The 86,974-nt window shown below is 64.6% G+C and carries 71 protein-coding genes, 1 tRNA gene and 1 pseudogene (1 of these 73 cut by a window edge); 33 read left to right on the forward strand and 40 right to left on the reverse strand.

The window, feature by feature from the left end; genetic code table 11:
* From truB to rimP, 6 genes are all read right to left on the reverse strand, one after another.
* On the reverse strand, positions 1 to 154 hold the 5' portion of the coding sequence (gene truB, locus IPV08_RS08835) for a tRNA pseudouridine(55) synthase TruB (RefSeq protein ID WP_207411571.1). It extends 872 nt beyond the left edge of the window; only the first 154 of its 1,026 coding nucleotides appear in the window; it begins with the start codon at positions 152 to 154; the stop codon falls past the left edge of the window.
* Between the two features lie 141 nt (positions 155 to 295).
* Positions 296 to 721, reverse strand: coding sequence for a 30S ribosome-binding factor RbfA (rbfA, locus tag IPV08_RS08840; protein ID WP_207411572.1), 426 nt, complete (start codon positions 719 to 721; stop codon positions 296 to 298).
* A gap of 142 nt (positions 722 to 863) precedes the next feature.
* Positions 864 to 3,779, reverse strand: a complete 2,916-nt coding sequence (gene infB, locus IPV08_RS08845; protein WP_207411573.1) for a translation initiation factor IF-2 — start codon at positions 3,777 to 3,779, stop codon at positions 864 to 866.
* Positions 3,780 to 4,598 (reverse strand): RNA-binding protein, encoded by an 819-nt coding sequence (locus IPV08_RS08850; protein WP_207411574.1) that lies wholly within the window; start codon positions 4,596 to 4,598, stop codon positions 3,780 to 3,782. It lies immediately after the preceding gene.
* Between the two features lie 178 nt (positions 4,599 to 4,776).
* Positions 4,777 to 6,378, reverse strand: a complete 1,602-nt coding sequence (nusA, locus tag IPV08_RS08855; protein WP_207411575.1) for a transcription termination factor NusA — start codon at positions 6,376 to 6,378, stop codon at positions 4,777 to 4,779.
* Between the two features lie 86 nt (positions 6,379 to 6,464).
* Positions 6,465 to 7,238 (reverse strand): ribosome maturation factor RimP, encoded by a 774-nt coding sequence (gene rimP / locus IPV08_RS08860; RefSeq protein WP_207411576.1) that lies wholly within the window; start codon positions 7,236 to 7,238, stop codon positions 6,465 to 6,467.
* A 239-nt stretch (positions 7,239 to 7,477) separates the two neighbouring features.
* On the opposite strand from rimP, the gene IPV08_RS08865 reads away from it, so the two are divergent.
* Positions 7,478 to 8,125, forward strand: coding sequence for a CatB-related O-acetyltransferase (locus IPV08_RS08865; RefSeq protein WP_207411577.1), 648 nt, complete (start codon positions 7,478 to 7,480; stop codon positions 8,123 to 8,125).
* A gap of 36 nt (positions 8,126 to 8,161) precedes the next feature.
* Here the strand turns inward: IPV08_RS08865 and IPV08_RS08870 are convergent, their stop codons facing one another.
* The 3 genes from IPV08_RS08870 to IPV08_RS08880 all read right to left on the reverse strand — a co-directional run bounded on the left by IPV08_RS08870 (position 8,162) and on the right by IPV08_RS08880 (position 11,179).
* Complete coding sequence (locus IPV08_RS08870) at positions 8,162 to 8,917, reverse strand: hypothetical protein (protein WP_207411578.1); 756 nt, start codon at positions 8,915 to 8,917, stop codon at positions 8,162 to 8,164.
* Positions 8,866 to 9,957 (reverse strand): PD-(D/E)XK nuclease family protein, encoded by a 1,092-nt coding sequence (locus tag IPV08_RS08875; protein ID WP_246747869.1) that lies wholly within the window; start codon positions 9,955 to 9,957, stop codon positions 8,866 to 8,868. Before IPV08_RS08875 ends, IPV08_RS08870 begins: the two co-directional genes overlap by 52 nt.
* Positions 9,958 to 10,147: 190 nt before the next feature.
* Positions 10,148 to 11,179, reverse strand: a complete 1,032-nt coding sequence (locus tag IPV08_RS08880; RefSeq protein ID WP_018044930.1) for an aspartate-semialdehyde dehydrogenase — start codon at positions 11,177 to 11,179, stop codon at positions 10,148 to 10,150.
* A 472-nt stretch (positions 11,180 to 11,651) separates the two neighbouring features.
* On the opposite strand from IPV08_RS08880, the gene IPV08_RS08885 reads away from it, so the two are divergent.
* Together IPV08_RS08885 and IPV08_RS08890 are read left to right on the forward strand one after the other, a co-directional pair.
* Positions 11,652 to 12,545, forward strand: a complete 894-nt coding sequence (locus tag IPV08_RS08885) for a hypothetical protein (protein WP_207411580.1) — start codon at positions 11,652 to 11,654, stop codon at positions 12,543 to 12,545.
* Positions 12,546 to 12,646: 101 nt separating this feature from the next.
* A complete protein-coding gene (locus tag IPV08_RS08890; protein ID WP_207411581.1) occupies positions 12,647 to 13,051 on the forward strand; it encodes a hypothetical protein in 405 nt (134 codons plus the stop codon).
* 89 nt (positions 13,052 to 13,140) lie between these two features.
* Here IPV08_RS08890 and leuB read toward each other — a convergent pair whose 3' ends face one another.
* The 3 genes from leuB to IPV08_RS08905 all read right to left on the reverse strand — a co-directional run bounded on the left by leuB (position 13,141) and on the right by IPV08_RS08905 (position 17,021).
* Complete coding sequence (leuB, locus tag IPV08_RS08895) at positions 13,141 to 14,250, reverse strand: 3-isopropylmalate dehydrogenase (RefSeq protein ID WP_207411582.1); 1,110 nt, start codon at positions 14,248 to 14,250, stop codon at positions 13,141 to 13,143.
* A gap of 97 nt (positions 14,251 to 14,347) precedes the next feature.
* Entirely contained in the window at positions 14,348 to 15,832 is a 1,485-nt protein-coding gene (locus IPV08_RS08900; protein WP_207411583.1) for a SulP family inorganic anion transporter, read from the reverse strand.
* A gap of 229 nt (positions 15,833 to 16,061) precedes the next feature.
* Positions 16,062 to 17,021, reverse strand: coding sequence for a polyprenyl synthetase family protein (locus IPV08_RS08905; protein WP_207411584.1), 960 nt, complete (start codon positions 17,019 to 17,021; stop codon positions 16,062 to 16,064).
* A 124-nt stretch (positions 17,022 to 17,145) separates the two neighbouring features.
* Here IPV08_RS08905 and mtgA point away from each other — a divergent pair, with 124 nt between their 5' ends.
* A complete protein-coding gene (gene mtgA, locus IPV08_RS08910; RefSeq protein ID WP_311275133.1) occupies positions 17,146 to 17,832 on the forward strand; it encodes a monofunctional biosynthetic peptidoglycan transglycosylase in 687 nt (228 codons plus the stop codon).
* A 129-nt stretch (positions 17,833 to 17,961) separates the two neighbouring features.
* Positions 17,962 to 18,531, forward strand: a complete 570-nt coding sequence (locus tag IPV08_RS08915; RefSeq protein ID WP_207411585.1) for a hypothetical protein — start codon at positions 17,962 to 17,964, stop codon at positions 18,529 to 18,531.
* A gap of 49 nt (positions 18,532 to 18,580) precedes the next feature.
* Here IPV08_RS08915 and IPV08_RS08920 read toward each other — a convergent pair whose 3' ends face one another.
* Positions 18,581 to 19,822 (reverse strand): argininosuccinate synthase, encoded by a 1,242-nt coding sequence (locus tag IPV08_RS08920; RefSeq protein ID WP_207411586.1) that lies wholly within the window; start codon positions 19,820 to 19,822, stop codon positions 18,581 to 18,583.
* 205 nt (positions 19,823 to 20,027) lie between these two features.
* Here IPV08_RS08920 and IPV08_RS08925 point away from each other — a divergent pair, with 205 nt between their 5' ends.
* Positions 20,028 to 20,654 (forward strand): 2-hydroxychromene-2-carboxylate isomerase, encoded by a 627-nt coding sequence (locus tag IPV08_RS08925; RefSeq protein ID WP_056431249.1) that lies wholly within the window; start codon positions 20,028 to 20,030, stop codon positions 20,652 to 20,654.
* 72 nt (positions 20,655 to 20,726) lie between these two features.
* Here the strand turns inward: IPV08_RS08925 and IPV08_RS08930 are convergent, their stop codons facing one another.
* Positions 20,727 to 22,205, reverse strand: a complete 1,479-nt coding sequence (locus tag IPV08_RS08930; protein WP_207411587.1) for a PAS domain-containing methyl-accepting chemotaxis protein — start codon at positions 22,203 to 22,205, stop codon at positions 20,727 to 20,729.
* Positions 22,206 to 22,709: 504 nt separating this feature from the next.
* Here IPV08_RS08930 and IPV08_RS08935 point away from each other — a divergent pair.
* The 6 genes from IPV08_RS08935 (at position 22,710) to atpC (ending at position 28,919) form a co-directional block, all read left to right on the forward strand.
* On the forward strand, positions 22,710 to 23,405 hold the full coding sequence (locus IPV08_RS08935) for a DsbA family protein (RefSeq protein WP_207411588.1): 696 nt from the start codon (positions 22,710 to 22,712) through the stop codon (positions 23,403 to 23,405).
* 273 nt (positions 23,406 to 23,678) lie between these two features.
* The gene (locus IPV08_RS08940; RefSeq protein ID WP_056431239.1) at positions 23,679 to 24,248 is read left to right on the forward strand and encodes a F0F1 ATP synthase subunit delta; all 570 of its coding nucleotides are present in this window, start codon (positions 23,679 to 23,681) and stop codon (positions 24,246 to 24,248) included.
* A 72-nt stretch (positions 24,249 to 24,320) separates the two neighbouring features.
* Positions 24,321 to 25,850 (forward strand): F0F1 ATP synthase subunit alpha, encoded by a 1,530-nt coding sequence (gene atpA, locus IPV08_RS08945; protein WP_056452095.1) that lies wholly within the window; start codon positions 24,321 to 24,323, stop codon positions 25,848 to 25,850.
* A 161-nt stretch (positions 25,851 to 26,011) separates the two neighbouring features.
* Positions 26,012 to 26,887, forward strand: coding sequence for a F0F1 ATP synthase subunit gamma (locus tag IPV08_RS08950; RefSeq protein ID WP_018044915.1), 876 nt, complete (start codon positions 26,012 to 26,014; stop codon positions 26,885 to 26,887).
* 46 nt (positions 26,888 to 26,933) lie between these two features.
* Positions 26,934 to 28,394 carry a F0F1 ATP synthase subunit beta gene (atpD, locus tag IPV08_RS08955; protein WP_018044914.1) on the forward strand — a complete coding sequence of 487 codons (1,461 nt, stop codon included), beginning with the start codon at positions 26,934 to 26,936 and terminating at the stop codon, positions 28,392 to 28,394.
* Between the two features lie 123 nt (positions 28,395 to 28,517).
* Entirely contained in the window at positions 28,518 to 28,919 is a 402-nt protein-coding gene (atpC, locus tag IPV08_RS08960; protein WP_207411589.1) for an ATP synthase F1 subunit epsilon, read from the forward strand.
* A 15-nt stretch (positions 28,920 to 28,934) separates the two neighbouring features.
* Here the strand turns inward: atpC and IPV08_RS08965 are convergent, their stop codons facing one another.
* The 4 genes and pseudogenes from IPV08_RS08965 to IPV08_RS08980 form a co-directional block, all read right to left on the reverse strand.
* Positions 28,935 to 30,203, reverse strand: coding sequence for a CCA tRNA nucleotidyltransferase (locus IPV08_RS08965; RefSeq protein WP_207411590.1), 1,269 nt, complete (start codon positions 30,201 to 30,203; stop codon positions 28,935 to 28,937).
* Complete coding sequence (locus IPV08_RS08970; protein ID WP_056431227.1) at positions 30,200 to 30,457, reverse strand: DUF6111 family protein; 258 nt, start codon at positions 30,455 to 30,457, stop codon at positions 30,200 to 30,202. Before IPV08_RS08970 ends, IPV08_RS08965 begins: the two co-directional genes overlap by 4 nt.
* A 33-nt stretch (positions 30,458 to 30,490) precedes the next feature.
* Positions 30,491 to 31,128 (reverse strand): annotated as a pseudogene (locus IPV08_RS08975) (CoA pyrophosphatase).
* The gene (locus IPV08_RS08980) at positions 31,125 to 31,715 is read right to left on the reverse strand and encodes a DUF1285 domain-containing protein (protein WP_207411591.1); all 591 of its coding nucleotides are present in this window, start codon (positions 31,713 to 31,715) and stop codon (positions 31,125 to 31,127) included. Before IPV08_RS08980 ends, IPV08_RS08975 begins: the two are co-directional and overlap by 4 nt.
* A gap of 339 nt (positions 31,716 to 32,054) precedes the next feature.
* Between IPV08_RS08980 and IPV08_RS08985 the strand changes: the two genes are divergently transcribed.
* The 3 genes from IPV08_RS08985 to IPV08_RS08995 all read left to right on the forward strand — a co-directional run bounded on the left by IPV08_RS08985 (position 32,055) and on the right by IPV08_RS08995 (position 36,291).
* A complete protein-coding gene (locus tag IPV08_RS08985) occupies positions 32,055 to 34,202 on the forward strand; it encodes a sodium-translocating pyrophosphatase (protein WP_207411592.1) in 2,148 nt (715 codons plus the stop codon).
* Positions 34,203 to 34,426: 224 nt separating this feature from the next.
* Positions 34,427 to 35,518, forward strand: a complete 1,092-nt coding sequence (locus tag IPV08_RS08990; protein WP_207411593.1) for an alkene reductase — start codon at positions 34,427 to 34,429, stop codon at positions 35,516 to 35,518.
* 134 nt (positions 35,519 to 35,652) lie between these two features.
* Complete coding sequence (locus tag IPV08_RS08995; RefSeq protein ID WP_207411623.1) at positions 35,653 to 36,291, forward strand: HAD hydrolase-like protein; 639 nt, start codon at positions 35,653 to 35,655, stop codon at positions 36,289 to 36,291.
* Between the two features lie 1,016 nt (positions 36,292 to 37,307).
* Here IPV08_RS08995 and IPV08_RS09000 read toward each other — a convergent pair.
* Positions 37,308 to 37,382: transfer RNA gene (locus IPV08_RS09000), tRNA-Gln, on the reverse strand.
* Between the two features lie 89 nt (positions 37,383 to 37,471).
* On the opposite strand from IPV08_RS09000, the gene IPV08_RS09005 reads away from it, so the two are divergent.
* Together IPV08_RS09005 and IPV08_RS09010 are read left to right on the forward strand one after the other, a co-directional pair.
* Positions 37,472 to 38,224 carry an SDR family oxidoreductase gene (locus tag IPV08_RS09005; RefSeq protein WP_207411594.1) on the forward strand — a complete coding sequence of 251 codons (753 nt, stop codon included), beginning with the start codon at positions 37,472 to 37,474 and terminating at the stop codon, positions 38,222 to 38,224.
* Between the two features lie 105 nt (positions 38,225 to 38,329).
* On the forward strand, positions 38,330 to 39,964 hold the full coding sequence (locus IPV08_RS09010) for a peptide chain release factor 3 (protein WP_056431206.1): 1,635 nt from the start codon (positions 38,330 to 38,332) through the stop codon (positions 39,962 to 39,964).
* A gap of 85 nt (positions 39,965 to 40,049) precedes the next feature.
* Here the strand turns inward: IPV08_RS09010 and IPV08_RS09015 are convergent, their stop codons facing one another.
* The 3 genes from IPV08_RS09015 to IPV08_RS09025 form a co-directional block, all read right to left on the reverse strand.
* Positions 40,050 to 41,039 carry a TIM44-like domain-containing protein gene (locus tag IPV08_RS09015; protein ID WP_207411595.1) on the reverse strand — a complete coding sequence of 330 codons (990 nt, stop codon included), beginning with the start codon at positions 41,037 to 41,039 and terminating at the stop codon, positions 40,050 to 40,052.
* A 137-nt stretch (positions 41,040 to 41,176) separates the two neighbouring features.
* The gene (locus IPV08_RS09020) at positions 41,177 to 42,289 is read right to left on the reverse strand and encodes an ATP-binding protein (RefSeq protein WP_207411596.1); all 1,113 of its coding nucleotides are present in this window, start codon (positions 42,287 to 42,289) and stop codon (positions 41,177 to 41,179) included.
* A gap of 91 nt (positions 42,290 to 42,380) precedes the next feature.
* Positions 42,381 to 43,013: a helix-turn-helix transcriptional regulator gene (locus IPV08_RS09025; RefSeq protein ID WP_056431196.1), complete on the reverse strand. Its 633-nt coding sequence runs from the start codon at positions 43,011 to 43,013 to the stop codon at positions 42,381 to 42,383.
* A gap of 204 nt (positions 43,014 to 43,217) precedes the next feature.
* Between IPV08_RS09025 and IPV08_RS09030 the strand changes: the two genes are divergently transcribed.
* The 4 genes from IPV08_RS09030 to IPV08_RS09045 all read left to right on the forward strand — a co-directional run bounded on the left by IPV08_RS09030 (position 43,218) and on the right by IPV08_RS09045 (position 47,634).
* Positions 43,218 to 43,595, forward strand: coding sequence for a DUF952 domain-containing protein (locus IPV08_RS09030; RefSeq protein WP_207411597.1), 378 nt, complete (start codon positions 43,218 to 43,220; stop codon positions 43,593 to 43,595).
* Entirely contained in the window at positions 43,592 to 44,680 is a 1,089-nt protein-coding gene (locus IPV08_RS09035; RefSeq protein WP_207411598.1) for a quinone-dependent dihydroorotate dehydrogenase, read from the forward strand. The genes IPV08_RS09030 and IPV08_RS09035 overlap by 4 nt, the downstream gene beginning before the upstream one ends.
* A gap of 351 nt (positions 44,681 to 45,031) precedes the next feature.
* Entirely contained in the window at positions 45,032 to 47,332 is a 2,301-nt protein-coding gene (locus IPV08_RS09040; protein WP_207411599.1) for an FdhF/YdeP family oxidoreductase, read from the forward strand.
* On the forward strand, positions 47,329 to 47,634 hold the full coding sequence (locus IPV08_RS09045; RefSeq protein ID WP_207411600.1) for a hypothetical protein: 306 nt from the start codon (positions 47,329 to 47,331) through the stop codon (positions 47,632 to 47,634). The genes IPV08_RS09040 and IPV08_RS09045 overlap by 4 nt, the downstream gene beginning before the upstream one ends.
* An 18-nt stretch (positions 47,635 to 47,652) precedes the next feature.
* On the opposite strand, the gene fliP is transcribed toward IPV08_RS09045, so the two are convergent.
* Positions 47,653 to 48,417 (reverse strand): flagellar type III secretion system pore protein FliP, encoded by a 765-nt coding sequence (gene fliP, locus IPV08_RS09050; RefSeq protein ID WP_207411601.1) that lies wholly within the window; start codon positions 48,415 to 48,417, stop codon positions 47,653 to 47,655.
* 176 nt (positions 48,418 to 48,593) lie between these two features.
* On the opposite strand from fliP, the gene IPV08_RS09055 reads away from it, so the two are divergent.
* Positions 48,594 to 50,666: a M3 family metallopeptidase gene (locus tag IPV08_RS09055; RefSeq protein ID WP_207411602.1), complete on the forward strand. Its 2,073-nt coding sequence runs from the start codon at positions 48,594 to 48,596 to the stop codon at positions 50,664 to 50,666.
* A gap of 1 nt (position 50,667) precedes the next feature.
* Here the strand turns inward: IPV08_RS09055 and IPV08_RS09060 are convergent, their stop codons facing one another.
* The 3 genes from IPV08_RS09060 to IPV08_RS09070 all read right to left on the reverse strand — a co-directional run bounded on the left by IPV08_RS09060 (position 50,668) and on the right by IPV08_RS09070 (position 55,860).
* On the reverse strand, positions 50,668 to 52,458 hold the full coding sequence (locus tag IPV08_RS09060) for a hypothetical protein (RefSeq protein WP_207411603.1): 1,791 nt from the start codon (positions 52,456 to 52,458) through the stop codon (positions 50,668 to 50,670).
* 110 nt (positions 52,459 to 52,568) lie between these two features.
* Positions 52,569 to 54,473, reverse strand: coding sequence for a flagellar hook-associated protein FlgK (gene flgK / locus IPV08_RS09065; RefSeq protein WP_207411604.1), 1,905 nt, complete (start codon positions 54,471 to 54,473; stop codon positions 52,569 to 52,571).
* A 37-nt stretch (positions 54,474 to 54,510) separates the two neighbouring features.
* Positions 54,511 to 55,860: a flagellar hook-basal body complex protein gene (locus tag IPV08_RS09070; protein WP_207411605.1), complete on the reverse strand. Its 1,350-nt coding sequence runs from the start codon at positions 55,858 to 55,860 to the stop codon at positions 54,511 to 54,513.
* Positions 55,861 to 56,103: 243 nt separating this feature from the next.
* Here IPV08_RS09070 and IPV08_RS09075 point away from each other — a divergent pair, with 243 nt between their 5' ends.
* Positions 56,104 to 56,571, forward strand: a complete 468-nt coding sequence (locus IPV08_RS09075; RefSeq protein WP_056431168.1) for a BLUF domain-containing protein — start codon at positions 56,104 to 56,106, stop codon at positions 56,569 to 56,571.
* A 55-nt stretch (positions 56,572 to 56,626) separates the two neighbouring features.
* Positions 56,627 to 57,079, forward strand: a complete 453-nt coding sequence (locus tag IPV08_RS09080; protein ID WP_056431165.1) for a response regulator — start codon at positions 56,627 to 56,629, stop codon at positions 57,077 to 57,079.
* Positions 57,080 to 57,099: 20 nt separating this feature from the next.
* On the opposite strand, the gene rsmA is transcribed toward IPV08_RS09080, so the two are convergent.
* The 5 genes from rsmA to lptF are packed head-to-tail and all read right to left on the reverse strand — an operon-like array spanning position 57,100 to position 63,965.
* Positions 57,100 to 57,936: a 16S rRNA (adenine(1518)-N(6)/adenine(1519)-N(6))-dimethyltransferase RsmA gene (gene rsmA, locus IPV08_RS09085; RefSeq protein ID WP_056431163.1), complete on the reverse strand. Its 837-nt coding sequence runs from the start codon at positions 57,934 to 57,936 to the stop codon at positions 57,100 to 57,102.
* Complete coding sequence (pdxA, locus tag IPV08_RS09090; RefSeq protein ID WP_207411606.1) at positions 57,933 to 58,952, reverse strand: 4-hydroxythreonine-4-phosphate dehydrogenase PdxA; 1,020 nt, start codon at positions 58,950 to 58,952, stop codon at positions 57,933 to 57,935. Before pdxA ends, rsmA begins: the two co-directional genes overlap by 4 nt.
* 48 nt (positions 58,953 to 59,000) lie before the next feature.
* Positions 59,001 to 61,640: an LPS-assembly protein LptD gene (locus IPV08_RS09095; RefSeq protein ID WP_207411607.1), complete on the reverse strand. Its 2,640-nt coding sequence runs from the start codon at positions 61,638 to 61,640 to the stop codon at positions 59,001 to 59,003.
* A 56-nt stretch (positions 61,641 to 61,696) separates the two neighbouring features.
* Positions 61,697 to 62,785: an LPS export ABC transporter permease LptG gene (gene lptG / locus IPV08_RS09100; RefSeq protein ID WP_207411608.1), complete on the reverse strand. Its 1,089-nt coding sequence runs from the start codon at positions 62,783 to 62,785 to the stop codon at positions 61,697 to 61,699.
* A gap of 10 nt (positions 62,786 to 62,795) precedes the next feature.
* Positions 62,796 to 63,965, reverse strand: a complete 1,170-nt coding sequence (gene lptF / locus IPV08_RS09105) for an LPS export ABC transporter permease LptF (RefSeq protein ID WP_207411609.1) — start codon at positions 63,963 to 63,965, stop codon at positions 62,796 to 62,798.
* A 239-nt stretch (positions 63,966 to 64,204) separates the two neighbouring features.
* Here lptF and IPV08_RS09110 point away from each other — a divergent pair, with 239 nt between their 5' ends.
* The 4 genes from IPV08_RS09110 to msrP all read left to right on the forward strand — a co-directional run bounded on the left by IPV08_RS09110 (position 64,205) and on the right by msrP (position 69,381).
* Positions 64,205 to 65,701 carry a leucyl aminopeptidase gene (locus IPV08_RS09110; RefSeq protein WP_207411610.1) on the forward strand — a complete coding sequence of 499 codons (1,497 nt, stop codon included), beginning with the start codon at positions 64,205 to 64,207 and terminating at the stop codon, positions 65,699 to 65,701.
* Positions 65,701 to 66,477, forward strand: coding sequence for a hypothetical protein (locus IPV08_RS09115; RefSeq protein WP_207411611.1), 777 nt, complete (start codon positions 65,701 to 65,703; stop codon positions 66,475 to 66,477). The genes IPV08_RS09110 and IPV08_RS09115 overlap by 1 nt, the downstream gene beginning before the upstream one ends.
* 104 nt (positions 66,478 to 66,581) lie before the next feature.
* Entirely contained in the window at positions 66,582 to 68,285 is a 1,704-nt protein-coding gene (locus tag IPV08_RS09120) for an AMP-binding protein (RefSeq protein WP_207411612.1), read from the forward strand.
* 139 nt (positions 68,286 to 68,424) lie between these two features.
* Positions 68,425 to 69,381 carry a protein-methionine-sulfoxide reductase catalytic subunit MsrP gene (gene msrP / locus IPV08_RS09125; protein ID WP_056431138.1) on the forward strand — a complete coding sequence of 319 codons (957 nt, stop codon included), beginning with the start codon at positions 68,425 to 68,427 and terminating at the stop codon, positions 69,379 to 69,381.
* Positions 69,382 to 69,606: 225 nt separating this feature from the next.
* Here the strand turns inward: msrP and IPV08_RS09130 are convergent, their stop codons facing one another.
* The 6 genes from IPV08_RS09130 to carB all read right to left on the reverse strand — a co-directional run bounded on the left by IPV08_RS09130 (position 69,607) and on the right by carB (position 77,414).
* Entirely contained in the window at positions 69,607 to 70,497 is an 891-nt protein-coding gene (locus IPV08_RS09130; RefSeq protein WP_056431588.1) for a LysR family transcriptional regulator, read from the reverse strand.
* 232 nt (positions 70,498 to 70,729) lie between these two features.
* Entirely contained in the window at positions 70,730 to 71,704 is a 975-nt protein-coding gene (trxB, locus tag IPV08_RS09135) for a thioredoxin-disulfide reductase (protein WP_056431134.1), read from the reverse strand.
* Between the two features lie 14 nt (positions 71,705 to 71,718).
* A complete protein-coding gene (locus tag IPV08_RS09140) occupies positions 71,719 to 72,735 on the reverse strand; it encodes a mitochondrial fission ELM1 family protein (RefSeq protein ID WP_207411613.1) in 1,017 nt (338 codons plus the stop codon).
* Between the two features lie 34 nt (positions 72,736 to 72,769).
* The gene (locus IPV08_RS09145) at positions 72,770 to 73,306 is read right to left on the reverse strand and encodes a hypothetical protein (RefSeq protein ID WP_207411614.1); all 537 of its coding nucleotides are present in this window, start codon (positions 73,304 to 73,306) and stop codon (positions 72,770 to 72,772) included.
* Between the two features lie 18 nt (positions 73,307 to 73,324).
* A complete protein-coding gene (gene greA / locus IPV08_RS09150) occupies positions 73,325 to 73,801 on the reverse strand; it encodes a transcription elongation factor GreA (protein WP_187273304.1) in 477 nt (158 codons plus the stop codon).
* Between the two features lie 127 nt (positions 73,802 to 73,928).
* Positions 73,929 to 77,414: a carbamoyl-phosphate synthase large subunit gene (gene carB, locus IPV08_RS09155; RefSeq protein ID WP_207411615.1), complete on the reverse strand. Its 3,486-nt coding sequence runs from the start codon at positions 77,412 to 77,414 to the stop codon at positions 73,929 to 73,931.
* A gap of 317 nt (positions 77,415 to 77,731) precedes the next feature.
* Between carB and IPV08_RS09160 the strand changes: the two genes are divergently transcribed.
* Positions 77,732 to 78,172 carry a pseudoazurin gene (locus tag IPV08_RS09160; RefSeq protein WP_207411616.1) on the forward strand — a complete coding sequence of 147 codons (441 nt, stop codon included), beginning with the start codon at positions 77,732 to 77,734 and terminating at the stop codon, positions 78,170 to 78,172.
* Positions 78,173 to 78,224: 52 nt separating this feature from the next.
* Here IPV08_RS09160 and IPV08_RS09165 read toward each other — a convergent pair whose 3' ends face one another.
* Together IPV08_RS09165 and carA are read right to left on the reverse strand one after the other, a co-directional pair.
* Entirely contained in the window at positions 78,225 to 78,602 is a 378-nt protein-coding gene (locus IPV08_RS09165; RefSeq protein ID WP_207411617.1) for a hypothetical protein, read from the reverse strand.
* Between the two features lie 200 nt (positions 78,603 to 78,802).
* Positions 78,803 to 80,041 (reverse strand): glutamine-hydrolyzing carbamoyl-phosphate synthase small subunit, encoded by a 1,239-nt coding sequence (gene carA, locus IPV08_RS09170; protein WP_207411618.1) that lies wholly within the window; start codon positions 80,039 to 80,041, stop codon positions 78,803 to 78,805.
* Positions 80,042 to 80,246: 205 nt separating this feature from the next.
* On the opposite strand from carA, the gene IPV08_RS09175 reads away from it, so the two are divergent.
* The 3 genes from IPV08_RS09175 (at position 80,247) to rpoD (ending at position 84,925) form a co-directional block, all read left to right on the forward strand.
* The gene (locus IPV08_RS09175) at positions 80,247 to 80,708 is read left to right on the forward strand and encodes a GatB/YqeY domain-containing protein (protein WP_056431113.1); all 462 of its coding nucleotides are present in this window, start codon (positions 80,247 to 80,249) and stop codon (positions 80,706 to 80,708) included.
* Between the two features lie 96 nt (positions 80,709 to 80,804).
* The gene (gene dnaG / locus IPV08_RS09180; protein ID WP_207411619.1) at positions 80,805 to 82,727 is read left to right on the forward strand and encodes a DNA primase; all 1,923 of its coding nucleotides are present in this window, start codon (positions 80,805 to 80,807) and stop codon (positions 82,725 to 82,727) included.
* Between the two features lie 197 nt (positions 82,728 to 82,924).
* Positions 82,925 to 84,925 carry an RNA polymerase sigma factor RpoD gene (gene rpoD, locus IPV08_RS09185; RefSeq protein WP_056431109.1) on the forward strand — a complete coding sequence of 667 codons (2,001 nt, stop codon included), beginning with the start codon at positions 82,925 to 82,927 and terminating at the stop codon, positions 84,923 to 84,925.
* A gap of 140 nt (positions 84,926 to 85,065) precedes the next feature.
* On the opposite strand, the gene IPV08_RS09190 is transcribed toward rpoD, so the two are convergent.
* Positions 85,066 to 85,455, reverse strand: coding sequence for a hypothetical protein (locus tag IPV08_RS09190; protein ID WP_082469953.1), 390 nt, complete (start codon positions 85,453 to 85,455; stop codon positions 85,066 to 85,068).
* Between the two features lie 162 nt (positions 85,456 to 85,617).
* Here IPV08_RS09190 and IPV08_RS09195 point away from each other — a divergent pair, with 162 nt between their 5' ends.
* Complete coding sequence (locus IPV08_RS09195; RefSeq protein ID WP_056431106.1) at positions 85,618 to 86,868, forward strand: adenylate/guanylate cyclase domain-containing protein; 1,251 nt, start codon at positions 85,618 to 85,620, stop codon at positions 86,866 to 86,868.
* Positions 86,869 to 86,974 lie beyond the last annotated feature (106 nt).

The following is an 86,974-nucleotide window of genomic DNA, read 5'->3' on the forward strand; positions in this document are numbered from 1 at the left end:
CCAGGATGACCCAACCGTTCACATCGCGACGCTTGGGCCTATCGGAGGCTTGGCCGCGCTGCTGGCGACGACCCTGTGAGGGTCTTTCCTCGCCGGAACGGTGGGGCGACGGAGTGGCGACGTCGGGATTCTCGATCGTCGGATCGTTGATCATGATGTCCTCGTCGGCGGCGCGATGGAAGCGGCAGCTTTGGCAGCCCCGTAATCCCTATCGACGCCAGGGTCAGTTCTTGATGGGGTGTAACGCGAGGCGTCCGCTTTCCAGCTCCAATGAACCTCGTCGAGATGGCCGAACCTACGCGCCTGCGTCCGGCTCGTCCGCATCGCGCGGTAGCGATTCGAGATCGCGCCGCACCTTCTCGGACCTGAGAAGGGCGTCGATCCGATCCGCTTCGTCGAAGGTCTCGTCTCGCAGGAAGCGTAGATCGGGCGCAAATTTCAAATTCACCCGGCGGGCAACTTCCTGACGCAGTGCTTTCTTGTTGCGTTCAAGAGCCGCGATGACCGGTTTCTCGTCGAGGCCACCGAGCGGCATGATGTAGGCCGTGGCGATCTTGAGATCAGGCGACATACGCACTTCGGGCACGGTGATGACATGCGAGCCCAGGACAGGATCCTGGATGTCGCCGCGCTGCAGCACTTCTGCGATGGCGTGGCGGATAAGTTCGGCCACGCGCTGCTGGCGCTGCGAAGGACCACTAGGATTGGGTTTCTGAGCCATTGTCGCTTGGGTCTCGGATCCGGGATCGCCTGGACTGGGCGCCCCGTTTTGCGGGGGCGCTCAGACGTACCGGCCGTCTGCAAAACAAAACGGCGGCTGCAGCGCGCGCTGCAGCCGCCGGGTTCGTCAAGCCGCGTCGCTTTTAGAGCGTGCGGCGGATCTCCTCGACCCGGTAGCACTCGATCGTGTCACCCGCACGCATGTCCTGGAAGTTCTCGAAGGACATACCGCACTCGTAACCTGAACCGACTTCCTTCGCGTCGTCCTTGAGGCGCTTCAGCTGAGACAGCTTGCCCTCGTGGATCACGACGCTGTCGCGGATCAGGCGGACATGGGCGCCACGCTGCACGACACCGTCGGTGACGCGACAACCGGCAATCTTACCGACCTTCGACACGTCGAAGATCTGCAGGATCTGCGCCTCACCGAGGCGCTCTTCGCGCAAGGTCGGCGGCAGCATGCCCGAGAGGGTCGCTTTGATGTCATCCACGAGGTCGTAGATGATGTTGTAGTAGCGGATCTCGACGCCCTTGTTCTCGGCCGACTCGCGCGCTTCCTTATGGGCGCGCACGTTGAAGCCGATGACGACGGCCTTCGAAGCCTCCGCCAAGGTCACGTCCGACTCGGTGATGCCGCCGACGCCCGCGAGCAGAATGCGCGCTGACACCTCGTCGTTGCCGAGCTTCTCCAACGCGCCGATGATGGCTTCCACCGAACCCTGCACGTCGCCCTTGATGACGAGAGCCAGTTCCTTGCGGCCGAGGCCTTCCTTCAGGTCGCGCATCATGTCCACGAGCGAGCGGTTCGCACCGCCGGTTCGTGCAGCAATCCGCTCACGCTTCTGACGGGCGCGATACTCGGTGACTTCGCGGGCACGGGCTTCGTTCGGTACCACCGCCACGCGGTCGCCCGCATCCGGAGTTCCGTTGAAGCCGAGTACCTCCACCGGCACCGACGGGCCGGCATAAGGGATGCTCTCGCCCTTGTCGTCGATGAGGGCGCGGACACGCCCCCACTCGGCACCAGCAACGACGATGTCGCCGGTGAAGAGGGTGCCGCGCTGCACGAGCACCGTGGCGACGGGACCGCGACCGCGATCGAGCTTGGCCTCGATGACCGTACCCTCGCCGTCGCGTGCCTCGTTGGCACGCAGGTTCAAGATTTCGGCCTGCAGCTGCAGACCTTCGAGGAGATCCGGCAGACCGTCGCCGGTCTTGGCGGAGACTTCGAATTCCAGGGTCTCGCCGCCCATGGACTCGACCTGGATGTCATGCTGCAGAAGCTCGGTACGCACCCGCTGCGGGTTCGCATCGGGCTTGTCGATCTTGTTGATCGCCACGATGAGCGGCACGCCGGCCGCCTTCGCGTGGCTGATCGCCTCCACCGTCTGGGGCATGACACCGTCATCGGCCGCCACCACGAGCACGACGATATCCGTCACCTTGGCGCCACGGGCGCGCATGGAGGTGAACGCCGCGTGGCCGGGGGTGTCGATGAAGGTGACCATGTCGCCCGACGGCGATGCGACCTGATAGGCACCGATATGCTGCGTGATGCCACCGGCTTCGCCGGAGACGACGGCCGTCTTGCGGATGGCGTCGAGCAGCGAGGTTTTGCCGTGATCGACATGGCCCATGATGGTTACGACGGGCGGACGCGGATCGAGATCCTCTTCAAGATCCGGCTCGTCGTTGAACAAGCCCTCTTCGACATCGGACTCGGCGACGCGGCGTACGGTGTGGCCGAGTTCCTCGGCGATGAGCTGGGCAGAATCCGAATCGATCACGTCCGTGATCTTGTGGATCTCACCCTGCTTCATGAGCAGGCGAATCACGTCCACGGCCCGCTCCGACATGCGGTTGGCGAGTTCCTGGATGGTGATCGTCTCGGGGATCGTCACCTCGCGGGAGAGCTTCTCTTTCTGCTCCACCTGCCGGTTGCCGCTCATGCGCTGCTGGCGGCGACGGAACGAAGCAACGGAGCGTGTACGCTCGTCCTCGCCCGACGTGGCGGTGGCGATGGTCAGGCGCCCACGATTACGGTCGCCGCCCGGCTGCTTGGGTGTCTTGGGCGGCGTGATGATCTTAAGCGGCATGCCGGGGCGGCGGATGACGCGCTTCTGCTCGCTCTCCTCCTCGGCAGCCTGAGGCCGACCCGGCGCGCGGGCGGCAGGCGTCGCACCGGCCGGACGTGCGGCCGTGGCAGCGGTGGGAGCCGCCTCGGGCTCGGGTGCGGGAGCCGGGCGGGCCATGAAGTTCAAATCGCGCGGCTTGCGCACGTCGGCCGTGATGGTCTTGCGCGGCTCTGCAGGCGTCGGGCGAGCCGTCAGAGGGGGACGGGCAGCGGGAGCTGCCGGACGCGCGGGCGCCGCAGCCTGCGGTGCGGGAGCGGGTGCTGCCGGAGCGGGCTTCGGGGCCGACGAGATCGGAGCCGAGACAGGAGCCATCGGCACGGTCTTGGAAACGGGCCGTGCGGGCGCAGACGGAGCAGCTGCGGCAGGAGCCGCCGCGGCGGCTTCCTTGGCTGCGGCTTCGGCAGCGCGAGCCGCCTCGCGAGCAGCCTCTTCCTCGGCACGCAGGCGAGCCTGCTCCTCGGCGCGCTGACGCTCCTCTTCCTGGCGGCGACGCTCCTCGGCCTCGCGCTGGCGGGCTTCCTCAGCCTCGCGAGCACGCTGCGCTGCAGCCTCTTCCTCGACCTTGCGGCGGGCTTCCTGCTCACGGCGCTGGGCATCGGCGAGGGCAGCGGCGCGTGCATCGCGCTCCTGCTCGCTCAATGTCCGAAGCACGACGCCGGACGCCGCCCGCTGGGCGGGACGCGGGACCGCGGGAGCGGGCGGCGCCACACGGGACGCCGGAGCGACCGGTTGCGTTTCGCGAACGGGAGCGGCCGGTGCCGCCCCGATGACACGGCGCTTCACAGTCTCGACCACGACCTGCTTGGAGCGGCCATGGGAGAAGCTCTGACGCACCGTTCCCTGCTCGATCGGGCGCTTCAAGGACAGCGGCTTCGAGGGGGGTCGTGCCTGCGTCTTGTCGCCCGGATTATTCGTATCGCTCATTCAGTCCAAACCCTGAGGGTTTCCATCGTCCCGTGAACCGGCAAACTGCTGTGCGCCGGGTAAATCCGTCTCGTCGTCGTCCTGCAGAGTCGAAGCGGTTTGCCCTGCTCGGGCGTAACCGGCCTCCTCGGCTGTCGTAGGCTTGCCCTCGAAAGAGCGTAGCCGACGCCAACGCGCAAGGCAGCCGGTACTCCCGACTCCTGCGACAAGCGCCGCATGTATCACATGATCCCGACCCAAGGCCATGTCCAATTCTGCATTGGACAAATCATCGATGACCGGGACACGGGATATGGCATCGCCATGCCTCCGGTGCAATGCCGCGGCGATCTTCCTTCTACCGTCCGCGCTACCGTCGGAGGCTTGAATCACCGCTGCGACACCGGCCTTGTCCGCAATGGCGGACTCGACCTTGGCGAAACCGGCGACCAGGCAGCCTGCCTTGTTGGCGAGTGACAGGGATTGGCGCAGGTCTTCCCGCAGGATCGCTGCGATCCTGTCACCGAGGTCCGCCGGTGCGGCCGCATCCTTGGTCTTGAAGGCGCGTTGGAACAGCCGCTTCTTCAGCGCGGCTTCGACCGTGACGCGACTGGCAGTGAGCCATGCGCCGCGTCCTGGCAGTTTTGCCTTCAGATCCGTCACCACTTCCCCGTCGGGAGACAGAACGAAGCGGATCATGCCTTCCGGATTCTGCGACATTCGGGTGACAAGGCATGTGCGCATTGCATTGCGCCGACCGCGCCCAAAGCCGGAATCGAGCAAAGTGCTCGGCTCCGGCTCAGCGGCATCTTGCGCTGCATCTGCGTATTCGCCCGTCATATGGCGGTTGGACCCTTCTACGTCTTGGGCTGTTCGGCCGTGCCGGACCTGCCAAGTCACGTTAAGGCAGGGTGGCGATTCGAGGCCCGGGCACCGACCCGGTCGTTCTGCGCTTGGACGTTGTCGTCACCTTCTCCCTCGATTTCGTCGAGGGAGAAGGCGGTGAAGTCGCCTGGGATCAGACTGCCTCGGGTTCCCCGTCGGTCTGTTCGCCCTCGTCAGCCTCAACGGGTGCTTCGATCCAACCAGCCTTGACGCGAGCCGCCATGATCATGGCCTCAGCCTCGGCACGGGAGATTTCGAACCCGTCGAGATAGCCCGCATGTTTGGTGGCCTCGGGGCCGCGTCCCTCGGTGTAGCCCACGAGATCGTCCGTGGCGCAGCCGGCGAGATCTTCGACCGACTTCACGTCGTTCTCGCCGAGGGCCACCAGCATCGGCGTGGTCACGCCATCGATCTCGCGTAAGTCGTCAGCGACGCCGAGTTCCTGGCGCTTGGCATCGAATTCGGATTCGACGCGGGCGAGGTGATCCTGGGCGCGAGCCTGGATCTCCGTGCCGCTTTCCTCGTCGAGGCCCTGAATGTTGGCGAGCTCGCCCGGCTCGACATAGGCGATTTCCTCGACGTTCCGGAAACCCTCCGCCGCGAGGAGCTGGCCCACCGTCTCGTCGACGTCGAGGGCCGCCATGAAGACAGCAGTGCGCTCGGCGAACTCCTTCTGGCGCCGCTCCGATTCCTCGGCCTCGGTCAGGATGTCGATGTCCCAGCCGGTGAGTTGCGAGGCGAGTCGCACGTTCTGGCCGCGACGGCCGATGGCCAGCGAGAGCTGATCGTCGGGCACCACCACCTCGATGCGGTCGGCCTCCTCGTCGAGGACCACCTTGACCACCTCGGCGGGCTGGAGCGCGTTGACGATGAAGGTCGCCTGATCCTCGGACCACGGAATGATGTCGACCTTCTCGCCCTGCAATTCGCCCACGACCGCCTGGACGCGAGAGCCGCGCATGCCGACACAGGCGCCGACGGGGTCGATGGAGCCGTCCCGCGAAATGACGGCGATCTTGGCGCGCGAGCCCGGATCGCGGGCGACCGCCTTCACTTCGACGATGCCGTCATAGATTTCGGGCACTTCCTGGCCGAACAGCTTGGCCATGAACTGCGGGTGAGAGCGTGAGAGGAAGATCTGCGGGCCACGGACCTCGCGGCGCACGTCGAACAGGTAGGAGCGGATACGGTCGCCGGGGCGGAAGGTCTCGCGCGGGATCATCTCGTCACGGCGCACGATGCCCTCGCCGCGACCGAGATCGACGATGACGTTACCGTACTCGACCCGCTTGACCAGGCCGTTGACGATCTCGCCGATGCGGTCCTTGTACTCGTCGAACTGACGGTCGCGCTCGGCGTCACGCACCTTCTGAACGATGACCTGCTTGGCCGATTGAGCGGCGACGCGGCCGAAATCGAAGGGCGGCAGCGTGTCGGAGATCACGTCCCCCACGAGCGCGCCCGGATTGTAGCGCCGAGCCTGATCCAGCGTGACCTCACGGGCGTCGTTCTCGACCTCGTCCACCACCACGAGATGGCGGGACAGGCGGAGCGCGCCGGTCTTGGGGTCGATCTCTGCATGGACATCCGTCTCCGCGCCGTAACGGGAGCGAGCGGCCTTGGCGATGGCCTCCTCCATGGCGTCGATGACGATGGAGCGGTCGATCACCTTCTCGCGGGCGACCGCTTCGGCAATCTGCAGGAGTTCGAGTCTGTTGGCGCTGACGACAGCCATCGGATTTCGTCCTTCTCTTCGTCGTATGTTCTTCTCGGAACCCTCAGCGCGCCATCGGGCGCCCGCCGGAGTTCCGAACGAATGCTTTAGTGAAGCTTGCCGTCGTCCTTGACCCGCACCGCCTTGGTGCGGACTGGCTTGGCCTTGTTGGCCCGACTCGCCTCGGTCTCGATCTTTTCCGGCTTGGGCTTGGTCGACGCCTTGGGCTTCAGCGGCCGCTCGACCTTTTTCTTGAGAAAGGCGGGAGGCGAGACTTCAGCCTCGTCACCCTCCTCGCTCTCGTCTTCGTCCTCATCGTCCAGCATCGGCGGCGGCCCGCCGCCACGTCGGAGCGATTCACGCACGAGATCGTCGGTGAGGACGAGGTAGGCGTCGCCGAGATCGCGGAGGGGAAGGTCGATGCGGCTCGGCAGGCCCTCCTTCACGTCGGGCAGATCGATCGGCACCGTGAGGCCATCCGGGTTGGGGGCTCGGATGATCCCACGAAACCGCTTCCGGCCATCGAGGGGCACCGCCAATTCGATCTTGGCTTCGTAGCCGGCCCAACGCTCGAAATCGACGGCCCGCACCAGGGGCCGGTCGATGCCGGGGGACGAGATCTCCAGATAATAGGCCTTGCCCACCGGGTCATCGAGATCGAGCAGAGGCGAGATCGCCCGGCTCACGGTCTCGCAATCGTCCACCGTCATGGTGCCGTCCGGCCGCTCGGCCATGATCTGCACGGTACAGCCATTGGCGCTCGACACCCGCACCCGGACCACGCGATAGCCGAGGCCCTCGATCGATGCCTCGATGACCTGCACGACCCGTGCGGCCACGCCGGTCTCGGTGATCAGACGTTTTTCGGAAGTGTCCGCCATGCTGCGCTGTACGTCCGGCCTTGCGTGAAGCGATCCGGTGCGAGAGGCGTTGCGGCAATAAAAAAGAGCGGACCCGGTGGGGCCCACTCCCGAACCGCAGCCTCAAGACTGCAACCAGAACTGATATGGTATGAGTAGTCCCATCGTCGGATCGTTTCAAGCGATTTCGCGAGCCGTTCCCCGGCGGAGCGCATCCCGGTCGCTCCGTATCCGTCAACTCGTTCCAGTGAGCTTCGATCATGGCCGCCGATCCGTCATTCGGACCCGACCCGGATTGCTTTCACCCGGTTGCTGGTCACAGCCGAATCACCTTCATCCGCAATCTCACCCTGCCGCCGAATGTCGAGGTCGGCGCCTACACCTATTACGACGACCCTGCCGGCCCGGAGGCCTTCCTCGACAACATTCTTTACCACTTCGCCTTCCTGGGCGACCGCTTGCGAATCGGTCGCTTCTGCGCGTTTGCGGCGGGCACGCGCTTCCTCATGAACGGGGGCAACCACCGCCTCGACGCGCCCTCCACCTACCCGTTCCTCATCTTCGGCGGCGCCTGGGCCGGACGCTTCCCCGAAGAGATGGCCTTTCCCAACCGGGGCGACACGGTGATCGGCAACGATGTCTGGCTCGGCTACGACAGCACGATCCTACCGGGAATCCGCATCGGCGACGGAGCCGTGGTCGCCGCCAAATCCGTGGTCACCCGCGACGTACCTCCCTACGCCATCGTCGCCGGCAACCCGGCCACGCTCGTGCGGATGCGCGTACCGCCCGATATCGCCGCGCGGCTCCAGGCCGTGGCGTGGTGGGACTGGGATGCCCAGCGGATCACCCGGTGCCTGCCGGCGATCAGTGGTGGGGATGTGGCGGCGTTGGAGGCCTCGGTCTAATGCCGGCTTGCCTGTCGCCCTAGTCTTCTCGCCCACTTACGGGGCGGCCGATGCATCCTCCTCCAGGGGAAACAGGCTCGGTCTCCAAAATGGTTCGAGGGGACTTCCGACGATGGTCTCGGCTTCCCAGCGATGCAACAGGGTGGCGAGAGCGTCCCGATCGTCGGCCATGAGCGGCTCGCCGATGAGGCAGGTCCGGTCGTTAATCAACTGCCAGTGCGCATCCTCCATCACGGCCCCGTTGCGGTAATGCTTACCTATCTTGGACCAGATCGTCCGAGCCTCATCGAGTTCGCCGAGCGCAATGCAGGCGACGAGATGCCAGTCCAGACCGAGACGTCCGACCGTGGCGGGACGGGTGCGGGCGAAGTCGAGACACTTTCGCGTCGTGTCCAGGGGGCGAAGGATCGCCAGGGCATCCGCTTCGACGCGGGTGAGGAAATCGTCGTAGATCGTCGGGTCGGACCAGAACCAGCCCTGGCCACCCTCGAAGCCTTCAGAACGGGCAATCCTTTCGCTGCATCGCCCGAGTGAGGACGATGAACGAACTCCGGGCATGAAGAACTCGACGAGGTACCAGCTTGCAACGCAATAGGCCGGATTGCTCGTCCGATCGAGGTGGATCAATCGTCCTATAGATTCGATGGGGAGAAGCCAGAAGGAGTTTCTACCAGCAGCGACAAGATCAATATTTTTGTCGAGCAAATTCTTGGCAAGGCCTTTAATTTGTTTAATGGTCGTCATTTTATCGGCCTCACTTGAATGATAATTATACCATTTGATTGCGGCCAAAATTTCTTGGCGGATCTGGCTAGAAACAACGCTCTTTTTGAGCTTAGCTCCGCCGATCCAGTTTTATAATCATAGACGCAGACTGTTTGATTTGGTGAGAGTTCGAAAAGATCGAGGCGTGCTGAACCCTTTTCTCCATAACCTGCTTCATCGCCGGTACTGCTTATCGAAAATTCGACGCGCACATCGGGATAAGCCCTTGCAATGAATGTGTGTGCGATATCGACATGGATCATGGTGCCGAGTTGCTGTCTCGTCAGAAGGGGATTCAAGGCTGTCAGCCGTTTCGTCGCCTCGTCCGTTACGGCTTGCACTTCGGCGTTGCGTGGACAAGCTTGGTCGAGTGTCGTCTGATCGACCGGACCAACCCAAATGAGGGGAAGTTTTTTGTCCGGATCTGGGTCGAAGTCGTAGCGCAGTGCCGTTCTGCCCGGTGCCTTGCCGAATCCCGGCCTCCGAGCTTCCAGATAGGTGAAGAGAAGCGCCGCCGCTTCAAGAGTGACCTTGACGGCCGGAGCGACGACGAAAGCCGGCAGAAAGACCTGTTGTATTGTGGGCTGGGATTGCGATTCGGATAACGCGAACGCGCCACGCGAGAGAACCTCTCCCGATGCCCCGTCGCGGATGGTCTGAACGTCGCCCGAATTCTCGAAAATCCTGCTTTCGCCATCCGGTGTGACGACGGCGTGCTGGTCGTCCCACTCTCCGCGTCCCGAGCGAATACGCAGCGACAGAATCCGAGCCCCGTTATTGGTGACGGTTTCCTCTCGCGTGGACCTGCCTGACGTGCTTCCGTTATCGATGGAGGATCGGAGTGTCTGACCGGTTGATGGACGATCGGTCAGGCGACTGCCTCCGACGCCTCCGTCGGAGACCCACCGCCCACCATCGCTTTGGCCGGCGGGCGCACGGGGCTGGGCTGGATCGTACTTCCGGTCCAGGCTCTGTTGGAGTCGGATCAGTTTTGTCTCCGTCGCCAGTATGGCGAGTTGGCGACGGAGGGTTTCGGCTTCATGCCCGCGTTTGGAAGTGCCCCACATCGCGATCACCAATGTTCGTGTTTTGTTCTAATCCTGGCTATCCTAAAATAGGAACATTTTCAATTGAAATGCATCTCCTCCTGCTTCGTTAGGGGGATTGGCCATAAAAAAACGCCGCCCCGTGAACGGGACGGCGTCAATGACAATGGCCGGTCGATGGGTTTCGGCCCGAGGACTGGAAGTGGAGTGATCAGGCCGCTGCCCGCTCCTTCAGGAGCTTCCGGTTGATCAGCATCTCGGCGATCTGCACCGTGTTCAGGGCCGCGCCCTTGCGCAGGTTGTCGGCGACGCACCAGAACGAGAGGCCGTTATCGACCGTCGAATCCGCGCGGATGCGCGAGACATAGGTCGCGTCCTCGCCGGCCGCCTCGTGCGGGGTCATGTAGCCGCCGGGCTCACGCTTATCGACGACCAGGATGCCCGGTGCCGAACGCAGGAGGGCAGTCGCCTCCTCGGGCGAGATCGGATGCTCGAATTCGACGTTCACCGCCTCGGCATGGCCGATGAACACCGGCACTCGCACGCAGGTCGCCGTCAGCTTGATCTTGGGATCGAGCATCTTCTTGGTCTCGGCGACCATCTTCCACTCTTCCTTGGTGGATCCGTCGTCGAGGAACACGTCGATTTGCGGGATGACGTTGAAGGCGATGCGCTTGGGGAACTTCTCCATGGTCATCTGGCCAGCGGTGAAGACCGAACGGGTCTGTTGGAACAGCTCGTCCATGGCTTCCTTGCCGGCGCCGGAGACCGACTGATAGGTCGCCACCACCACGCGGGTGATCTTGGCCACGTCGTGCAGGGGCTTCAAGGCGACGACGAGCTGCGCCGTGGAGCAGTTCGGGTTGGCGATGATGTTCATCTTCGAGAAGCCGGTGATGGCTTCCGGATTCACTTCCGGAACGATCAGCGGCACGTCGGGATGGTAGCGAAAGGCCGACGAATTATCGATGACGACGCAGCCGGTCTGGCCGATGCGCGGCGACCATTCCTTCGACGTCTCGCCGCCGGCGGACATCAGGCAAATATCGGTGTCGGAGAAATCGTAGGTGTCGAGCGCCTTCACCTTCAGGATCTTGTCACCGAAGGAGACTTCCTGCCCGGCGCTGCGGCGCGAGGCGATAGCCACGACCTCATCGGCGGGGAACGCCCGCTCCGACAGGATGTCGAGCATCTCACGGCCAACATTGCCCGTGGCACCGACGACGGCGACCTTGTAACCCATCTCTCCAACTCCGCTTCGTGATGCCCTGGTTCCCCGCCAGGGCCGGGCTCATCGCCTCGGCACCGCCGGCAGGGTCGTTGGCAAGTCTCCGTGTACCGGTCCCATGAGAATCCGCAGGGTTTCCCGGTCACGACCTGATTGACCGGCCGGCTGCGAAAACGCGTCGTCCCGCGGACTTGCCGGCACGCCCCGTCCCGTTCGACCCTTCGATAGGACCACTTTGACTTCAAGCGGCGGAGCAAGACGCCTCGTCTCCGCGACTGTCAAGAGTTGTGCTGCACGCGAGACTTTCGTCGCGGCACAAACAGGACCTGCCGATAGACGCAAGGTGTATCGGGCAACGATTGATTCACCGCAAAATCGAAAACGCTCATCCGGTCACCCGGTGTGAAACCCGGCCTACGCAGCCTCGAGAGCATGGTCGCTCGCACGTGGCGAGAGCCTCCAGAAGAGTCACCAGTTTCAGGGTTTCATGCATCGCATCGCCGTACAGGACGAAACCAGCCATCGGCTCCCCAAGCGCAAGGCTCGCTCGTCATTGCGGCTTGCCGTGCCTTGCGTCGCGGCACTCGCTTGTGTCGGCGCAGCCGGGCAGTTCGTCGGTGGTGAGCCGAAACACGACGAGACGAAGTCGGGGGCGAATGTCTCGACCGACACGAATGCCCAGCCGTTCGTCCCCACCGCCGCCATGAATGTTCGCCAGGCTCTGCCCGCTGCCGAAACGGCCCCGCGTTATCGGCTCGACGATCCTGACGCCCTCGATCAGGCGAAGATCGAGCCAGCACGGATCAACCCGGCCACGGGCCAGCGGGAGGACCGTCTTTCACAGGGTAAATTCGACGCGGCGGATGCACCCTATCTCAGCCTCACCGTCACAGAGGGCTCCACACCTCCCGCGAGCCTGTTCGTCACCATCGCTCGACGGGCCGCGGACGGGCAGGGACTCGCCGTCGTACGATCCGGCGAACGAGGGTTGATCGCCACCAAGTTCGGTCCGCTCGAGACCTTGGAAGCCACGTTGAGCGGTCCGGTGACGCGGATCTGTACCGGTTTCTCCAATGCGGGGCAGAGCGGGCTGATTCCACTGACCCCGCGCATCGATGGCTGGCTCTGCGCCCCATTGAGCCAGCCGCCGGAGCCGCGCGCCATCGTCTGCGCCCTGGACAAGCTCGTTCTGAATGGCCAAGCTTCCGCAGGCCTCGAAGCGGCGTATCGCGTGTTCGAGGAACGGCGGGTGGAGGGCTGCGCGCCGCGTGTCGCGGCCGTCCCCAACCGAGAGGCCGCCGGAGAAACCGGATCGATCTCGAAACGCCGCATCCGACATAATGAGGCGAAACTGCGGCGAAGCGACCAAGCGCGGCCTTAGGCCGGGAACAACGGCGCCGCTGGCACGTCTACTCACCATGAATGGCCGAGTTTCTTAAGGAAATCGGGCCTAATCTCACACAGGTTCAACGAAGGTCCGTCATGCGCACTGCCACGATTGCCCTGATGGGCGCACTCACCCTCACCGCTGTCGGCGCGAACACCGCTGTCGAGGCGCAGGGTCGTTACGCCCCCGGTATCCGCGTCAGCCAGCCGCTGCCGATCCGCATCCGTCCGCGCAGCTGGCTCGATGCCGGCAACGTCGTCGAGGCGAATAACGGTTCGATCAGCAACCCGGCGACCAACCCGCACTTCATCACGGCCAGCTACCTGAATTCGCCGCCCTACGGCCGCAACGATCGCTTCGGCGGCGCGATCTTGCCCGATCCGATCACCAACGGCCCGTTCGTGGGCGCCCGTTCCAGCGCGATCCACAACATTGACTTCTCCGGTGTCGATGCGATCGACCCCACCTCCTACGTCTCTCGCAACGGTAACCCCTACTAAGGCCAGTCGTCGGACGATGGACCGAGAAAGGCGCCGACCCGGTTGGGTCGGCGCCTTTTTCATGTCCGGACGAGACCGCGATTCGCGCTTCAGCGCACCCGCGACTTGAGAGCCGCCACGACGGCCTCGCCCATCCCGGCGGTCCCCAGCGGCGTCACGCCCTCTCCGGCGATATCCTTCGTTCGGGAACCCGCCGCGAGCGCATCGGTGATCGCGCCGTCGAGTAGGTCGGCCGCCTCGCCGAGGCCGAACGAGTAGCGCAACGCCATGGCGAGCGAGCCGATCATGGCGATGGGGTTGGCGAGATCCTGGCCCGCAATATCGGGTGCCGAGCCATGGACCGGCTCGTACAATGCCTTGCGGCTTCCCTTCGAATCCACTGCTCCGAGCGAAGCGGAGGGCAGCATGCCGAGGGAGCCCGTGAGCATCGCCGCTACATCCGAGAGCACGTCGCCGAAGAGGTTGTCGGTCACGAGGACGTCGAACTGCTTCGGGCGGCGCACCAGCTGCATGGCGCAATTGTCGGCGAGCACATGCTCGAGCTCGACATCGCTGTAATGCTCGGAATGGACCTTGGTCACGACCTCCTTCCACAGGACGCCGGATTTCATCACGTTGTGCTTCTCGGCCGAGGCCACGCGGCCCGAGCGCTTGCGTGCCAGATCGAAGGCCACATGGGCGATCCGCTCGATCTCGCCCGTGGTGTAGACCTGGGTATCCACGGCGCGCTTGGTGCCGTCGGGGAGGGTGGTGATTTCCTTCGGCTCACCGAAATAGACGCCGCCGGTGAGTTCGCGCACGATCATGATGTCGAGCCCCTCGACGAGCTCGCGTTTCAGCGCGGACGCATCCGCCAGCGCCGGGTAGCAGATCGCCGGCCGCAGATTCGCGAACAGGCCGAGATCCTTGCGGAGCCGCAGAAGCCCGGCCTCGGGGCGGATGTCGTAGGCGACGCCGGACCATTTTGGGCCGCCCACCGCGCCGAGCAGGATCGCATCCGCCGCGTCCGCCCGCGCGAGGGCCTCGTCGGTGAGGGGCACGCCGTGAGCGTCGATGGACGAGCCGCCGACGAGGTCGGTCTCGGTCTCGAACGTGGCGAGACCGGTCTCGGCGAGTGCACCGATCACGGTCTTCACCTGGGCCATCACCTCCGGGCCGATGCCGTCACCGGGGAGGAGGAGGAGCTTGTAGGCGGTCATGGGAGCACTCGCGGGCAAGGGGTGATGCGTCGCGCGGCTGTAGCGACGGGCTCGGGCGCTTGGCAAGTCTCCCGCTCGATCCCACTCTTCCCGTCGCTCAGTGACCCGACCCCGCGAGGGCCGCCCCAGGCTTCTGATGAGTGCCGACCCGGTCGACGAGGGTGGTCGTCGCCGTGTTCATTCCGACGATCTCGACAGGTATGCCGTGGTGCCGGAATTTCAGCACCACCCTATCGAGAGCACTGATGCTGGTGATGTCCCAGAAATGCGAGGCGGAGAGGTCGATCACCACCCCGTTCAGGTCGTCCTCGCGAAAATCGAAGGCCGAATGAAACGCCTCCGCCGTGGCGAAGAAGATCTGGCCCGTCACCCGGTAGGTACGGATGCGGCTGGCCTCGTCGCGTACCGACGACATACCGAAGAACCGCGTCACCTTGTGGGCGAAGAACAACCCCGAGAGAACGACCCCGAACAGCACGCCCTTGGCGAGGTCATGCGTCGTCACGACGACGGCCACCGTTCCGAGCATCACCGCGCTCGAACTTTTCGGATGGGTCAGCAGCGTCCACACGGAGTTCCACTGGAAGGTGTTGATCGAGACCATGATCATTACCGCGACGAGGGCCGCCATCGGGATCCGTGCCACATAGGGGCCGAGAACCACGATGAGGAACAGTAGGAACGCGCCCGCCCACAGCGTCGAGAGACGGCCCCGCCCGCCGGACGAGACGTTGATGACCGATTGCCCGATCATGGCGCAGCCGGCCATGCCGCCGAAGAGGCCGGAGGTGACGTTGGCGAGGCCCTGGCCGGCGCATTCGCGGTTCTTGTTGGAGGTCGTGTCGGTCATCTCATCGAGGATGGCCGCCGTCATCATGCTCTCGAGCAGGCCGACCATCGCCAGGGTGAGGGCGTAGGGCAGGATGATCTGCAGTGTCTCCAGAGTGAACGGCACCTGGGGGAGGGCGAAGACCGGTAATTCGCTCGGCAGGGCACCCATGTCGCCCACGGTCCTGATGTCGAACCCGAACCAGACCGAGATTCCGGTGAGAACGAGGATCGTGATCAACGGTGAGGGGACGGCCTTCGTCAGGTAGGGGAGGCCGTAGATCATCGCGAGGCCGATGGCGGTCATGGCGTAGACGACCGGCCCGCGGCCGATCAACTCCGGCATCTGCGCCAGGAAGATGAGGATCGCCAGGGCGTTGACGAAGCCTGTGACCACCGAGCGCGAGACGAAGCGCATGAGGTTGCCGAGGCGCACGGCACTGGCGACGATCTGGAGCAACCCGGTGAGAATGGTGGCCGCGAACAGGTAGCCGAGTCCATGCTCCTTCACGAGCGTGACCATGACGAGGGACATGGCGCCGGTGGCAGCCGAAATCATGGCAGGACGCCCGCCGGCGAAAGCGGAAATGACGGCGATGCAGAACGAGGCGTAGAGACCGACTTTCGGGTCGACGCCCGCGATGATCGAGAAGGCGATGGCCTCCGGGATCAGCGCCAGGGCGACCACCGTGCCGGCCAGGATTTCACGCGTGACGTCGGGAGCCCACTCGCTCCGGAAGGACTGACGGTTCATGGGGAATGGCTTTCATCGTCCCCGCGCGCGAAGCGTCGGCAGGGACAGGCATCTTGATGACCGGGCGCTCAAGCGCTCTCCGGTCACGGACGGAACACGATTCGGTAGGCTTAAGCCTACGGCGGCGTCAGGCCGAGAAAATCGATGAACCGCTTGAGATGCATGAAGGCCTGATAGCACGGACCTGCCGCAATGCAACATCGCGGCAGAGTTCAGTGGGGCGATCGCATCACACCTTGCGGGCGACCGTGAAGCGTGCCGCTTCGCGCAGTGTCAGGGCTTTGTCGCCCCAGGAAGAAACGGCCTCTTCGCACATGCCGACGAGACGGTCGCATTCCGCCCGGGCGCCGTCGATGCCGAGACGATCGACGAGGGTCGCCTTTCCGGCATCCTTGTCCTTGCCGGTGGCTTTGCCCATCGCTTCGGGAGAGGCTTCGCGGTCGAGGATATCGTCGGCGATCTGGAAAGCTTGGCCCAAGGCGAGGCCGTAGCGCCATAGGGAGGCACGCTGATCCGACGTCGCACCGCCCACAAGGGCACCCGCATCCACCGAGAAGGCCAGGATGGCGCCGGTCTTCATCGCCTGAAGCTGCAGCGTGTCCTCGACATCGAGGGAGACGGCGCCGAAGCGACCTTCCGCCCCTAGATCGAGGATCTGGCCGCCGACCATGCCGCCGAGGCCGGACGCCTTTGCAAGGCCGAGAACGAGGTCGGCACGGATCGACGGATCCGGCTGCCAGGTCGCATCTGCCAGAATCTCGAAGGCCAGCGTCTGCAGCGCGTCGCCGACGAGGATGGCGGTCGCCTCGTCATAGGCCTTGTGGACCGTAGGCTTGCCCCGGCGCATGTCGTCGTCGTCCATGGCCGGCATGTCGTCGTGGACGAGGGAGTAGCAATGGACGAGCTCGATGGCCGAACCGGCGGCCAGCGCCCCGGCATCGGAGCCGCCCAGCATCCGCGCCGTCTCCACCGCCAGGAACGGGCGCAGACGCTTGCCGCCGCCGAGCACGGCATGGCGCATGGCCTCCATCAGCCGCGTGGGACGCGTGATCTCGCCCGTCTGCGTCTCGGGACCGAGGCGTTCGGCCAGAAACGCCTCGACGGCGTCGGCCACGCTCGAAAGCTTGTGGGAAAACGCTTGAGATGCGTCCGCCTTGACCGAAGCGTGGGATGCTTTTGGTGAGGTCATCGTAAGAAGGGCCTTGGTCAAGAATGGGCGCGTCGTTGTGCGGGAGGTACGGATTCAGGAACGGCGCGACGGTGCGGCAGATGACAGCGATTCGCGATCACGCCATGCGCGCGATCTCGATTCCATCCGCCAAGGACGAAGGAAGCATTGGGTGAGGCGGCTGGTCGGCCTCTTCATGCTGCTCCCCGTCATGTTGCTGGCCCTGATTCTTGTTCTGGGGCTCGTCTATAGTGCGCTGACGCCGCCCTCAACCCTGATGCTGGCGCGATGGTTGACCGGCAAACCCGTGAGCCGCGAAGCGGTCACCCTGGACGCGATCTCCCCGCTCCTGGTCCAGGCCGTCATCGCTTCGGAGGATCAGCGCTTCTGCCTACATAACGGCGTCGATTGGGGCGCCCTGCGCGACGTGGTGGATGACGACGAGGGGCCTAGCCGCGGCGCCTCGACGATCTCCATGCAGACGGTGAAGAACGTGTTCCTCTGGCCCGGCCGTTCGGTCATCCGCAAAGGAATGGAGATTCCCCTCGCCGTTATCGCCGACACCCTATGGGGCAAGCGGCGCATGATGGAGATCTATCTGAATATCGCCGAATGGGGGGACGGTGTGTACGGAGCCGAGGCGGCGGCGCAGCGCTGGTTCGGAAAGAGCGCGCGGAACCTCAACCGCAGCGAGGCGAGCCTGCTCGCCGCCGTTCTGCCGAACCCGATCCAACGCAATGCGGCCCTGCCATCTCGCGGAGTGCGTGCGGTCGCCACCCGCATCCAGGGGCGGATGAATGGGGTCGGTGGATTGATGGGCTGCCTTCGCTGAATCCAGACACGTGGAGGCTTGCCGCAACACATGTCATAGAGCCATCCATTCTCCGGCAGGCGGCCGGGGCCGGCCCGTGATGGGGCGGATGCGAGACACGACGAATACAACACCGATAGCGGACGCGACATGGCCGACAGCACAACCTTCGACCTCACCCTCGAGCGGATCGCCCTGATCCGCCGGATGGTGGTGGCCTGGAACCCGGCCGGGCAAGGCGCGCCCATCGTGCATCCCGACGCACCCTATGGCAGCACCGACCGTGACGGCGACATCTTCAACGTCACCGGCGACGATGATGGGGCGGACGAGGAACACCGGGCGCTCGGCGACGCGCTCGCGGTCTTCATCCACAATGCCGTGTTGAAGCCGGGCCGCTACGCGTATCACAACACCCTGGCCAAGCTTTCGTCGGACGATGTCGGCGACGTGTTTCGCGACGAAGGGACGGGCGAGACGCCCGAGCACGTCACCTTCGATGTGACGGCCGAGCATCTGGCGCTGGTGAGGAAGCTGAACATCGTCTGGGACGACGGCCGCGACGTGCCGGCCTTCGACACGGCCGAGCCTTATGGAGCGGGGACCGAAATACCGGCGGTGCATCACGAGATGCAGCCGGCCCTGCAGATCTTCCTGCGCTACGGCGATCTCGGCCCCGGCCCCTTCGGTAAGGCGGGCAACCGCTGGTCCGCCGTCTAAGCGCTGCGTAAACCCCTCCCCGCGACGGGGGAGGGGTGGATCCCGAGGCCTATGCCCCGAGCTTCTTCTTGCGCTGAGCCAAGGTGCGCAGCCGCAGGGCGTTGAGCTTGATGAAGCCCGCCGCGTCGCGGTGGTCGTAGGCCACGGCGCCCTCCTCGAAGGTGACGAGGTCCTGGTCGTAGAGCGAGTTCGGGCTGGTGCGGCCGATGACGTGGATGCCGCCCTTGTAGAGCTTCAGCCGAACCTCGCCGGTGACCATCTCCTGGCTCTTGTCGATGAGGGCCTGGAGCATCTCGCGCTCCGGCGAGAACCAGAAGCCATTATAGATCAGCTCCGAATATTGCGGCATGATCTGGTCCTTGAGGTGCGCCGCGCCGCGATCCAGCGTGATCGACTCGATGGCCCTGTGGGCCGGCAGCAGGATCGTGCCGCCCGGCGTCTCGTACATGCCCCGGCTCTTCATGCCGACGAAGCGGTTCTCCACGAGGTCGAGGCGGCCGATGCCGTTGTCATGACCGAGCTGGTTGAGCTTGGCTAATAGGGTGGCAGGCGTGAGGCGCTCGCCATCGATGGAGACCGCGTCGCCCTTCTCGAAGCCGATCGTGACGATGGTCGGAGTGTCGGGGGCCTCTTCGGGCGAAAGCGTACGGGAATAGACGTAATCCGGCACCTCATCGGCCGGGTCCTCCAGAACCTTGCCCTCGGAGGAGGCGTGAAGAAGGTTCGCGTCCACGGAGAACGGGCTCTCGCCGCGCTTGTCCTTGGAGATCGGAATCTGGTGCTGCTCGGCGAAAGCGATCAGTTGTTCGCGGCTCTTGAGATCCCATTCGCGCCAGGGGGCGATGACGGTCACATCGGGCTTCAAGGCATAATACCCGAGCTCGAACCGGACCTGATCGTTGCCCTTGCCGGTGGCGCCGTGACAGACCGCATCGGCGCCGAGACGTTCGGCGATCTCGATCTGCTTCTTGGCGATGAGCGGGCGGGCGATGGAGGTGCCGAGGAGATAGACGCCCTCGTAGACCGCGTTGGCGCGGAACATCGGGAAGACGTAGTCGCGCACGAATTCCTCGCGCAGGTCCTCGATGAAGATGTTTTCCGGCTTGATGCCGAGCAGCTCAGCCTTCTTGCGCGCCGGCTCAAGCTCCTCGCCCTGTCCCAGATCGGCCGTGAAGGTGATGACCTCGCAGCCATAGGTGGTCTGCAGCCATTTCAGGATGATCGAGGTGTCGAGGCCACCGGAATAGGCGAGCACGACCTTGTTGACGGGCTTCGGATTCACGTCTGACATCGGGCTCGCTTCGGTTCTCGTGGAGTCGGGGCGACTTATCAGCCGACAGCCGCGTCGTGCAACCGGCATGCCGCAGGAGACGTTGCAGAGGTGTTCGCTCCCGCTTTCCACCACCGCGTCAGCGGAGCCCGTTGCTGCCCTGGCCCCAACGGCCGAAACTGCGTAATTCAACCTCGCTTGTCACCCCACGCCGGAGATTCGACGAATGCCGCGACGGCCGACCCTCGAATTCTGGTACGAGTTCTCTTCCACGTATTCCTACCTGGCGGCCATGCGGATCGACGAGATGGCGGAAGCCGCCGGCGTCGAAGTGCGCTGGCGGCCCTTCCTCCTTGGTCCGATCTTCGCCAGCCAGGGCTGGAATTCCTCGCCCTTCAATCTCTTTCCGGCCAAGGGACGGCATATGTGGCGGGATGTGGAGCGCGAGGCGGCGAGGCAAGGCCTGCCTCCGTTGAAGCGGCCCGACCCTTTCCCGCAGAACAGCTTGAGCGCGACCCGTGCAGCCACCTACGGCATGGATCACGACTGGCTCGTTCCGTTCTCGAAAGCCGTCTACGAGACCCAGTTCTCTCTGGGGCGCTCCATCGCCGAACCGCCGGCCATCGTGGGGGTCCTCAACGGGCTCGGTCTCGATGGCACCGTGATCCTCAAGGCTGCGGCCCTGGAGGGCAACAAGGGGCGTCTGCGCGTCAACGGCGAAGAGGCACGCTCGCGCGGCATCTTCGGCGCCCCGACCTTCCTGACCGGCGATGGCGAGCTGTTCTGGGGTAACGATCGGCTGGAACAGGCGCTTGCCTGGGCGATAGGCGACCGGCCGGGAGCAATGCGTTAGGCGCTTCGCCCCCGGCCAAAGGAGGGCGCGGACGTCGTTGGAGCGAAGCGTCGAGGGACCGGCATTGGGAACTTAGGCAGCTTCCTGAGAGGCGACCCTGACCTTCTGAGTGGCCGAATCGACCTCTTCGGTGGAGCGGGCAATCTCACTGAGGCTGCTAGTGATCTGGCCCACGCCGTTGGAGGCGGTCTGCATGCTCGCCGACATCTCGCGGGTCACCGCGCTCTGCTCTTCGACCGCCGCCGAGATCGCGCTCGCGACTTCGTTCAGGGTCATGATCGTGTCCTGGATCGAGGTGATGGCACCCACCGCATCCTGAGTCGCTTGCTGGGTCGACATGATCTGAGCGCTGATCTGCTCGGTCGCCTTGGAGGTCTGGGCGGCCAAAGCCTTCACCTCGGTCGCGACCACGGCGAAGCCCCGACCCGCTTCTCCCGCCCGTGCCGCCTCGATCGTCGCATTGAGGGCGAGCAAATTGGTTTGCGCGGCGATGCCCTGGATCAAGGCGACGACTTCGCCGATCCGGGTCGCCGCGCCCGAGAGACCGGCGATGATGGTGCTGGTTTTCTCGGCCTGCTTGACCGCCTGACTGGAGATCTCGGAGGCGTGGGTCACCTGCATGCTGATCTCGGACACCGAGGCCGCGAGCTCTTCGGCGCCGGACGCCACGGTCTGGATGTCGCAAGAGACCTGAGTCGAGGCCTGAGCGGCTTGACCGGCCTGTAGCGACGCGCCCGAAGCGGCACCGGCGATGGCGTTGAGGTCGGTGGCAATGGAGATCTGCAGAGCGGCGCGGCGCTGGCGCTCCAGCACCTGCCGCGTGACGTCGATGCAGAATTTGACGACCTTCAGCGGGCGTCCGTCGCGGTCGAAGATTGGGTTGTAGGTCCCCTGGATGAAGACCTCGCGGCCACCCTTTGCGATCCGCCGATACTCGTCGGCCTGATACTCACCTCGGCCGAGTTCATCCCAGAAGCGCCTGTACGCCGCGCTTGCCCGCAGATCGGGACCGACGAACATGCTGTGGGGCTGGCCCTGAATCTCGGACAGGTCGTAGCCCATCACGTCGAGGAAGTTCCGGTTGGCCGTGAGGATGGTGCCGTCGAGGGCGAACTCGATGACCGCCTGCGAGCGGTCGAGGGCTTTGATCTGGCCCTCATGGTTGATCGAGCGCATCACGCGCTCGGTGATGTCGGATGAGAACTTGACGATCTTCTCGGTCTTTCCATTGCGACCGAGGATGGGATTGTAGGTGGCCTGCAACCAGATCTCGCGCCCGCCCTTGCCGATGCGCTTGAACTCGCCGGACTGGAAGGTGCCGGCGGCCAACGCGCTCCAGAAGGCTTTGTAATCCTGGCTCTCCCGAAACGCCGGCTCGACGAAAAGGCTGTGATGCTTGCCCTGGATCTCGGACAATTCGTAGCCGATCGCGGCGAGAAAATTCCGGTTTGCAGTCAGTACGGTGCCATCGGTATCGAACTCGATGACCGCTTGCGAACGATCCAATGCGGCGATCCGTGAGCGGAAATCGGTATTCGAAAAAAAGTTCATCACCCTATTTGACGCGTAAGGGTTGTGGCGGGCCGCCGCGCTCAGCCCTGTGTCATTCGATATGGGCGATTCCCTATCAATTGAGTTAACAATCTCTGCGACGAATTGTAGAAACTAGAAAATTTCCGTCACGGCTGCGTTATAAAGATTACGAATAAATATTGTTGCTTAATTCTGGCGCGCAAAATTCCAAGATGCTCCTAGTTTATTGCAGTACGGCTCAATCTATCCCCTGTATATCTCATTTTAATCTGCCAGAAAGTTTATCGAATATGCGCGCTGCCTTAGAATGCCCGAATTTTGCTTGGAATGTGAGGGGGGATCGTTCGAGGTACTCTCTGTGAGGAGTTAGAAGAATATTTCATCGACGGGATGCGTGCGACCTCCGGAGCGAGCACTCCCCCCGGGGGAGCAACGGTCTGGATACCATCTCGAACCGGGATTAAGAGGCGCGACACGCGACGCCGAATGATCGGTGATCCCGCACCTTCGAGGCCCGTTCGCATGTCCATCGACCGTCGAAAGTTCCTGGCCGGTTCCGCGAGCCTGGCTTTCCTTGTCGCGTCACTCCGCGGCGGCCATGCCCAGGGCTACGGCCAGACCTTCAAGGTCGATAACGACGATGGCCGGCCAATCGCGAACACCCGGCTCCCGGGTGAAATCGTCGGGGAAATCCCTGCTCTGAAGGGCGTGACCTATGTGGGGGCCCGCGAGGCGGAGATCACGCTCTACGAGTTCTTCGACTACAATTGTCCGTATTGCCGGAAGGCGGCGATCGACATGACGTCTCTCGCCGCGAGCGATACCGCTTTGCGAATCGGGCTTATCAACAATCCGATTCTCTCGCCTCAATCGGCTCAGGCGGCGAAGGTCGCATTGGCGATCCAGCGCAAGATGGGGTCGGCCGCCGCCTGGACGCTCTATCAGAAGTTGCTCGCCAGACCCGGCCGGATCGACGGCACCGGCGCGCTTCAGGTCGCCGCCACCTTGGGCGTCCCCGCCTCGGAGCTCGAGACGATCGCCGATAGCGACGAGGTGCGTCTCGCGTTGAAGGCGCAGATGCGCATGGCGGCCGATCTCGGTCTCGTGGCGACTCCCTCCTACGTGCTCGGCAATACCGGCCTTCTCGGACATCCGGGTGCGAAGTCCCTCGCTCGGATGATCGGGGCCATGCGTCGCTGCGATCAGATCGCTTGCTGACGGCCTGAACTTTCGCCGGCGGCTTGACGCCTCACCTTCGCCATCGTTCTCGCGGATTGGACTTGAGTGCACGACCGCGCGCCGCACAAGCTTATGCAGGCCCGTCTTCGTCTTGCGCCTCCCCAACACGCATGCTAGGCCCTCGCCGCGCCGGGAGGACGGGTTTCAGACCTGTATTTCGAGGCGGTTCCCATTCCTGACGGTTTCAGAGCCGACGCCGAGAACGGTGTCACGGGCCGGAACCTCGGGCCGGATTAAAAGAGAGAGTGGCGCGTGGCGCAGACCAGTTCCGAGGCGGGTTCCCCGGTTGCAGGCGTAGCAGGTCGCTATGCCTCCGCACTGTTCGAGCTGGCCCGCGACGAGCGCCAGATCGATGCGGTCGCGGCGACCCTGCAGAGCTTTGATTCCCTTCTCAAGGAGAGCCCCGATCTGGCTCGCCTCGTTCGCAGCCCGGTTTTCACCGGTGAGCAGCAGGAAGCCGCCATCGGCGCCATCCTCGACAAGGCCGGTCTCACCGGCCTCGGCGCAAACTTCATCCGGCTCGCGGCCTCCAACCGCCGTCTTTTCGCGCTGCCCGACATGATCCGCGCCTTCCGCCGTTTGGTGGCGGAATCGAAGGGGATCGTACGCGCCGAGGTGACCGTGGCCGAACGCCCGTCGGATGCCGTTCTCGAAGAGATCAAGGCGTCCCTGCGCGACGTGGCTCGCTCGGAGATCGACCTCGATCTGCGCGTCGACCCGGCCCTGATCGGCGGTCTCATCGTCAAGATCGGCAGCCGGATGGTGGATGCATCCCTGCGTACCAAGCTCAACGGTATTCGACTCGCGATGCGGGAAGCCTGAGGTCGGCGCTTCGGCGCAGGCCCGCTCCCGTTTCTCCACAGCAACTTCGTTTCGATTTAAAGAGGCCAGACGATGGACATCCGCGCTGCCGAGATCTCCGCGATCCTGAAAGAGCAGATCAAGAATTTCGGCCAGGAAGCCGAGGTAACCGAGGTGGGCCAAGTGCTCTCCGTCGGTGACGGTATCGCCCGCGCCTACGGGCTCGACAGCGTCCAGGCCGGTGAGATGGTCGAGTTCGAGTCGGGCGTGCGCGGCATGGCCCTCAACCTTGAGCAGGACAACGTCGGCATCGTGATCTTCGGGTCGGATCGCGACATCAAGGAAGGCCAGACCGTCAAGCGCACCGGCGCTATCGTGGACGTTCCGGTCGGCAAGGCACTGCTCGGCCGCGTCGTTGACGCTCTCGGCAATCCGATCGACGGCAAGGGCCCCATCGCCACCACCGAGCGTCGCCGCGTCGACGTGAAGGCTCCCGGCATCATTCCGCGCAAGTCGGTTCACGAGCCGATGGCCACTGGCCTCAAGGCCATCGACGCCCTGATCCCCGTCGGCCGCGGCCAGCGCGAGCTGATCATCGGCGATCGCCAGACCGGCAAGACCGCCATCGCCCTCGATACGATCCTGAACCAGAAGCCGGCTCATGCCGGCACCGACGAGAACGCCAAGCTCTATTGCGTCTACGTTGCCATCGGTCAGAAGCGCTCCACCGTCGCACAGTTCGTGAAGTCGCTCGAAGACAACGGCGCGCTCGAATACTCCATCGTCATCGCCGCGACCGCTTCGGACGCTGCGCCGATGCAGTTCATCGCCCCCTTCGCCGGCTGCGCCATGGGCGAGTATTTCCGCGACAACGCCATGCACGCCGTGATCGTGTATGACGATCTCTCCAAGCAGGCCGTCGCCTACCGCCAGATGTCGCTGCTGCTGCGCCGCCCGCCGGGCCGCGAAGCCTATCCCGGCGACGTGTTCTACCTGCACTCGCGCCTGCTCGAGCGCGCCGCCAAGATGGGCGATGCCGCCGGTAACGGATCACTGACCGCGCTTCCTGTCATCGAGACCCAGGCCAACGACGTCTCGGCCTACATCCCGACCAACGTGATCTCGATCACCGACGGCCAGATCTTCCTCGAGACCGACCTGTTCTACCAGGGCATCCGCCCGGCGGTGAACGTCGGCCTCTCGGTGTCCCGCGTGGGCTCGTCGGCCCAGACGAAGGCGATGAAGAAGGTCGCCGGTAAGATCAAGGGTGAGCTCGCCCAGTACCGCGAGATGGCCGCCTTCGCACAGTTCGGCTCCGATCTCGATGCGTCGACCCAGAAGCTCCTGAACCGTGGCTCGCGCCTCACCGAGCTCCTGAAGCAGCCGCAATTCTCGCCGCTGAAGATGGAAGAGCAGGTCGCGGTGATCTATGCCGGCGTGAACGGCTATCTCGATGCTCTGCCCGTGTCGAAGGTCCGTCCCTTCGAGGACGCGCTGCTCTCGACCCTGCGCACCAAGCACGCCGATCTGCTCACCAAGATCCGTGACTCGAAGGATCTGTCCGACGACAGCGCTAAGACGCTGAAGGGCGTCGTCGAGAGCGTCGCCAAGTCGCTGGCCTAAAGCCAGTCGATGATCCCCTCCCTTAGCGGGGAGGGGACTGGGGTGGAGGTGTGCCGGACCGGCCGAGACCTCTTCGACACCACCCCCACCTCCGGCTCTTCCCCACTCAAGGGGAAGAGAGATGGCGTCGAACCGCACCGAACGGATCTGGAAGTCACCCCATGGCGAGTTTGAAGGATCTGCGTAACCGCATCGCTTCGGTGAAGGGCACGCAGAAGATCACCAAAGCGATGCAGATGGTCGCCGCCGCCAAGTTGCGGCGTGCCCAGAATGCCGCTGAGAATGCCCGTCCCTATGCCGAGAAGATGTCCCAGGTGCTCGGCAACCTCGCCGCGAACCTCGTCGGCGGTGTCCAGGGACCGAAGCTCCTGTCCGGCACGGGCGCCGACAAGGTTCACCTGCTGGTCGTCTGCACGGCTGACCGCGGCCTCTGCGGCGGTTTCAACTCGTCGATCGTGCGTCTGGCCCGCGAGCACATCCGCACGCTGACGGCCGAAGGCAAGACGGTGAAGATCGTCACTGTCGGCAAGAAGGGCTACGATCTCCTGCGTCGCCAGTATCGCGACCAGATCATCGAGAGCCGTGACCTGCGCGGCAACAAGCCGGTGGATTACGAGTTCGCTGCCGAGATCGCGCAGAGCATCATCTCGCGTTTCGACGACGGCGAGTTCGACGTGGCGACGCTGTTCTACTCGCGCTTCCGCTCCGTCATCGCCCAGGTGCCGACCGCCCAGAAGCTCATCCCAGCCGAGCTGCCCGCAGCCGGCGGTACCGCTCCGGATGCCGCTCTGGAGTTCGAGCCGAGCGAGGAAGCGATCCTCGACACGCTCCTCCCGCGTAACCTCACCGTCCAGGTGTTCCGAGCGCTCCTCGAGAACGCGGCCTCCGAGCAGGGCGCACGTACCGGTGCCATGGATTCCGCCACGCGCAACGCGGGCGAGATGATCAAGAAGCAGACGCAGATCTACAACCGCACGCGTCAGGCCATGATCACCAAGGAACTCATCGAAATCATCTCGGGTGCCGAAGCGCTCTAAGCGCTCCCCGTCGCCCTGACCGCAACATATTCGAAGGACCCGTAACATGGCGAACACCGCTCTCCCCGGCGCCGGCTCCAACAAGGTCGGCAAGATCACCCAGGTCATCGGCCCCGTGGTCGACGTTCACTTCGACGGCCATCTGCCGGAGATCCTCAACGCCCTCGAGACCAAGAACAACGGCAACCGCCTCGTCCTCGAAGTGGCCATGCAGCTCGGTGAGAGCACCGTGCGCTGCGTCGCCATGGACACGTCGGAAGGCCTCGTTCGTGGCCAGGAAGTCACCGACACCGGCGAGGCCATCAAGGTGCCGGTCGGCTTCAACACCCTCGGCCGCATCATGAACGTCATCGGCGAGCCGATCGACGAAGCCGGCCCGATCCAGTCGGACACCCTGCGCGCCATCCACCAGCCCGCGCCGTCCTACGCCGAGCAGTCCACCGAGTCGCAGATCCTGGTCACCGGCATCAAGGTGGTCGATCTCCTCGCCCCCTACGCCAAGGGCGGCAAGATCGGCCTGTTCGGCGGCGCCGGCGTCGGCAAGACCGTGCTGATCATGGAGCTCATCAACAACATCGCCAAGGTGCACTCGGGCTACTCGGTGTTCGCCGGCGTCGGTGAGCGCACCCGTGAGGGCAACGATCTCTACCACGAGATGATCGAGTCCAAGGTCAACATGGACCCGAAGGAGAACAACGGCTCGGCCGAAGGCTCCAAGTGCGCGCTCGTCTACGGCCAGATGAACGAGTCCCCCGGTGCCCGCTCGCGTGTCGCGCTCACCGGCCTCACCATCGCCGAGGATTTCCGCGACCAGGGCCAGGACGTGCTGTTCTTCGTGGACAACATCTTCCGCTTCACCCAGGCCGGTTCGGAAGTGTCGGCTCTCCTCGGCCGTATCCCCTCCGCCGTGGGCTACCAGCCGACGCTGGCCACGGACATGGGCGCCCTGCAGGAACGTATCACCACCACGACCAAGGGCTCGATCACCTCGGTGCAGGCCATCTACGTGCCGGCCGACGATCTGACCGACCCGGCGCCCGCCGCCTCGTTCGCCCACTTGGACGCCACCACCGTGCTCTCGCGCTCCATTGCCGAGAAGGGCATCTACCCGGCCGTGGATCCGCTGGACTCGACGTCGCGGATGCTCAACCCCGCCGTCCTCGGTGAGGAGCATTACGACGTCGCCCGCCGCGTCCAGCAGACCCTGCAGCGCTACAAGGCCCTGCAGGACATCATCGCGATCCTGGGCATGGATGAGCTCTCGGAAGAGGACAAGCTCACCGTCGCCCGCGCCCGCAAGATCGAGCGCTTCTTCTCGCAGCCCTTCTCGGTGGCCGAGATCTTCACCGGCTCGCCCGGCATCCAGGTCCCGCTGGCCGATACGATCAAGGGCTTCAAGGGCCTCGTGAACGGCGATTACGACGACCTGCCGGAGGCGGCGTTCTACATGGTCGGCACGATCGAGGACGCCAAGGAGAAGGCGAAGAAGATCGCGGCTGCGGCCTGATCCATCGAACGCCAAGGCCTTCCGCCGAAATGGCGGACGGCCTGACCCGACAATCACGGCGCGGCCTTCTCGGGACCGCGCCGCTTTTCCAACACGACAACCCGAAGCGGGACCTCCCTCGCCATGGCCACCTTCCAGTTCGATTTCGTCGGTCCCGAGCGGACGGTCTATTCCGGCCAGATCGAGGCCGTGCAGCTTCCCGGCATCGAAGGGGAGATGACCGTTCTTCCGGGCCATGCCCCCGTCCTGACGGCGCTCAAGGTGGGCGTGATCGTGATCAACGAGGCGGGCCATGCTGGTAAGCGCGTTCTCGTGCGCGGTGGCTTCGCCGATATCGGACCGACCATGGTTACCGTGATCGCAGAGCGTGCCAACCCTTTCGAGGAGATCACGCCCGATTCGCTCGACAAGGACATCGCCGTCCTCGAATTGCAGCGCGACGCCACCGAGGATTTCGCCAAGAAGGACGAGATCACCGGCCAGATCGTCCAGCTTCAGGACGCCAAGGTCGCCCTCAACTTCTAACGTCCTTCGCTACGCTCAGTCACCCGAGCGAGCGTGAGTCACCGCATGGTCGAGGAGGAGGACGCGCTCCTCCTCCCCGGTAAGACATCCCCGCTCGAGCCAGAGAGAGCGGCTCGCGGAGAGACCCCGACCCACTGAACGGCCTGGCGGGATGCCTGCCGTGATGAGGTCGCCCCCGCTGAGGGGAAAGGTCGGCGCGGTCGACGTGCCATCGAGCAGGCCCCTCAGTTCGCGGCGAGCCTCCGTGTCGATTCGGTTCACGTTCGTCTCATCCATGACGGCGATCACCAGCGCCAAGCCAAGTAGATCCTCTGTCGCCGCGAGCCGACGCATCTCGATGGCTCCCACGTGCTGCAGGCGCGCGATGGCCCGTCGTGCAGCCGCGTAGGCGCACAAACGGGCATGCTCCTCGTTCGATAATCGCAGCTTCTGTCGCAGACGGTCCGCATCGTCGTCGTTGTCGACGACCAAGGCAGCGAGCGAGTTCACTGCCATCATCGGGCCGCCGTGATCCAACGTCGATGCGATGGCGCGTTCCAGGCGATCGACGTGACCCTCGGCGCTGATGATACGCGCGAGCAGCCCGGCCTTCTTCATTTCCGCGACCGCCTCAAGGGCGCCTGGCGCTTCCAGGAGTTTCAGAAATTCCGCACGGACCCGTTCCCGCGAGAGGGTATCGAGGGCCTCCGCCGCATCGCGCGCGGCCTGTAGGCCATCCGCGTCCGGCGCTCCGATCCCGTAGCGGGCGTGGAAGCGGAAGAAGCGTAGGATGCGCAAGGCGTCCTCGCGGATGCGGGTCGCCGCTTCACCGATGAAGCGGACACGGCCCGCCCGGAGATCCTCTTCACCTCCGGTCGTGTCGTGGAGTTCGCCATCCGCGCTCAGGGACAGAGCGTTGATGGTGAAGTCGCGACGCTCCGCGTCACGGGAGAAGTCCCGTCCGAACCTGACCACCGCGTGCCGGCCGTCGGTCTCGACATCCTCCCGCAGGGTGGTCACCTCGAAGGCCCGTCCGGCATGGAGGAGGGTGATCGTTCCATGCTCGATGCCCGTTGGGATCGCCCGGAGGGAACCAGCCGCCGCGCGCCGAATCGTCTCCTGCGGCAGAAGAGTGGTGGCGAGATCGATGTCCGATCCCACCTGGCCGAGCAGGGCATCGCGCACTGAGCCCCCGACGATCCGTGTTTCCTCCCCATCCGCCTTCAGCACGGAAAGCACGTGCGAGACGGCTGGATCCACGAGAAGGGCATTGAGCCCCTCCCGCCGGAGATCGCGACCAGTCATTGGAAATGGCCCGGAACGACCTGTCCGTTTTCGATCCTGGGTGGGACGTAGCCGCCGCGATGCTTTTCGCCCGCCAGACCGGCAATGATGAAGGACAGGATCACCAGAGCGAGCCCTCCCATGGTCAGTCGAAACACGAACCCTTCCCAATGGGCGCCGTGGCTCGGGTTGCGGCCTCTGATTGTGAGATAGAGGCCGAACAAAATGAAGGGCAACAGGAAGATCAGGACTTCTTCGACGAGGCGGCGGATCATGGAGCTTTCGCTGGGCGAGGGAAGGCCGTCATGTCACGGAAACAGGCGTTCGTGGAGATTGTTCACGATCCCCGCCGTCACACCCCAGATCATGCGGTCGCCGAAGGGGATGGTGTAGTAGCGTCGCGGGCGATCCTGCCATAGCCCGGCGCCGAGGCGCCGACGGACCGGGTCCATCAGGCGGCCCAGCGGGACTTCGAACACCTCCGCCACCTCCGCCGGATCTGGGGCGAGCCGGATTTCTTCGGTGCAGAGCCCCACCACCGGGACCACGAGGAATCCCGTCGCCGACAGATAGGGGTCGAGATAGCCGAGGATGCGGATGTCGTCAGGTCGAAGGCCGATCTCCTCTCGGGCTTCGCGCAGGGCGGCATCCGCCGGGTCCCGGTCCGAGGGTTCGATCTTGCCACCTGGAAAGGCGATCTGACCGGAATGGTCGCGCAGGTGCGATGCCCGCACGGTGAAGAGCACCGCGAGTTCATCGTTCCTGACGACGATAGGTACCAGGACCGCTGCTGACCGGTGCGGTTTTACCGGAGGGGTCGCGATCCCGGCTGGATCGAGGTCGTGGTCGCCGCGCGGGTTCGAAACGGGGTCGTCGGCTTTGGGGGAGTAGGGGAGAGGCCCCGCCCGGCCCTCTCGAGCAGGTCCGACAGCGCGTCGAAGCTCATGCGCCTTCGCTGCGAGCGATAGGGTGAAACCCGCCGCCGCCGGCAATGCCGAACCACGACACCCCATCGACCAGGCGTTCCTCACCCAGCGCCAGCAGGTCGTAGGTCGTTGCGCGGGTAAGCAGTGCCCAGAGGCCACGGCGGATATGGATATAGGGGCGCAGACCGCCATCCCCGCCCTCCTCGAACCGCAGAGCATGATCGGCATCGACGGTGACGAGATCGTCGACATTCGTGCGGAACGCGATGCGCCGGGTCTCGCCCTCACCCTCCACCGCCATCTCCACCGCGGCGAAGGGCGCATCGTCCACAACGATTCCCACGCTCTCCACCGGCGTCACCAGCACGATGCGGCCATCGGGCTCTCGCCGGAGGATAGAAGAGAACAGCTTGACGAGGGCCGGGCGGCGGATCGGTGAGCCGTTATGGAACCACGTTCCATCCGCGGCGATCCGCATGTCGATTTCACCGCAATAGGGTGGGTTCCATCGCTCGACGGGCGGCAAACCCCGCTGGGGTACCCCGTCCAGGGCGAGGCTGAGCCGGGTCAGGGCCGTGTCCGGTGGCGGTTGTTCCGACTGGGTCATGGCTTCAGGAAATAACGCGTTCCCGCATTTTTGAAACCGTCCCAATCCATGGGAATCGATGCCCTAGCGTGAATCAATGCGCAAAGTTTCGCTGCGCCGCGTTACGAGCTCGGTAAGAGACGAAGAGATTCGAATGCGAGTGATTTCAATCAAGCGCTTAGTGAATTGTGCAACGCAAAAATAATCGCAAGTGAAAGAGCTAAGCAGGATTTGCTCTTGCCGCGGAAGTTTGGCAATCAGAGCAGGCATCCCAGGGAGGGAATGCCTAAAACGCATCAAGCGTCTCGTCCCATAACAAGCCGAGCTACGTCATCACGATAACAACGCAAGGACGGTAGAATGACCGCATTGTTGCTTATCATCTTGGGCGGACTATGCGCCGTCGCCTACGGAATCATCACGATCAACGACGTGATGAAACGCGACGCCGGCACCCAGCGGATGCAAGAGATCGCCGGGGCGATTGCGGAAGGGGCACAGGCCTACCTGCGCCGGCAATACGCTACCATCGGCATCGTTGGCGTAGTTCTGTTCGTGGCGCTCGCCTATTTTCTCGGACTGAAGGTCGCCATCGGCTTCCTCATCGGCGCGGTCCTCTCCGGAGCGGCCGGCTTCATCGGCATGAACGTGTCGGTGCGCGCCAATGTCCGGACGGCGCAGGCGGCCTCGACCTCCCTGGGGGCTGGGCTCGACGTCGCATTCAAGTCCGGTGCCGTCACCGGCATGTTCGTGGCTGGTCTCGCGCTCCTTGGGGTCGCGCTCTACTACACCTTCCTCACCCGCGTTTCGGGCCTCGCGCCCGCCAGCCGTGAAGTCATCGATTCCCTCGTGGCACTCGGCTTCGGCGCCTCGCTGATCTCGATCTTCGCCCGTCTGGGAGGCGGTATCTTCACCAAGGGCGCCGATGTCGGCGGCGACCTCGTCGGCAAGGTCGAAGCCGGGATTCCGGAAGACGATCCGCGCAACCCGGCCACCATCGCCGACAATGTGGGTGACAATGTCGGCGATTGCGCCGGCATGGCGGCCGACCTGTTCGAGACCTATGCGGTGACCGTCGTCGCCACCATGGTGCTCGCTGCGATCTTCTTCGCCGGCCAGACCGATATCGCCGGACGCAACGTGCTGGAGGCGATGCTGCTCTATCCGTTGGCCATTGGTTCGGCCTGCATCCTCACCTCGATCGCCGGCACTTACGCCGTTCGGCTCGGAGCCAACCAGTCGATCATGGGAGCGCTCTACAAGGGTCTCATCACCGCCGGCGCACTCTCCATCGTCGCCATCGCGCTGGTGAATTTTGCGCTGTTCGGTGGATTCGCCACCGAGTTCAAGACGAATGCCGGCGTCACCTTCACCTCAGGCGGATTGTTCGGCTGCGCGGTGATCGGCCTCGTCATCACGGCGCTCATCGTCGTCATCACCGAATACTACACCGGCACGAACTTCCGCCCGGTGAAGTCGATCGCCGACGCCTCCGTCACGGGTCACGGCACCAACGTGATCCAGGGGCTCGCGATCTCGCTCGAATCGACGGCGCTGCCGGCGCTCGTCATCGTGGCGGGCATCATTGCCACCTATTCGCTGGCGGGCCTCTTCGGCATCGCCATCGCGGTGACGGCCATGCTGGCGCTGGCCGGGTTCATCGTCGCCCTCGACGCGTTCGGTCCCGTCACCGACAATGCCGGCGGTATCGCCGAGATGGCCGGTCTGCCGCCGGAGGTCCGCAAGTCCACCGACGCGCTCGATGCCGTCGGCAACACCACGAAGGCTGTCACCAAGGGCTATGCCATCGGCTCGGCCGGTCTCGGCGCTCTCGTCTTGTTCGCCGCCTATACCAGCGACCTCAACTACTTCATCGCCAATGCGAGCCCGACCCAGTACCGCTTCTTCCAGGGCGTGAGCGTCGATTTCTCCCTGTCGAACCCCTACGTCGTCGTCGGCCTCCTGCTCGGCGGGCTCATCCCGTTCCTGTTCGGCGGCATGGCGATGACGGCGGTCGGCCGTGCGGCCGGCGCCGTGGTCGAGGAGGTGCGGCGCCAGTTCCGCGAGAAGCCCGGCATCATGGCGGGCACCGACCGACCGGATTACGGGCGGGCCGTCGACATGCTCACCCGCGCGGCGATCAAGGAGATGATCCTTCCGTCGCTCCTGCCGGTTCTCTCGCCCATCGTCATCTTCTTCGTGATCCAGGCGATTGCCGGCAAGGACCAGGCCTTCGCCACGGTGGGCGCATCCCTGCTGGGTGTGATCCTGACCGGGCTCTACGTGGCGATCTCGATGACATCCGGCGGCGGCGCCTGGGACAACGCCAAGAAGTACATCGAGGACGGTCATCACGGTGGCAAAGGCTCCGATGCGCACAAGGCGGCGGTGACCGGCGACACCGTAGGCGACCCCTACAAGGACACGGCCGGCCCTGCCGTGAATCCCGCGATCAAGATCACGAACATCATTGCCCTGCTCCTGCTCGCAGTGCTGGCCCACCTCTGAATCTTTGCCGGAATGGCGTTCGCGGAGCCAAAGCTCAGGCAGATGCCGGAAAGGTGATTGCCGGGGTGATGATCCCGGGCGTGGTGGCGTGCGGCGGCGCACAGGCGGTGTCCGATGCTCCAGCCGTCCCCCTGACGGTCTCCCGTCAGCGCCATACCTACGGGCAACGAAGGCGCGGCCGAAGCGGTCGCGTCTCCATTGTCGTAGTCTGACGAGAGATCTTCATGCCCTCACTGCACGATCCGATCCGCATCGGCGCGATCGACTCGAAGAACCGCATCTTCATGGCGCCGCTCACCCGCGCCCGCGCCACGAGGGAGCATGTACCGACCCCGATCATGGTCGATTATTACAGGCAGCGGGCGAGCGCGGGCGTGATCCTCACCGAGGCGACGGGCATTAGCCAGGAAGGGCTCGGTTGGCCCTTCGCGCCGGGTATCTGGTCTGACGAACAGGTCGAAGCCTGGAAGCCCGTCGTGAAGGCAGTTCACGAGGCCGGAGGCCGAATCGTCTGCCAGCTCTGGCATATGGGCCGCATCGTCCATCCGAGCTTCAATGGCGGTAAGGCACCGATCTCGTCTTCCGCCACTACTGCGCCGGACCACGCCCATACCTACGAGGGCAAGCAGCCCTACGCCCAGGCGCGTGCCCTGCCGATCGAGGAGATTCCGCGTCTCCTCGCCGATTATGACTGCGCCGCGCGTAATGCCATCGCGGCCGGGTTCGATGGCGTGCAGATTCACGCGGCGAATGGCTACCTCATCGACCAGTTCCTACGTGACAACAGCAATCACCGGGATGACCGCTACGGCGGCTCTGTCGAGAACCGCATCCGGCTGCTGACGGAGGTCACCCAGACCGTGGCCGACGCCATCGGGAAGGACCGCACGGGCGTGCGCCTGTCACCGAACGGCGAGATCCAAGGTGTGGACGATTCGAATCCGAACGCCTTGTTCGGGGCCGCTGCCGCCGCGCTCGGCAAGATCGGTATCGCTTTCCTCGAACTGCGCGAACCCGGCCCGAACGGGACCTTCGGCAAGCCGAACCATCCGCCGGTCGCGCCCGTGATGCGGAAGGCTTTCGGCGGCCCGCTGATCCTCAATTCGGATTACGATCCGGCCGCCGCCGAGGCCGCCCTCGCCGAGGGCAAGGCCGACGCCATCGCGTTCGGCCGGCCGTTCATCGCCAACCCCGATCTCGTCGAGCGGATCGCGGAGCATGTGCCGCTCAACAAGGACGAGCAATCGACCTGGTACAGCCAGGGACCGGAAGGGTATATCGACTACCCGACGCGCACCGCGTCGAAGGCGGCCTGACGCGGTCCTTCCAGACCTCGATGGGTTCGACTCATCGAGGTCTGTCCGCGTTACTGCGTGGCGCCGGCTTCGGGGCCGCCTGAGGTTCCTTTTCCTCAGGGGAGCTGAACCATAACGGGCGACCCACCGGCGTGATGCGCACATCCTACAAGCTTGCCATCTTCGACTTCGACGGGACGCTTGCCGACACGTTCCCGTGGTTCTGCAGCGTTATCAACGACGTCGCTGTTCGCTATCGTTTCCGGCAGATCGATCCGGCCGAGACCGATGCGCTACGGGGTCTTTCGGCCCGCGCCCTCATTCGTGAGCTCGGCGTATCGCCCTGGAAGTTGCCGTTCATCACGCGGCACATGCACGGACTCGCGTCGCGCGACATCGCCACGATCTCGCTGTTTCCCGGGATACGGGACATGCTCTGCAACCTCGACGAAGCAGGCGTCACCCTCGCCATCGTCAGTTCGAACAGCGAAGCCAATGTCCGGCATGTCCTCGGACCCTGCGCCCTGCGCTTCCGGCATTACGCCTGCGGCGTCTCGATGTTCGGCAAGGCCAAGCGCCTGAACGCAGTGATGCGAAGGGAGGGATCGCTTGGCGGTGCCATCTATATCGGCGACGAATTGCGGGATCACGATGCGGCCAAAGCCGCGTCCTGCAATTTCGGAGCCGTGACCTGGGGATATACGCGAGGGGACGCGCTGGTAACCGCTCGCCCCGACATGGTCTTTCGACACCCCGCCGATATCGTGGAGACGATAGGAACGGCGCCAGCCTGACGATACCCCTCGCCGGCATCGAACTTGCTGGGCGTTAGGATGTCTTCAGGGAGGTCGTCCCCATGCATAGCCCAAAGCCGGGGCAACACCTGAGAAACCGATACCGTCTGTGGCCACGGATCTCGGTATTGGCCGCTGAGCCAACAGCTCATCCGTCGAATCGGGACGATTTCGGCGCAGGCGGGCAGAGCATGCGGCGGCGTACTTCGCCCGGTGGACGAACGATCGACGGGCTGAGAAACGCCTCTCGCATCAAGGATCAGTACGCGGCGTCCATGATCGTCGCGGAAGTCCTCACTCGTCTTCGACATGCCGAGGACGCACGGCGGTGACCCGTTCGACCTTCATAGGCGAGACGTGTCACACAGTATCCACTCGCGACGTGCTGGCGGTCTCAGTATTTCCGAATGACAACAAGATGAGATCCCGTCGCTCTCTCAGTCCTCCATCATCCGCAGAACCTTTTCCCCGAAGAGGCGGACGACGCAGAGAACGAGGACGGGAACCAGGGCGATAGCCCCGATATTCGGGCCCAAAAGAAAGGAAAGGCCGACTCCGAGGCCGGCTGTGAAAGCAGCTGGTACCATGGTGAACTCACAAATCGGTTTCGTTGGCTGGCGAAGCAATTCATCCCTAGCCGCATTAAAATGCTATTCAAAGCAGAAAAATTCCAGTTTTAATGTCGATTAATACGAAATATCCTGCCTACAGGATTAAAGTCTCTCATAGGACTTGAGCCCAGGGCTGCTGTGCCCCGTGCACACCCTCGGCTTTCCATGATCGAGTAACCGCTTGATCTGCCACGAAACTTAATTGGAGTCAGCGGACCGAAAGGATGGCAGCCAGTCTCGGCCGCTGATGGCCAAAGCATTGCGCCTTGAGCACCTGCTTGACCGGCTCGGCTTCCCATGGGGCTTGGTTTTGTTGAGTAGACGTCGTCCTTCGACGTGGAAGACGTGTCTCATACGCTCTAGCGGCGCCCATCAGGCGCTCACGAGCTGGCCCATTTGCGTGGATGGCTGGGGCGGGAGGATTCGAACCTCCGAATGGCGGTACCAAAAACCGCTGCCTTACCACTTGGCGACGCCCCATCGACGCAAGGCCGCGCGTTGTCTAGACGCCGCGTCGGCCCGTTGCAACAGCCTGTTCGCTCCGGCCGACCAGGAAATGGAGAGCGCGCATGTCGAAGCGGATCGCGATCGTCACAGGGGCGGGGTCCGGGATCGGCCGGGCGGTCTCGCTCGGGCTCGCACGAGCCGGGTTCGATCTGGCTTTGGCCGGGCGTCGACGGGGGCCGCTCGATGAGGTAGCGGATGCCGCGCGTGCGCTTGGGGCTGAGGCCATGGCAGTGGAGACCGATGTCGGCGATGCCCCAGCAGTCGGGCATCTCTTCGCCGAGGTGAAGACGCGGTTCGGTCGCCTCGATCTCTTGTTCAACAATGCCGGCCTGTTCGCACCTTCCGTGCCGCTGGACGAACTCAGCCTGGCGCAATGGCAGGCCGTCGTGGATGCAAACCTCACCGGCGCTTTCCTCTGCACGCAGGGCGCCTTCCGGATGATGAAGGCGCAGAACCCGCGCGGCGGCCGCATCATCAACAACGGGTCGATCTCGGCTCAGGTGCCGCGTCCGAATTCGGCGCCCTATACGGCGACGAAACACGCGATCACCGGCCTCACGCGGTCAACCTCCCTCGATGGCCGCGACCATGACATCGCCTGTGGGCAGATCGATATCGGCAATGCCGAGACGGATATGACCAAGCCGATGGCAGCTGGCATACGCCAGCCCGACGGATCGTTGAAAGTCGAGCCGGTCATGGACGCCCGTCACGTGGCCGATGCGGTGGTCTATATGGCCGGCCTGCCCCTCGACGCCAACGTGCAGTTCATGACCGTGATGGCGACGAAGATGCCCTATATCGGGAGGGGCTGAGGCCCCGCGCTTTCGCCCGGTCCCCGTTCGCATTACAGACGGGGCACGCCCCCGACCTTGTACAGACAAGCCCGCCCCGGCGGACCAGAGAAGCAACCGCCCGCGATGTTGATGCAGACAGAACCCAAGGACGCGACCGGCAAGGATGCCGACAGGGCGAAGGATCCCGTCGCCCGCCGCCGTACCTTCGCGATCATCTCCCACCCTGATGCGGGCAAGACCACGCTCACCGAGAAGCTGCTCCTGTTCGGCGGCGCGATCCAGCTCGCCGGCGAGGTCAAGGCCAAGCGCAACCGCGTCTCGACTCGGTCCGACTGGATGGGAATCGAGAAGGAGCGCGGCATCTCGGTCGTCACCTCGGTGATGACCTTCGAGTATGGCGACTGCGTCTTCAACCTGCTCGACACGCCGGGCCACGAGGACTTCTCGGAGGATACCTACCGCACCCTGACGGCCGTCGATTCGGCGGTGATGGTGATCGACGCCGCCAAGGGCATCGAGGCGCGCACGCGTAAGCTGTTCGAGGTCTGCCGCCTGCGCGACATCCCCATCGTCACCTTCATCAACAAGCTCGACCGTGAGGCGCGCGATCCGTTCGAACTTCTCGACGAAATCGAGAAGACCCTGGCGCTCGATGTAGCTCCGGTCACTTGGCCCATCGGCCGGGGGCGGAGCTTTGCCGGCACCTACGACCTCGGCAATGGTCGTGTTCGCCGGCTCGACGCGGCGGACGACGCCGGCACCGTGGCCGTGTCCGGCGTGGACGATCCGCTCTTCGACCAGCTCCTCACCGAGGAAGGCGAGGTGGCCACGTGGCGGGAGGAGGCGGAGCTCGCCGAATCCGGCCTCAAGCGGTTCGATCTCGAGGCGTTTCGCGAAGGGCACCTCACGCCGGTCTTTTTCGGCTCGGCCCTGCGCAATTTCGGCGTGCGCGACCTCATCGACGGGCTTGCCCGCTTCGCACCACCCCCGCGCGGCCAGGATTGCGACAAGCGCCTGGTGGAGCCCACCGAGCCGAAAATGACGGGGTTCGTCTTCAAGATCCAGGCGAACATGGATCCCAACCATCGCGACCGCATCGCCTTCATGCGGGTCTGCTCGGGCAGGCTCAGCCGCGGCATGAAGGCGAAGCTCGTGCGCACCGGAAAGCCGATGTCGCTGTCCGCGCCGCAATTCTTCTTCGCGCAGGACCGAGCCATCGCCGACGAGGCCTTTGCCGGCGATGTGGTCGGCATCCCCAACCACGGCACCCTGCGCATCGGCGATACGCTCACCGAGGGCGAGGAGATCGTGTTCCGCGGCGTGCCGAGCTTCGCGCCGGAAATTCTGCGCCGTATCAAGCTCACCGATGCGATGAAGGCGAAGAAGCTGCGGGAAGCGCTTCAGCAGATGGGCGAGGAAGGCGTCGTCCAGGTGTTCCGTCCGCATGACGGCTCACAGGCCATCGTCGGCGTCGTCGGTGCGCTGCAGCTCGACGTGCTGAAGGAGCGGCTCCAGGCCGAGTATGGCCTGCCCATCGATTATGAGCCGACGCGCTTCTCGATCTGTCGCTGGATCGAATCGGATGTCGAAACCGACCTCGATTCCTTCATCGGTACCCATGGCTCTGCCATGGCGAGCGATCTCGACGGTGCGCCCGTCTTCATGGCGACCACCGCCTTTTCCCTCCGCTACGAGGAAGAGCGCGCGCCGAAGGTCCGCTTCACCGACATCAAGGATTATCAGAAGCGCGCCGCCTGATCCTGGGCGCAGGCTTCATGAGAAAGGGCCGCGCGGTTTACACCGCGCGGCCCTTTCTTGGTTTCGACCGATGCCGTTGAGGCGATCAGCGGCCTTGCTGGATCGCCGAGAGGATCCAGCGCCCGCCTCGCTCGCGCACGAAGGTCCACAGCTCCAGGGCCTCCGGCTCGCCGGTCTCGACGGTCTGGTTGGTCCGAAGGTCGATCGTCACGTCGGTAATGGCGTAGCGCATCGCCACCGTGGCGTATTCCATGCGGCCCTCGCTCCATGATTCCGACAGGTCGCCCTGCAGAAGCTTCACGTTCGAGATCCGATTGACGACCCCGCGGGATTCGTTGCCACGCAGCTCATCGGCAAAGTAGCCCGCCATTTCCGGTGTCGCGAGGTTGCGCAACGCAGCGACGTCGCCACGGCCATAGGCCGCCTGCACGTCATTCAGAGCGATCTCGAAGCTCTGGAAGTCGCCCGGGCCGATATCGACCTTGCCGACGGTCGGCTGCGGCGCGCCGCGCGGAGCAGCACCCATGGCCGAACCGGCACCCATGGCGGGACCAGCTCCCGCGCCGGGCGTCGAGCCGTAGCCCGACGGGTTCGAATTGCCCGACATGCTGGAGCGGGCCATGCCGGCGGGAGCCGGATTGCCCTGACGGCGGCGGAACCAACGCACCGCGAAGGCGACGACCATCACGATGAGGCCGACCTGCAGCAGCAGGCCGATCATCGAGGCGATGCCGCCGAGTCCGCCGAAGAAGCCACCGCCCAGGAGCGCTCCGAGGAGGCCGGCGCCGAGAAGGCCGGCCATGAAGCCGCCACCGAAGCGAGGACGCTGCGTAGCGGCGCTCGTCATGCCGGGATTACCCATGGTCGAACCGGGCTGCGTCTGCGAGCGCTGGATCGGCGCGGCGCTCGGTGCCGTGTTCGTGGACGAAGGCGCGTTGTAGGTCTTCGAGCCGCGCGAGCCCATGCCACCGCCGCCGCCTGGACGGGCCTCGGCAACGGGCGCAGCAACGGCCAGCATCGCGGCGAGCGCGAAGACGGTCGCGGCGCGGGTGCGACGCGTGGAGGGGATGAACATGAATACGCCTCTGAACGAAGTCTGAGAGAGTCCCGGCGGGAATGCCGGATCTTATATGGTGACGTTCGACGACGAGTTTTAGTCCGGCCGCGCCCTGCTTTTGTGATGACGGCGAGACTTGAGAAAGCCGGTAAAGTTCAGAGAGCGGCGGGAAAAATCATCCGGACCGTCGTTCCCTCGCCGGGCTTGCTGTCGAGAGACACGGTCCCGTTCTGACGTTTCACCAGGCCGTGGACGATGGCGAGCCCCGCTCCCCGTCCGGCCTCGCGAGTCGTGATGAAGGGCGCGAGCGCCCGTGCCGCCATCTCCGGTGTCATCCCGTGCCCGGTATCGCGGACGGAAAGACCGACCGCGCCATCGCCCGGGCGGCGGATCGCCGGGTCGCTCGGCGGCACCACGAAACTCGCGATCTCGATGCTTCCGCCGGACGGCATCGCCTCGCAGGCATTGGCGACGATATGGGACAGGGCAAGATCCACTTGGGTCGGGTTGGTGAGCCCGTTGGGCAGGTCCGGTGCCGTGCGGATCGTCAGGATTACGCCCGGGGGAAGCGTCGCTTGCATGCGCGCGGCGAAGGCGGTGATGAGAGCATTCATATCGACCGGGCGGACATCCGGCGCGATCCGGCGCGAGAAGGTCAGAAGCTGGCGCGTCAGGATCGTCGCCCGCTCCACCGCGTCGGTGGAGCGTATCACCGCCCGTTGGATGAAGGGTTCCTCGCGGTCGCCGAGACGTCGCTTCAGCCCGTCGATATAGCCGATGAGAATCTGGAGGAAGTTGTTGAACTCGTGAGCGACGCTGTTCGTGAGCAGGCCCAGCGCCTCGCGTTGCCGCGATAAAGCCAGCGCGCCCTCAGCATCCCTTCGTCTGGTCACGTCGATCACCTGGACGAGGAGAAGGTCGGTATCGGGCATGCGGGCTGCGAAGATCTCGGCCCAGAAGGTCGAGCCGTTCCTGCGCCAGGCCAGCACCTCGATTCCCTCCGGACGCTTTCCCGCCAACGCGGCGGCGAAAGCGGCGCGAGCGTCCTTGTCGGTATTGGCTCCGAGAAGCAGATGGGCATCGCGTCCGACGAGATCCCCGGTATCGTGGCCGGTCAACCGGGCAAAAGCGGGATTGGCCGCGACGATCGTCGTCTTGGATTGGTCGATCAGCAGCGTGGGAACTGCGCTGGCATCCAGGGCCGAGCGAAGATCGATAGGCGGGCTCGGAGCCTCATCCCGTTCGCCGTCCAGATCGTGCAACGCCATGCTGTATCCAGGCCTGTCGGAGCGGAACGGGCTCCAGCGTTAGTCGCATCGGACGGAAGCGCCAAGACGTCACGGAGCCTCCCCACGATGTCTACTGCCGCACCCACATCACTCGCGCGATCCAGGCGATCTCCGCCACTTGGACGATGCGTTCCGGGTGGCTCGGGTTGAGCGACAGCAACTCGATCGTCCGGGCGGTCTTGCGGCGCAGTTCCTTGGCCAGCACTTCGCCGCTGGCCAGCCGCACCACCACGCGGTCGCCTTTGCGGACGCTGGCGGTGGGAGACACGATCAGAACGTCGCCGTCGCGGTAGAGCGGTTCCATGGAATCGCCCTGCACTTCGAGGGCGAAAGCGCGATCCTCACCGAGATCGGGAAACTCGATTTCTTCCCAGCCCGGCCCGCCGGTGGGCATGCCTTCCTCGGTGAAGAGCCTGCCCGCGCCCGCCTGAGTCATGCCGATCAGCGGCACCATGGTGCGCGGCATGCCTTCCCGTGCCTCGATGAGGCGAAGGAAATCGTCCAGCGTCGCATTGGTGGCCGCGAGTACCTTCGACACCGATTCGGTGGAGGGCCAGCGCTTGCGCCCGTCCGGCCCGATCCGCTTCGAGCGGTTGAAGCTCGTGGCGTCGAGCCCCGCACGGCGCGCGAGACCCGAAGCGGAGAATCCATGGCGTTCCGCGAGACGGTCGATCGCGGTCCAGATCTGCTCGTGGGACAGCATGGCGAGACTCGATCAGAATGGCTAAGACATCCAGCCTAGCTTTAGGAAAGTAGAACTAAAAAGCGGCGGAAGCAACGGCGCGCCGCCACTATCCTTGAGATGGAGAAATTACAAACTCACGACCAAAGGTAGAAATAGCCGCTGGTTGCGACGGATGCCTGCCCGTTCTATCGCGGTCGCGGTCGAACCGGAAGGCAACGCGCGATGTCAATGATCTACAAGATATGCCCGCGTGCCTTGTGGCGCGAGGCCGAGGAAGCGGGCCGGTTCACCGGTGCTCCGGTCGACCATGCCGATGGGTTCATTCATTTCTCCACCGCTGACCAAGTGGCTGAAACTGCATCTCGGCATTTCGCCGGTGTTCCCGATCTCGTCCTCGTCGGGATCGACGCCGATGCGTTGGGAGATGCCCTTCGCTACGAGCCCTCGCGCGGCGGGGCGCTGTTCCCGCATCTCTACGGCGACCTCCGGCTCGATGCGGTCAGGTCCGTCACCGATCTTCCGATCGGGCCGGACGGCCGGCATCTGTTTCCCGCCGATCTGGTTTCGCCCACTCCTCCCTCGACCGGAGCATCGGTATGATCGGCGCGCTCTTTCCCCTCGCAAAGCCGATCCTGCATGGTCTCGACGCCGAGACGGCGCACAACCTCACCTTACGTGGGCTGGCTCTTCTGCCACCCCGCAAGCCGGCCCCGGACGATCCGAGGCTCGCGGTTGATGCCTTCGGCCGTCGGTTCCCCAACCCGGTCGGACTGGCGGCAGGATTCGACAAGGGCGCGCAGGTGCCCGACGCGCTGCTCGGCCTGGGCTTCGGCTTCGTGGAGGTCGGCGGCGTCGTTCCGAAGCCTCAGGGTGGCAATCCACGCCCGCGCGTGTTCCGCCTCAGCGCCGACGGCGCCGTCATCAACCGCTTCGGCCTCAACAGCGAAGGGCTCGACATCGTGCGCGGTCGCCTCGCGGCGAGAAGCGGCCGGACCGGATTGGTCGGAATCAATATCGGCGCCAATAAGGAGTCGAGCGACAGGATCGCCGATTACGTGGCCTGCACCTCGGCATTGGCGCCGCATGTCGCATTCGTCACCGTCAACGTCTCTTCGCCGAACACGCCCGGCCTGCGTGACCTTCAGGGCGAAGCGTTCCTGGATGATCTGCTCGGACGCGTGGTCGAGGCTCGCGACAAGGCCTCTGCCGGAACCGCGATTCTGCTGAAGATCGCCCCCGATATCTCGTTCGAAGCGCTCGATTCCATCGTCGCCACCGCTTTGCGGAGGAAGGTGCAGGGGCTCGTGGTCTCCAACACCACCATCGCACGGCCCGCCGGTCTCGCCGACGCCTCCCTGGCCAGGGAGACCGGAGGCCTCTCCGGGCGTCCGCTTTTCGAGCCGGCGACCCGCCTCCTGGCAGAAACCTACCTGCGCGTGGGCGGCACCATCCCGCTCATCGGCGTGGGCGGCATCGACTCGGCCGAGGCGGCCTGGACCAAGATCCTCGCAGGGGCGAGCCTGCTGCAGCTCTACTCTGCGCTGGTCTATGCCGGTCCCGGGCTCGTCGGATCGATCAAAGCCGGCTTGCTCAGAAAACTCGCCGCGGAAGGTGCTCGCGACCTGTCGACGATCGTCGGCCGGGACGCGGCGACGCTGGCCAAACTCGGGACAGCTGCCGCTTAGTCTTTCGAGAAAGCCCGGATCCTCGGCGTCTTACTCCAAAAGGGTGATGACGCGGCAGGACCGTCTTCCGCATCGCGGCACGACCCTCTGTCGGCCGGGTGCTACTCAAGACGCGCGAGATCTAACCCGGCTTTCGTCGCATGCGGTTCATGCGTCTGACGCGGGGTCGAGTTTAGAACTTCGAAAGACTGCTCGGTTTCGCGCCAATGCATCGTCGTAAGCGCATGACTGGCCCGCGTTTATCCGTGTTTGAGTGACCCGTGTGCGGTGCGATATCGCTGGTGGTAGAGGACGTGGTTTCGCATGGCGATTCCGCCGTCCAGGCCATTTTTTGCCGAGCCAGGATCGTACATGGATCACCCGGTCGCGTCCCCCAAGCGTTCCTCCGCCGCTGGCGGTTGGGGCGCGCTAAAGAGCTGCGGCAAGCACCTGCTGAGCAGCCGCGCCCCGCTCTCCGGGGCCCGCGCCATGCTCAAGGCCAACCAGCCCGATGGGTTCGATTGTCCCGGCTGCGCCTGGGGTGACCCGGCGCACGGTTCCTCGTTCGAGTTCTGTGAGAACGGCGTGAAGGCCGTCTCATGGGAGGCGACCGACAAGCGTACGCCGCCGAAGTTCTTCGCGAAGCACACGGTGACGTCGCTGCGGACATGGACGGATTACGCCCTGGAAGGCGAGGGCCGCCTGACGCATCCCATGCGCTACGACGCAGCGAGCGACCGCTACCTGCCGGTCAGCTGGGATGCGGCCTTCACCGAGATCGGCGCCACCCTGCGTGGTCTCGACAGCCCCGACCGGGCCGAGTTCTACACCTCCGGCCGCGCCTCCAACGAGGCCGCTTACATCTACCAGCTGTTCGCCCGGCTCTACGGCACCAACAACTTCCCCGATTGCTCCAACATGTGCCACGAGGCCAGCGGCATCGCCCTCCAGGCGGCCATCGGCATCGGCAAGGGCACCGTGCTGCTCGAGGATTTCGAGAAGGCGGACGCGATCTTCGTGGTCGGCCAGAACCCCGGCACCAACCATCCGCGCATGCTCGGCGACCTTCGCAAGGCGGCGACCCGCGGCGCCCGCGTCGTGGTCTACAACCCCGTGCGCGAGCGCGGTCTGGAGCGTTTCGCCGATCCGCAGAACACGGTTGAGATGCTACGCGGTGCCAGCGCCCCGGTGGCGAGCCATTATTACCAGCCGCGTCCGGGCGGCGACATGGCGGTGTTCCGCGGCATCGCCAAGGCGGTCTTCGCCGCCGACGACGCGGCGCTCGCCGCTGGCCGGCCTTCCGTCCTGGATCGCGCCTTCCTGAGCCACCATGCCGAGGGGCATGAGGCCTATCGCGCGGTCGTGGAGGCGACCACCTGGGAGGCTATCGAGGACCAGTCCGGCCTCTCCCGCGCCGACATCGAGGTGGCGGCCGACGTCTATCTCGGTGCCGACAAGGTCATCTGCACCTGGGCCATGGGAGTGACCCAGCACAAACACTCGGTGGCCACCATCCGGGAGATGACCAACGTCATGCTCCTGCGCGGCAATATCGGACGTCCCGGTGCTGGACTCTGCCCCGTGCGCGGCCATTCCAACGTGCAGGGTGACCGCACGGTGGGCATCAACGAGAAGCCGCCGGCCGCCCTGCTCGACGCCCTGGAGCGTGAGATCGGCTTCGTCGCCCCGCGCAAGCACGGCCACAACGTCATCGGCGCCATCGGCGCCATGCTCGACGGATCGTCGAAGGCCTTCATCGGGCTCGGCGGCAATTTCGCCCGCGCCACGCCGGATACGGCGCTGGTAGCCAAGGCGCTCGCTTCCTGCGAGCTCACCGTCCATATCGCGACGAAGCTCAACCACTCGCATCTGGTGCCGGGCCGGGTCGCCTACCTGCTGCCTTGCATCGGCCGCACCGAGATCGACCGGAATTCGAAGGGCAAGATTCAGATCGTTACGGTCGAGGATTCCATGAGCATGGTCCACGGCTCGGGCGGCATCAACAAGCCTGCCTCGTCGGAGCTGCGCTCCGAGATCGCGATCATCGCCGGCATGGCTGCCGCCACCGTCGGGTCGGACAAGGTCGATTGGGCGGCGCTCGCCGACGATTATGACGGCATCCGCGCGCTGATCGAGCGGACCATTCCGGGTTTTACCGGCTACAACGCCCGTGTCCGCCGCCCGCGCGGGTTCATGCTGCGCAACCTCGCCGCCGAGCGCAATTTCGAGACGACCACCGGCAAGGCGAATTTCTCGGCCGAACATTTGCCCGAGGCGACGGAGCACCAGCAGGCGCGGACGAAGGCCGGCACCTTCGTGCTGCAGACCTTCCGCAGCCACGATCAGTACAACACCACCGTCTATGGCCTCGACGACCGCTATCGCGGGGTCTACGGCGAGCGTCAGGTGCTGTTCGCGCATCCCGACGATCTGGCCGAGATCCGTGCCGTCGCAGGCGACCGCGTCGATATCGTCGGCACCCATGACGACGGCGTGGTGCGGGTGGCCGAAGGCTTCCGTCTCGTACCGTTCGACATGCCGCGCGGCAGTCTCGCCGGTTACTACCCGGAGCTCAACGTGCTCGTTCCCCTGTCGTCCTTCGGCAAGGAGAGCGACACGCCGACGTCGAAATCAGTGATGGTGTCGCTTCGCCGTCCGGCGGAGGCAGCGTGAGCGAGCCTCCTGCCGATGCCGAGACCTTTCTCGCCGTCACCGATTCCATCGCCGACCTCCAGCCCGGCCTCTCCACCTTGGAGGCCGGGCTGCTCGCGGGCCTTCATCTGAAGCTCGCCGCCGACAGCCGAAGCTTCGCCCGCGTCTTCGGCGTCGAGCACGCCCTCGTCCTGCGTGCGGTGGAGACCCTGTCCGGGGAGGCCGAGCTTCTGGCGGTCACCGAGCGCAATCAGAAAACCCAGCGGGCGCGCTACGAGGCGACCCCGGCGGGTCTCGCCATCCTGGATCACCTGCACGGCTGAGTCTCTGGATTGCCGTCGTCAGCTTCCGTAGCTCTGGATCAGCGATCCGGCTACGAGGGTCCAGCCGTCGACCAGCACGAAGAAGATCAGCTTGAACGGCAGGGCCACCGTCGCCGGCGGCACCATCATCATGCCCACCGCCATCAGGATCGAGGCGACGACCAGATCGATGACGAGGAAGGGGATGAAGAGCAGGAAGCCGATTTCGAAGGCGCGGCGCAACTCCGAAATCATGAAGGCCGGCGTGACGATCTCCAGGCCGATGGCTTCCGGCCCGGCGGGGGTGGGGGCCTTCGCCATGTCGAGGAACAGCTTCAGGTCCTTCTCGCGCACGTTGCGCAGCATGAAGGTCTTGAACGGAGCCGAGGCCCTCTCGAACGCCACGCCCTGGGTGATCTGGCCCGCGATCAGCGGCTCGATCCCGGTGCGATAGGCCTCGCGCGCCGTCGGCGCCATCACGAAGGCGGTGAGGAACAGCGCGAGGCTGGTGATCACGGCGTTCGGCGGCGCGCTCTGAGTCCCAAGGGCCGAACGCAGGATCGACAACACCACGACGATTCGCGTGAACGAGGTCGCCATCACCAGCACCGAGGGCGCCAGCGCCAGGACGGTGATGAGGGCGACGAGCTGGAGCGCTCGCTCGGTGACGCCGCCCTGACCGAGATCGACCGAAAGGCTCTGTGCCGTGGCCGCGCCGATGCCGGCGGCCAGGAAGCCGCCCGCCGCCAGCACGAGTCCGGCGGAACGGAGGGAAACGGAGGTGGTTCGGGTCAGGGGTGCCATGGCGGGGCGCAACCTGCGTCGGCCTGAGCTTGGGTGCAAGCGCCCAAGGCCTGGAAGCCCCTTCGTTGAAAACCAGAGTGACACCGTGGCGAAAATGCCGACGGGACACTTTGCGCTCGCTTGCCGGGATGACTAGGTTCCCCCCGCACAGGCCCGGACGACACCGAAGGACGACCATGACGAGCGCAACCGCCACCGAGACCCGGGACATCGGACCGTTCGCCGAGGCCGTATGGGACACGCCGTTCGGCATTCCGCCCTTCGAGCGGATCCGGCCGGAACATTACCTCCCCGCCTTCGAAGCCGCACTCGACGCCCACGATGCCGAGATCGCCGCTATTGCCGGCAACACCGAGCCGGCACGTTTCGCCAACACCGTCGAGGCCCTGGAGCGCGCCGGCCTCGATCTCGACCGCGTCGCCTCCGTCTTCTTCAACCTCAGCGGCAGCAACACCAGCCCCGAGCTCCAGGCGGTGGAGCGGGCGATCACCCCACGCCTCGCGCGCCATGGCAGCGCGATCTATCTCAACCCGCTGCTCTGGGCGCGGCTCTCCGCCGTCGATCCGGATACGGAGGCACTCGGCGACGAGGAGCGCCGCGTGCTCGACCGCTACCGCACGCGCTTTCGCCGCGCCGGTGCCGATCTTGCCGCTGAGGCGAAGACCCGGATGGCGGAGATCGCGGGGCGGATGGCCGAACTCGGGACCACGTTCAGCCAGAACCTGCTGGCCGATGAGGGCGCGTTCATCCTCCCCCTCGACGGTGAGGAGGATCTCGCCGGGCTCCCCGAGTTCCTTCGCTCCGCTGCCGCCAGCGCCGCCAAGGATCGGGGCGACGAGCATGCGCACATCATCACCCTGTCGCGCTCGCTGATCGAGCCGTTCCTGGTGTTCTCGACCCGGCGTGACCTGCGCGAGAAGGCCTATCAGGCTTGGATCCGGCGTGGCGAGAGCGGCGGCGCCACGGACAACCGGGCCATCATCGCCGAGATCATCGCCCTCCGCGCGGAGCGGGCCCGCCTGCTCGGCTTCGACAGCTTTGCCCATTTCAAACTGTCGGACACCATGGCGGGCTCGCCCGACGCCGCGATGGAATTGCTGCGCAACGTCTGGACGCCGGCCCATGCCCGTGCCGGCACCGAGCGCGACCGCCTGCAGGCCCTGGCCACGTCCGAAGGGGCCAATATCGCCCTGGGGCCGCATGATTGGCGCCACTATGCCGAGAAGCTGCGGCGGGCCGAGCACGATCTCGACGAGGGCGAGATCAAGCCCTACCTGCCCCTCGACGGTGTCATCGCGGCCTCCTTCGACACGGCTTCGCGCTTGTTCGACCTGCGCTTCGAGGAACTCACCGACTTTCCCCGCTACCACCCCGATGTGCGGGCCTGGGTGGTGCGCAATGCCGACGGGTCCGAGGTCGGCATCTTCCTCGGCGATTATTTCGCCAGGTCTTCGAAGCGCAGCGGTGCCTGGATGAGCGCCTTCCGCTCACAGGAGCGGCTCAACGGCACCATCACGCCGATCATCGTCAACGTGATGAACTTCGCCAAGGCGCCGGAGGGTGAGACACCGCTGCTCTCCTTCGACGACGCGCGCACCCTGTTCCACGAGTTCGGCCATGCGCTCCACGGCCTTCTCTCGGACGTCACCTATCCGCTCCTCTCGGGCACGGCGGTGGCCGGCGATTTCGTGGAACTGCCCTCGCAGCTCTATGAGCACTGGCTCGAACAGCCTCAGGTCCTGCGCGCCCATGCCAGGCATCACCGCACCGGCGAGCCGATGCCGGAGGAGTTGCTGAAGCGCCTCTTGGCGGCGCGGGCCTTCAACCAGGGCTTCTCCACCATCGAATACACCGCCTCGGCCATCGTCGACATGACGCTGCACCTGTCGAGCGGCGGCGAGGACGGGCTCGATGTCCTGGCCTTCGAGGCCGACGCGCTTCAGCGCATCGGCATGCCGGCGGAGATCTCCATGCGGCACCGCTCGCCGCATTTCGCCCATATCTTCTCCGGCGACGGTTATGCGGCGGGATATTACAGCTACCTCTGGTCCGAGGTGCTCGATGCCGACGCTTTCGACGCGTTCCGCGAGGCGGGCGATATCTTCGATCCCGAGACGGCGGCGCGGCTGCGCAAGTTCGTCTACGGCGCCGGAAACCTGCGCGATCCCGGTGAGGCCTACATCGCCTTCCGCGGCCGCCTGCCGAGCATCGATCCGCTGCTGCGCAAGCGCGGCTTGGCGGCTGCCTGATTCAGGAGAGGTAGTTCGTCAGAGTCAGTTTCGAGAGCATCGAGGTCACTTGGTAGCTCGCCTGAAGCTGGTTCTGGAGTGCCAGGAGCTTCGCGGTGACTCCCTCGAGGGAGACCGTATCGACGCCGTCGAGACTGTCATGAAGGGCGGCCCTGGCGGCGCGGTTGTCGGCCTTCGTCTCCGTCATGGTCTTGGCCGCCAGGCTGAGATCGCTGGCGATGGACTGTATTCCCTCGCGCCCGGCGGTGGAGGTGAGGAGCGAGCGTGAACGTTCCGAGACGGCGAGGTAGCGTGCCGCCTCCGGCGTTCCGGTCTGCGTAGTGGTGAAGCTTTGCACCGCGACCTGCGCGATCCCGGCGAGGACCGCGCGGATCGGCGCCTCGTTGGCCTGGGCTCCGATTCCGATCTTCCGGTCCGAACCGATCTGCACCGACGCCGTCGCCCGTGGATCGGTCGAGGTATCGTCGCCGGTGTACCAGATGACGGTCGTGGTGCTGGCCCCTTCCGCGTAGCCGTTCCCGTCCGCCGATACGCGGCGCGGTGCAAACCCCTCGGTCTTCGACCCGGCGAAGAAATCCTGGGTGGCGCGCGACGCCGAACTCGCCGAGAGGGTCGTCCCTGCCGTCTCCTTCAGCGCGTTCGACAGGGCGGTGGAGATGTTGGCCGCGACGTCACCGGTCAACGAGAACTCGGTGGTGGACTTCGCATCCGCATTCGCCTTCGCGGTCAGCGTGATCGTCTGCGTGGTACCGTCGCGAAGCGCGAGCTTGAAGGTCAGCGTGTCACCCGCTGCCGGAGGGGCTTTTACGGCCAGCTCCACCGAGGCCGGCGTGCCGGTGCCGAAATTCGCGGCGAGCCCGAGGGAGGCCTTGCCCTGGATGCTGGCAACGGCCTGGTTCTCGAATCTCTTGGTGAGGGCGGCGGCGGTGTCGGTGGCAGTGCCGAGCGGAATCGTATTCGTGGCGTCCGCCGGAGGATTGGCGGTAACGATCAGGTCGGTGAAAGTCTGGGTTCCGTCGGGCTGGTTGATCGCCACGCGAATGCGGTCGCCTTCCGCCGGCGCATTGGCCACGGAGAAGGACACGGCCGGATTCGTGCGCGCCGTCATCGGCCCCGCCGTGATGGCCGCCGGGTTCGAGCTGGCCGCAGAGACGAGGCTGAAGCCGAAATTCGCGCGCGCTTCCGTGCCTCCCGCGCCGAGATCCTCTTCGCTGATCGTCACGGTGGAGTCCGACACCTTCGTGGCGATGCGGCCATTGCCATTCGGACCGAGGTCGGCGGCGATCTGTTCGCTCACGACGGTCTTGAGGCCTTCGAGGTTACGGCTGGGTATGCCGTTGAGGATCGCATCCGACGAGGCGACGGGCGGAGCGTCCGAATCGCGACCGCCGAAGATGTAATTGCCGGCGACGTCCTGGTTCAAGGCGTCCACGGCGGCGTCCAGGCTGTTCCTGGCTACCTGCACGGCGTTCGAACCGGACGCGATCGACCCGCTATTCAACGAACCCTGGACGATGCCGCTGAGGTTGGAGAGCTGTGTCACCGCCGAACTGACGACGGTCACCCGCGTCGTGTTCGCGTTGATCGCGGCATCGTAGCCATCGAGCGCGCTCAGCGAGGCGTGGGCAGAGAGGCTGGTGGTTCGCGCCGAGCCAATGCCGCCATACGTCTCCGCATTGCGTCCCGTGGTGAGCTGGGCCGTCAATGTTTCGAGGCGCGCCTTCTGGCTGACCAGATTCGCCGTGTTGCGGTCCTGGAAATAGGTGCCTGCCGTGAAGGCGCTGATCGTCATCGTGACCTCGGCGAAAGGGTCTTCACGGGTTTGACCGATGAAAGACGCCGGAGAATTGACCCGAACCGTGGAAACCACGTTTCGGAAGAACCGGATGCCGGAACGAGGCTCTAGATCCGGAGGAGCGTGTCCAACATGTCGCGCGCGGCCGTGAGAACGCGCGCATTGGCGGTATAGGCCGTCTGCAATCCGACGAGCTTCGACATCTCCTCGTCGATCTTGACGCCGGATGTGCTCGCGAACCGGCCCTGGGCCGTGGCAAGGGCGATGCTTTGCCCTTCGTCGAGAAACTGCGCGGTCGCGGTGGCGGCGCCCTGGGCGTCGATGATCTTCTGGGTGAAGTCCTGAACCGAGGTCGTGAACGGGGCGCTGATGCCCCCGATCCCGCTCGCCGCCGAGAAGGTCCGGCTGGCGGTCGTGAGCGCGTCGTAGAGGTATTGCGGTCGCGTTACGTCGTCGGCCGGAGTGGATGACGACATCTTCACCAGCGATTCTGTCTTTGCCGCCACCGCCGGGTTCACGGCGATGCGTTGGGCAAAGCCCGTCAGCTGCGAGCCGCCATCGAACGAGCCGGTGAAGAGGCGGCCCTTGCCGCCGCCATCGACGAAGAGCGGGATCTGCGGCTTGCCGTTCGTCACCTCGTCGGCCGTTTTCGACTGGGTGACGCTGGCGGTGATCCCCTGGAGCGTCGCGGCCCCGTTCGCAGGGATCAGGATTCTGACCGCGCCTTCTTTGCCGACAGTGGCGCTGGACGTCACGGTGAATGATGAGCCGACTGCGACGGTGACGGCTTCCGAGCTGAGGGCGTCGGCGATCGAGGCGCTGAGCTTGGTCGGGTCGCTCCCCACCGTGAACGGCACGATGGTCGCCAGCGGGTCGGCGACATCGGTCCGGTCGACGGCTGCGGGCGGATTCGAGCTGGACGGAACCAGGATCAGGTTGCGCTGGGCGCCGTTGCTATCCTTGAAGCTGATCGTGATGGCGTTGCCGGCGCTCAGGCCGGTCAGGTCGATGTCGAAACCCGCGCCTCCCCCTGTGGACGCGGGCGTGCCCACCGCCGAGCTATCGGACAGCGACCGCGACAGGCCCGCCGCGAGATCGTCGAGCTGGCGCTGGGCCTGGGGCAGAACCGTATCGCGCAGTTCGATTCCAGCAGCCAGCGAGCCCGAACGGATCGCGTTCGAGGCCACCAGATCGATCGTTCCGCCGCCCGGCGTGGTCGCCGTGATGGTTCCGACGCCGCGCTGAGCGGGGTCCGCGGAATAGCTGTCCTCGGGGCCGAGCGTGCCGCGGCCGTCGAAGCTCAAAGTCGCCGCGCTGGCCCGGTCCACCAGGGTCATGCCGGAATTGGTCATGACCGTGACGGTCCCGTCGCGCTGCACCGAGGCCTGCACGTCGAGATAGCCGGAGAGGGAATTGAGGGCCTGGTCGCGCTGATCGAGCAGGGCGACCTTGGACCCATCGTCGCTGGTAGCCGCGATCTTCACGTTGAGTTGGGCGATCGACGAGAGCAGGCTGCTCGCCGCCGACGTATCGTTGGACAGCTGGCTCTCGGTCGCGGTGCGCAGGGATTGGACCCCCTCCGCGATGCTTCCGATCTTCGTCGCGAGGTTCGATGCCGCCGCGACCACGGCGGAGCGGGCAGGCGCGGAGTCCGGGGCAGCGCCGAGGGTCTGGAGCGACAGGGTGAAGCTGTTCATCACCCCGTCGAGGGCGCTCGTCGTGCCGGGCGTGCCGTAGAGCTTGTCGAGCTGGGTCCGGACGTCCGCCATCATGCCCGTATAGGCCGCGCCGGACGTCTCGAGCCGCAGCTGCTTCAACGAATTCTCGTCGAAGACCCGGTTGATCGTGCCGATGGCGACGCCCGAATTGCCGGGCCCCTGCGCGACGGTGTCGAGCGAGCGCTTGACATAGCCGGTGGTGCCGACATTCGCGATGTTCTGCGAGACGATGCCGATGGCGGCCTGAGTGGTCTTCAGGCCGGCCGCGGCCGTGTTCAGGGCTGATAACGACACGCTTGCCCTCCCTCTACGTCACCGGAAAAATCGGACCTCAGCGGATGATGTTGATCAACGCGGACATCATATCCTGCGCGGTCGAGATGACCTTCGTGTTCGCAGAATAGGCCTGTTGGGTTACGATCATCTTCGAGAATTCACTCGCAATGTCCGTATTCGACTGCTCGATGTTTTGACCTTCGATCGTGGTGCCGTTGAGGCCCGTGACTGGGACTCCGGAGTCAAGGGTCTGACGATAATTGCCTGACGAATCCGCCTTCAGTCCATCGGGGTTTGTGAACTGCACCACCTTGATCTTTGCAACAGAGACAGTATTTCCGTTGCTATAGCTTGCGACAACATCTCCGCCTTCGGTGATGTAACTATCCTTAAATGTACCCGATGTAAATCCATCCTGTTTGAGCTCAGACATTGCTATGTTTTTCGCGCCGAAGGATGACAGCCCTTCGCCGTAATTGATAGCAATAGGTTCGAGGTTAACGCCATCAATCGTCGGCGCTGCGAGCGTAATGGAACCTGTATCTGGGTTCACAAGCGTTCCGCCCGCATCGAATTCGAAGGCCGTTCCTGCATTCGTCCATGACGACTTCCCTGGGGCAACCGTAGTGTCGTTTGCATAGAATAGATTCCAGACCGCGTTCTGGGGGGCGGCTGCGTCTTGAACTTTCGCCCATACTGTATTTAGTTGTACAGGTGCTCCGCTGGCTGAGTATATCTGCAGCATTGGGCCTGTAATGCTGCCATTTATGAGTTTATCTGCATCGGTACCCGCAGCAACAGTTCCATTTCCGTTGCCCGTCAGGATAATCGGGCTAGCTGTGCCAGAAAATGTCGTTCCAACCAAAGTGTTGGCGGGATTTTTTGGAAGATCCGCGGCATAGCTGATCATGCCCGTTGCTTTGCCAGGGATTGGCCGTTGCGAAATCTGGATAGGGCCTTCGCTCCCGGCGTTGCCTGTGATGGGGTCGATATTGGTTCCTGTCAGATAAGCTCCTCCGCCATTACGCAGATAGCCTTCTGAGTCTGTCTTAAAATCGCCTCGGCGCGTATAGAGATTTTCCGGCGAGAACGAAGTCTGACCATTGACGTCGCTGGCCTTCGTCTGCACGGCGAAGAAACCCGGCCCGTTCAGGGCCATGTTGGTCGGTATCTCGGTCGCGATGATGTTGCCCTGGATCGAGTTGGTCAGGACGGAATTGGCCCTGACGCTGCCGGATACCTGTCGGCTGGGCGCCTGCTCGGCGACGAGGTCGACGAAGCTGGTATCGACGCGCTTGAAGCCCGTGGTCTGCGAGTTCGCGATGTTGCCGGAGATGTTCTCGAGGGAGAAGCCTTGGGCCTTCATGCCCGAAACCGCCGTCTGCAACGCGGAAAACACATCCATGACCGGCGACCTTTGTTGAAAATGACGTGGACCGAAACTGGTTCATGCCATCATCCGCAAGCGGGATGCCAAATCTAAGCCATTGAAATAACGAGATAATATTTATGGCCGGCCGGCAAGAATGGCCTTTTCCCCGAGGCACCCGGCAGCTTTTGCCGGTTCCGTAAAAGCTTGGCGCGTCGTTTACCCAGCGTTATGCCTGTGCCGATTATCATCCAGCCGTGAGCGCAACGGGCGGGGATCATGAAGAGCAAGCGGACGACCCTTGTCCACCTCATTTACTTCTCGCGCCTGAATCTCGCGGCGGACGCGGCAGGCCGGACGCGTCAGCTCGGCGAGATCACCCGTCAGGCTCAGAAGAAGAACGAATTTTCGGTGATCACCAGTTTCCTGCTGGTGGAGCAGAATTTCGCCGCCCAGATCATCGAGGGCGAGCGCACCTCCGTGAACGACACGTTCGGCCGGATCAGCAACGACACCCGGCATCGCGACGTCCAGATCGTCGAGTGGCGCGAGATCGTGAAGCGGGAATTCGTCAACTCGTTCGTGACCGTCATCCGCAACCCCGCGAACGACGCGGTCTTCCAGAAGGCCGGCTTGCTGCCGATGTTTCAGCGCGGCACGCCGAAAGCCGGGGTCATCCATTCTCTCGCGGTTGCGCTCCAGGCCGAATCCATGGCCAAACAGGGTATCGACCATCTTTTCGTCTGATACTCCATCTCAGCCTTCCTGACGTCGGATATCCGACCCTGAGCTTCGAAAGCCCATGAGCGAGACGCCACCGATCCTGATTGTCGACGATCAGGAGAAACTGTTGAAGCTCGTCATCCTTCTGATGACGCGGATCGGTTTCCCCGACGTCGATGGCGTGACCAGCGGCCCCGACGCGTTGGAGCGGCTGCGCGAGCGCAAATACGCCCTGGTCATCTCGGATCTGGCCATGGAGCCGATGGACGGGCTGACATTGCTGCGTGAAATCCGCGGCGACGATGCTCTGATGAACACGCCTTTCATCCTCACCGAAGCCTCCTTCGATTTCGAGGACATCAACCTCGCTCACCAGGCCGGCGCAGACGCCTTCATCCTGAAGCCGTTCGATATGTCGGTGCTGAAATCGAAGCTGAAACAGGTCATCAACCGCAAGCCGCGCCGCCGCGAGGCGCCGCTTGCGGCCGAATCCGCCTTGAACGTCGATTTCCCGATGCTCGGAAAGTTCTGAGCGGCCGAGCGTCGGCGCGATCAGTCCAGCGCTCGCGCCATCGCGACGAAGCCCGCCACCGGTACTTCTTCCGCTCTGGCCGTCTCCACTATTCCCGCCGCGTCGAGCAGGCGCGCCGGGTCGGGGGTGGCGGCCTTCAGGCTCTGGCGTAGCATCTTGCGGCGCTGACCGAACGCCGCGCGCGTCACTCGTTCGAGCGCCGTCACCGAACAGGGGAGGGGCGTGTGCCTCGGCCTCAAATGGACCACGCTCGATGTCACCTTCGGTGGTGGCACGAAGGCCGAGGGCGCCACGTCGAACAGGATATGCGCCTCGGTGCGCCAGCCGCAGAGAACGCCCAGGCGTCCGTAATTCGCACGGTCGGATTCGTCCGCGACGATCCGTTCAGCCACCTCGCGCTGGAACATCAACGTCAGGGATTCCCACCAGGGCGGCCATGACGCTTCGGTGAGCCACCCGGTCAGCAGCGGTGTCCCGACATTGTAGGGAAGGTTGGCGACGATCCGCACCGGCCCGTCGCCGACGAGGGGGCGCGGGTCGAACCGAAGCGCGTCGGCATCGACGACATCGAGGCGCCCGGGGTAATGCGCGGCGATCTCGGCGAGGGCGGGGAGGGCGCGCGGATCGCGCTCGATCGCCACCACGCGGGCGGCGCCCGCCGAGAGGAGGGCGCGCGTCAGGCCGCCGGGGCCGGGCCCCACCTCCACCACCGTGACGCCCTCGAGCGGGCCGGCCGCGCGTGCGATGCGCCCGGTGAGGTTGAGGTCGAACAGGAAGTTCTGTCCGAGCGCCTTCTTCGGCGCGAGATCGTGTTTCAGCACGACATCGCGCAGGGGCGGGAGACCGTCGTCGCTCAAGAGTGCTGACCTGCAAGTCTGGCGGCAAGGCGCAGGGCGCCGATGAGACTGTCCGGCCGCGCGATGCCCTTGCCGGCGATGTCGAAGGCCGTGCCGTGGTCGGGGGAGGTCCGAATGAAGGGCAGGCCGAGGGTGACGTTCACGCCGTCGTCGAAAGCGATGGTCTTGATCGGGATCAGCGCCTGGTCGTGGGTCGGTGTCAGCGCGACGTCGTAGGTCGCCCGGGCGCGGGGATGAAACAGCGTGTCCGCCGGAAGTGGACCCCTGATATCGATCCCCTCGTTCTGGAGTTGCGCCACGGCGGGTTCGAGCACGTCGCGGTCCTCCGTTCCCATCGTGCCGGCCTCGCCCGCATGCGGGTTCAGCCCCGACAGGACAAGGCGCGGATGAGCGATTCCGAACCGCTCGGTGAGGTCGCGCGCCACGATCCGCGCGGTCTGGATCACGAGGTCCCGGGTCAACAGGTCCGGCACTCGGCGCAGGGCGACGTGAATCGTCACCGGGACCACGGCGAGCGTTTCGCTCCACAGCATCATCACCGGAAGGGGCGCGGCTTTGCCGGGCTCCACCGCGAGGGCCGCGAGGAACTCCGTATGGCCGGGATAAGCGAAGCCGACGCTGGTCAGGACGTATTTCGCGATCGGATTGGTCACGAGGGCGATCGCCTCGCCAGACCGGACCAGACCGACCGCCGTCATGATCGATTCGAGGGTCGCGCCGGCATCCGCCGCACTCGGCCGTCCGGCCACGGCGCCGACCCGGGTGCCGCTCGGCAGGGGCATCACCGGGAGTGCGCGGGGAAAGACCTCGACTGCGAGATCGGGTCCGACCTCCGCCACCGGAACCTGAAAGCCGAGGCTGCTCGCCCGCCCCTCGATGAAATCGGGATCGCCGATGAGGAAGAACGGCGGAAGCCCGGCCCCTTCGTCCCGGGCCAGCCAGGCCATGAGAGCGATCTCCGGCCCGATACCGGCCGGATCGCCCATCGTGAGCGCAATGGGTCTATGCACCGTCATGGCCTGTTTCGTCGCCGAATGAAGGCGAGACCGGGCTCTCGCCCAATCTCACCGGGTCGCCGCGATGCCGTCGGCCGTGCTCGCGATGTTGACGTTCTGGCGCAGGTCGACTTCGCCGAGGGTCTTCAACTCGACGCGCAGCAGCACGGTGCGGTTGCGCTCCGTGACGCCGAGAGCCGCAGCCGTGGGAGAGACGATGTAGTTGAGCGAGAAGGTGGTGCACTCGTCCTGATAACCGCCGCCGATGCTCAAGCCGGCGAGGTTCGCGCGGCCGGGATTGGTATAGACGGGCGCCGCGCCGACGGGATTGGCGAGATAGGACGTGTAGGCGTTGGCGAAATTATCGCGCACGTCGAGATAGTGCGTGAGATCGACGAGGGCCGAGCCGGTGACGAACCAGTTCGGGGTGATGTGGTAGGTCGCCGACGCGGTCAGGCCCTCTCTGCGGTTGTTGAAACCGAGCAGGGGCTGGGCAGCGTAGTAGGAGTAGAACATCGACAGGTCGATGGGCGCGAAAGGTGCGAGGCGCGCGATGACGCCCGTCTCCATGCGGTTGACGGAGAAGTCCCGCTGTTCGAAGCGAGCGCGGCTGACGAAGCTGATGTTCTGGTTCGGCGACAGCTGGAACCGTCCGACATAATCGGATTCCCGACGCTCGAGGCCGGAATCGAGGCCGACATTGGCGAGGTCGCCGCGACGGAACGAGTTGACCCCGGCGACCTGGATGGATTCGCCGAACATCACGTTCGCGTACCAGCCCGACGGCGTCACAACCGAGTATTGTGCGCCGAGATTGGTACGGACGCCCCCCTCGACGCGGTCGTAGCCGGAGAACTTGTCCCATTCGAACAGCGACGTGTCGTCGAAGACGAGGCTCTGCGCGTCCTCGTTGGGCAGACGGCCGATATGGGTCTCGCTCGGACGGATCACGACCTGCGCGATGGGTTCGAGCGTATGAACGCCGAGGGGGCCGAAATTGCTCACGAAGGGATAGCGGTAATCGAGTCCCACCGCCGGCATGACCCTCCCTGAGAAATCCGAATCCGTGGTGCTGATCGTCTGCGCCAGGGCGTTCTGATAGCCGGAATTACGCGGGTCGACGAAGAAGGCGTCGGTGCGCAGATAGGCGAAGGGCGTGAACACCTGGCCGGCATCGTCGATGAAGGTCCGGCGCCATGACAACTGCGCCGATGCGCGCGTGTTGCTGCCCGCCAGGCCGCGGATGATGCAGGTGCTGCGCGTGAAGGTAGTGCAGGTCTCGTAGAGCGAATAGGTCGTCCCGTTGACCGTGGGGTTGAAGTAGTAGGAGCCCGTGCGCGGGATCGCCTGGAAATCCGTGGCCTCGCGGTCGAGATGCGTGATGTTTGCCTCGAAGCGCACTTCGCCGCCGAGGAAGCCGGGACCGTTGATCCGCTTGTCGTAGTCTATCACCGGAGCGACGATCGGCTGCTCCTTCTGCCAATCGTAGCTCGACAGGCCCTTGAAATAATATGCGCGCGCCTCGAACCACGAGCGGTCACCCTGACCGATCAGGTAGGCCGTCGACACTGCTTCACGGAAGTAATCCGTGGTGATGCTCGAATTGCGAACGCGGTAATTGTCGAGGAACCATTTGTCGGTGACGCTGACGACGTCCCAGCCGGTGCGCCAGCGGTCGTTGATGTAGAAATTACCCTTGGACTCGATCGAACCACGGAAGTCGCGGTCCCCCGCGCCGAGAGGGCCCGGAAGGAAGGCGCTGGGCGTCGTCTGGAAGATGCCGGTGGCGCGAATGGTATAGGAACCGGTCTCGAGCCGGTGACGCAGTTCGCCCTGGCCGAGAATCCCCTGCTCGCTCAGGAAGGAGGGCGACAGGGTGATATCGAAATTCGGCGCGACGTTGATGAAGAACGGCGTCGAGACGCCGGTGCCGAGCGCGGTGGAGTTGATGAAACGCGGCGTGAGGAAGCCGGTCTTGCGTTTTACCGTCGGATCCGGCGCCTCGAAATACGGCAGATAGCCGACGGGGATGCCCGCGATCTCGAGGGTCGATTCCTCGAACCCGATGATGTGGGTTTCGTTGTTGTGTATGATCTTGGCGGCGCGCACCTGCCAGAGCGGCGGCGTCTCCGGGTTGTTCTTGCATGGCTCGCAGGCCGTGTAGGTGCCGGATTCGAAGGTCGTCTGCTCGCCGTCCACGCGCTCGCCGCGCGGCGCGGAGAAGCGCGTCCGCACCGGCTGGCCCCGCATTTCGACGGTCTGCTGGATGCGCAAGGCATCGACGAACCCGTTCCGGAAATCGTCCGTCAGTTCCATCGTATCGCCGGTCACGACCGCGCCGGTCTCGTCGGTGAGACGGACATTGCCTTCGGCGAAGACGCGACTGCTGGCCCGGTCGTAGCGGACACGGTCGGCCTGAAGGGTACGCGGGCCGTAATGAAGCTCGGCATTGCCGCGCGCCGTCACGGTGTTGTTGTCGTTGTCGTAGATCAGCTCGGCGGCTTCGACGAGAAGCCGCTCGGCCGGCTTGCCCGTGGGGGCAGGCGCGGGCTGCACGGCAGCCTTGGGCGGAGTAGCCTTGCGGGCCTGGCCCCTGTCACTCTGGCCGGAAGCCTGCGCGCTCGCTCCATCGGTGCCGAGCGTGAGCGCGGCGCCGGAGACGAACGCCAGCAAGCCGGCGAGCTTCGCGATGTCGGAGACTTTACGCAACCCGTGTCCCAACCTCTGCCTCGGCCTCGTTTCGCATCCCGTCACCGACAACGGCATCAGCCGTCCTCCTGATAGAGAAGCGTGAGCGTACCGAGAAGACTCCCTACCACGGCCGGGAACCATGCCGCCACCGGGGGCGACACGATGCCTGATGCGCCGAGGCCTTCCATGACCTGCCGCGCGACGTAGAGGAAGAACCCCGCCGCCACGCCGCCAAGCACAAGCTTGCCCACTCCACCAAAGCGGAAGAACCTTAAGGAAACGCTGGCTGCCACGAGCACCATGGCAACGAAGAGAATGGGCCTCGCCATGAGGACATCATACTGGAGTCGGTAGCGCGTCGCATCCAACCCGGCCCGCTCCGTCCGTGTGATGGTCTCGTTCAGTTGCCAGAAAGGCACAGATTCCGGAGGCGTGAAGCGCTGCTTCACCTGACCGGGATCGAGATTGGAGGCGAGGATATAGGTGTCGTAGCCCTCGGGCGGCTGGCCCTTGGTGAGGAGCCGCGCGTCCTGAAGGGACCAGTAACCGTCGTGCAGCGTCGCACGCGCGGCTTCGATCTGCGACAGGAACACCCCGTTCTCGTCGAACGTGTAGACCGATACCCCCGCCAGGGTGGTGCTACCCTCGATCGCCGTCCCGGCACGGAGGATCGCCTGTCCGTCGAGACTGTTCTGGCGGATCCATAAATCCTTGCCGGAATTGGCCTTCGTGGATTTCGCGAAGATCCTGGCCTCGATCTCGGTCGAGCGCTGCTTCATCGCCGCCGAGAGGGGATTGTAGACCCCCACCGTGAAAGCCCCGATGGCCAGCGCCACCAGGATGCCGGGCTGGAGGAACTGCCAGGCGGAGATTCCGGCGGCGCGCGCGACCACGAGTTCGAGCTTGCGCGACAGCTGCAGCAGGGCCGCCATGGAGCCGAACAGGATCGCGAAAGGCAGGACGCCCTCGGCGACGGCCGGGGTCCGGTAGAGCGAGAGCTGGGCCATCAAACTTGTGGACGCGCCCTCGGTGTCGCCGGCGCGCCGCAGCAATTCGACGAAATCCAGGGTGTAGACCAGGGCGAAGACGGTGATGAACACGCCGAGCACCGTGCGCAGGAAGCGCAGGGCGAAGTAGCGGCCGAGGGTGAAGCCGATCATCATCGCGGCGGCCTCACCTGTCGCCGAGGCGCGGCCGGCGCAGGATGGCGCGGCCGAAATTCGTCAGGGTCATGGAGACGCGTGCGTTCCAGTCCCGCACGGCGGCCCCGTTGAACACGACGAGGCAGGAGATCGCCAGCGCCAGAATCGGGGCGGCGTAGATGGCGAAGACGGCGCCCTGGCTTCGCACGGCCGCGCTGCTGGCGGCGAAGCCCGCGATGCGCAGCACGATGACGGCAATGACCGCACCCGCCATCGCTAGACCGCGACCCTGGCGCGTCGTGCGCGGATCGCCCAAAGCCGCGAAGGCGATGAGGGTCAGGGCGAGAGGATAGAGCCAGGCCGAGAGCCGGTCATGCACTTCCGCGCGGAAACGGCCCTTCTGCGTCTGGTAGTAGGATTCGCTGGTGTCGGGGAAGAGGAGTTGCGCGGTCGACCGTTCGCGCGGCTTGTAGACGGTCTCGCCGTCCGGCGGCGTGAAGGCCGCGAGATCCACCGTGTAGCGCTCGAAGGTGATGATCGAGGAGTCTCGCGAATCTTTCTGCTGCCGGTGAATGCTGCCCTTCTCGAGGGCGAGATAGCTCTGCCCCTCGTAATCCACCGCCTGTCCCTGCTCGGCGAGATAGACCACCGTCTTCCCGGCCTCGCGCTTGTCCTGGATGAAGATGCCCTGGAGCGTACCGCCGGGACTGCGCTCGCGGAAATGGAAGGTGATGCCACTGTCGAGCTCGGTGAACTGGCCCTCCTTCACCACATTGGCGATGAAGTCGCCGCGCACGCGGGTCAACACGTCGCGCAGTTCCTGGAACGAGGACGGCATCACCTGGATCGTCAGAAAGGCGACGCCCGCGCTCACGATGAGCCCCAGGGTGAGGAAGGGACGCAGGATCCGGCGCGGCTGCATACCGGCGGCCGACATGACGATGAGTTCGGAATCGCCGTTCAGCCGGTTCAGGGCGTAGACGACGGCGATGAACAGCGCCACGGGAGCGATGACGGTGATCAGCGTCGGTACCGAAAGCCCGGTGATCAGGAAGAAGATGACGAGGGTCTGGCCCTTGGCCGTGATGAGGTCGAGCTCACGCAAGGCCTGCGTCACCCATATCGTGCTCGTGAGGCCGATCAGGCAGGCGAGGAAGGCCCCGGCCGCGATCCTGAATATGTAGCGCTCGATTTGCGTCATCGGATCTCGCGGCGGGCCCTAGCGCATGGCGTCCGTGGGACGCGTCCCACGGGCCTTCCTCATGCCCCCCGGCATCGTGCCCGTCCACCGATGTCGATCACTCTGGGGCACTTCAATTCGGGCGGTTTCGCGGCGGGCGGATCGCGTTGCGTTCTCCGCATCAATGGGTACACAGGGAGTGTCGCGGCGGCGCGTGTTCCGTCGCACGCACCAATCCTGACCTTCGGAAAGCGTGACTTATGGCGGACGGTATCACGATCGCATTCGGGCCGCTCGGCCCGGTCGGCCACGGCGACATCGTTCTCTTCGTCGGCGATGATCTGGCTCTCTCCCCCGCTGTCGCACAGGCCGTCGGCCGCGGCGCGTCCGATCTGGTGGCGCGCGCCGCCGCGAGCGAGCGGTTCAAGGGCAAGTCGCTCACCTCCCTGGCGCTGCCCGCGCCCGCCGGGCTCGATGCCGACCGGTTGCTGGTCATCGGCGTCGGTTCGGAGAAGGACCGCGCCAAGATCGATTGGCCGGCGCTCGGCGGTTATGCCGCGAGCAAGCTCAGCGGCCGCCAGGCCCATGTCGCCCTCGATTGGCCCGGCGCGTCGGTGAGCCCGGCCAATGCCGCCGATTTCGCTCTCGGAGCGCGCCTGCGCGTCTACAGTTTCGACCGCTACAAGACGAAGAAGAAGCCCGAGGGCGAAGAAGGCCGCGTCACCGCGCTCACGCTCATGGTCGGCGATCCTTCGGGAGCCGAGGCGGCGGCCAAGCAGTCCGAGGCTGTGGCCGGCGGCGTCCTGCTCGCCCGCGAACTCATCAACGAGCCGCCGAACGTGCTCTACCCGGAGGAATTCGCCCGGCGTGCGGAGGAGCTGACCAAGCTCGGCGTCGAGGTCGAGGTTCTCGGCCCCGGCAAGCTCGAAGCCCTCGGCATGGGCGCGCTCCTTGCCGTCGCGCAGGGCTCCACCCGCGAAGCGCGCGTGGTCGTGATGCGGTGGAACGGCGGCGCCGACGCGTCCGAGGCCCCCATTGCCTTCATCGGCAAGGGCGTGTGCTTCGATTCCGGCGGCATCTCCATCAAGTCCGCCGGTGGCATGGAAGATATGAAGGGCGATATGGGCGGCGCCGCCTGCGTTGTCGGCACGATGTTCGCACTCGCCTCGCGCAAGGCGAAGGTCAACGCCATCGGGGCGATCGGCGTCGTCGAGAACATGCCGGATGGCGGCGCGATGCGCCCCGCCGACATCGTCACCTCGATGTCCGGCCAGACCATCGAGATCATCAATACCGATGCCGAGGGACGTCTCGTCCTCGCCGACGTGATCTGGCACGTGCAGAGCGCCTACAAGCCGAAATTCATGATCGATCTGGCGACGCTCACCGGCGCGATCATCGTCGCCCTCGGCCAGGACATCGCCGGCATGTTCTCGAACGACGACGCACTCGCTGCCAAGATCGCCGCCGCAAGCGAGGCGACCGGCGAGGCGGTGTGGCGGATGCCGCTGATCCCGGCCTACGACAAGGCCATCGATTCGAAGTTCGCCGACATGAAGAACACCGGCGGCCGCCATGGCGGCGCGGCCACCGCCGCCTCGTTCATCAAGCGCTACGTCAACGACGTTCCCTGGGCCCATCTCGACATCGCCGGCGTGGCGATGTCGTCGAGCCCCAGTGAGATCAACCGGAGCTGGGGTGCGGGCTGGGGCGTGCGCCTCCTCGATAGGCTCGTCCGCGACAATTACGAAGCGTGATGCCATCCGGCGGCGCGTCGGCGGCGCTCGTCCCGGCCGCCGCCACTTCTCCCGTAGGCGCGATCTCACCGCTCGTGCCTGCGGCATTCCCGCTGATGGCCGCGTTACTCGCGCTGTGCGCTACGGCCGTGACCGGGCTGAGCCAAGCCTCGCCGCTTCCGCCCGAGCTGGCGGCGCGGTTCTACGGCTTCTTCCTGCAGCAATACCCGCTCTTCACCTTCGCCATCGTCTATGGCTTGGCGAGGCTCGTCGCGATGGCGGCGGCGAGCACCGCGTCCCTTCCCCGGCGCATCGTCGGTGTCCTGTTGGGGGCCACGCTACTTCTCGCCCTCAGCCTCTATCCGACCTTCGGCGGTTTCGTGCTTCGCGCAGGCTTTGCCACCGGTGGCATGACCTTCCTCACCTATCAGCCGATGAGCGTTGCCTTCGCCCTTGGTTCCGCTTCGTCGGCCTTCGTGTTCGGCTCGGCCCTGGCGGTGGGCGCACTCCTGATCGGCGGCCGAACCTCGGCGGCATCCTGGGGTCGACGCCTCGCCACCGGCCTTCTCCACAGCGCCGCGGGCTTTCTCGCGTTATGGTTCGCCTTCGCCGTGATCGGGCAGGCTCATATGGCGGGCTTTGGCCCCTGGCCCAGGCGCGCTCTATCGACCGGCGAGGCGGGTTTGGGAGCGTCCCTCGTTCTCGCCGCGTTTCTGCCTCATGCCATACTCGTCTGGCTGGCACTTCGTGACAGATCGCGGCGGAAGAAACCCGGCGCCCCGTCGATTGCGGTTTGATCCGATGACAGGGACGTCGAAAAGATAGTTTACATATGAACGAAGGCGGCACCAAGCCGCTGCGCGGATAACAAGCCGCCGCGCACATCAGAGGGAGGATCGAGATGGTCCAAGGCACGGCCCCCGGGCCGGTTTCCGTGCGCCCATGGCTTTCCATGTATCCGCCCGGCATACCCGCCGAGATCGACGTCACCAGCCCGCGCACCCTCGTCGACATCCTGCGGCTCAGCACGACGCAATGCGCCGCTCGTCCGGCCATCCGATGTTTCGGCACATCCGTCACCTATGCCGAACTCGGTGCCTCCGCCGATGCCATTGCGGCCTGGCTGGTCGCCGAGGGGTTCCGCAAGGGCGACCGGATCGCCATCATGATGCCGAACGTGCCGGCCTATCCGGCGACGATCTATGGAATCCTTCTGGCCGGCTGCGTCGTGGTCAATGTGAACCCGCTCTACACGCCCCGTGAACTGGCGGTGCAGATCAACGATTCAGGCGCGAAGGCACTCTTCGTCCTCGAGAATTTCGCCCATACGGTCGCCGGCGCGGGCGCCGACCTCGACCTCGATCGGATCGTCGTCGCCGGGCCGGGTGACGGGCTTGGCCTCAAGGGCCGGATCATCGATCTCGCCGCGCGCCATATCAAGAAGGCGGTGCCTCCCTATCGACTGCCCACGGGGAAGACGTTGCGCTTCGACGCGGTCGTGCGCCGCGGGCGAAGCCTGCCGAAAGTGTCCGTCCCGGTCGGACCGCAGGATCTCGCCTTCCTGCAATATACCGGGGGTACGACGGGCGCGGCCAAGGCGGCGATGCTGACCCATGCCAACGTCGTCGCCAACGTGGCTCAGTGCCGGGTCTGGTTCTGCGTGTCGGAGACCGATGGGGTCGACCGGGTGATGGTCACGGCCCTGCCGCTCTATCACATCTTCGCCCTGACCGGCTGCTTCTTCCTGTTCATGAGCATCGGCGGATGCTGCCTGCTCATCCCCAATCCCCGCGACGTGGACGGGTTCGTGAAGACCCTGAAAGGCAATCGCTTCACGCATATTTCCGGGGTGAACACGCTCTTCAACATGCTCAACAACCACCCGAAGATCACCGAGGTGGATTTCTCCGCAATCCACTTCGTCATCGCCGGTGGCATGGCCGTGCAGGCTCCCGTGGCGGCCAAATGGAAGGCGATCACGGGCAAGTCCATCGTCGAGGGCTACGGATTGTCGGAAACCTCCCCCGTGGTCTGCGTGAACGACCCGCGGGCGGATTGGACCGGTACGATCGGCTTTCCGGTTCCCTCGACCGATGTGGCGATCCGTGATGCCGAGGGGAGGGACGTCCTTCCCGGCGAGCCGGGCGAACTTTGCGTGCGCGGTCCACAGGTCATGGCGGGTTATTGGAAGCGGCCGGACGAGACGGCGCTGGCGACGACCAGCGATGGCTATTTCCGCACCGGGGACGTGGCGGTGCTTCAGGCAGACGGGCAGGTACGCATCGTCGACCGGATGAAGGACATGATCCTGGTCTCGGGCTTCAACGTCTACCCGAACGAGGTGGAGGAAATCCTCGTCGGCCATCCCGGCGTGCTCGAATGCGCGGTAGTCGGCACCCGATCCGAAGAGACCGGCGAGATGGTGGTGGCGCATGTGGTGCTCAAGGATAAGAGCGTCGATGTCGAGGCGCTGCGGAGCTACGCGCGTTCGCAGCTGACCGGCTACAAGGTGCCGAGGCGCATCGTCTTCCACGACGCGCTACCGAAGACCAATGTCGGCAAGGTGCTTCGCCGGGCCCTGCGCGACGACGCGGCGCGCCCCTGAGCGGCGCGTCGACGTAACCGGTGGCGGCCTCTCATCGAATGGTGACGATAGGCCTCGCTTGCACTGATGCGCGGCGGGGACGATCTTCGCGGGATACAGCCGCCGCAAGCGGCGATCCCACCATTTTCGAGGACGGCACATGTACATCAAGCGCAGTCGCGGCTGGGAAATGCCTGAGCGCCTCGCGACGCCCGAGAGCGTCTTCCTCAACCGCCGCGCCTTGCTGGGCGGGGCCGCGGGCCTCGCTGCGACGTCTCTCGTCGGCGTCGAGCACGCATTCGCTGCCGCCGATCCGACGAGCGGTCTCTATCCGGCGGCGCGTAACGATGCCTATACGCTCGACCGTCCGCTGACGGCCGAGAAGTTCTCGGCCGATTACAACAACTTCTACGAGTTCGGTACGTCGAAGACCGTGCTGCCGGCTGCTAACGCGTTAAAGACCCGCCCCTGGACCATCAAGATCGACGGATTGGTCGAAAAGCCGTTCGAGATCGGGATCGACGATCTGGTCCGCAAGATGACCCTCGAGGAGCGGCTGTACCGCCATCGCTGTGTCGAGGCCTGGTCGATGTCGGTGCCCTGGACGGGTTTCCCGCTCTCCAAGCTCGTCGCCCTGGCAAAGCCGGCATCCGGTGCGAAATACGTTCGCATGGAGACGTTCATGGACAAGGCCATGGCGCCGGGCCAGCGCTCGTTCCTCTATCCCTGGCCCTATGTCGAGGGTCTGACGATGGAGGAGGCCAACAACGACCTCGCCTTCATCGCCACGGGCATCTACGGCAAGCCGCTCGCCAACCAGTTCGGCGCGCCGATCCGCCTCGCGGTGCCGTGGAAGTATGGCTTCAAATCGGTGAAATCGATCGTGAAGCTGTCCTTCGTCGCCGAGCGGCCGAAGACGTTCTGGGAAGGCCTCCAGGCCTCGGAATACGGTTTCTGGGCCAATGTGAACCCGGCAGTGTCGCATCCGCGCTGGAGCCAGGCATCGGAGCGCGTACTCGGCACCGACCAGCGTGTTCCGACGCTGATCTACAACGGCTACGGCGAGCAGGTGGCCGGGCTCTACAAGGGTCTCGAAAACGAGCGCCTGTTCGTCTGAGGCCCGGTTTGATCGGCTTTTTCGGTGGAAGCTTATGCCGAAGCCGATCATCCCAGCAGATCACCTCATCCTGAGGAGCCCTTTGCTTGAGCAAAGGGCCTCGAAGGAGAGCTCCAGCTGTCGTGCTATCCCTGGTAGCCTCCTTCGAGGCTGCTACGCGACACCTCAGGATGAGGTAAAGCCCTGGATTAACAACGCAAACAGGCCTTGAGAGACTTCTTCCGGTCAGTAGGTCCAGCGCTGGGCCTTCGCCACGAGGAAGTCCCTGAAGGCCTGCACGCGCGCCACGGAGCGCATTTCCTCGGCATAGACGAGGTAGCTCTCCATATGCGGCATCTCGACGTCGCGCAGCACCTGCATGAGGCCGGTCTGCCCCTCGACCGCGTAATCCGGGAGGATACCGATGCCGGCGCCGGTTTCCATCGCCTTCTGCAGGGCGGCGATATTGTTGACGGTGAAGTGGATCGTTCTCCGCTCCTGGCCTTCACGGCCGACGGTGGACAGCCAATGGGTCGCCAGCAGGTAGGAGGGTTCGTTGCCGCCGAAGGAGACGAGGCGGTGATTGTCGAGATCCGCGATGGATTTCGGCTCGCCGAACCGCTTCACGTAATCGGCCGAGGCGAAGGCATGGTAATGCACCGTGAACAGCCTGCGCTGGATCAGGTCCGGTTGGGCTGGGCGCCGCATCCGAACCGCGACGTCGGCCTCGCGCATGGCCAAATCGAGTTCCTCGTTGGTGAGGATGAGCTCGACGCGGACATCGGGATAGAGGTCCAGGAATTCCGCGACACGCTGGGCGAGCCAGGAGGTACCGAGACCCGTCGTGGTCGTCACCTTGAGGTCGCCGCTCGGGCGCTCGCTCGTCTCCACGAGACGCGCCCGGGTGTTCTCCAGTCGCAGCTTCATGTCCCGCGCGGCCCGGAACAGCAGGTCGCCCTGTTCGGTCAGGATGAGGCCACGTGCGTGACGGTGAAAGAGGGGAGCCTTCAACTCGCGTTCGAGGGCGCTGATCTGGCGGCTGACCGCCGACTGGCTCAGGCCGATATCGTCGCCCGCGCGGGTGAAGCTGCCAGCCTCGGCAACGTTGAGGAAGATCCGGATCTTGTCCCAGTCCACGGCGTCCAACCCCCTCACGCAGCCCCGTTCCGACGACCGGACTCCCGATGCCGGACCCGGTTCGGTCTGGGATCGGTCTTTGCCGTGTCTCGGTGTGCCCGGCCGCCGTTTCCTACGGTTCGGCCAAACAACACGGGACGCCGAGCCGATGGAACTCGGCTCGTGCTGGTTTTAGGACAACGATCTTGCGATTAGGTTGACGCCCGACGCAAGGCGCCGAACGAAAATTTCCCTATTCGGCGGCAGCCTGCTGTGGGGTTTCACCCAGTTCGAGGGCCGCGAGGTACTTTTCCGCCTCCAGCGCCGCCATGCAGCCCATGCCGGCCGCGGTGATCGCCTGCCGGTAGACATCGTCCGTCACGTCGCCGGCGGCATAGACACCTGGGATCGCCGTCTCGGTCGTGCCCGCCTTCGTCTCGATGTAGCCGCCATGGCGCATGGCGAGCTGTCCCTCGAAGATCCCGGTCGCCGGCTGATGCCCGATGGCGACGAAGACGCCGTCGGCCTTCCGCTCGGTGATCGCGCCCGACCTCACGTCCTTCAGGCGCAGATGCGTGACCGAGGGCGGTGACTGGCTGCCGCAGATCTCCTCGATCGCGTGGTGCCAGACCACTTCGACGTTGGGATGCTTGAACAGGCGCTCCTGCAGGATGCGCTCCGCACGGAACTCGCCCCGGCGATGGACGACCGTGACCTTCGAGGCGAGGTTGGCGAGATAGAGCGCCTCCTCGACGGCCGTGTTGCCGCCGCCGACCACCACGACCTCCTTGCCGCGAAAGAAGAATCCGTCGCAGGTGGCGCAGGCCGACACGCCGAAGCCTTGGAACTTCGCCTCGGACGGCAGGCCGAGCCATTTCGCCTGCGCCCCGGTGGCGATGATGAGTGCGTCGCAGGTGTAGGTTTCGCCGGAATCGGCTTCCAGATGGAACGGCCGCGCCTGAAGATCGACCTTGGTGATGTACTCGGACACGATCTTCGTGCCGACATGCTCGGCCTGGAGCTTCATCTGCTCCATCAGCCACGGTCCCTGAATGGGATCGGCGAAGCCCGGATAATTCTCGACATCGGTCGTGATCATCAGCTGGCCGCCCGGCTGGAAGCCGGAGATCAGGAGCGGCTCGACCATGGCGCGGGCCGCATAGATGGCGGCGGTGTAGCCGGCCGGGCCTGAGCCGATGATGATGAGCTTGGAATGGTGGGGGGCCATGGTTCGGACGTCTCCTACGGCCGCGACGCAGGTGCGAACCCGGCGCGGTGCTCGATATAGGCGCGGGCCATAGCTTCTGCGATGGTCGGCGTCGCGTCGAGGGGGGTGTAATGCAACTCTTCCAGACGGCCGGTGAAGGGCTTCAGCGCGCCCGCCATGGCCAGGCCGGCAAACAGCCGCCTGTGCCGGATGTAGGTTTTCGGGAGATCGAAGAGAAGCACCGGCGCGCCGGTGCTCACCGCTTCCCCCACCATATTGGCCGAATCCGACGTGACCACGATGGCGTCGGCGAGCGCCAGCAGCGACACGTAGGGGTTCGCCCCCGTACCGTCCCAGAAGAATCCCTGTTTCTCTTCAACGAGGCGCTGCAAGGCCGAACGCAGGGGCGACGGCGTGCGGCGGGACACCGTGAGCATGAGCGACGCACCGCCATCGGCCAGCTTCGTCAGATGGGCGAGAAGCCGCTTCATGTCGGTCGTACGGTAGCTCAGATGGCGGCTGTCACCCCCGATCAATACCGCTACGCGAGGCTTCGAAAGATGGGTCAGACGGGGGTCGGGTGAGCGGCGCGCAGCCGCCAGACGTGCCGCCGTCACCTGGTGCGGCGCCGTCAGCGTGGTGAGCACGTTCGGCCCGCGAAGATCGTCGTAATCCGGTACCCAGATGAAATTCGCAGTGTCGTGGCCTGTCCGCGGATCCTTCAGGAAGGCCGTAAAGGTCTGGCCCTTCGACGCTTTTCGGATCGCCCGAAGATAGGGAACGGCGCGGCGGCCCGAGGCGATCACGATCTCGGGAAAGGGACCGGCCAAGGCACCGCCGCGCTGGCCCGGGCGGTCGCGCGGGTCGATCGGTCCCCACGGGGCGAGCCAGCCGAAGGGGGGGCGCGGCGAGACGCGGCGGATCTCGTAGTCCAGACCGAGCGTCTCTGCCAGACCGATGCACTGGTTCTCATCGCCGGCCTTGCCGTCCGTAACGATCCAGGCGCCGAGATGAGCGAGTTTTGCGGACACAGGTTCACCAGCAGGTCGCATCACACCGGCCGCTCCCAAGATCGACATGGCTGCGTCAGTTCGACGGGAATGCTCGGCGCAACCAGCCGGCATAGTGCCGGGCTATCGCGGCTACGCGGCGGCGTTCCGAATCCATGTCATACCATGCCCCGCCCGAACTCGATGGCAGGGCCGAAAGCTGCGGATGCCGGGCAAGCACCTCGCCCCGACGCCCGACGAGCAGGGCTTCGCCATCGAGATAGTCGGATTGCGAGCCGCCACCAAAGCCGCTGCGGCCACCTTCGCTGCCGGTATAGGGACGTAGCGAAAGGCTCTTGATCCTCACCACCAGAACCGGTCCGGTCCCGCCGAGCCTATCGGCGAATTCCTGATTCAACGCGGTCAGGAGATCCCCACGAAGCGCCTCAGCGGGGGCACCGCCGCCCTGAGCCAGCAAAGGCCCCACATCCACACGGATGGCCGACAGTTTCGAACTACCGAAGGACGAAAGCCCTTGGGCGAGGGTCGGCGCGGCCATAGCGAGAAGAGCGGCGATAGCGATCGCCGCTCTCTGCAGGATCCTGACTGAAAGGCGGCATGCCGCCGGCTTCATGATGAGATCTCTCCTGCGTCAGACGCCGTACTGGACCGCGACCACTTCGTAGGACTTGCCGCCACCGGGCGTCGTCACCTCTACGGTGTCACCAACGCCCTTACCGATGAGAGCGCGAGCGATCGGGGAGGTGATCGAGACGAGACCCGAACGGACATCTGCCTCGGGCTCACCAACGAGCTGGTAGGTCTTCTCTTCCTCAGTATCCTCGTCCACCAGTTTCACGGTGGCGCCGAACTTGATCTTGGTGCCGGACAGCTTGGTCACGTCAATCACCTCGGCCCGGGCGATCATGCTCTCGAGCTCCATGACGCGGCCCTCGTTGTGGGACTGTGCTTCCTTGGCGGCATGATACTCGGCATTTTCCGAGAGGTCGCCGAGCGCGCGCGCTTCAGAGATGGCCTGGATGATGCGCTGACGCTCCACCTGCTGGCGATGCTTCAGCTCGGCTTCCAGCGCAGCGAACCCGCGCACCGTCATCGGAACCTTGTCTATCGTCATCGTCTCGCGCCACAATGAATAGGCCCGGTCGGGAGCGGAATGCTCCCTCCGGGCCAGAGTAAGATGGTCTTGAAGCCTTGGCACCTGCTACGTCCAATCAAGTCGGACGCAGCATCAAATGTTAGGCCGCGAAGTATTCCTGCAAAGCGCGGACTTGGAGATCACCTTCGAGATAGGCCTTGATCCCCTCGGCCGCTGCCATCGCTCCGGCTAGAGTGGTGTAGTACGGGACTTTATGCAAGAGGGCCGCCCTGCGCAGGGAGCGCGAGTCCGAGAGTGCGCCTGCGCCTTCCGTAGTGTTGAACACCAGCTGGATGTCGCCGTTCTTGATCGAATCGACCACGTGCGGCCGTCCCTCCAGCACCTTGTTCACCCGCTCCGTGGGGACGCCGTTCTCCAGGAGGTAGCGCTGCGTCCCGCTGGTGGCGACGATGACGAAACCGGCCTCCGACAACTCCCGGATGGCCGGCAGGATGCGGGCCTTGTCGGCGTCACGGACCGAAACGAACACCGCGCCGCTCTTCGGCACGAGGGTGCCCGAGCCGAGCTGGCTCTTGGCGAAGGCGACGCCGAAACTCGAATCGAGGCCGATGACCTCACCGGTGGAGCGCATCTCCGGTCCGAGCAGGACATCGACGCCGGGGAAACGGGCGAAGGGGAACACGGCTTCCTTGACGGCGATATGGTCGAGGACCTTGGGCTCGAGCCCGAAACTCGCGAGCGGCTCGCCGGCCATGACGCGCGCCGCGATCTTGGCGATGGGCTCGCCGATGACCTTGGCGACGAAGGGCACCGTGCGGGATGCCCGTGGGTTCACCTCCAGCACGTAGATCGCGCCGTCCTTGATGGCGTATTGCACGTTCATCAGGCCGCCGACCTGTAGGGCCAGCGCCATCGCCCTGGTCTGGCGCTCCAGTTCGGCGATGGTCTCGGGCGAGAGCGAGCGCGAGGGCAGCGAGCAGGCGGAATCGCCCGAATGGATGCCGGCCTCCTCAATGTGCTCCATGATGCCGGCGATGTAGACGTCCTTTCCGTCGCAGATGGCATCCACATCGATCTCGGTGGCATCCGACAGGTAGCGATCGAACAGGAGCGGGTTCTTGCCCAGCACCGTGTTGATCTGGCCGGTCTTGTCGTTGGGGTAGCGCGACTTCACGTCCGACGGGATCAGACTCGGCAGAGTGTCGAGGAGATAGTCGGCGAACTGGACCTCGTCGCGAATGATCGCCATGGCGCGGCCGCCCAGCACGTAGCTCGGGCGCACCACGAAGGGCAGGCCGAGATCCGAGGCCACGAGGCGGCTCTGCTCGACTGAATAGGCGATGCCGTTCTTCGGCTGCTTCATCCCGAGCTTGTCGAGGAGGCGCTTGAACTGGTCGCGGTCCTCGGCGAGGTCGATGGCGTCGGGGGAGGTGCCGAGGATCGGCACGCCGGCCGCTTCAAGAGCGCGGGCGAGCTTCAGCGGGGTCTGGCCGCCGAACTGGACGATGACGCCGTGCAGCGTGCCGGCCTGCCGCTCGGTCTCGATGATCTCGAGCACGTCCTCCTGCGTCAGCGGCTCGAAATAGAGCCGGTCGGAGGTGTCGTAGTCGGTGGAGACCGTCTCCGGGTTGCAGTTGACCATGATGGTCTCGTAGCCGGCCTCGGTGAGCGCGAAGCAGGCGTGACAACAGCAATAGTCGAACTCGATGCCCTGGCCGATACGGTTGGGCCCGCCGCCGAGGATGATGACCTTCTTGGCGTCGGTGGGCTGCGCCTCGTCGACCACGGTGCCGGCGAAGGGCGCCACGTAGGTGGAATACATGTAGGCGGTGGGCGCCTTGAACTCGGCCGCGCAGGTGTCGATGCGCTTGAAGACCGGGCGGACGCCCAGCGCCCGGCGGGCGGCACGGACGCTGTCCTCGTCGGTCTTGGCGAGCACGGCGAGACGAGCGTCCGAGAAGCCCGCCGCCTTGAGCTGGCGCAGCGCGCCGGGTGTGGTGGGGATGCCGTGGGCCTTGACCCGGTTCTCCAGATCGATGATCGCCTGGAGTTGCTCCAGGAACCACGGATCGATCTTGCAGGAGGCATGGACCTCCTCGTGGCTGACGCCGAGACGCAGGGCCTGACCGACCTTCAGCAGGCGATCAGGGGTCGGCGTGCCCAACGCCGCTTTGATGGCATTGTGGTCATCGCCCTTGCCGAGCCCCTCGATCTCGATCTCGTCTAGGCCGGTCAGGCCGGTCTCCAGGGAGCGCAGCGCCTTCTGCAGCGATTCGGCAAAGCAACGGCCGATGGCCATGGCTTCGCCGACCGACTTCATCGCCGTGGTCAGCGTCGGTTCGGCGCCGGGGAACTTCTCGAAGGCGAAGCGCGGGATCTTGGTGACGACGTAGTCGATGGTCGGCTCGAACGAGGCTGGGGTCGCGCCGCCGGTGATGTCGTTGGCGATCTCGTCGAGGGTGTATCCCACCGCGAGCTTGGCCGCGACCTTGGCGATGGGGAAACCCGTGGCCTTGGAGGCGAGCGCGGACGAACGCGACACGCGCGGGTTCATCTCGATGACGATCATCCGGCCGGTGGCCGGGTCGATGGCGAACTGCACGTTCGAGCCGCCGGTCTCCACGCCGATCTCACGCAGCACCGCGAGCGATGCGTCGCGCATCACCTGATACTCTTTGTCCGTGAGCGTCAGGGCCGGAGCCACGGTGATGGAATCGCCGGTATGGACGCCCATCGGATCGATGTTCTCGATGGAGCAGACGATGATGCAGTTGTCGTTCTTATCACGAACGACCTCCATCTCGTATTCCTTCCAACCGAGGACGCTCTCCTCGATCAGGACTTCGTTCGTCGGCGAAGCGTCGATGCCGCGCTCCACGATGTCGAGGAATTCTTCCCGGTTGTAGGCGATGCCGCCGCCGGTGCCGCCCATGGTGAAGGAGGGGCGGATGATGGCCGGGAGGCCGACTTCGGCCAGCGCGATCAGCGCCTGCCCAATGGCATGCTCGCCGTAGCGCTTGCGCCGGTCGGATTCGCCCGCGTGCCACTTCTTCTCGAACGCGGCGAGGACGGCCGGGCGAGTGGCCTCGTCGGTGGAGGTCTCGATCCGGGCGATCTCAGCGAGGTACTTTTCGCGATCCACCTTCTTGGCGGCGGACGCGTTGGCGACGGCCGATTTCGGCGTTTCCAGGCCGATCTTGGTCATCGCGTCGCGAAACAATTGTCGATCCTCGGCCTTGTCGATGGCCTCGGCCGTTGCGCCGATCATCTGGACGTCGAATTTTTCGAGTATGCCCAGCTTCTTGAGCGAGAGGGCGCAGTTCAAGGCCGTCTGGCCGCCCATGGTCGGCAGCAGGGCGAAGCCGCCGGGAAGGACGTGGCGCTCCTTCTCGATGATCTTGGCAACGATCTCCGGCGTGATCGGCTCGACATAGGTCGCATCCGCCATGTCCGGGTCGGTCATGATGGTGGCCGGGTTCGAATTGACCAGAACGATCCGATAACCCTCCTCGCGGAGGGCCTTGCAGGCCTGCGTCCCGGAATAGTCGAATTCGCAGGCCTGCCCGATCACGATCGGACCGGCACCGATGATGAGGATCGTGGAGAGGTCGGTGCGTTTCGGCATCGGGCGCCTTGGCTTGCGGACGCGCGCGTCCGTCAAGCGCGGCGCCACAATCTGGAGCGGGCCGGATATGGACGCGAGCGGCGTGAATGATCGTTAGGGTTCGCGTCTACACGCGGCGGGAGGGTTTTGGAAGAGCGTCGAGAGGCTTGGCGACGATTGTGCCCGCCCTGGATGACCGCTCGTTCGCCGCCAAGAATAATTAAACTATAATAACTATAAATCTAAGAATATGCAAAATATTGCGCCCTCGACAGAGCTGTGTAATTGAGATGATCGACGCGTTGTCGATCTCGAACAAGACTAATTCGAGGATAAGAATGATAAAGCTAGGAACGCTCGTGGGCACGCTGGCCCTGTGCATCGCCTCCGGCCCAGCCGCTTTCGCCGCCGAGATCGCCGTGAAGACCCTCAACAGCGGGCCGGGTGGTCTGATGGTCTTCGACCCTGCCTTCGTGAAGTTAGCGCCGGGCGACAGCATCAAGTTCGTCCCCCAGGACAAGGGGCACAATGCCGAACTGATCAAGGGCATGGCGCCCGAGGGAGCAGAAACCTTCAAGACCGTCCTGGGCAAGGAGGAGGTCGTCAAGTTCGACAAGCCCGGGGTCTACGGCATCAAGTGCTCGCCGCATTACCTCATGGGCATGATCGCCGTGGTAGTGGTCGGCGATAAGCCAGAGAACCTCGAAGCGGCGAAGGCGGTGACGCACAACAAGCTCGCCGCCAAGCGGTTCGAGCCCCTGCTCGCACAGGTTCAGTGACGTAAGAAGAGGAGGCGGCGCCAAGCCGCCTCCGACTGCCCGCGCGGTACGATCAGAGGCCGATATAGAGGGCGGCCACCGCGCGATCGATGGAGAGATAGAACACGCCGAAGGCCACGGCGGCGGCCGCGGCGAATTCGAGGGCGACGTTGGGCAGGGTCTGCGAGCGGCGCAGGATCTCGCGGCCGAAGAACATGCTGAGCCAAGCGATCGTGAGGACGACGGGCAGGACGAACAGGAAGGACCAGGTGCTCTCGATGGTCTGGGTGCCGCCGGCCGGGTCGATGAGCGCGCGGATGTTGCGGACCCAGGGGGCGTAGCAGGCCGAATACAGGGCGGTCATCCAGGCGAGAGCGACGGCCACGCCGAGATGGAACGTGAAGACCCGATGCAGGCGCGAGAAATCATCGCGCGCGTCGTCGAACGTCATGTGGAAAACCCCGTGCTCAAGGCAGCAGGACGATCGTCGCGGCGGCGTCACCGTGCCGATCGTCGTTGGCTTCGGGGAGTGCCGGTCAAAGCCGGGTTTTTTGTGACAACGAGGGAACCATTTCGCGAATGCCCCGGCGGCGATCCGCCGGAACTCAAGGGATGGGTGCGAAAGCGCCTGACGCGGCGAACGAAACGGCCCTACGCGGCGCCGGTGGGAGCCGTCTCGGCCTTGCCGCTGCGCATTAGCGCCACGAACCGCTCGAACAGGTAGTGGCTGTCGCGCGGGCCCGGCGAGGCTTCCGGGTGGTGCTGTACCGAGAAGGCCGGGCGGTCGGTGAGGGTGAGGCCGCAATTCGAGCCGTCGAACAGCGAGATATGCGTCTCCACCGCCGTCTCGGGCAGGCTGGCCGGATCGACGGCGAAGCCGTGGTTCATTGAGACGATCTCGACCTTCCCCGTGGTCTTGTCCTTCACCGGGTGGTTTGCCCCGTGATGTCCCTGAGCCATCTTCACGGTGCGCCCGCCGAGCGCCAGGCCCATGAGCTGGTGTCCGAGGCAGATGCCGAAGGTCGGAACCTTCTCGTCCAGAAGCTCGCGGATCACCGGAACGGCGTATTCGCCGGTGGCGGCCGGATCGCCTGGACCGTTCGACAGGAAGACACCGTCGGGCTTCATCGCCATGATCGCGGCGGCGGAGGTGGTGGCGGGCACGACGGTGACGTCGCAGCCGGCCTCGGCGAGCAGGCGCAGGATGTTGCGCTTCACCCCGTAATCGATGGCCACGACCTTGAGGCCCTCGCCGATCTGGCGGCTGCCGTAGCCGCTCTTCACCGCCCAGGTCGTCTGCGACCAATCGGAAGTCTCGCGGCTCGTGACCGGCGGAACGAGGTCGAGACCCTCCATCGGGGCGAGGGCGGCGGCGCGCGCCTTCAGTGCCTCGCGGTCGAACCGCCCCTCCGGATCGTTGGCGATGACGGCGTTGGGCATGCCGTGGTCGCGGATGAGGGCTGTGAGCGCCCGCGTGTCGATCCCGGTGATGCCGACGATGCCGCGCGCCTTCAGCCAGGCGTCGAGATGGCTCGACGAGCGCCAGCTCGACGGGTTGGTGACGGCCGAGGCGATGACCGCGCCGCGGACGCCGGAGGCGGGGGCCGCGTCGAGGCTCTCCAGGTCTTCGTCGTTGGTGCCGGTATTGCCGATATGCGGAAAGGTGAAGGTGACGATCTGACCGGCATAAGAGGGGTCGGTCAGGATCTCCTGGTAGCCGGTCATTGCGGTGTTGAAGCAGACCTCGCCGTCGGACGCCCCGGTCTGGCCGATGCCGAATCCTTCGAGGATGGTGCCGTCGGACAGCACGAGCAGGGCTGTCGCGAGCGGCTCGGCCCAGGGTGCGGGCGTGGAGGATGATTGCGCTTGGGCGCCTTCGTCTTGCAGCATCGTCGCGATCTCGCTTATGTCCAGCCGACCCATCGACGCCGGTGCGACGGCGCGCGCTGGTGGCGCATTGTGCGGCGCTCATAACGAGCGGGCCGTGATGGGGTCAATGTGGCCTCGGCGTTCGACCGGCTCAACCACTTCGATTCGCAGAATCTCGCAATTCGCACACCATTCCCGTTATCGGGACTACTTTCAGGAGACCACCATGCTGCGCGCCCGCCTTACCAGCGACATGAAAGAGGCCATGAAGGCCGGCGACAAGGCCAAGCTCGCCACTGTGCGGATGATTCAAGCCGCTTTGAAGGACAAAGACATCGAGGCCCGCGGTCTCGGCAAAGAGCCAGCCACAGAGGAAGAAATTCTCGCGCTACTGCAGAAAATGATCAAACAGCGCAACGAATCCGCTGGCGTCTATGATCAGGGTGGCCGCCCCGAACTCGCTGAGAATGAGCGGGCCGAGGCTGCGATTATCGCGGGTTATCTGCCCCAACAGATGGATGAGGCCGAGACGAGAGCTGCGATCGAGGCGGCTGTCGCGGAAACCGGTGCGGCTGGTCCTAAGGACATGGGCAAGGTCATTGCCGTGTTGAAAGGAAATTTCGCGGGCCGGATGGATTTCGGCAAGGCTAGCGGTCTGGTGAAGGACGTGCTGAACGCCAAATCCTGACTGATTGGGTTTCGGGGGGAGAGCGCGCGTCGAAGCGTTCGGGACTCTTTAAACGCACTGGGCTAGAATGAACCTCTGCGAAGGTTCGGTGCCCCAGTGCGTTACCCACCCCACATCCTCGAAGAGATCAGAGCGCGGCTTCCCGCCTCCGACGTAGTCGGGCGGCGGGTTAGGCTGAAGAAGGCGGGCCGCGAGTGGCGCGGCCTATCGCCCTTCAACTCGGAGAAGACGCCGTCCTTCTATGTGAACGACCAGAAGCAGTTCTACCACTGTTTTTCGAGCGGTAAGCACGGCGACGTCTTCACGTTCCTGATGGAGACCGAGGGCCTCAGCTTTCCCGAGGCGGTGGAGCGCCTGGCCGGGGAGGCGGGGGTGACCCTGCCCGCGCCCAGCGCCGACACGCGGGAGATGGAAATCAAGCGCACCGGCGCTTTCGAGGTCATGGAACTGGCGGCCGCCTATTACGAGGACCAGCTCAAGGGCCGCCTCGGCACCAGCGCCCGCGCCTATCTCGACCGGCGTGAACTCGGCCCCGAGATCCGCTCGCGTTTCCGGCTCGGCTACGCCACGTCGGAGCGCTACGGCCTGCGTGATCATCTGGCCGCGAAGGACGTGGACAAGGAGCTGATGGCCGAACTGGGCCTGCTCGTCAGCGGCGACGACATCGCCGTCCCCTTCGACAAGTTCCGCGACCGGGTGATGTTTCCCATCACCGACAGCCGGGGCCGGGTCATCGCCTTCGGGGGCCGTGCGATGCAGGCCGACGCCAAGGCGAAGTACATGAATTCGCCGGAGACCCCGCTCTTCCACAAGGGGCAGGTGCTCTACAACCTGCACGGCGCCCGCAAAGCGGCCCATGATCGCGGGACGATCATCGCGGTGGAAGGCTATGTCGACGTTATCGCCATGACCATGGCCGGACACCCGAACGCCGTCGCCGGCCTCGGCACGGCCTTGACGGAGGAGCAGCTGGCACTGCTCTGGCGCCATGCCGACGAACCGATCCTGTGCTTCGATGGAGACGGCGCCGGCCAGCGCGCGGCGTTCAAGGCACTCGACGTGGCCCTGCCGGGATTGACGCCTGGAAAGTCGCTGCGCTTCGCGCTTCTACCGGAGGGGCAGGACCCCGATGACCTGCTCCGCTCAGCCGGTGCTTCGGCCATCGATCGCGTTCTCGAAGGCGCCCGCCCCCTTGTCGACGTTCTCTGGTCGCGCGCTACAGAATCCACGCCAGCGGATACGCCCGAGCGCAAGGCTGGTCTCGCCAAAGGGCTGCGCGAGATGGTCGCTTCGATCCGCGACGAGACAGTGAGACGGTTCTATAAGGATGAGATAGAGGGGCGCCTTCGTGGCCTCTCACCCGCTAGTAGCGGTGGCCAGCGTCGGACCGGTTATGAGCCCCGGAACGGTGGTGTATCGACGTTTCAGCGCAAACCGCGACCTGGTGATCCGCCGCCATCTCCGCGAATCACTACGAAGTTCAACCCGCTCTTCGCTGGATCGACTAATTCCGGCGGGACGGCAATGTTTCGCGATCGTGAGGCTATGATCGTCTCGAGCTTGCTGGCTCACCCGGAATTGTTGGGGATAGAAGCCGAGGATCTGGCAGCGCTGGAACTCGACGATCCCGACGCACAGGCGCTGCGGTCCCTGCTGCTGGACCAGGCCGCAGACGCCGATCAGCCCGATGTGGAGGTGCTGGAAACTCGTTTGCGCAGGGCTGGGCTCGGCGAAGCAGCGATACGGCTCGCCTCCCATGTCCGGCCTGGTGACCGCTGGACGCTCGATCCGCATGCAGACCGGATGCGGCTGGAAGACGCATTGCGTCAGGCCGTGATCTTGCACCGGAAGTCTGGCGCGCTAAATAGCGAGCTTCGCTCTGCCGAGCGCGCACTGGTCGAGGATGAATCCGAGGCCAACTTCGCTTGGCTTTGCGACGTCAAGGAACGTATGGCCGTAGTCGCAGGGGCAGAGGCAGACGCCGACGTGCCAGAATCAGACGATACGGCGGCCGCGTAACCACGACGAAACAGAATTTAGAGTGCCGCTTGCGGCGCATGGTTAACAATCGGTCAAGCGTCGTGCTTGTACACCGAAATATGAGATATCGACGCGGTCGCCTCGTGCGCGCCGCACATCACAGAATGGTGGCGTGGACGACGCGGAGTGAGCCGAACGCTCCCGCTCAACGCGACCAGGGCAACAATAGGCGGAACATGGCGACGAAGGCAACGGAACGGGACGATGCGGATGCTGCTCCTGAGCAACAGACCGACGGACCGCTCCTCGATCTGACCGATGCCTCGGTAAAGCGGATGGTGAAGCTCGCTAAGAAGCGCGGCTACATCACCTATGAGGAGATCAACGAGGTGCTGCCTGAGGGGCAGTCCGATCCGGATCAGCTCGAGGACGTGCTGTCGCAGCTGTCCGAGATGGGCATCAACGTCGTCGAGGCCGAAGAGACCGAGGATGCTGGGGGCGACAAACCTGCCAACGGTGAAGCGTCCGACGATGATGACGCCGCCGAAGGCACGGAAGTCGCCGAGATCGCCCCGACTAAGCCGCTCGCCGTTCGCGAGACGACGGCGAAGGAACCAACCGATCGTACCGACGATCCGGTTCGCATGTACCTGCGCGAGATGGGCTCGGTGGAGCTACTCTCCCGTGAGGGCGAAATCGCCATTGCGAAGCGCATCGAGGCCGGCCGCGAGGCGATGATCGCGGGCCTCTGCGAGAGTCCGCTTACCTTCCAGGCCATCATCATCTGGCGCGATGAGCTCGTCGACGGACGCGTGCTGCTGCGCGACATCATCGACCTAGAGGCGACCTATGCCGGGCCGGACGCGAAGAACGCTCCCCAGCTCACCGAGGGCGAGGATGCGGACGAGGCCGAGGCCGAGGCGCCGATCCCCTCAGAGGGCGGCGACGACGAAGACGACATGGAGAACAACGTTTCGCTCGCGGCGATGGAAGCTGAGATCAAGCCGCGCGTTCTCGAGACGTTCGACAATATCGCCAACAACTATAAGAAGCTGCGCAAGCTCCAGAACGAGCATGCCGATCTGAAGGCGGGTGGCGGAACGCAGACCTCCGCTCAGAGTCAAAAGCAGTCCGACCTCAAGGATACCGTCGTCGCCGACGTGAAGTCGCTGTCACTCAACTCGAACCGCATCGAAGCGCTCGTCGAGCAGCTTTACGACATCAACAAGCGCCTCATCAGCCATGAGGGTCGCCTCATGCGTTATGCCGAGAGCCACGGCGTCGCCCGCGACGAGTTCCTACGCCACTACCAGGGCTGGGAGCTCGATCCGAATTGGATGGAGCGTGTCGGCAAGCTCGGTGGCAAGGGCTGGAAGAACCTTGTCGAGAAGGGCGCCAAGCAGGTTGCCGATCTGCGTGAGCAGATCCTTACGCTCGCTTCGGAGACCGGCTTGGAGATCGGCGAATACCGCAAGATCGTCAACATGGTTCAGAAGGGCGAGCGCGAAGCCCGTCAGGCCAAGAAGGAGATGATCGAGGCCAACCTCCGTCTCGTGATTTCCATCGCTAAGAAATACACCAACCGCGGCCTGCAGTTCCTGGACCTGATCCAGGAGGGCAATATCGGTTTGATGAAGGCTGTCGATAAGTTCGAGTATCGTCGTGGCTACAAGTTCTCGACCTATGCCACGTGGTGGATCAGGCAGGCGATCACTCGCTCGATTGCCGATCAGGCGCGCACCATCCGCATTCCGGTGCACATGATCGAGACGATCAACAAGATCGTCAGAACTTCGCGCCAGATGCTGCACGAGATCGGTCGCGAGCCAACTCCGGAAGAGTTGGCCGAAAAGCTTGCCATGCCGCTTGAGAAGGTGCGGAAGGTTCTGAAGATCGCCAAGGAGCCGATCTCCCTCGAAACGCCTATCGGCGACGAGGAGGATTCGCATCTCGGCGATTTCATCGAGGACAAGAACGTCGTTCTGCCGATCGATGCGGCGATCCAGTCGAACCTGCGCGAGACCACCACTCGCGTGCTGGCCTCATTGACGCCGCGCGAGGAGCGTGTGCTGCGCATGCGCTTCGGCATCGGCATGAATACCGACCACACCCTCGAAGAGGTCGGTCAGCAATTCTCTGTCACACGTGAGCGTATCCGTCAGATCGAAGCCAAGGCGCTGCGGAAGCTGAAGCACCCGAGCCGCTCCAGGAAGTTGCGAAGCTTCTTGGACAACTGAGGTTGAATCGTTCCGCGTTTCAGGCGACGATCATCTTTCAGAATCTAGAATGGCGCACCCCTCGGTGCGCCATTCTCGTTCAGGGCCTATGACCCGTAAATAAGGGACGCGACGGCTCGTCGGCCTTAACCACCTACGCGTCAATAGCTTGCCGCACGCGATGGGTCGAAGCCGCGCTTGCGCGAATAGATACTTTCTGCATCCGGCATGATGGCTCCCGCCATAGGATTTACGGGATTGGTGGCCCTGGGCTTTTGCCGAGATGCGTCCGTTCCACAGCCATTGCACAAGGACGCGATAGCCCGTTCACCGCGCCGGGCGATCCGTTCATTGAAGGTTGCCTGGCGCCGGCTGCTGGTTTCGTTCGATTCGGAGAAGCTCGATGTTGTCCGAGCATGAGCCTCGTCGCCTGCTGCAGCCTGCGCGCGGGATGGCGTGTTCGCGGCCGGAAGCGATACAGGCTCGGCCTTTGCCACCCCGGTACACGTCATGGCGATCACGAGGGCGACAACGCGATGTGCGAAAGGCATGGGCTGATCCGATGGTAGAGATAGAAAATCGGCGTCACGATCGGCCGGTGATGGCCAATTCCATATTACCGTGGCACCAATAGGACGACATTTTCGTGGGAACTCGTGACGAACTTGACGGCACCTGTTGTCGCCCCGCCCACTCCGACCCACTTTGGCATCATGCTCGATCTTAGTCCGCCCCATCCTCCGCCGACTGCCGATGCAGACGGGTCGGAGGCGAATGACGTACCGTTCGGGTCGCTGCAGGAGAGTGTCGCCCTCAGGGATTGGCTTTTGAGCGAGGGGGCTCGTCTGCCGCAGGCGGATGATCTTCTGGCCGGGATGTCTGAGCGGTTAATCGCTCTCGGTGTCCCTGTCGATCGCGCATCGACCGCCATCGACACGTTGCACTCCGAGTATTCAGGCGTGGGTCGTTTTTGGACGCGCGAGACTGGCTCGACGGTCCGCTTATTCCCGCACGGCGATGCATCCGACCGTGCCTATCGAGATAGTCCGTTCTTCACCGTCCACGAGACCGGTGAATGGCTCATCGTCGATCTGAATGACACGAAGGATCTACGGTACTCGATCATTCCCGAACTCAAGGCCGAAGGTTACACTCACTATATCGTTGCGCCGTTGTTCTTTACCAATGGCACGCGTAACGGTATCACCTTCGCAACTCGCGCGGTCGGCGGCTTTCGGGACGAAGACATCGCGATCCTACGTTTCGTCATGCCCACGCTGGCGGCAGTGATGGAGATGCGGATCGTCAACAAGACGCTGGATCAGGTTCTACGAATTTATGTCGGTGACGAGCCTCACCGAGCTATTCTCTCCGGTGATATCCGCCGGGGGCAAGTCAAGCGTATTCGATCTGCGATTTTTTTTGCAGATATGCGCGACTACACCCAGATTTCGGCAAATATGACACCGGAAGAGGCTGTGGACCTCCTCAATATCTTCTTCGATTGCCTTGTGCCGGCCGTCGAGCGCGAAGGTGGCGAAGTGTTGAAATACCTCGGCGATGGGCTGCTGGCGATCTTCCGCGAACGCGGCGACGACCTTGGCGGAGCCGCGAAAGGCGCACTCATCGCAGCGCGAACTGCCCTAGCCGCACTCGACGAGGCAAATGCCATTGGGCGGTTCGCTCAACCCGTCGTTGCGGGTATCGCCCTCCACCATGGTGAGGCGGCCTATGGGAATGTCGGATCGGGCGCCCGGCTCGACTTCACCGTCATCGGCCGCGATGTGAACCTTGCAAGCCGCCTCGCGCGCCTGAACAAGACGCTCGGAGAGCCGCTTCTCATGTCGAAACCGTTCGTCGATTTCCTCTGGGATGAGTCGGAAGCTCTCGGCGAACACGACCTCGATGGATTCGCCGAACCAATGGGCGTCTATCGGCCAGGGAGAACACCTGTGCCCGTCTGACACGGGTTCTTGTATCCCGAGCAACCATTAGTCTTTTGCCATGGCGTGTCTCTGGCGAGGACGGTGTTTGCGTAAGTGAGGAGCTTTCTGGCGCAGGCGACGAGAC

Source organism: Methylobacterium sp. SD274 (genome assembly GCF_017355285.1).
Classification (GTDB): domain Bacteria; phylum Pseudomonadota; class Alphaproteobacteria; order Rhizobiales; family Beijerinckiaceae; genus Methylobacterium.

Coding starts and splice junctions, on each gene's coding strand:
- rbfA (WP_207411572.1), bottom strand. CDS start 721: ATGGCTCAGAAACCCAATCCTAGTGGTCCTTCGCAGCGCCAGCAGCGC.
- infB (WP_207411573.1), bottom strand. CDS start 3,779: ATGAGCGATACGAATAATCCGGGCGACAAGACGCAGGCACGACCCCCC.
- IPV08_RS08850 (WP_207411574.1), bottom strand. CDS start 4,598: ATGACGGGCGAATACGCAGATGCAGCGCAAGATGCCGCTGAGCCGGAG.
- nusA (WP_207411575.1), bottom strand. CDS start 6,378: ATGGCTGTCGTCAGCGCCAACAGACTCGAACTCCTGCAGATTGCCGAA.
- rimP (WP_207411576.1), bottom strand. CDS start 7,238: ATGGCGGACACTTCCGAAAAACGTCTGATCACCGAGACCGGCGTGGCC.
- IPV08_RS08865 (WP_207411577.1), top strand. CDS start 7,478: ATGGCCGCCGATCCGTCATTCGGACCCGACCCGGATTGCTTTCACCCG.
- IPV08_RS08875 (WP_246747869.1), bottom strand. CDS start 9,957: ATGTGGGGCACTTCCAAACGCGGGCATGAAGCCGAAACCCTCCGTCGC.
- IPV08_RS08880 (WP_018044930.1), bottom strand. CDS start 11,179: ATGGGTTACAAGGTCGCCGTCGTCGGTGCCACGGGCAATGTTGGCCGT.
- IPV08_RS08885 (WP_207411580.1), top strand. CDS start 11,652: ATGCATCGCATCGCCGTACAGGACGAAACCAGCCATCGGCTCCCCAAG.
- IPV08_RS08890 (WP_207411581.1), top strand. CDS start 12,647: ATGCGCACTGCCACGATTGCCCTGATGGGCGCACTCACCCTCACCGCT.
- leuB (WP_207411582.1), bottom strand. CDS start 14,250: ATGACCGCCTACAAGCTCCTCCTCCTCCCCGGTGACGGCATCGGCCCG.
- IPV08_RS08900 (WP_207411583.1), bottom strand. CDS start 15,832: ATGAACCGTCAGTCCTTCCGGAGCGAGTGGGCTCCCGACGTCACGCGT.
- IPV08_RS08905 (WP_207411584.1), bottom strand. CDS start 17,021: ATGACCTCACCAAAAGCATCCCACGCTTCGGTCAAGGCGGACGCATCT.
- IPV08_RS08915 (WP_207411585.1), top strand. CDS start 17,962: ATGGCCGACAGCACAACCTTCGACCTCACCCTCGAGCGGATCGCCCTG.
- IPV08_RS08920 (WP_207411586.1), bottom strand. CDS start 19,822: ATGTCAGACGTGAATCCGAAGCCCGTCAACAAGGTCGTGCTCGCCTAT.
- IPV08_RS08925 (WP_056431249.1), top strand. CDS start 20,028: ATGCCGCGACGGCCGACCCTCGAATTCTGGTACGAGTTCTCTTCCACG.
- IPV08_RS08930 (WP_207411587.1), bottom strand. CDS start 22,205: ATGAACTTTTTTTCGAATACCGATTTCCGCTCACGGATCGCCGCATTG.
- IPV08_RS08935 (WP_207411588.1), top strand. CDS start 22,710: ATGTCCATCGACCGTCGAAAGTTCCTGGCCGGTTCCGCGAGCCTGGCT.
- atpA (WP_056452095.1), top strand. CDS start 24,321: ATGGACATCCGCGCTGCCGAGATCTCCGCGATCCTGAAAGAGCAGATC.
- IPV08_RS08950 (WP_018044915.1), top strand. CDS start 26,012: ATGGCGAGTTTGAAGGATCTGCGTAACCGCATCGCTTCGGTGAAGGGC.
- atpD (WP_018044914.1), top strand. CDS start 26,934: ATGGCGAACACCGCTCTCCCCGGCGCCGGCTCCAACAAGGTCGGCAAG.
- atpC (WP_207411589.1), top strand. CDS start 28,518: ATGGCCACCTTCCAGTTCGATTTCGTCGGTCCCGAGCGGACGGTCTAT.
- IPV08_RS08965 (WP_207411590.1), bottom strand. CDS start 30,203: ATGACTGGTCGCGATCTCCGGCGGGAGGGGCTCAATGCCCTTCTCGTG.
- IPV08_RS08970 (WP_056431227.1), bottom strand. CDS start 30,457: ATGATCCGCCGCCTCGTCGAAGAAGTCCTGATCTTCCTGTTGCCCTTC.
- IPV08_RS08980 (WP_207411591.1), bottom strand. CDS start 31,715: ATGACCCAGTCGGAACAACCGCCACCGGACACGGCCCTGACCCGGCTC.
- IPV08_RS08985 (WP_207411592.1), top strand. CDS start 32,055: ATGACCGCATTGTTGCTTATCATCTTGGGCGGACTATGCGCCGTCGCC.
- IPV08_RS08990 (WP_207411593.1), top strand. CDS start 34,427: ATGCCCTCACTGCACGATCCGATCCGCATCGGCGCGATCGACTCGAAG.
- IPV08_RS08995 (WP_207411623.1), top strand. CDS start 35,653: ATGCGCACATCCTACAAGCTTGCCATCTTCGACTTCGACGGGACGCTT.
- IPV08_RS09005 (WP_207411594.1), top strand. CDS start 37,472: ATGTCGAAGCGGATCGCGATCGTCACAGGGGCGGGGTCCGGGATCGGC.
- IPV08_RS09010 (WP_056431206.1), top strand. CDS start 38,330: ATGTTGATGCAGACAGAACCCAAGGACGCGACCGGCAAGGATGCCGAC.
- IPV08_RS09015 (WP_207411595.1), bottom strand. CDS start 41,039: ATGTTCATCCCCTCCACGCGTCGCACCCGCGCCGCGACCGTCTTCGCG.
- IPV08_RS09020 (WP_207411596.1), bottom strand. CDS start 42,289: ATGGCGTTGCACGATCTGGACGGCGAACGGGATGAGGCTCCGAGCCCG.
- IPV08_RS09025 (WP_056431196.1), bottom strand. CDS start 43,013: ATGCTGTCCCACGAGCAGATCTGGACCGCGATCGACCGTCTCGCGGAA.
- IPV08_RS09030 (WP_207411597.1), top strand. CDS start 43,218: ATGTCAATGATCTACAAGATATGCCCGCGTGCCTTGTGGCGCGAGGCC.
- IPV08_RS09035 (WP_207411598.1), top strand. CDS start 43,592: ATGATCGGCGCGCTCTTTCCCCTCGCAAAGCCGATCCTGCATGGTCTC.
- IPV08_RS09040 (WP_207411599.1), top strand. CDS start 45,032: ATGGATCACCCGGTCGCGTCCCCCAAGCGTTCCTCCGCCGCTGGCGGT.
- fliP (WP_207411601.1), bottom strand. CDS start 48,417: ATGGCACCCCTGACCCGAACCACCTCCGTTTCCCTCCGTTCCGCCGGA.
- IPV08_RS09055 (WP_207411602.1), top strand. CDS start 48,594: ATGACGAGCGCAACCGCCACCGAGACCCGGGACATCGGACCGTTCGCC.
- IPV08_RS09060 (WP_207411603.1), bottom strand. CDS start 52,458: ATGACGATCAGCGCCTTCACGGCAGGCACCTATTTCCAGGACCGCAAC.
- IPV08_RS09070 (WP_207411605.1), bottom strand. CDS start 55,860: ATGGATGTGTTTTCCGCGTTGCAGACGGCGGTTTCGGGCATGAAGGCC.
- IPV08_RS09075 (WP_056431168.1), top strand. CDS start 56,104: ATGAAGAGCAAGCGGACGACCCTTGTCCACCTCATTTACTTCTCGCGC.
- IPV08_RS09080 (WP_056431165.1), top strand. CDS start 56,627: ATGAGCGAGACGCCACCGATCCTGATTGTCGACGATCAGGAGAAACTG.
- pdxA (WP_207411606.1), bottom strand. CDS start 58,952: ATGACGGTGCATAGACCCATTGCGCTCACGATGGGCGATCCGGCCGGT.
- lptG (WP_207411608.1), bottom strand. CDS start 62,785: ATGATGATCGGCTTCACCCTCGGCCGCTACTTCGCCCTGCGCTTCCTG.
- lptF (WP_207411609.1), bottom strand. CDS start 63,965: ATGACGCAAATCGAGCGCTACATATTCAGGATCGCGGCCGGGGCCTTC.
- IPV08_RS09110 (WP_207411610.1), top strand. CDS start 64,205: ATGGCGGACGGTATCACGATCGCATTCGGGCCGCTCGGCCCGGTCGGC.
- IPV08_RS09115 (WP_207411611.1), top strand. CDS start 65,701: ATGCCATCCGGCGGCGCGTCGGCGGCGCTCGTCCCGGCCGCCGCCACT.
- IPV08_RS09120 (WP_207411612.1), top strand. CDS start 66,582: ATGGTCCAAGGCACGGCCCCCGGGCCGGTTTCCGTGCGCCCATGGCTT.
- msrP (WP_056431138.1), top strand. CDS start 68,425: ATGTACATCAAGCGCAGTCGCGGCTGGGAAATGCCTGAGCGCCTCGCG.
- trxB (WP_056431134.1), bottom strand. CDS start 71,704: ATGGCCCCCCACCATTCCAAGCTCATCATCATCGGCTCAGGCCCGGCC.
- IPV08_RS09140 (WP_207411613.1), bottom strand. CDS start 72,735: ATGCGACCTGCTGGTGAACCTGTGTCCGCAAAACTCGCTCATCTCGGC.
- IPV08_RS09145 (WP_207411614.1), bottom strand. CDS start 73,306: ATGAAGCCGGCGGCATGCCGCCTTTCAGTCAGGATCCTGCAGAGAGCG.
- carB (WP_207411615.1), bottom strand. CDS start 77,414: ATGCCGAAACGCACCGACCTCTCCACGATCCTCATCATCGGTGCCGGT.
- IPV08_RS09160 (WP_207411616.1), top strand. CDS start 77,732: ATGATAAAGCTAGGAACGCTCGTGGGCACGCTGGCCCTGTGCATCGCC.
- IPV08_RS09165 (WP_207411617.1), bottom strand. CDS start 78,602: ATGACGTTCGACGACGCGCGCGATGATTTCTCGCGCCTGCATCGGGTC.
- carA (WP_207411618.1), bottom strand. CDS start 80,041: ATGCTGCAAGACGAAGGCGCCCAAGCGCAATCATCCTCCACGCCCGCA.
- IPV08_RS09175 (WP_056431113.1), top strand. CDS start 80,247: ATGCTGCGCGCCCGCCTTACCAGCGACATGAAAGAGGCCATGAAGGCC.
- rpoD (WP_056431109.1), top strand. CDS start 82,925: ATGGCGACGAAGGCAACGGAACGGGACGATGCGGATGCTGCTCCTGAG.
- IPV08_RS09190 (WP_082469953.1), bottom strand. CDS start 85,455: ATGCCTTTCGCACATCGCGTTGTCGCCCTCGTGATCGCCATGACGTGT.
- IPV08_RS09195 (WP_056431106.1), top strand. CDS start 85,618: ATGCTCGATCTTAGTCCGCCCCATCCTCCGCCGACTGCCGATGCAGAC.